This window comes from Polaromonas sp. JS666, from assembly GCF_000013865.1.
Classification (GTDB): Bacteria; Pseudomonadota; Gammaproteobacteria; order Burkholderiales; family Burkholderiaceae_C; genus Polaromonas.
Window position 1 is genome coordinate 1 of the sequence record NC_007950.1, and the last position, 115,343, is coordinate 115,343.

Annotated in this window: 101 protein-coding genes and 2 pseudogenes (1 of these 103 running past the window's edge); 46 read left to right on the top strand and 57 right to left on the bottom strand. The window is 61.2% G+C overall.

The window, feature by feature from the left end; genetic code table 11:
- Nucleotides 1-382 precede the first annotated feature (382 nt).
- The 4 genes and pseudogenes from BPRO_RS26270 (at nt 383) to BPRO_RS31030 (ending at nt 2,276) form a co-directional block, all read left to right on the top strand.
- Nucleotides 383-1,213 carry an IclR family transcriptional regulator gene (locus BPRO_RS26270; RefSeq protein WP_232291621.1) on the top strand — a complete coding sequence of 277 codons (831 nt, stop codon included), beginning with the start codon at nt 383-385 and terminating at the stop codon, nt 1,211-1,213.
- Nucleotides 1,214-1,228: 15 nt separating this feature from the next.
- On the top strand, nt 1,229-1,891 hold the full coding sequence (locus tag BPRO_RS26275; RefSeq protein ID WP_011486091.1) for an enoyl-CoA hydratase-related protein: 663 nt from the start codon (nt 1,229-1,231) through the stop codon (nt 1,889-1,891).
- A pseudogene (locus tag BPRO_RS28255) lies at nt 1,822-2,040 on the top strand (transposase domain-containing protein); the annotation flags it as partial. The gene BPRO_RS26275 and the pseudogene BPRO_RS28255, both read left to right, overlap by 70 nt.
- Nucleotides 2,041-2,042: 2 nt before the next feature.
- Complete coding sequence (locus BPRO_RS31030; RefSeq protein ID WP_198141072.1) at nt 2,043-2,276, top strand: oxidoreductase C-terminal domain-containing protein; 234 nt, start codon at nt 2,043-2,045, stop codon at nt 2,274-2,276.
- On the opposite strand, the gene BPRO_RS26280 is transcribed toward BPRO_RS31030, so the two are convergent.
- From BPRO_RS26280 to BPRO_RS26380, 21 genes are all read right to left on the bottom strand, one after another.
- On the bottom strand, nt 2,208-2,450 hold the full coding sequence (locus BPRO_RS26280; protein ID WP_041390606.1) for a hypothetical protein: 243 nt from the start codon (nt 2,448-2,450) through the stop codon (nt 2,208-2,210). The genes BPRO_RS31030 and BPRO_RS26280 overlap by 69 nt on opposite strands.
- 16 nt (nt 2,451-2,466) lie before the next feature.
- Nucleotides 2,467-2,868 (bottom strand): Zn-ribbon domain-containing OB-fold protein, encoded by a 402-nt coding sequence (locus BPRO_RS26285; RefSeq protein WP_011486092.1) that lies wholly within the window; start codon nt 2,866-2,868, stop codon nt 2,467-2,469.
- A 5-nt stretch (nt 2,869-2,873) separates the two neighbouring features.
- The gene (locus tag BPRO_RS26290; RefSeq protein WP_011486093.1) at nt 2,874-4,043 is read right to left on the bottom strand and encodes an acetyl-CoA acetyltransferase; all 1,170 of its coding nucleotides are present in this window, start codon (nt 4,041-4,043) and stop codon (nt 2,874-2,876) included.
- Nucleotides 4,044-4,130: 87 nt separating this feature from the next.
- Nucleotides 4,131-5,780 (bottom strand): cyclohexanecarboxylate-CoA ligase, encoded by a 1,650-nt coding sequence (locus BPRO_RS26295; RefSeq protein ID WP_011486094.1) that lies wholly within the window; start codon nt 5,778-5,780, stop codon nt 4,131-4,133.
- Nucleotides 5,781-5,868: 88 nt separating this feature from the next.
- On the bottom strand, nt 5,869-6,354 hold the full coding sequence (locus tag BPRO_RS26300) for a MaoC family dehydratase (RefSeq protein ID WP_011486095.1): 486 nt from the start codon (nt 6,352-6,354) through the stop codon (nt 5,869-5,871).
- A gap of 55 nt (nt 6,355-6,409) precedes the next feature.
- Nucleotides 6,410-7,927 (bottom strand): AMP-binding protein, encoded by a 1,518-nt coding sequence (locus tag BPRO_RS26305; protein ID WP_011486096.1) that lies wholly within the window; start codon nt 7,925-7,927, stop codon nt 6,410-6,412.
- A 14-nt stretch (nt 7,928-7,941) separates the two neighbouring features.
- Nucleotides 7,942-8,808, bottom strand: a complete 867-nt coding sequence (locus BPRO_RS26310; protein ID WP_011486097.1) for an alpha/beta fold hydrolase — start codon at nt 8,806-8,808, stop codon at nt 7,942-7,944.
- Complete coding sequence (locus BPRO_RS26315) at nt 8,805-9,509, bottom strand: transglutaminase-like domain-containing protein (RefSeq protein WP_011486098.1); 705 nt, start codon at nt 9,507-9,509, stop codon at nt 8,805-8,807. Before BPRO_RS26315 ends, BPRO_RS26310 begins: the two co-directional genes overlap by 4 nt.
- Entirely contained in the window at nt 9,506-10,402 is an 897-nt protein-coding gene (locus BPRO_RS26320; RefSeq protein ID WP_011486099.1) for an SDR family oxidoreductase, read from the bottom strand. Before BPRO_RS26320 ends, BPRO_RS26315 begins: the two co-directional genes overlap by 4 nt.
- A 22-nt stretch (nt 10,403-10,424) precedes the next feature.
- Nucleotides 10,425-10,859, bottom strand: a complete 435-nt coding sequence (locus tag BPRO_RS26325) for a PaaI family thioesterase (protein WP_011486100.1) — start codon at nt 10,857-10,859, stop codon at nt 10,425-10,427.
- The gene (locus tag BPRO_RS26330) at nt 10,856-11,332 is read right to left on the bottom strand and encodes a PaaI family thioesterase (protein WP_011486101.1); all 477 of its coding nucleotides are present in this window, start codon (nt 11,330-11,332) and stop codon (nt 10,856-10,858) included. Before BPRO_RS26330 ends, BPRO_RS26325 begins: the two co-directional genes overlap by 4 nt.
- A complete protein-coding gene (locus BPRO_RS26335) occupies nt 11,329-12,390 on the bottom strand; it encodes an MBL fold metallo-hydrolase (RefSeq protein ID WP_011486102.1) in 1,062 nt (353 codons plus the stop codon). The genes BPRO_RS26330 and BPRO_RS26335 overlap by 4 nt, the downstream gene beginning before the upstream one ends.
- 2 nt (nt 12,391-12,392) lie before the next feature.
- Nucleotides 12,393-13,538 carry an acyl-CoA dehydrogenase family protein gene (locus tag BPRO_RS26340; protein WP_011486103.1) on the bottom strand — a complete coding sequence of 382 codons (1,146 nt, stop codon included), beginning with the start codon at nt 13,536-13,538 and terminating at the stop codon, nt 12,393-12,395.
- On the bottom strand, nt 13,535-15,568 hold the full coding sequence (locus BPRO_RS26345) for a biotin carboxylase N-terminal domain-containing protein (RefSeq protein ID WP_011486104.1): 2,034 nt from the start codon (nt 15,566-15,568) through the stop codon (nt 13,535-13,537). The genes BPRO_RS26340 and BPRO_RS26345 overlap by 4 nt, the downstream gene beginning before the upstream one ends.
- Before the next feature lie 37 nt (nt 15,569-15,605).
- On the bottom strand, nt 15,606-16,403 hold the full coding sequence (locus tag BPRO_RS26350; RefSeq protein ID WP_011486105.1) for a crotonase/enoyl-CoA hydratase family protein: 798 nt from the start codon (nt 16,401-16,403) through the stop codon (nt 15,606-15,608).
- Nucleotides 16,404-16,413: 10 nt separating this feature from the next.
- On the bottom strand, nt 16,414-18,018 hold the full coding sequence (locus tag BPRO_RS26355; RefSeq protein ID WP_041390607.1) for a carboxyl transferase domain-containing protein: 1,605 nt from the start codon (nt 18,016-18,018) through the stop codon (nt 16,414-16,416).
- Nucleotides 18,015-18,968 carry a hydroxymethylglutaryl-CoA lyase gene (locus BPRO_RS26360; protein WP_011486107.1) on the bottom strand — a complete coding sequence of 318 codons (954 nt, stop codon included), beginning with the start codon at nt 18,966-18,968 and terminating at the stop codon, nt 18,015-18,017. The genes BPRO_RS26355 and BPRO_RS26360 overlap by 4 nt, the downstream gene beginning before the upstream one ends.
- A gap of 18 nt (nt 18,969-18,986) precedes the next feature.
- Nucleotides 18,987-20,984, bottom strand: a complete 1,998-nt coding sequence (locus tag BPRO_RS26365) for an acetyl/propionyl/methylcrotonyl-CoA carboxylase subunit alpha (protein WP_011486108.1) — start codon at nt 20,982-20,984, stop codon at nt 18,987-18,989.
- 14 nt (nt 20,985-20,998) lie between these two features.
- The gene (locus BPRO_RS26370) at nt 20,999-22,606 is read right to left on the bottom strand and encodes an acyl-CoA carboxylase subunit beta (protein ID WP_011486109.1); all 1,608 of its coding nucleotides are present in this window, start codon (nt 22,604-22,606) and stop codon (nt 20,999-21,001) included.
- A 33-nt stretch (nt 22,607-22,639) separates the two neighbouring features.
- Nucleotides 22,640-23,428 (bottom strand): enoyl-CoA hydratase/isomerase family protein, encoded by a 789-nt coding sequence (locus BPRO_RS26375; protein ID WP_011486110.1) that lies wholly within the window; start codon nt 23,426-23,428, stop codon nt 22,640-22,642.
- A complete protein-coding gene (locus tag BPRO_RS26380; RefSeq protein ID WP_011486111.1) occupies nt 23,425-24,591 on the bottom strand; it encodes an acyl-CoA dehydrogenase family protein in 1,167 nt (388 codons plus the stop codon). The genes BPRO_RS26375 and BPRO_RS26380 overlap by 4 nt, the downstream gene beginning before the upstream one ends.
- 156 nt (nt 24,592-24,747) lie before the next feature.
- On the opposite strand from BPRO_RS26380, the gene BPRO_RS26385 reads away from it, so the two are divergent.
- The 25 genes from BPRO_RS26385 (at nt 24,748) to BPRO_RS26505 (ending at nt 52,443) form a co-directional block, all read left to right on the top strand.
- Entirely contained in the window at nt 24,748-26,796 is a 2,049-nt protein-coding gene (locus BPRO_RS26385; RefSeq protein ID WP_011486112.1) for an NADPH-dependent 2,4-dienoyl-CoA reductase, read from the top strand.
- A gap of 19 nt (nt 26,797-26,815) precedes the next feature.
- Nucleotides 26,816-27,982 carry an acyl-CoA dehydrogenase family protein gene (locus BPRO_RS26390; RefSeq protein WP_011486113.1) on the top strand — a complete coding sequence of 389 codons (1,167 nt, stop codon included), beginning with the start codon at nt 26,816-26,818 and terminating at the stop codon, nt 27,980-27,982.
- A 93-nt stretch (nt 27,983-28,075) separates the two neighbouring features.
- Nucleotides 28,076-29,242, top strand: a complete 1,167-nt coding sequence (locus BPRO_RS26395) for an acyl-CoA dehydrogenase family protein (protein ID WP_011486114.1) — start codon at nt 28,076-28,078, stop codon at nt 29,240-29,242.
- Nucleotides 29,239-30,408: an acyl-CoA dehydrogenase family protein gene (locus BPRO_RS26400; RefSeq protein WP_011486115.1), complete on the top strand. Its 1,170-nt coding sequence runs from the start codon at nt 29,239-29,241 to the stop codon at nt 30,406-30,408. Before BPRO_RS26395 ends, BPRO_RS26400 begins: the two co-directional genes overlap by 4 nt.
- A complete protein-coding gene (locus BPRO_RS26405; protein ID WP_011486116.1) occupies nt 30,405-30,812 on the top strand; it encodes a Zn-ribbon domain-containing OB-fold protein in 408 nt (135 codons plus the stop codon). Before BPRO_RS26400 ends, BPRO_RS26405 begins: the two co-directional genes overlap by 4 nt.
- Nucleotides 30,809-31,966, top strand: a complete 1,158-nt coding sequence (locus tag BPRO_RS26410; protein ID WP_011486117.1) for a thiolase — start codon at nt 30,809-30,811, stop codon at nt 31,964-31,966. Before BPRO_RS26405 ends, BPRO_RS26410 begins: the two co-directional genes overlap by 4 nt.
- A 288-nt stretch (nt 31,967-32,254) precedes the next feature.
- Complete coding sequence (locus BPRO_RS26415) at nt 32,255-33,583, top strand: DcaP family trimeric outer membrane transporter (protein ID WP_049764329.1); 1,329 nt, start codon at nt 32,255-32,257, stop codon at nt 33,581-33,583.
- 243 nt (nt 33,584-33,826) lie between these two features.
- Complete coding sequence (locus BPRO_RS26420; RefSeq protein ID WP_011486119.1) at nt 33,827-34,747, top strand: SDR family oxidoreductase; 921 nt, start codon at nt 33,827-33,829, stop codon at nt 34,745-34,747.
- A gap of 14 nt (nt 34,748-34,761) precedes the next feature.
- The gene (locus BPRO_RS26425; RefSeq protein WP_011486120.1) at nt 34,762-35,619 is read left to right on the top strand and encodes a MaoC/PaaZ C-terminal domain-containing protein; all 858 of its coding nucleotides are present in this window, start codon (nt 34,762-34,764) and stop codon (nt 35,617-35,619) included.
- A 62-nt stretch (nt 35,620-35,681) separates the two neighbouring features.
- Nucleotides 35,682-36,485 carry an enoyl-CoA hydratase/isomerase family protein gene (locus BPRO_RS26430; protein WP_011486121.1) on the top strand — a complete coding sequence of 268 codons (804 nt, stop codon included), beginning with the start codon at nt 35,682-35,684 and terminating at the stop codon, nt 36,483-36,485.
- Nucleotides 36,486-36,499: 14 nt separating this feature from the next.
- The gene (locus BPRO_RS26435; RefSeq protein ID WP_011486122.1) at nt 36,500-37,666 is read left to right on the top strand and encodes an acyl-CoA dehydrogenase family protein; all 1,167 of its coding nucleotides are present in this window, start codon (nt 36,500-36,502) and stop codon (nt 37,664-37,666) included.
- An 8-nt stretch (nt 37,667-37,674) separates the two neighbouring features.
- On the top strand, nt 37,675-38,892 hold the full coding sequence (locus BPRO_RS26440; protein ID WP_011486123.1) for a CaiB/BaiF CoA transferase family protein: 1,218 nt from the start codon (nt 37,675-37,677) through the stop codon (nt 38,890-38,892).
- Between the two features lie 244 nt (nt 38,893-39,136).
- Nucleotides 39,137-39,886 (top strand): ABC transporter ATP-binding protein, encoded by a 750-nt coding sequence (locus BPRO_RS26445; protein WP_157046051.1) that lies wholly within the window; start codon nt 39,137-39,139, stop codon nt 39,884-39,886.
- Nucleotides 39,873-41,819: an AMP-dependent synthetase/ligase gene (locus tag BPRO_RS26450; protein WP_011486125.1), complete on the top strand. Its 1,947-nt coding sequence runs from the start codon at nt 39,873-39,875 to the stop codon at nt 41,817-41,819. The genes BPRO_RS26445 and BPRO_RS26450 overlap by 14 nt, the downstream gene beginning before the upstream one ends.
- 3 nt (nt 41,820-41,822) lie before the next feature.
- A complete protein-coding gene (locus BPRO_RS26455; protein WP_011486126.1) occupies nt 41,823-42,710 on the top strand; it encodes a branched-chain amino acid ABC transporter permease in 888 nt (295 codons plus the stop codon).
- 5 nt (nt 42,711-42,715) lie between these two features.
- Nucleotides 42,716-43,789, top strand: a complete 1,074-nt coding sequence (locus BPRO_RS26460) for a branched-chain amino acid ABC transporter permease (protein ID WP_011486127.1) — start codon at nt 42,716-42,718, stop codon at nt 43,787-43,789.
- Between the two features lie 10 nt (nt 43,790-43,799).
- A complete protein-coding gene (locus BPRO_RS26465) occupies nt 43,800-44,651 on the top strand; it encodes an ABC transporter ATP-binding protein (protein WP_011486128.1) in 852 nt (283 codons plus the stop codon).
- Between the two features lie 116 nt (nt 44,652-44,767).
- Nucleotides 44,768-46,024: an ABC transporter substrate-binding protein gene (locus BPRO_RS26470; RefSeq protein WP_011486129.1), complete on the top strand. Its 1,257-nt coding sequence runs from the start codon at nt 44,768-44,770 to the stop codon at nt 46,022-46,024.
- A 255-nt stretch (nt 46,025-46,279) separates the two neighbouring features.
- Nucleotides 46,280-47,077, top strand: a complete 798-nt coding sequence (locus BPRO_RS26475; RefSeq protein WP_011486130.1) for an SDR family NAD(P)-dependent oxidoreductase — start codon at nt 46,280-46,282, stop codon at nt 47,075-47,077.
- Between the two features lie 72 nt (nt 47,078-47,149).
- Nucleotides 47,150-47,782, top strand: coding sequence for a TetR/AcrR family transcriptional regulator (locus BPRO_RS26480; RefSeq protein ID WP_011486131.1), 633 nt, complete (start codon nt 47,150-47,152; stop codon nt 47,780-47,782).
- A gap of 81 nt (nt 47,783-47,863) precedes the next feature.
- Nucleotides 47,864-48,373, top strand: a complete 510-nt coding sequence (locus tag BPRO_RS26485; protein WP_011486132.1) for a MaoC family dehydratase — start codon at nt 47,864-47,866, stop codon at nt 48,371-48,373.
- Between the two features lie 55 nt (nt 48,374-48,428).
- The gene (locus BPRO_RS26490; protein ID WP_011486133.1) at nt 48,429-50,114 is read left to right on the top strand and encodes an electron transfer flavoprotein-ubiquinone oxidoreductase; all 1,686 of its coding nucleotides are present in this window, start codon (nt 48,429-48,431) and stop codon (nt 50,112-50,114) included.
- Nucleotides 50,115-50,264: 150 nt separating this feature from the next.
- A complete protein-coding gene (locus BPRO_RS26495; protein ID WP_011486134.1) occupies nt 50,265-51,128 on the top strand; it encodes an SDR family oxidoreductase in 864 nt (287 codons plus the stop codon).
- Nucleotides 51,125-52,003: an SDR family oxidoreductase gene (locus BPRO_RS26500; protein WP_011486135.1), complete on the top strand. Its 879-nt coding sequence runs from the start codon at nt 51,125-51,127 to the stop codon at nt 52,001-52,003. Before BPRO_RS26495 ends, BPRO_RS26500 begins: the two co-directional genes overlap by 4 nt.
- Complete coding sequence (locus BPRO_RS26505; protein WP_011486136.1) at nt 52,000-52,443, top strand: PaaI family thioesterase; 444 nt, start codon at nt 52,000-52,002, stop codon at nt 52,441-52,443. The genes BPRO_RS26500 and BPRO_RS26505 overlap by 4 nt, the downstream gene beginning before the upstream one ends.
- A 94-nt stretch (nt 52,444-52,537) precedes the next feature.
- Here the strand turns inward: BPRO_RS26505 and BPRO_RS26510 are convergent, their stop codons facing one another.
- The 5 genes from BPRO_RS26510 to BPRO_RS26525 all read right to left on the bottom strand — a co-directional run bounded on the left by BPRO_RS26510 (nt 52,538) and on the right by BPRO_RS26525 (nt 58,239).
- Nucleotides 52,538-52,858, bottom strand: a complete 321-nt coding sequence (locus BPRO_RS26510) for a 2Fe-2S iron-sulfur cluster-binding protein (RefSeq protein WP_011486137.1) — start codon at nt 52,856-52,858, stop codon at nt 52,538-52,540.
- Between the two features lie 89 nt (nt 52,859-52,947).
- On the bottom strand, nt 52,948-54,210 hold the full coding sequence (locus BPRO_RS26515; protein WP_049764331.1) for an NAD(P)/FAD-dependent oxidoreductase: 1,263 nt from the start codon (nt 54,208-54,210) through the stop codon (nt 52,948-52,950).
- Nucleotides 54,179-55,435, bottom strand: a complete 1,257-nt coding sequence (locus BPRO_RS26520) for a cytochrome P450 (protein ID WP_011486139.1) — start codon at nt 55,433-55,435, stop codon at nt 54,179-54,181. Before BPRO_RS26520 ends, BPRO_RS26515 begins: the two co-directional genes overlap by 32 nt.
- 240 nt (nt 55,436-55,675) lie before the next feature.
- Entirely contained in the window at nt 55,676-55,819 is a 144-nt protein-coding gene (locus BPRO_RS29970) for a hypothetical protein (protein ID WP_157046052.1), read from the bottom strand.
- A gap of 275 nt (nt 55,820-56,094) precedes the next feature.
- On the bottom strand, nt 56,095-58,239 hold the full coding sequence (locus BPRO_RS26525) for a PQQ-dependent dehydrogenase, methanol/ethanol family (RefSeq protein WP_232291622.1): 2,145 nt from the start codon (nt 58,237-58,239) through the stop codon (nt 56,095-56,097).
- 458 nt (nt 58,240-58,697) lie between these two features.
- On the opposite strand from BPRO_RS26525, the gene BPRO_RS26530 reads away from it, so the two are divergent.
- The 4 genes and pseudogenes from BPRO_RS26530 (at nt 58,698) to BPRO_RS26545 (ending at nt 64,602) form a co-directional block, all read left to right on the top strand.
- Entirely contained in the window at nt 58,698-60,128 is a 1,431-nt protein-coding gene (locus BPRO_RS26530) for an aldehyde dehydrogenase family protein (RefSeq protein ID WP_041390612.1), read from the top strand.
- A gap of 66 nt (nt 60,129-60,194) precedes the next feature.
- On the top strand, nt 60,195-61,835 hold the full coding sequence (locus BPRO_RS26535; protein ID WP_011486142.1) for a GMC family oxidoreductase: 1,641 nt from the start codon (nt 60,195-60,197) through the stop codon (nt 61,833-61,835).
- A gap of 93 nt (nt 61,836-61,928) precedes the next feature.
- Nucleotides 61,929-63,578 (top strand): 3-(methylthio)propionyl-CoA ligase, encoded by a 1,650-nt coding sequence (locus tag BPRO_RS26540; RefSeq protein ID WP_011486143.1) that lies wholly within the window; start codon nt 61,929-61,931, stop codon nt 63,576-63,578.
- A 63-nt stretch (nt 63,579-63,641) separates the two neighbouring features.
- Nucleotides 63,642-64,602: pseudogene (locus BPRO_RS26545) on the top strand (IS5 family transposase).
- A 28-nt stretch (nt 64,603-64,630) separates the two neighbouring features.
- On the opposite strand, the gene BPRO_RS26550 reads toward BPRO_RS26545, so the two are convergent.
- Entirely contained in the window at nt 64,631-64,912 is a 282-nt protein-coding gene (locus BPRO_RS26550) for a hypothetical protein (protein WP_041390616.1), read from the bottom strand.
- Between the two features lie 93 nt (nt 64,913-65,005).
- Entirely contained in the window at nt 65,006-66,199 is a 1,194-nt protein-coding gene (locus tag BPRO_RS26555; RefSeq protein WP_011486144.1) for a LuxR C-terminal-related transcriptional regulator, read from the bottom strand.
- On the opposite strand from BPRO_RS26555, the gene BPRO_RS26560 reads away from it, so the two are divergent.
- Entirely contained in the window at nt 66,198-66,914 is a 717-nt protein-coding gene (locus BPRO_RS26560) for an IS6 family transposase (protein WP_041390618.1), read from the top strand. The two genes, BPRO_RS26555 and BPRO_RS26560, sit on opposite strands and share 2 nt — an antisense overlap.
- A 233-nt stretch (nt 66,915-67,147) precedes the next feature.
- On the opposite strand, the gene BPRO_RS26565 is transcribed toward BPRO_RS26560, so the two are convergent.
- The 7 genes from BPRO_RS26565 to BPRO_RS26595 form a co-directional block, all read right to left on the bottom strand.
- Nucleotides 67,148-69,838 carry an MSCRAMM family protein gene (locus BPRO_RS26565; RefSeq protein ID WP_157046053.1) on the bottom strand — a complete coding sequence of 897 codons (2,691 nt, stop codon included), beginning with the start codon at nt 69,836-69,838 and terminating at the stop codon, nt 67,148-67,150.
- A gap of 27 nt (nt 69,839-69,865) precedes the next feature.
- A complete protein-coding gene (locus tag BPRO_RS26570; RefSeq protein WP_011486147.1) occupies nt 69,866-70,729 on the bottom strand; it encodes a fimbrial biogenesis chaperone in 864 nt (287 codons plus the stop codon).
- Nucleotides 70,730-70,811: 82 nt separating this feature from the next.
- Nucleotides 70,812-71,360, bottom strand: coding sequence for a DUF4402 domain-containing protein (locus BPRO_RS29085; protein WP_232291626.1), 549 nt, complete (start codon nt 71,358-71,360; stop codon nt 70,812-70,814).
- Complete coding sequence (locus tag BPRO_RS29090) at nt 71,360-71,980, bottom strand: hypothetical protein (RefSeq protein ID WP_157046054.1); 621 nt, start codon at nt 71,978-71,980, stop codon at nt 71,360-71,362. Before BPRO_RS29090 ends, BPRO_RS29085 begins: the two co-directional genes overlap by 1 nt.
- Nucleotides 71,981-71,997: 17 nt before the next feature.
- On the bottom strand, nt 71,998-72,489 hold the full coding sequence (locus BPRO_RS26580) for a DUF4402 domain-containing protein (RefSeq protein WP_011486150.1): 492 nt from the start codon (nt 72,487-72,489) through the stop codon (nt 71,998-72,000).
- Nucleotides 72,490-73,084: 595 nt separating this feature from the next.
- Complete coding sequence (locus BPRO_RS26590; RefSeq protein ID WP_011486152.1) at nt 73,085-73,801, bottom strand: IS6 family transposase; 717 nt, start codon at nt 73,799-73,801, stop codon at nt 73,085-73,087.
- Nucleotides 73,794-74,108 (bottom strand): hypothetical protein, encoded by a 315-nt coding sequence (locus tag BPRO_RS26595; protein WP_011486153.1) that lies wholly within the window; start codon nt 74,106-74,108, stop codon nt 73,794-73,796. The genes BPRO_RS26590 and BPRO_RS26595 overlap by 8 nt, the downstream gene beginning before the upstream one ends.
- Nucleotides 74,109-74,227: 119 nt before the next feature.
- Here BPRO_RS26595 and BPRO_RS26600 point away from each other — a divergent pair, with 119 nt between their 5' ends.
- Nucleotides 74,228-74,692 carry a type II toxin-antitoxin system Phd/YefM family antitoxin gene (locus BPRO_RS26600; protein WP_011486154.1) on the top strand — a complete coding sequence of 155 codons (465 nt, stop codon included), beginning with the start codon at nt 74,228-74,230 and terminating at the stop codon, nt 74,690-74,692.
- Nucleotides 74,689-75,273 carry a DUF6036 family nucleotidyltransferase gene (locus BPRO_RS26605; RefSeq protein ID WP_011486155.1) on the top strand — a complete coding sequence of 195 codons (585 nt, stop codon included), beginning with the start codon at nt 74,689-74,691 and terminating at the stop codon, nt 75,271-75,273. Before BPRO_RS26600 ends, BPRO_RS26605 begins: the two co-directional genes overlap by 4 nt.
- Before the next feature lie 55 nt (nt 75,274-75,328).
- On the opposite strand, the gene BPRO_RS29100 is transcribed toward BPRO_RS26605, so the two are convergent.
- On the bottom strand, nt 75,329-75,595 hold the full coding sequence (locus BPRO_RS29100) for a hypothetical protein (protein ID WP_081430607.1): 267 nt from the start codon (nt 75,593-75,595) through the stop codon (nt 75,329-75,331).
- Between the two features lie 277 nt (nt 75,596-75,872).
- On the opposite strand from BPRO_RS29100, the gene BPRO_RS29980 reads away from it, so the two are divergent.
- The 3 genes from BPRO_RS29980 to istB (BPRO_RS26615) all read left to right on the top strand — a co-directional run bounded on the left by BPRO_RS29980 (nt 75,873) and on the right by istB (BPRO_RS26615) (nt 78,444).
- Nucleotides 75,873-76,025, top strand: a complete 153-nt coding sequence (locus tag BPRO_RS29980) for a hypothetical protein (protein ID WP_157046056.1) — start codon at nt 75,873-75,875, stop codon at nt 76,023-76,025.
- Nucleotides 76,026-76,118: 93 nt separating this feature from the next.
- Entirely contained in the window at nt 76,119-77,624 is a 1,506-nt protein-coding gene (istA, locus tag BPRO_RS26610) for an IS21 family transposase (RefSeq protein WP_011486156.1), read from the top strand.
- Nucleotides 77,617-78,444 carry an IS21-like element helper ATPase IstB gene (gene istB / locus BPRO_RS26615; RefSeq protein WP_011486157.1) on the top strand — a complete coding sequence of 276 codons (828 nt, stop codon included), beginning with the start codon at nt 77,617-77,619 and terminating at the stop codon, nt 78,442-78,444. Before istA (BPRO_RS26610) ends, istB (BPRO_RS26615) begins: the two co-directional genes overlap by 8 nt.
- 180 nt (nt 78,445-78,624) lie before the next feature.
- Here istB (BPRO_RS26615) and BPRO_RS26620 read toward each other — a convergent pair whose 3' ends face one another.
- The 6 genes from BPRO_RS26620 to BPRO_RS26645 all read right to left on the bottom strand — a co-directional run bounded on the left by BPRO_RS26620 (nt 78,625) and on the right by BPRO_RS26645 (nt 86,182).
- Nucleotides 78,625-80,181 (bottom strand): beta-ketoacyl synthase N-terminal-like domain-containing protein, encoded by a 1,557-nt coding sequence (locus tag BPRO_RS26620; protein WP_011486158.1) that lies wholly within the window; start codon nt 80,179-80,181, stop codon nt 78,625-78,627.
- A 71-nt stretch (nt 80,182-80,252) separates the two neighbouring features.
- Nucleotides 80,253-82,946 (bottom strand): type I polyketide synthase, encoded by a 2,694-nt coding sequence (locus BPRO_RS26625; RefSeq protein WP_011486159.1) that lies wholly within the window; start codon nt 82,944-82,946, stop codon nt 80,253-80,255.
- A complete protein-coding gene (locus BPRO_RS26630) occupies nt 82,947-83,921 on the bottom strand; it encodes an acyl-CoA desaturase (RefSeq protein ID WP_011486160.1) in 975 nt (324 codons plus the stop codon).
- 25 nt (nt 83,922-83,946) lie between these two features.
- The gene (locus BPRO_RS26635; RefSeq protein WP_011486161.1) at nt 83,947-84,837 is read right to left on the bottom strand and encodes an SAM-dependent methyltransferase; all 891 of its coding nucleotides are present in this window, start codon (nt 84,835-84,837) and stop codon (nt 83,947-83,949) included.
- A 33-nt stretch (nt 84,838-84,870) separates the two neighbouring features.
- Nucleotides 84,871-85,194 carry an acyl carrier protein gene (locus BPRO_RS26640; protein WP_011486162.1) on the bottom strand — a complete coding sequence of 108 codons (324 nt, stop codon included), beginning with the start codon at nt 85,192-85,194 and terminating at the stop codon, nt 84,871-84,873.
- A 22-nt stretch (nt 85,195-85,216) separates the two neighbouring features.
- The gene (locus BPRO_RS26645; RefSeq protein ID WP_011486163.1) at nt 85,217-86,182 is read right to left on the bottom strand and encodes an acyl-CoA desaturase; all 966 of its coding nucleotides are present in this window, start codon (nt 86,180-86,182) and stop codon (nt 85,217-85,219) included.
- Nucleotides 86,183-86,284: 102 nt separating this feature from the next.
- Between BPRO_RS26645 and BPRO_RS26650 the strand changes: the two genes are divergently transcribed.
- Nucleotides 86,285-87,508 carry an ISL3 family transposase gene (locus BPRO_RS26650; protein WP_011486164.1) on the top strand — a complete coding sequence of 408 codons (1,224 nt, stop codon included), beginning with the start codon at nt 86,285-86,287 and terminating at the stop codon, nt 87,506-87,508.
- 53 nt (nt 87,509-87,561) lie between these two features.
- On the opposite strand, the gene BPRO_RS26655 is transcribed toward BPRO_RS26650, so the two are convergent.
- Both BPRO_RS26655 and BPRO_RS26665 read right to left on the bottom strand, forming a co-directional pair.
- Nucleotides 87,562-89,307 carry a fatty acyl-AMP ligase gene (locus BPRO_RS26655; protein WP_049764334.1) on the bottom strand — a complete coding sequence of 582 codons (1,746 nt, stop codon included), beginning with the start codon at nt 89,305-89,307 and terminating at the stop codon, nt 87,562-87,564.
- Nucleotides 89,308-89,714: 407 nt separating this feature from the next.
- Nucleotides 89,715-91,040, bottom strand: coding sequence for an IS1380-like element ISPosp7 family transposase (locus BPRO_RS26665; RefSeq protein ID WP_011486166.1), 1,326 nt, complete (start codon nt 91,038-91,040; stop codon nt 89,715-89,717).
- 35 nt (nt 91,041-91,075) lie between these two features.
- On the opposite strand from BPRO_RS26665, the gene BPRO_RS29985 reads away from it, so the two are divergent.
- Nucleotides 91,076-91,438, top strand: coding sequence for a hypothetical protein (locus tag BPRO_RS29985; RefSeq protein WP_157046058.1), 363 nt, complete (start codon nt 91,076-91,078; stop codon nt 91,436-91,438).
- Nucleotides 91,439-91,766: 328 nt separating this feature from the next.
- Here the strand turns inward: BPRO_RS29985 and BPRO_RS26670 are convergent, their stop codons facing one another.
- Nucleotides 91,767-91,961: a hypothetical protein gene (locus BPRO_RS26670; RefSeq protein WP_041390626.1), complete on the bottom strand. Its 195-nt coding sequence runs from the start codon at nt 91,959-91,961 to the stop codon at nt 91,767-91,769.
- A 488-nt stretch (nt 91,962-92,449) separates the two neighbouring features.
- Here BPRO_RS26670 and BPRO_RS26680 point away from each other — a divergent pair, with 488 nt between their 5' ends.
- Together BPRO_RS26680 and BPRO_RS26685 are read left to right on the top strand one after the other, a co-directional pair.
- The gene (locus BPRO_RS26680) at nt 92,450-92,944 is read left to right on the top strand and encodes a pyridoxamine 5'-phosphate oxidase family protein (RefSeq protein ID WP_011486167.1); all 495 of its coding nucleotides are present in this window, start codon (nt 92,450-92,452) and stop codon (nt 92,942-92,944) included.
- A 168-nt stretch (nt 92,945-93,112) separates the two neighbouring features.
- Nucleotides 93,113-94,414: a homoserine dehydrogenase gene (locus BPRO_RS26685; RefSeq protein WP_011486168.1), complete on the top strand. Its 1,302-nt coding sequence runs from the start codon at nt 93,113-93,115 to the stop codon at nt 94,412-94,414.
- Nucleotides 94,415-94,555: 141 nt separating this feature from the next.
- Here BPRO_RS26685 and BPRO_RS26690 read toward each other — a convergent pair whose 3' ends face one another.
- Together BPRO_RS26690 and BPRO_RS26695 are read right to left on the bottom strand one after the other, a co-directional pair.
- Nucleotides 94,556-95,083: a hypothetical protein gene (locus tag BPRO_RS26690; RefSeq protein WP_011486169.1), complete on the bottom strand. Its 528-nt coding sequence runs from the start codon at nt 95,081-95,083 to the stop codon at nt 94,556-94,558.
- 2 nt (nt 95,084-95,085) lie between these two features.
- Nucleotides 95,086-95,469, bottom strand: coding sequence for a hypothetical protein (locus BPRO_RS26695; protein ID WP_041390629.1), 384 nt, complete (start codon nt 95,467-95,469; stop codon nt 95,086-95,088).
- Nucleotides 95,470-95,838: 369 nt separating this feature from the next.
- Here BPRO_RS26695 and BPRO_RS26700 point away from each other — a divergent pair, with 369 nt between their 5' ends.
- Nucleotides 95,839-97,443 (top strand): DUF2779 domain-containing protein, encoded by a 1,605-nt coding sequence (locus BPRO_RS26700; protein WP_011486171.1) that lies wholly within the window; start codon nt 95,839-95,841, stop codon nt 97,441-97,443.
- A gap of 48 nt (nt 97,444-97,491) precedes the next feature.
- Here the strand turns inward: BPRO_RS26700 and BPRO_RS26705 are convergent, their stop codons facing one another.
- The 10 genes from BPRO_RS26705 to BPRO_RS26745 form a co-directional block, all read right to left on the bottom strand.
- Nucleotides 97,492-99,318 (bottom strand): phosphoadenosine phosphosulfate reductase family protein, encoded by a 1,827-nt coding sequence (locus tag BPRO_RS26705; protein ID WP_011486172.1) that lies wholly within the window; start codon nt 99,316-99,318, stop codon nt 97,492-97,494.
- A gap of 328 nt (nt 99,319-99,646) precedes the next feature.
- Complete coding sequence (locus BPRO_RS29990; protein WP_157046060.1) at nt 99,647-99,799, bottom strand: hypothetical protein; 153 nt, start codon at nt 99,797-99,799, stop codon at nt 99,647-99,649.
- A gap of 39 nt (nt 99,800-99,838) precedes the next feature.
- Complete coding sequence (locus tag BPRO_RS26710; protein ID WP_011486173.1) at nt 99,839-100,276, bottom strand: hypothetical protein; 438 nt, start codon at nt 100,274-100,276, stop codon at nt 99,839-99,841.
- A gap of 280 nt (nt 100,277-100,556) precedes the next feature.
- Nucleotides 100,557-100,979 (bottom strand): hypothetical protein, encoded by a 423-nt coding sequence (locus BPRO_RS26715; RefSeq protein ID WP_011486174.1) that lies wholly within the window; start codon nt 100,977-100,979, stop codon nt 100,557-100,559.
- Nucleotides 100,980-101,114: 135 nt separating this feature from the next.
- Complete coding sequence (locus BPRO_RS26720) at nt 101,115-101,609, bottom strand: PRTRC system protein E (RefSeq protein WP_011486175.1); 495 nt, start codon at nt 101,607-101,609, stop codon at nt 101,115-101,117.
- Nucleotides 101,610-101,662: 53 nt separating this feature from the next.
- Complete coding sequence (locus tag BPRO_RS26725) at nt 101,663-103,372, bottom strand: PRTRC system ParB family protein (protein ID WP_011486176.1); 1,710 nt, start codon at nt 103,370-103,372, stop codon at nt 101,663-101,665.
- A 223-nt stretch (nt 103,373-103,595) separates the two neighbouring features.
- Nucleotides 103,596-104,372: a DUF4942 domain-containing protein gene (locus tag BPRO_RS26730; protein WP_157046062.1), complete on the bottom strand. Its 777-nt coding sequence runs from the start codon at nt 104,370-104,372 to the stop codon at nt 103,596-103,598.
- A 282-nt stretch (nt 104,373-104,654) separates the two neighbouring features.
- Entirely contained in the window at nt 104,655-105,422 is a 768-nt protein-coding gene (gene istB, locus BPRO_RS26735) for an IS21-like element helper ATPase IstB (RefSeq protein WP_011486178.1), read from the bottom strand.
- A 37-nt stretch (nt 105,423-105,459) separates the two neighbouring features.
- Nucleotides 105,460-107,031: an IS21 family transposase gene (gene istA / locus BPRO_RS26740; protein WP_011486179.1), complete on the bottom strand. Its 1,572-nt coding sequence runs from the start codon at nt 107,029-107,031 to the stop codon at nt 105,460-105,462.
- Between the two features lie 89 nt (nt 107,032-107,120).
- Entirely contained in the window at nt 107,121-108,305 is a 1,185-nt protein-coding gene (locus BPRO_RS26745; RefSeq protein WP_041390633.1) for a DUF4942 domain-containing protein, read from the bottom strand.
- A gap of 1,093 nt (nt 108,306-109,398) precedes the next feature.
- Here BPRO_RS26745 and BPRO_RS26750 point away from each other — a divergent pair.
- Nucleotides 109,399-111,171 (top strand): hypothetical protein, encoded by a 1,773-nt coding sequence (locus BPRO_RS26750; RefSeq protein ID WP_011486181.1) that lies wholly within the window; start codon nt 109,399-109,401, stop codon nt 111,169-111,171.
- A gap of 78 nt (nt 111,172-111,249) precedes the next feature.
- On the top strand, nt 111,250-115,343 hold the 5' portion of the coding sequence (locus BPRO_RS26755) for an AAA domain-containing protein (protein WP_157046063.1). 151 nt of this gene lie beyond the right edge of the window; the window shows 4,094 of its 4,245 coding nt (coding positions 1-4,094); its start codon is at nt 111,250-111,252; the stop codon falls past the right edge of the window.

The following is a 115,343-nucleotide window of genomic DNA, read 5'->3' on the forward strand; positions in this document are numbered from 1 at the left end:
CCGTTTGTAGTTCAGCCAGTCCGCACCTTGTGTTTACTCATCGCTGTCGCCAATAAGAGGTTTCGTTTCTACCCGCTGGTTCCAGACAATATGGCGACTCATGCATGCAGCTCGTCAGGGGAAAATGCTGCTTGACTTCGGGAAACGCCCTTGTAGTTATTCTTATTTTCAAACAAATGTTCTCATATCAGAACTTCAGAACACAAGGAGACCTTGGTTCCAGCAAGAAATTAGCGACAGGCCTTCAGGCCTGTCGGTCAAACATGTTTTGGAAAGGGTTTGCATCCCCTCCCAAAACGCTCGCCTGAAACCCCGGCCTTCAGGCCGGGGTCGGCTCTCATCGCCCTGAAGGGCGAGGTTTCAAACCAAAAGCAGATTTTCGATGAACATGCCCACGGCCAGCTTGCGCGAATGCACAGGCATCAATCCCAGCGCGGAGGCTGCCCCCATGGCAGTGACCCGCGTGCTGCGGCTGCTACGGATACTGGCCGACCGCCGTGCCGGCCTGGCCCTGACCCCCTTGTGCTTGGCCTTGAATGCACCGAAGACCAGCGTGCTCTCGCTGTTGCGCGGCCTCACGGCGCATGGCTACCTGCAGCGCAGCAATGACTTGTATGAACTCGGCCCCGAGGCGTTCTCGCTGGGGGCATCGCTGGTGTCGGCCCGCTCGCTCGACATCGTGGCCCTGCCCTTCCTGCGCGAGGCGGTGGCACGATCCGGCGAGACCGCCCTGATCGCCAGAATCGACCGCACCGCAGGTCGGCTGGTCTACAACCCGATCATCGAGAGCGAGCGCCCGATTCGTTATGCCGTGCCCGTCGGCACGACGCGGCCGCTGTTTGCGTCTTCCTCTGGTCGCGTGCTGCTCGCCTTCCAGGACGAGGCCTGGCGGCGCGACTACCTGCGCCGCGCCGACCTGCGGGCCATGACCGAACACTCGGTCACCAACCGGGCGCAACTGGCGCGCCTCATTGAAGAGGTCAGGGTCAGCGGCGTGGCCGTTACCTTCGGTGAAGTCACGCCCGACGTGGCCGGCTTTGCGGCCCCGATCTTCGAGCCCGACGGGCGCGTGAACGCGGCGCTGATCATCGCCACCCCGATCGAGCGCGGTCGCGCCAGCGCCGATGCGCTGCAACGCCTGGTGGTGACGCTTGCACAAAATATCTCGCACGCGCTCGGCCAACCTGCGCGGTCAGCATCCAGCACTACTTGAAAAGGAGACAAGCCAATGAACAACGAACTTCTCTATGAGGTAAACGACGGCATTGCCGTCATCACCATCAACCGCCCCGAACGGCGCAACGCCCTGAACCGCGCCGTGCGCGAAGGCTTTTTCGAGGTCTGGCGCCGCTTCGAAGCCGACGCCGAGGCCCAGGTGGCCATCCTCACCGGGACCGGTGACAATTTCTGCGCCGGCATGGACCTGGTGGAAGCCGCCGACACGCAACTGCGCATCCCGCCCGCGGGCTTCATCGCCGTGCTGGGCGACAACATCGAGGTCACCAAGCCCGTCATCGCCGCCGTACAAGGCTATGCCTATGCCGGCGGCTGGCTGCTGTCGCAGATGTGCGACCTGTGCGTGGCCGACGAGACTGCCAAATTCGCCATCACCGAGGCCAAGGTCGGGCGCGGCATGCCGTGGGCCGCGCCGGTCATCCACATGCTGCCGCAGCGCATCCTGATGGAAATCGCGATGACCGGCGAGCCGCTGACGGCGCAGCGCGCCTACGAACTCGGCTACATCAACCGCTTGACGCCCAAGGGGCAGGCATTGCAGGGCGCCAAGGAACTGGCGGCCCGGCTCATGGCCAATGCGCCGCTGCCATTGGCAGAGCTAACTGGCTGTTCGCCGGATCGCTGCGGGCCGGCCAGCGCGCCGCTGCCATCATGAGCCTGATCCAGAGCGCCCGGCTCAACGGGCATGACCCGTACGCCTACCTCAAGGATGTGCTGATGCGGTTGCCCACCCACAAGAACAGCCAGATTGCACAACTGCTGCCCCATCCCTGGCAACCTGCTCAGGCACCCCCCTTGCCATAATGATGGCGCTGGATTCAAGGTGTATTGCCCGGTCGCTTACAACCGGTGACAAATTTTCACTGATTCACCTCTCCCGAGGCCAGGTCGTCGGCGCCAGTTGCGTCAACAACGCACGCGAGTTCACGTCCCTGAAGCGCCTCATCACTGGCGACTCCCTGCCCGACCGCTCAGCACTGGCGGACCCTGGTATTGACTTGCGCAACCTGATCGCCCGCACAGCCTCGCAACCGGCGTGATCTCAGGCGCGGCAGATGGTTGAGCTCGTCGACCCGCCTTACCCACGGATTCGTGTGCGTTCGCTTGCCCAGCAGGTCGTGTTGGCGCTGCTGCAGCGGCAGCACTTCGCGCCCGACGAAGCGCAGCACCGCCTCGGCAATCGCCACGGTGTCGGGATCGATGGTGAAGTCCATGCGGGAAACCTCGTTGTTACAAGAGCCGGAACTTCGGCAGCGTGACCTCTTCGGTCACGTCGTCGTACTGCACCGTCACGCGCTGGCCGATGCGCACCGCCTCCACATCGTCGGTGACGATGTTGGTCATCATGCGCGCGCCCTCATCCAGGTCGATCACCGCCACAACGTAAGGCGTGTCGGCCTTGAAGGCCGGACCGGCCGGCCGGCGCGCGATGGTGTAGCTGTAGATGGTGCCGGTGCCGCAGGCATCGACCCATTCGACAGCGTCCGAGTGGCAGTGCGGACACAGGGCGCGCGGATAGAAATGGTGCTTGCCGCAGTCTTGGCAGCGCTTGAGTGTCAAGCGGTGCTGTTTCAGGGCGTCCCAATAGGGGCGGCTTTCGCCATCAATGACGGGCAGGGGTTTGTCGTACATGGTGCTCACCGGGTGGAAAGAATGCAAGTGGCACCGCTGGAGAGCGTGCCGCCGGTGCCGTGGACCAGCGCGGTCACGGCATTCGCGATCTGGCGCGGGCCGCATTCGCCGCGCAACTGGCGCACCGCCTCGATCAGCAGGAAGATGCCATACATGCCAGGGTGCGCGTAGGACAGACCGCCGCCGTTGGTGTTGAGCGGGAATGCCCCACCCGGCGCGGTGCGCTGGTTGGACACGAAGGCGCCGCTCTCGCCGCGCTGGCAAAAGCCCAGCGCTTCGAGCGTCAGCAGCACGGTGATGGTGAACGAGTCGTAGACCTCGACCACGTCAATGGCGTCATGCCCGATGCCCGCCATGGCAAAGGCGTCGCGGCCCGCCACCTCGGCCGCTGTGAGGCGTGCCAGATCGGGCATGGCGGCAATCGTCCAGTGCGTGTGCGATTCGCCATAGCCCCGCACATGGACCGCCTTGCGCCCGAGCGCCCTGGCGTGCTCGGCCGTGGTCATGACCACGGCACCGCCGCCGTCAGTGACCAGACAAATATCAAGCAGGTGCATTGGATCGCAGACCATCGGGCTTTTCAGCACGTCCTCGATCGACAGCGGGTCGCGCATGGTGGCCGCCGGGTTGAGCGCCGCCCACTGGCGCGTGGCCACGGCAATCTCCGCTAGCTGCTCGGAGGTGGTGCCGTATTCGTGCATGTGGCGCTTGGCCGCCATGGCGTAGCCGCCCACCGGCGTGGGCATGCCCCACGGCGTCTCATACTGCATGGTCAGCACGGCGGGCCGCCCGGCCAGGTTGCGGCTCATCTCGCTCTTTTGCAGGCTGCCGTAGGTGATCAGCGCCACCTCGCAGCGGCCGGCCTCGATGGCCATCGCCGCATGGGCCACGTGCGCCTCAAAGGCCGAGCCGCCGATGTTGGTGCTGTCGATAAAGCGTGGGGTGATGCCCAGGTACTCCGACAGCGTCACGGTCGGCAACTGGCCCGGACCGGGCACGCCCCACAAGCCGGCGGTCAGCAGACCATCGACCTCGCTCATCGGAATGCCCGCGTCCTTGAGCGCATCACGCGCCACCAGCGCCTGGGCCTCAAGCACCGACATCGGCCTGAGTACCTTGCCGTCCTTCAGGGGCAGGTCGGCAACGCCGACGATCACTGCTTCTCGTTTTTTCATCTCTGGAATTCTCCTTTTGTTCGTCTATTCTTCCGTTCAATAGCGACGGCCCGTTCAGTCTGTGGCAAGCACGGACCCGAGGTGGGATCAATCGGTCTTGTTTTCAGCACGCGCCATCTCGCGCAAGCGGAACTTCTGGATCTTTCCGGTGGGTGTGCGCGGCAAGTCGTCCAGGACGATCAAGGTTTCCGGCCAATACTGCTTGGTCATGCGCTGCTCTTCAAGAAAGCGCTTCATCTGCTCGAACGTGAGACCGTGACCCGGCCTGAGCGTGACATAGGCCACCGCGCGCTCGCCCAGCCGCGCATCGGGCACGCCGACCACGGCGGCCGTCTGTATGGCCAGATGGCGGTGCAGCATCTGCTCGACCTCGACCACCGGCACGTTCTCGCCGCCCCGGATGATGATGTCCTTGGCCCGGCCGGTGATGCGCACGCAGCCGTCGGCGTCGATGCGCGCCAGGTCGCCGGTCTTGAACCAGCCCTGATCATCCATGTCGTAGCGTTCGGGGCGCTTGAGGTAGCCCACGAAGTGGCTCGGCCCCCGCGATTGCAGCTCGCCCTCCTGGTCCACGGCCAGCGCCTGCCCCGCGGCATCGACGACGCGGATTTCCATGCCCGGCACTGGCACGCCGTCGGTGCCGAACACCTTCTCGGGAACATCGTCCAGTCGTGTGCCGGTGACCAGGATATTCTCTGTCATGCCCCATGCCGACACGATGTGCGCCTTCAGGCGCTCAGTGGCGCGCTCGACCAGTGTGCGGGGGATGGGCGCGCCAGCCGAGATGAAAACATCCAGCGTGGAAATGTCATAGCGCGGCAGGTCCGGATGATCCGTCAGGTCGGCCAGGAAGGGGGTGGCCGCCATCATGAAGTTCACGCCTTCGTCCTGAATCCGCGTCAGGGCCAGTTCCGGCTCCCAGATGTCTTGCAGCACCATTTTGGCGCCCAGCATAAGCGGCAGTTCCATGCCGATGGCAAAACCCGTCTGGTGCGCCATCGGTGAGGGCATGAAGCACACATGCTCGGCCGTCAGGCCGCAACGCTTGACAACCTCGACGATGTTCGCGAAATGGGTGTTGGAGGTGTGCAGCGCGCCCTTGGGCTCACCGGTGGTGCCGGAGGTGTACAGCAACTGCATCACTTCGTCCGGGCGCAGGCGGCGCTCGGCCAGCACCTGGTCGGCATCGGGCGTTTCCTGCTCCCAGCGGCGCTCGATGAAGTGCTTCTCGAACGACATGTCGCCTTCGCCGCCAATTGCAAAGATATGCTTGAGCTGCGGCAGCGCCGGCTGAATTTCGCGCAGCATCGCGGCATGGTCAAAACCGCGAAACTCGCGCGGCACGATCATGACCTTCGATTCGGCCAGCCCCAGCATGAAGGTCAACTCGTGATGGCGAAAGATCGGCATCACCGGGTTGGTGACCGCGCCGATACGCAGGCAGGCCAGGTGCAGTGCCACGAACTGCCACCAGTTGGGCAACTGGTACGAGACCACATCGCCCCGCTGCACGCCCAGCGCCGCCAGACCGAGCGCGATGCGTTTGGACAGGCGCAGCAGTTGCCGGTACGACAAGGTGTTCGCCTGCCCGGTCATGCTGTTGAGGTCGGTCACGGCCACTTTGTCGAGGCGGCTGGGCGCGACTTCATCCAGGAAGTCGAGCAGGGTCTTGTTGTGCCAGTGGCCGCCGGCCCGGGCTTGTTGAACCAGTTGGGGGCTCAGTTGGGATTCGATCATGTTGTCTCCTTGTCGTTGCATTGAAATGAATTGAACCTGGCCGTGCCGGATGGCTGACGGCCGGGCCCGCGAACTTTGAACGTCGGGGTCACGCCGTGCCGGCCTCCCTGGGCAGGAAGGTCAGGGTCTCGGTGAAATCGGCGATGGTTTCGCCACGCTGGTTGATCACCAGGTGCTCGATCTCCATCAGCGTGTAGCCGCGCGAGGTCGGCGGACGCAGCCGCGCCTCGCCCTCGACGTGAATCGTGTCGCCGGGAAACAGCGCGCCGCGCAGGCGCGCTTGCAGGCCGGTCATGCCGCCAAAAGCGCCTACTTCATGGCCTTTGAGCGTGCGTTCGATGATGCCCGCCACGTAGGTCGCCAGCAGCCCCATGCCCAGCGAGATGATCATCGGCCCGGGCGCAAAGCGGCTGCGGTGGGCGCCCTCCATATTGTTCTGGATGTACTCCATGTCAATGAAGAAGGGCTCGTGCAGTCCTGCCACATTGACGAAGTTGACGATGTCGGTTTCGGTGATGGTGCGCCGGTGCGTCTTGAAACGCTGCACCGGGTCGTCGTGGGATGCCTGGGTCATGTTGTCGTCTCCTTCTTGGCTGATTCAGGTTGAAAATCGTCCGCTGCGAGCCGCGTCAGGCCTGGCCGTGCCCGGCCTTGACGGCCGCGCGGTCCACCCCGCCGACAGCGGTGCGAGGCAGCGCCGCTACAAACACCACGTGCTTGGGTTTTTTGTAGCGCGCGATGCGCCCGCCCACAAACTCGATCAATTCCTCGGCACTCAGCGTGTGCCCCGCATTCAGCACGCAGACGGCCTTGACCGCCTCGCCCCACTGAACGTCCGGCACACCGATGACCACCGCCTGCGCCAGCGCCGGGTGCTCCAGAAGGGCCCGCTCGACTTCAGCCGGATAGACGTTTTCGCCGCCCGGCTTGATCAACTCCTTGGCCGGTGAGCGCCCGCTGTACCAGAGGTAGCCCTCGGCGTCGATGCGCCCCATGTCACCGGTGTGGTGCCAGCCATTGCGCAGCGTGAAGGCGTTGTCTGCGTCGCAGCGCCAGTAGCCCTGGAACACCATCGGCCCGCGCACCACGATTTCGCCGGTGGCGCCTGTGGGCAACGGGCGGTCCAGCTCGTCGACCACCGCGACCGTGTTCAGCGCGGCGGGCCGCCCGGCGCTGCCGGGGCGCTCGTCAAACGGCGCCAGACTGATCGAGCCCGAAGTCTCGGTCTGGCCGTAGGCACTCCAGAAGGTCGCCTGGGGATAGTCCGTGCGCAGGCGCGCGATGGTTTCGGGCACGTCGATTCCCGACACCACGCGCAGGCTGTCCAGCGCCGAACCCTGGGCCGCGGCCGCGTCCAGCAGAGCGCCCAGCATCGGCGGAAAAGTGCCGATCAGGCTGCCGCCGTCCTCGTCGATATGCTTGACCAGACTGGGCGGATCGAAACGTGTCAACAGCAGCGTCGCGCCGCCCGCCTGCTGCGTGGCCAGCAGGAAGCCGATGGCAGCCACGTGAAACAGCGGCAAAACGCCCAGGTTGATGTCCGCCGGCGTGAGACGCCAGGCCAGTTGCGTCTGCAGGCTGGCAGCGATCAGGTTGCGGTGCGAGAGCAATGCACCGCGCGGCCGCCCGCCCACGGCGGCGGTGTGGATGATGACAAGCCCCTCATCGTCATTCAGATCGGCAGGCGGCACGGTGCGATCGAGATACAGGGCGCTGACCGGCTGCCACGGCGCCTGCGCCGCGCCCGGCGCCGTCCCCAGCGTGTAGCGCTGCATGCCGTCCAGCCCGTGCTGCGGCAACAGCGCCTTGAATTCATCGGCCACGATCAATACCCGGGGGGCCACGTCCTCGATGACGTAGGCGACCTCCTCGGCCGACAGCCGCCAGTTGATCGGCACCACGATCGCGCCCAGATGGGCGGCGGCACCAAACAGGTCGACATACTCCAGGCCGTTTTGGGCCAGGATCGCCAGCCGGTCGCCCCGGCCCACGCCCGCAGCGGCCAGACCGGCGGCCAGGCGCGCCGTGCGTTCGGCGTACTGGGCATGCGTGACCCGCTGATCGCCGAACACCAGGGCGGTGTTCGAGCCGTGCAGCCCGGCGTTGCGATTGATGAGATCGTGCAAGGTGAAAGATCGCAAACTCATTGAATGCTCCTGGTTCAGATTCCGCTCGCCGGGGACTGTGCCGGCGACATCACTTCATGCAGAAAGGTCGCGACGCTGGCGACAAAGGCATCGTTGGCATCACCCGCAATCATGTGGCCGGCGCCCTTGAGGTCGACAAAGCGCGCACGCGGCAGGGTTTGCACCAGGGCGCGCGCATCTTCTTCGCTGATGACGTCGCTGCGCTGGCCGCGCAGCAGCAGGGTGGGCGCCTGCAGGCCGCGCAAGGCGCGCTCGTAGCCGTCGGCGTCACGCCGGTGGTTGTGGTTGGCCTCGCTCATCATGAGCGGATCCCAATGCCAGTTCCAGCGGCCTTGCGCGTTGAGGCGCAGGTTTTTCTTCAGGCCCTCGACCGGGCCTTCCATGGGCCGGCCCCGGTAAGCGGCAATATGCTGGGCGGCTTCTTCGAGCGACGCAAAACCCTCGGGCCGCGCCCGCATGAAGCGCACGATGCGCTCGACACCGGCTTGTTCCATGCGCGGCGCAACGTCCACCAGCACCAGCGCGCTGATCGGCGGCGCATCGGCCCGGCCCACGGCGGCCATGCTGATGAGGCCACCCAGCGAGGCACCGACCACCGCCAGCGGCGTTCCCAGCTCGCGCCAGATGCGGCACATGGTGTCAGCCAGCGTCTCGATGCGGTAGTCGCCATCGGCGGCCCAGGCACTGTCGCCGTGACCCGGCAAGTCCAGCGCCACGGTGTACCAGCCGGCGTCCCCCAGCACCTGTCCCGCCTTGCCCCAGGCATGGCGGGTTTGTCCGCCACCGTGCAGCAGCAGCACCGTGGGCGCGCCCACCGGGCCGTAGACATCGGCCACCAGGGGGCCGCCCGCGAAACCGGAAAATTCCCGGCGCGCCGTCATGATGGCTTGCCCACCTCTTGCGCGAAGTCGGCCCCGCCGTCGGCCGCGACCTGACCCCAGTCGGCGAAGGTTTTGTAATGCACGCGCCACGAGGCCAGCAGTTCATCGCGCGGCAAGTCGGCGTAGGTGCCGTGGTCGTGCACGTACTCCATGTGCCGGCGGCCGCTGACATCGAATTCATGAAAGACCGAATCGGCGCTGCCGTCGAACTCCAGCGGATGGATGCCCGCCTTCTCGCACAGGGAGCGGTTGAAAGCGGGCGTGGCCTTGAGCCACTGGCCGTCCACCCACAACTCGGTGTAGCCGTGAAAAACAAACAGATCGGTGCCCATCATCTCGTACAACCGCTGGCTGGTCAGGTGGTTGCGCACATCGGCATAACCCACCCGTGCCGGAATGCCCAGGGCGCGGGCCGCCGCCGCCAGCAGCGCCGCCTTGGGCACGCAAAAGCCACGTCCGGCCTCGATCACGTGGCTGGCCTTCAAGCCCTCGACCGTGGTGTCGAAGTAGTAGGGATCGTAAAGAAACTCGTCACGCACAGCGTAATAGAGCTTGACCGCGATCTCGCGCGGCGTCATTGAGGGGTCGGCCACCCGGCGCGCGAACGCAATCACCGCCGGGTGATCGCTGTCCACGTACCGGCCGGGCGCGAGGTAGCTCGACAAGTCGTTCGAATTCGTGGTTTGTGCCGACGCCTTCATGTCCTCGATCCTCCATGCGCTTCCTCGCTTAGGCACTTCGGCGCCTGCGACAGCGCAAAGCCGTTGAAGGGCTTGGAGCGATCATGCGCCTGCAGTTTCCAGGTCGGGCGGGCATTGGGCACGCCGCCATCGACCCGAATGCACGAGCCGGTGATGAAAGCCGCCGCCTCGCACAGCAAAAATACAATCGCCGCCGACACCTCGGACTCGGTGCCATGACGCTGCAGCGGCACCTTGGTTTTCAGACTGCGCAGTTCGGCCTGCATCTCGGGGCTGTAGGTGTCAAAGCCGCTGCTGGCAATCCAGCCAGGCGCCACGGCATTGACGCGCACACCGGCGCAGGCCCATTCGCAGGCCGCCGTCTCGGTGAACGACAACATGCCGGCGCGTGCCGCGCCGCTGTGCGCCATGGTGGGCATGCCGCCCCAGATGTCGGCGATGATGTTGACGATGGCGCCGCCATGGAACGCCATGGACTGGTTGAAGGCTTCGCGCGCCACCAGAAAACCGCCAGTGAGGTTGCTGCGCACCACCGCATCCCAGCCCTTCAGGCTGATGTCCTTGACCGGCTGCGGGTACTGGCCGCCGGCGTTGTTGACCAGGCCATCGATCTTGCCATGGCGGGCGATCACGTCGGCGATCATGGCTTTGACGCCCGGCTCGTCGCGGATGTCACACGAATGAATACTGGCTTGGCCGCCGGCAGCTTCGATTTCAGTCTGCACCGCCTGCAGCTTCTCGATCTTTCGGCCCACTAGAGCCACACTGGCGCCGAGGTTGGCCAGCTCGTGCGCGGTGCAGCGGCCAATGCCACTGCCACCGCCGGTGACGATAACAGTCTGACCTGCAAACAGGCCAGGGCGGAACACGGATTGATAGACAGATTGACTCATGGGTTTTACTCTTGAAAGGGGTTCATGCACTGAGCATGAAATTGCAATGGCCGAGCGCGATCGGTTTGTCGGGGCTCGACTGCCAGGCCTCGATGCGCAGGTTGGCCACGCGCCGTCCCTGCTTGACCATCACGACGTTGGCATAGGTATCTCGCGGCAAACCGGTGCGCAGGTAGTCAATGTTGAAATCGATCGTTTTCGGCAGGCTGCTGGTTTCCGTCTGCAACAGCAGATAAAACAGGCCGGCACACTCCAGAAAGCCGCCGGTCGCACCGCCGTGCAAGGCGGGCAGGACAGGGTTGCCAATCAGCTTCTGCTCAAAAGGCAGGATGCAGGTGAACGCGTCACCCTTGACATCGATGCGCAGATTCAGGAAGCGTGCGAACGGAATGGCTTCGACGAGCGGCGCCCAGTCGTTGGAAGCCCGGCAGCGGGTCACGATATCGGAATAATTCATCGTGGAACCTCCTCGTTGCTGATCACCGGTCGCCCCTCGGTGAACATGTAGATGCCCACTGCGGTGGCGATGGGGTCCTCCAGTGACTCGTGATAGGCGCAGCCTCGCACAAAAGCCAGCTCCGGGGTCAGCTTGTAGCACACGGCCCCGCCCAGCACCGCGCGCCCGGGCGTGGCAGGCTTGAGGTAGTCAATGCGCAGGTCCAGCGTGGCCATCGGCCGGAACGCCGGCAGCTTGACGAAAATCGCGAATCCGAATGCGGCGTCGAGCAGCGCGGTGACCACGCCGCCATGCAACACCCGGGTCTGCGGATCGCCCACCAGCGCGTCCTGGTACTCGACTTTGAGCACGCACCAGTCAGGGCGCACCACGTGTGGCAGCAAGCCCAGCTCGCGGTTATAGGGCGACACATGGGCGAATTTTTGCCATCGCCTGGCGATTTCTTCTTCGTTGATGCTGTATGTTTCTGTCATCTCGACAGGTCTCCAGACAAGGTGAGGGTGGGTTCTATGCCGGCCGCAGGCACTGCAGTCCAGCGGGTCACGCCCGTCGTTTCTTCACGGCGCACAAAGCCGGCACGCTCCAGCCACAGCAGGTGCGCCAGGGTTTCACCCATGGCCAGGTAGGCATGCAGCGGGTCGCTCTGCGCGCCATAGACCGCGTGGCCGAGTTCGCTGGCATTCATGCCCTGCGCGCCCAGGCGCGCCATGAACTTGCGCAGCGCTTTTTGATGGTGTGCCACCAGTCCGTGTGCGCGCTTGACTCCGGCGTGGTAGACGTCGTGGTGGGCCGGCAGCACGTGCTCGATCTCCAGCGCGGCAATGGTACGCAGGCTGTCCAGATAGCGCGGCAGCGGATCGGTTTCGCCATAGGGCCAGACGCCGATGTTGGGCGTGATGCGTTCGAGCAACTGGTCGCCCGTGAGCAGCAGCTTCAACTGGGGCTCATACAGGCAAATCTGTGCAATGCTGTGACCGCCCAGCACCAGCACCTCGAACACATGCTCGCCGATGCGCAGCGTCTGGCCGGCTTCGAGCGGCTCGACGCGCGCCGGCACGGCGCAGGCCATGTTGCTTTGCAATACGCCGCCCACCACATAGCGGGCCTCCGCGACGGACAGTCCATGGCGGCACATAAGATCGACGCAGTAGGCACGGTCAGCGTCGCTGCTCACATGCGTCTGCCGCGCCACCGTCAGCTCTTCCTCGCGCATCAGGATGGTCGCGCCGGTGCGCTCGTGCAGCCACACGGCCAGCCCGAGGTGGTCGGGGTGGTGGTGCGAGACGATGATGCGCGTCAAGCCGGCCGCTAGTGGTCCCTCCAGGGCGCGCAGCCACAGAGCCCGCGCCGCCTCGCAATCGGCGCCGGTGTCGAACAGGCACCAGCCCTGCCCGTCGCGAATCAGGTAGATGTTGACGTGGTCGATGCCGTAGTCCACCGGCAGCGTGAACATCAGGATGCCGGGCAGAACTTCGCGCAGCGGCAGTTCGATCGGCCCGTCGATGACCGGGGTGGAAGGCGTGGTGCTCATGTTCACAGCCGCTTCGCCACTTCTTCGAGCATGACCTCGGTGGCGCCGCCGCCGATGGCCTGCACGCGAGCGTCGCGCACCATGCGCTCAATGGCCGCTTCGCGCATGTAGCCAAAGCCGCCGTGGAACTGCTGGCAGTCATAGACCACGTCGTTGACCAGATTGCCGCACAGCGCCTTGACCATGGACACTTCCTTCACGCACTCGCGCCCCTGCGCGTCGAGCCAGGCCGCGTGGTACACCAGCTGGCGCGCCGCCGCCACCTGCGAGGCCCGCATGGCCAGGCGCTGGCGAATCGCCTGCTTGTCCCACAGCGTGGCGCCGAAGGCCTTGCGCTCGCGCACATAGTCCAGCGTCAGCTCGATGGCGCGCGCGGCCTCGCCCATGGTTTGGGCGCCCAGCACCATGCGCTCGTTCTGGAAGTTGCGCATGATCTGGTAGAAGCCCTTGTTCTCTTCGCCCAGCAGGTTGGCCGCCGGAATGCGGCAGTTCTCGAACACCAGCTCGGCGGTGTCGCTGCACAGCCAACCACTCTTGTTGAGCGCACGGCCGACCCGGAAACCCGGCGTGCCCTTCTCGACGATGAAGATCGAAATGCCGCGCGAGCCCTTGGCCGTCGGGTCGGTCTTGGCGGCCACGAAGTACACGTCGCCCTGCACGCCGTTGGTGATGAACATCTTGCTGCCGTTGATGACCCACTCGTCACCCTCGCGCACGGCGCGGGTGCGGATGCCGGCGACATCGGAGCCGGCATCGGGCTCGGTCACCGCCACGGCGCAGATCTTCTCGCCGCGGATGATGGGCGGCAGGTAGCGCTGCAACTGTTCGGGCGAGCCGAAGTTGGCCAGGTGCGGCGAGGCCATGTCGGTGTGCACCATCACCGTCACGGCGAAGCCGCCAAAGGTGGAGCGGCCGAGTTCTTCGGCCAGGATGGCGCTGTACACGGTGTCGAGCTTCGAGCCGCCGTATTGTTCGTCGTAGCGGATGCCCAGATAGCCCAACTCACCCATTTTGCGCAGCACCGCGCGCGGCACCATGCCCTGCTCTTCCCAGGGCGCGGCCTGCGGCACCACTTCCTGCTCGACGAAGCGGCGCAGGTTGTCGCGGAACTGCCGGTGTTGCTCGTCAAAATAAATCGGGTCGTTCATTGTTTTTCCTCGGTTTCCATTGCTTCCATCACTACCAATACATCACCACCGCGCACCGCGTCGCCGACGCGGCAGCGCAGCTCGGCCACCCGTCCCGGCGCGGCAGCGCTCAGCGTGTGCACCATTTTCATCGCTTCCATCTGCACCAGGATGTCGCCCGCGTTCACCACCATGCCCACGCTGACCTGCACCTGCGTCACCAGGCCGGGCATGGGCGCGAGCAGACGGTTGCCGCCCCGCTCATCGGCGCCTGCCGCGCCCTTGAGCGCGCGCTGCCAGCGGTCAAGCCGGCGCCAGGCCCAGGTGCCGCCCGGGCCGGCCAGCCACAGCTGCTCACCCTGCGTGGCGTGCTGTGCCGCCGCCACCGTGAAGCGAACCGTCAGGCCATCGCGCTGCAACGCCAGGGTGTCGCCGCTCAGCGTCGCCGCCAGGCTCAGGTCATGCTCGCCAACGCGCACGCGCCAACCGTCGCCCTGCGGCGACACGCTGGCTTCGTGCACGCGGCGCTGCCCGTCTTCAAGCAGCACCTGCGTGCTGCCGACGCCACTCCCAGCGCCGGCCGCCCGCCAGGCCCCGAGTGACTGCCAGGCCCCAGGCGACTTCTGCCCGGCCATGGCCTGCGTGGCCAGCACGCCATGCAAGGCGGCAGCGGCCATGGCCAGCTCATCGTCCGCGCGCGGCTGCCAGCCGGCGGGAAAGGCACGTTCGATGTAGTGCGTGCTGAGTACTTGCGCAAAGTGCTCGTGGCGCAGCAGATCGGCCAGAAAGCCGAGGTTGCTGTGCACGCCGAGCAGCACCGTGTCGTCCAATGCCGTGGCGAGCCGCCGTGCGGCGGTCGGCCGGTCGTCGGCATAGGCAATCACCTTGGCCAGCATGGAGTCGTAATAGGGCGTAACCCGGCTGCCGACACGCACGCCGCTGTCGACCCGCACACCCTCGCCGCGCGGCTCGCGGTAGCCGATCAGGGTGCCGATCTCGGGCGCGAAACCGGCCGCCGGATTCTCCGCGCAGACGCGCGCCTCGATCGCGCAGCCGCGCTGCGACAGGTCGGCCTGGCCAAAGCCGAGCACCTCACCGGCGGCCACCCGCAGTTGCCATTCGACCAGGTCGATGCCGACCGTCAGCTCGGTCACCGGGTGCTCGACCTGCAAGCGGGTGTTCATTTCCAGAAAGAAGGTGTCACCGCTGCGGCTGTCGTGAATGAACTCGATGGTGCCGGTGCTGTCGTAGCCGATGGCGCGCCCCATCGTCAGCGCGTGCGCGAACAGGGCCTCGCGCACGGCCGGCGGCAGGTGCGGCGCGGGCGCTTCCTCGATCACTTTCTGGTGGTTGCGCTGGATCGAGCATTCGCGCTCGAACAGGTGCACCAGTTGCCCGTGCTTGTCGCCCAGCAACTGCACTTCGAGGTGGCGCGGCTCGTCCAGGTAGCGCTCCAGCAGCACGCGGTCGTCGCCGAACGAGGCCTGGGCTTCGCGCCGCACGGTGTCCAGCGCGGCCGCGAATTCAGCCGCGCTGCGCACCACCCGCATGCCCTTGCCGCCGCCGCCGGCCGAGGCCTTGATCAGCACCGGGTAGCCGATGTCACTGGCCGCCGCCTGCAAGACCCCAGGGTCCTGGTCGTCGGCGTGGTAGCCCGGCACCACCGGCACGCCGGCGTCCAGCGCGATGCGCTTGGATTCGATCTTCGACCCCATGCGCCGGATCGCCTCGCGCGAGGGGCCGACAAAAATAAGACCGGCGGCTTCGCAGGCGTCGATCAGGGCCAGGCTCTCCGACAGGAAGCCGTAGCCCGGATGGATGGCCTGCGCACCAGCGGCGCGCGCCGCGGCCACGATGGCAGCGGCATCGAGGTAGCTGCGCGCGGCCTCCAGCGGGCCGATACGCACGGCCGTGTCGCACAGGGCCACGTGCAGCGCGTCGCGGTCCGCGTCGGAGTACGCCGCCACCGTGCGCAAGCCCATGCGGCGCGCGGTGCGGGCGATGCGGCAGGCAATCTCGCCGCGGTTGGCGATCAGTAAAGTTTCAAACATAGTCAATGTGTGTCTGTTGGGCGCGTTGCGTTCGACCTCAGGCCTGGCGCCACGCCGGCAGGCGCTTGCCGAAGAAGGCGGCGATGCCGTCGCGTCCTTCCTCGGTTTCCCAGGCATCAGCCAGCTTGTCGGCGGTGTAGATCATGTTGGTGGGCAGATCGTGCGTATGCACATAGGCCACCAGTTTCTTGGTGGCGGTCACCGCGCCGGGCGCGCACTGCAGCAGATCAGCGAGTTCGCGCTCGACGGCAGCGTCGAGCTGATCCGCCGCCACCACTTCAGAGAGCAGGCCCAGGCGCTGCGCCTCGGCCGCGCTCATGCGGCGCGCCGTCAGGAAGGTGCGCCGGGCGTTGGCTTCACCCATGCGCGCCACCACGTAGGGCGCGATATTGGCCGGCAGCAGGCCCAGGCGCACCTCGGTCAGCGAGTAGATGCCGGTATCGACCGCGATCGTGATGTCACAGACCGAGATCATGCCGACGCCGCCGCCATACGCGGGGCCGTTGATGCGGCCAATGACGGGCATCGGCAGCTCGTTCAGGGCGCGCAGCATCAGCGCCAGATCGCCGCTCTCGCTGACGCGTTCGGCCCGGCTCTTCTTCATGTTGTCCTGCATCCAGCCCAGGTCGCCGCCGGCGCAAAAGGTCTTGCCGGTGCCGGTGAGCACCACCGCGCGCACGCCCGGCGCTGAGGCCAGCCAATCGACGGCACGACGCAGCTCGCTGATCAGGGTGGCGTTGAGCGCGTTGTGGGTGTCGGGGCGGTTGAGCGTGAGGCGAGCCACGCCGCGCGCGTCGACGGCCAGTTGCAGGGTCTCGTAGGTGGGTGTGTTCATGGTGGTTCTCTTACATGCGGTAAACAGGGGTGGCGGTTTTCGGCAGCTCACGGCGCGCCGCCAGCGTCAGCGCCAGGCCCAGCACGTCGCGCGAGGCGGCGGGTTCGATCAGGCCGTCGTCCCACAAGCGGGAGGTGGCGTAATAAGGGTCGCTCTGGCGTGCGTACTGCTCACGCACCTTGCGTTCGGTATCCAACAGCCGCGCCTCGTCGGCCGGGCCGCGCAGGTTGGAGCGCGCCAGCTCGACCATCACGTTGCTGGCGATGTCGGCGCTCATGGTGGCCACCTTGGCGCTGGGCCAGGCAAACAGGAACTCGGGCTCGAAGCCGCGGCCGCACATGCCGTAGTTGCCGGCGCCGTAAGAGCCGCCGACCACCAGCGTCAGCTTGGGCACGCGCGCACAGGCCATGGCGTACACCATCTTGGCGCTGTGCTTGGCAATGCCACCGCGCTCGGCCTCGGTGCCGACCATGAAGCCGGGGATGTTCTGCAAGAACAGCAGCGGCACGCCGCGCTGGTTGGCCAACTCGATGAAATGCGCGCCCTTCAGGGCCGACTCGGCCAGCAGCGCGCCGTTGTTGGCGAGGATGGCCACCGGCTGGCCGTGGATCGCGCCAAAGCCGGTCACCAGCGTCTCGCCCCACAGCGGCTTGAATTCATGGAAGGCGCTGCCGTCGAGCAGACGCGCAATGATCTCGCGGGCGTCGTAGGGTTGCTTGGGATCAGCCGGCACAATGCCGTTGAGCTCGACCGGGTTATGGCGCGGCGGGCTGGGCGGCAGCGGCGGCACCATGGACGGCTCGGGCGGCAGGCTGGCCACGATCTGGCGCAGCATGGCCAGTGCCTGGCGCTCGTCCTCGGCCAGGTGGTCGCTGACACCGGACACGCGGCTGTGCATCTCGGCGCCACCGAGGGTTTCGCCATCGACCACCTCGTTGATGGCAATCTTGACGATGGACGGGCCACCCAGGTGGATGCGCGCATTGCCGCGCACCATCACCACCTCGTCGGACAGCGCGGGGATATAGGCGCCGCCCGCCGTGCAGCCGCCAAACACGGCCGAAAGCTGCGGCAGGCCGGCCTGCGACATGCGGCACTGGCGGTGAAAGCTGTTGCCAAAGTGGTCCTTGTCGGGGAATACGCGGTCCTGCTCCGGCAGGAAGGCGCCACCGCAGTCCACCAGGTACAGGCAGGGAAGCCGCAGGCGCTCGGCAATTTCCTGCGCCCGGATGTGTTTCTTGACGGTTTCATGGAAGAACGAGCCGCCCTTGACGGTGGCATCGTTGGCAATGAACATGCAGGGCCGCCCGGCCACCATGCCGACGCCGGTGACGATGCCCGCGCCCGGCACCTCGTTGCCGTACTGATCCCAGGCCGCCAGCGGCGAGAGCTCCAGAAAGGCGCTGCCGTCATCAACGATGAAGTCGATGCGCTCGCGCACCAGCAGCTTGCCGCGCGCGCGATGGCGCTGGATATGCGCGTCACGCCCGCCGGTGGCCACCCCGGACAGGCGTGTGCGCAAGGTCTCGACCTGGGTGCGGCCGTGCGCCAGCGCCTGGTGGTAGGCATCGCTGCGGATGTCGATACGGCTTTCAAGTGGTGTCATCTGTGTCATCCTTTCATTGCAGCGAGCGAGCCGCTGTGCATCACATGGCCCGACAGGGTGCGGCCGATAATGCGTTCGGCCAACCGCGCCGCCTCGATCAGCGCCTCCAGGTCGATCCCGGTCTCAATCCCCAGTTCCTGGCACATGAACACCATGTCTTCGGTGCAGATATTGCCGGCTGCGCCGCCGTGCTGGTGGCCCGCGAACGGACAGCCGCCCAGACCCGCGACCGAACTGTCGAACAGCCGCACGCCCATCTGCAGGGCGGCATAGATGTTAGCGCCGCCGACACCGCGCGTGTCGTGTAGGTGCAATCCAATGCTGGCATCCGGAACGATCTCGCGCACCGCGCCGATGCGGCGCTTGATCTCCTCGGGATTTGCCCAGCCCATGGTATCGGCCAGGTACACCGCCGGCAGCGCGACACCCCGGTCGGCGCAGGCATCGACCAGCCAGCGCACCTGATCGGTGACCATCGACAGCGGCACGGCGCCACCGAGATTGCAGCCAAAGGCTGTAATGACGTAGGCCTTCTCCACCGGAATGCCCAGGGCGACGTAGCGGTCCAGCCAGCCGAGCTGGCGTTCGCGCATCCCGGCCACGCTGCAGTTGTTGTTGCGCTGCGAAAACGGCTCGGTGGTGTAGAACATCAGCTTGCCGTCCAGGTCCACCTGTTCGCAGGCGCGCGCCCGATCGAAACCGTTGTCGTTGAGCCAGAGCGCCGTGTAGCGGGTGCCGGGACGCTTGGCGATGGCGGCAAACAGCTCGGCGGTGTCTGCCATCTGCGGCACCGCGCGCGGACTGACGAAGGACGCCACCTGGATCTGCTTCAGACCCGATGCCGCCAAAGCATCAATCAGCGCGGCTCGATCCGCCAGCGAATAGGTTTTCGGCTCCATCTGGAAGCCCTCGCGCGGCCCTTCCTCATGGAACTCGACGGAGGTAGGTAATTTGCTCATTGCTGACTTCTCTTTCCATCAGGAGGGGCTGACTTCGGCCAGCATCTGGTGGCGCTCGACCATGTCGCCGACCCGGCAGCGCAGGCTGCTCAGGCTGCCTTCGAACGGCGCCGTGACGTGCAATTCCATCTTCATCGATTCAAGCACGATCACTGTCTGGCCGAGGGCGACGGTCTCGCCGACCGCAGCCTTGACCGCGACCACCTTGCCCATCATCGGCGCGCCCAGTTGCCCGCTGGCGGCGGCGTCACCGGCAGCGCCCCCCAGATAGGGTTGCGCCGTGAACACGCCGCTGCCCAGCGCACTGGAGAGCTCGACCTGCCGCGCATCGCCCCGGATCGTCAGCTCCAGCGCCCGCCCGTCGCAATGCAACAGGGAGCGCCCGGCCGCGAGCGGCTGCAGCGAGGCGTTCACTTCCTGCTCGCCAATGACCAGGGTGCAAGCGCCCTGGGCGTCGCGCCTCGAAAACCGCACCGGCCACTCGGCCACGCCCGCCTTCAACACCAGGGCCGGCTGGGGCGCGGCCTGAATTGGCCCACTGCTCAGGCGCCAACCAGTGAAGCCGTCCCACAGGGTCCAGCAGCCCAGCGCGGACCACCCGGCGCGCTGCTGCGCCAGCCAGTGCAGGGCGGCGGCGGCCAGGTGCTCGATCGGCGGCGCGGCGGGAGCCACCACGCCGCGCTGTGCATGGCGTTCATCGATCAGGCGGGTGTGGAAACTGGCGTCGCGGGTTTCCGGCCACTCCAGCAGTTCATGCAGGAATTCCAGGTTGGTCACCAGCCCGATCACCGTGCTCTCTCGCAATCCGGCCACCAGCGCCCGGCGCGCCGAGTCGCGGTCGCTCGCATGCGCGATGAGCTTGGCGATCATCGAATCGTAGTGCGGCGAGATTTCGTCGCCACTGTCCACCCCGGACTCGATGCGCACGCCCGCGCGTGAAAAATCGACCACCTGCAGCCGCCCGGTGGCAGGCAGGAAACCGGCATCGGCGTCTTCCGCGCACAGCCTGGCCTCGAAGGCGTGGCCGGTGCAATGCACATCGGCCTGCGCCAGCGGCAAATTGCCGGTGGCGGCAATGTGCAGTTGCAACTCCACCAGATCGAGGCCAGTCACTTCTTCGGTCACCGGGTGCTCGACCTGCAGGCGCGGATTGACCTCCAGGAAGTAATGCTCCCCCCCGGTGACAACGAACTCCACCGTGCCCAGGCCACGGTAGTTCACGCCGGCGGCCAGCTTCACCGCATCGGCCAGGATGGCGGCGCGCAGTTTGGGGCTGAGACCGCTGGACGGCGCCTCTTCGATCACTTTCTGATGGCGGCGCTGCAAGGTGCATTCACGCTCGAACAGGTGAATGGCGTGGCCCTGGCCATCACCGGCCACCTGCACTTCCAGATGGCGCACCTGCGGCAGATACCGCTCGACGATCAGCTCGCCATTGCCGAAAGATTTTTCAGCCTCGCGCATGGCACTTTCAATGCGCCCTTCCAGCCCCTCCAGCGTCTCGACCACCGCCATGCCACGGCCGCCGCCGCCGGCCACCGCCTTGAGCAGCACCGGCAGCGTCATGCCGCGCACCAGGCGCAACACCTCGGTCGGGTCGGTCATGCCGCCTTCGCTGCCGGGAATGACCGGCACGCCCAGGCGTGCTGCCTCCCGCTTGGCGCTAGCTTTGCCGCCGATGCGCTCAATGGTGTCGGCCGTGGGGCCAATGAAGGTGAGCCCGGCCGCGTCGAGCGCGCGCACAAAAGCCGCGTTTTCCGAGACAAAGCCATAACCCGGATGCACGGCGTCGGCGCCGACGCGCTTGGCCGCCGCGATAATGGCGTCGATATTGAGGTAACTCTCGCTCGGCGCGGCGCCCCCGAGCTCGACCGATTCACCGATCTCGCGCACATGGCGGGCAAACCGGTCGGCACTGGAATGCACGGTCGCCACTTCCAGGCCGAGCTTGCGGCAGGTGCGGGCGATGCGGCAGGCGATCTCGCCGCGGTTGGCAATGAGGACTTTCTTAAGCATGGCGGGCGTCCTGATTAAAAGCGGAAAATGCCGAACGGCGTCGGCTTGGCGGCGGTGCGGGAGGCGAGGTCGAGCAGCAGCCCCATGGCGTCGCGGGTTTCCACCGGATCGATGATGCCGTCCACCCACAAATTCGAAGAGAAGTTCGTGGCGGGCTGGAAATCTTCGTAAATTTTGCGTACCGGGGCTTTGAATGCCTCTTCTTCCTCGGGCGTCCACTCTTTGCCCTCGGTCTTGTTGATCTGCTTGCGCACCAGCGCCATCACGGTGGCGGCCTGATCCGGGCCCATGATGGCCGCGCGGCCGGTCGGCCAGGCGAACATCGCAGTCGGGTTGAACGGGCGGCCGCACATCGCCAGGTAGCCGGCGCCGTAAGAGGCGCCCATGATGATGGTGTACTTGGGCACGTTGGCCGAGGCCATCGCTGTGATCATCTTGGCCCCGGCTTTGGCAATGCCTGCCTGCTCGGCGGCGCGCCCGACCATGAAGCCGGTCACGTCGGCCATGAACAGCAGCGGGATGTCACGCTGGCAGCACAGATCGATGAAGTGCGCCGCCTTCATCGCGCTATCCGGGAACAGCACGCCCTGATTGGCCAGGATGCCGACCTCGTGGCCATGGATGCGCGCAAAGCCGGTCAGCAGGGTGTCGCCATACATCGGCTTGAATTCCTGGAACCGGCTGTCGTCGACAAAGCGCGCCAGAATCTCGCGCGTGTCAGTCGGAATCTTGGTGTCGCGGCTGATGATGCCGTAAATCTCGCGCGGGTCGAAGCGTGGCGGCACCGACGGCTGGCGCGTCCAGCGCGGCTTGGGCTGCTCACCCAGGTCCCGTACGATTTCACGCGTGATGGCCAGGGCGTGGCGGTCATCTTCGGCGATGTGATCAGTGACGCCGCTGACACTGCAGTGCATCTTGGCGCCGCCCAGCGCTTCGGCATCGACCGTCTCGCCGGTGGCGGCAAAGGTCAGCTCGGGACCGCCGAGGTACATATAGCCCTGCTCCTTGACGATCACCGCCTCATCGCACAGCGCCGGGATGTAGGCGCCACCCGCCGTGCAGGGGCCCATCACCACGGCAATCTGCTGGATGCCTTCGGCCGACATGCGAACCTGGTTGTTGAAAATGCTGCCGAACTGCCCCACGTCGGGAAAGATGTGGGCCATTTCCGGCAGGAAGGCGCCACCACTGTCCACCAGCGTGATGCAGGGCAAGCGGTGTGCCCAGGCAATCTGCTGCGCCCGCACATGCTTCTTGCAGGTCATGCCGTAGTAGGTGCCGCCCTTCACGGTGGCGTCGTTGGCGATGATCATGCACGGGCGGCCCTGCACCAGGCCGATGCCGGTGATGATGCTGGCGCCCGGCGGCACGCCGTCGTACATGCCTTCGCCGGCCAGCATGCCGACCTCCAGGAAAGGCGAACCCGGATCGAGCAGCACTTCGACACGATGCCGCGGCAGGATCTTGTTGCGCGCCAGGTGTTTTTCCCGCGCTTTGGGTGGCCCACCGGCCAGCGCCAATTGACGGCGCTTTTGCAGGTCCGCGATCACGGCCTCATAGGCTTCGCGGTTGAGTCGGAATTCGTCGTCGGAAGTCGACACGCGTGAGGTGAGGATGGTCATATGCGCTCTTGCATCAGTTCGTAAGGAAAGTGTTCAGGGCTTGAACACCGGTGCGCGGCGCGCTTCGAAGGCCGCCAGGCCTTCACTGACGTCGTCATCAAGCAGGGCGGCACTGGCCAGGTCTTCCTCAAGTTGGAGGCCGACCTCCGACGAACCCTCCATGCCCTGACGCGCAAGGTGTTTCATGGTCGCCATGCCAATGCGGCTGCGCGTGGCGAGCTTGGTGCAGTACGCCAGGGCTTCCTCATGCAGCTTGCCAGGCTCGACCACATAGTTCACCAGCCCCCACTGCTCGGCCGTGTCGGCATCGATCCAGCGGGCCGAGAAGAACAGATCCAGACCACGTCGCAGGCCGACGATGCGAGGCATGCGCTGGCTGCCGCCCCAGCCGGGAATCAAACCGAACTGGGCGTGCTGGTCGCCAAAGCGCGCATCCTTGGCAGCAAAAATGATGTCGCAGGCCAGCATCAGTTCGCTGCCCCCGGCCAGGGTCAGACCCTGACAGGCCGCCACCACTGGCAGATCGCTGTGCTCCAGGCGCTTGAGCACGCTGTGGCCATAGCCGATGAAGTGTTTGAGGCTGGCCGGATCGCCACGCAGCGACTTCACCTCATCGAGATCAGCGCCGGTGCAAAAATGCTTGCCTTGCGCCCGGATCAGAATGGCGCGCACACCGGAATCGGGTTTCTCGAACCCGTCGATGGCGGCCTCGATGCCCGCATGAACGGACATCGACAGGCAGTTGAATTTTTCGGGTCGCGCCAGCTCGATGATGCCAACGGCGCCTTCACGGCTGACCACCAAGGAAGATGTCTGGCTCATGATTTGTTCTCCTTCGCATATTGCACCGCCGCGCGGCCCACGCGCTCGCGCGCAACGATCAGTTTCATGATTTGCGCCGTGCCGTCGCCGATTTCCAGGCCCATCACGTCGCGCAGGCGCTGCTGGTGCGGCAGATCCATTGACCAGCCATAGTGACCAAACGTCAGCAGGCACTGGTGGATCGCGTCGAAAGCGGTTTTGGGCCCCATCCACTTGACCATGGCCGCTTCCGCAGTGTGCGGCTGGCCGGCGTCGCGCAAGGCCAGGCCGTGGTAGCAAAGCTGGCGGCAGGCGGCAATCAGGGTCTCGAATTCAACAATCGGAAAACTCACGCCCTGGTACTGCGCCAGCGGCGCGCCAAAAGTCTGGCGTTCCTTCACGTACTCCCAGGTTTCGTCGATCGAGGCCTGCGCGGCGGCCACACACTGCAGCGCGATCAGGATGCGGCTGAAGTCAAAGCCCTGCATCACCTGCGTGAAGCCTTTGCCCTCCGCGCCCAGCCGGTTGGCGACCGGCACCCGCACGTCGTCGAAAAACACCGAGCCACGACCGATGATTTTGCTGCCCACGTCGTTGAATCGCGTGCGTTGCACGCCGGGCTGGTTCAGATCCACCAGAAAGGCACTGATGCCACGCGCACCCTCCTCGGGCTTGCCGGTGCGCGCGAACAGCACCATGGCGTCGGCCTGGTCGGCAAAGGTGATCGATGTCTTCTCACCCGAAAGGATGTACTCGTCGCCAACGCGACGCGCCTTGAGTTGCAGATTGGCGGCATCCGAGCCACCGCGCGGTTCGGTCAAACCCAGCGCAACGATGGCCTCGCCCGCCACGATCCGGCTGTTCCAGGTGCGCGCCAGCTCGGGGGACGCATTGGCATGGATGATGGCGCCCATCAGCGAACTGAGCAGCTGCATATAGCTGACGTTGAAGTCGCCGTAGGCAATTTCCTCGGTAATGATACCGGCCGTGACACCGCTCAGGCCCATGCCGCCATATTCCTCAGGCAGATCGACACCGATCAGACCGAGTGAGCCCATTTCCCTGAACAGCGCCCGGTCAATGCCCGGCTCCGATTCGCGTTTCTGGTAATCGGGCCTGAGTTTCTCTCGGGCAAAGCGGCGCGCCACGTCACGCAGCGCAATTTGATCATCGTCGAAAATCATCGCTAGTAGCTCCTAGTTGACTGTTGCCGAAACCGCCGCCGCCGACCCTACCGTCAACCCTATGAGAATTGAGGTAAGCGCCGATTGCAAAATCAGGCGACTCCATGTAATATAGCACCAAACAGTTGTTAGTTAGATATGCTGGAGAATTTCTGAATGCCCCACGAGCCCATGGCCCCTTTTCCACGACTGCTGTCTCCCCTGAAGGTCGGCGCGCACACCCTTGGCAACCGGACGCTGATGGGCTCGATGCACACACGCCTGGAGTCGCTGGACCGCTCCATCGACCGGCTCTCCCTGTTTTATGCCGAGCGGGCGCGCGGTGGCGTCGGCCTGATCGTCACGGGCGGCTATGCCCCTTGCCAGGATGGCCTGCTGGATGAAACGGGTCCCTTGCTCGTCACGCCGGAACAGGCCGATGCGCTCAAACCGATCCCACAGGCAGTGCATGCCGAAGGCGGCAAGATCATTCTGCAAATCCTGCACACCGGCCGCTACGCAAAAGTCGCCAGGCCGGTCGGCGCCTCCGACATCCCTTCTCCGATTAACCCGCGCGCGCCGCGTGCCTTGAGCACGGCCGAAGTCTGGCAAACGATTGAGGACTATGTGCGCTGCGCCGAGCTCGCCCAGCGCGCTGGCTTCGATGGCGTCGAGATCATGGGCTCGGAGGGTTACCTGCTCAACCAGTTCACCGTCACGCGCACCAACAACCGCAGCGACGAATTTGGCGGCAGCATGGAGAATCGCCATCGCCTGCCGGTAGAAATCGTGCAGCGCACACGCGAACGCCTGGGCCCAGAGTTTTTGCTGATGTTCCGGGTATCGGCGCTCGATCTGGTCGAAGGTGGCGCCCCGGCCGCTGAAATCATCCAGCTCGCGCAGGCGGTGCAGGCTGCTGGCGCCGACATCCTCAACACCGGCATCGGCTGGCACGAAGCACGCATCCCGACCATTGCCTACGTGGTGCCGCGCGCCGCCTGGCGCTTTGCGGCGGCCCGCATCAAAAAAGCGGTGACGATTCCCGTCATCGTCTCCAACCGCATCAACACGCCCGATCTGGCCGAAGAAATCCTGGCCAGTGGCGATGCCGACATGGTGTCGATGGCGCGCCCTTTCCTGGCCGATGCCGACTTCGTGCGCAAGGCGGCCGAGGGCCGCGCCAACGAGATCAACACCTGCATCGCCTGCAACCAGGCCTGTCTCGACTACATCTTCGCCGACCGGCCTGCCACCTGCCTGGTCAATCCACGCGCCGGGCGCGAACTGGAGTTTTCGCTCATGCCGCCACCGGCGGCGCGGCGCAAGGTGGCGGTGATCGGCGCCGGCGCGGCCGGGCTGGCCTGCGCACTGAGCGCTGCCGAGCGCGGCCACGCCGTCACCCTGTTCGAGGCCGGGCCCGAGATCGGCGGCCAGTTGAACCTGGCCCGTGCCGTGCCGGGCAAACAGGAGTTCAACGAGCTGCTGCGCTATTTCAAACAAGGCGTGGCGCGGCACGGCGTGACGCTCAAGCTGGACACACGGGCGGATGCCCCATCGCTCGCTGCCGGCCACTACGACCGCATCGTGGTCGCCACCGGCGTGCGCCCGCGCCTGCCGCAAATTCCGGGCATCCCCCACCCCAAGGTGGTGAGTTATGCCGACCTGCTGTCGGACCGGGTGCAAGCCGGCCATAAGGTGGCCGTGATCGGCGCCGGCGGCATCGGCTTCGACGTGGCGACGTTTCTGCTGCACGAATCCCCGGCCGATGCCGCCCGGCCGCAGACGGTCGCTCAGTTTCAGGCCGAATGGGGGGTCGACACCTCGCCCACAGCCGCAGGCGGCCTCAAACCGGCGCAGCCGGTCAGCGCAGCGCGCGAAGTCACTTTGCTGCAGCGCAAACTTGAGAAACCCGGCCGTACCTTGGGCATGAGCACCGGCTGGGCACTCAAGGCCGAACTGGCGCGGCGCGGCCTGCGCACGCTTTCGGGCTGCACCTACGAACGCATCGACGACACCGGTCTGCACCTGAGCGTCAACGGCGTGCCGCAAACATTGGTGGTGGACACCATCGTCCTGTGCGCCGGCCAGGACAGCGAGAACACGCTGGCTGCCGAATTGCGCGCGCTCGGCCTCGCACCCGAGATCATCGGCGGCGCCGATCTGGCCGCCGAACTCGACGCCCTGCGCGCCATTGACCAGGGCACACGCCTCGGTTTGGCCCTCTGACCCCACTGGAACACCCCCCATGGATTTCACCCCCAACCCGGAACACGAAACCATCCGCGAAGCCATCGGCAAAATCTGCGCCCGCTTCGACGACAGCTACTGGCTCGAACGCGACAAGGTTGGCGGCTTTCCGCACGAGCTGCACCGCGCCCTGGCTGACGGCGGCTGGCTCGGCATTTGCCTGCCGCAGGAGTATGGCGGCGGCGGACTGGGCATCAGTGAAGCCACCGTGATGATGCAGGCCATCTCGCAGTCGGGTGCCGGACTGTCGGGCGCATCGGCCGTGCACATGAACATTTTCGGCCTGCAGCCGGTCGCCGCGTTTGGCACCGAAGCGCAGAAATGCCGCATGCTGCCGCCACTGATCGCGGGCCGCGAAAAGGCCTGCTTCGCCGTCACCGAGCCCAACACCGGCCTGAACACCACCCGCTTGAAAACCCGCGCCGAACGGGTCGGCGACCACTATGTGCTGTCCGGCCAGAAGGTCTGGATCTCGACCGCCCAGGTGGCCGAAAAGATGCTGATTTTGGCGCGCACCACGCCAATTGAGGACTGCCAGAAACCGACCTTCGGCCTGAGTCTGTTCTACACCGACCTCGACCGCCGTTTTGTGCAGGTGCGCGAAATCGAGAAGATGGGGCGCAAAGCAGTCGACTCGAACGAACTCTTCATCGACGGCCTGCGGGTGCCGGTGGAGGACCGCATCGGCGACGAGGGCCGTGGCTTTGAGTACATCCTGCATGGCATGAACCCGGAGCGGGTGCTGATCGCTGGTGAAGCGATCGGCCTGGGCCGCAAGGCGCTGGAGGTGGCCGTCAAGTACGCCAGCGAGCGCGTGGTCTTTGACCGCCCCATTGGCAAGAACCAGGCCATCCAGCATCCGCTGGCGGAATCGTGGATGGAACTGGAGGCCGCCGAGATGATGGCGATGCGCGCGGCCTGGAAATACGACAACGGCCTGCCCTGCGGCGCCGATGCCAATGCCGCCAAGTACATGGCGGCCGAGGCCGGTTTCAACGCCTGCCAGCGCGCCATGGCCACGCTCGGCGGCTATGGCTACGCCAAGGAATACCACGTCGAGCGTTACCTGCGCGAAATGATGATCCCGCGCGTCGCGCCGATCAGCCCGCAACTCATCCTGTGTTTCATCGCCGAGAAGGTGCTGGGCCTGCCAAAATCCTATTGACACTCACGAACCCACGACCGATTTACTTCCCGCTGAGGCCAGCAATGCCCTCGTCAATACCCTCCTTTAACCCATGACAGCACCCACCCCATCATGACCACCACCCACGACAGCGAACGCGCTGAACAACTGACCCTGCTGCGCGAAAGCGCACTGAGTTTTGCCGCCAAAGCATCCCCACTCCATCGCGCCCGCGCCCTGCGTCAGCAAACGCCCGGCTTTGATCGCCAGTTCTGGGCCGCTCTGGCCGAGCAGGGCTGGACCGGGCTGCTGGTGTCCGAAAAAATGGGCGGCTACGAGCAAGGCTTCGCCGAGATGGCCGAGGTGGTCGCCGCCCTGGCCACCCAGGTCGCGCCCGAACCCGTGGTGCCGGTGCTGGTCTTCGCGGGCCGCCTGCTGGCCCATGCCGTCCCCTCAGACCTGGCCACGCGCCTGCTCACCGAGATGGCTGAAGGCCGCACCCTGCCCGCCGTGGCCTGGCAGGAAGACATCACCGGCGCCAAAGACCGGACGGATCAGGCGGCCACCCGGCTGGAACGCCAGGCCGACGCCCTGCTGTTGAATGGCAGCAAGCGCCATGTGCGCCCCGGCGCCGGCGCCGACGGCTACATCGTCAGCGCCACGGGGCCGGGAGGTCTGGCCCTGGTGTGGGTGCCCGCCGACACGGCCGACCTGACCGTGACCAGCCAGCCGCTGGCCGACGGCAGCTATGCCGCCCAGCTCGACTTCAACAACGTTCGCCTGCCCGCCAGCCACCTGCTGGCCGAAGGGCCCAATGCCGTCGCCGCCCTGACCCGCGCCTACGATGAAACCCTGGTATCGACCAGCGTCGAACTGCTGGCCCTGGTGCGCGGCATGCTGTCCATGACGCAGGACTACCTGCGCACGCGGGTCCAGTTCGGCAAGCCGATTGGCACTTTCCAGTCGCTGCAGCACCGCGCCGTCGACCTGCTGCTCCAGCAGGAGCTGACCGCCAGCATCGTGACCCAGGCCCTGGCCCTGCTCGACAGTCCGGACAGCGACGCCAGCGCGCGCTCGGCCATGGCCAGCCGCGTCAAGTCACGCGCCTCCGACGCCGGCTTGCAAGTGGCGCGCGAAGCGGTGCAACTGCACGGCGCCATTGGCGTCACCGATGAATACGACCTTGGCCTGTACCTGCAGCGCGCCCTGGTGCTGGCCGCCTGGCTGGGCAACGGCAGCCAGCAGCGCCGCCGCTACGCCGACCTCACCCAAAACGCCACCGAGCAGGAGCACGCATGAACACCACCGCCGCAACCACCACCGACTGGAATGCGCTCGATAACGCCAGCTTTCGCGCCACCGTGCGCGAATTTTTTGAGAAACACTTCCCCGGCGAATGGCGCTACCCGCAGCGGCGCCTGCGCTGGTCCGAAATCGGACCGTGGTACCTGAAGCTTTCGGAAAAAGGCTGGGTCGCGCCGAGCTGGCCCACGCAGTACGGCGGCATGGGACTCTCGCCCGAGAAACTCATCATCTTCATTGAAGAGCAGGAGCGCTGGGGTGTCGCGCGCGCGCCCGACATGGGCATCACCATGGTCGGCCCGCTGCTGATCAACCACGGCAACGAGGCGCAGCGCGCCTACTATCTGCCCAAGATCATTGCTGGTGAGCACATCTGGTGCCAGGGTTACTCCGAACCCAATTCGGGCTCCGACCTGGCCAGCCTGCGCACCGAAGCAGTGGTCGACGGCGACGACTTCATCGTCAACGGACAAAAGACCTGGACCACGCTGGCGCAGGACGCCACCCACATCTTCCTGCTGGTGCGCACCGACAAATCGGCCAAGAAGCAGGAGGGCATCAGCTTCCTGCTGGCCGACATGACAACGCCGGGCATCACGGTGCGCCCCATTCGCAACATCGCTGGCAGCGAGGACTTCTGCGAGGTCTTCCTGGAAAACGTGCGCGTGCCGCGCACCAGCATCGTGGGCGAGCTCAACAAGGGCTGGACCATCGCCAAGGCGCTGCTCGGCTTCGAGCGCATCTTCCTGGGCAGTCCCAAGCAAAGCCAGTACGCGCTGGCGCGCGTGCGGGAAGCGGGGCAGCGGCTCGGCCTGTTCGAAGACACCGGCTTCGTGGACCGCTACACCAAACTGGCGCTGGACGTGGCCGACCTGGGCGCGCTCTATGGCCGATTCATCGAGCAGGTCAAACGCGGCGAAACGCTCGGCCCCGATGTCTCCATGCTCAAGCTGTTCGCCACCGAAACCTATTCGCGCCTGGCCGACCTGCTGGTCGATGTCATGGGCTCGAGTGGCGGCACGCCCGGCTCCACCGCCCTGCCGGGCGGCAAGACCGATGCGCTGACCACCTTCTACAACGCGCGCCCGGCCACCATCTATGGCGGCAGCAACGAAGTGCAGCGCAACATCCTGGCGGCCAGCGTGCTGAAGCTGCCGTCATGAGCATCGGCCGCGACCAGCCCTTCGCCGGCCCCGGCCCGGACGCGCAGTTCGCGCAGGCGCTGGCGCAGGGCCGCTTTCAGATCCAGCGTTGCAGCGCCTGCGGCCAGCATGTGTTTTATCCGCGCGCGCTGTGCACCCATTGCGGCTCGGCCCAGCTCGACTGGGTTGAACCCAGCGGGATCGGCAGCGTCTATTCCAGCACCACGGTGCGCCGCAAGCCACAGGCCGGCGGCGACTACAACGTGGCGCTGGTGGACCTGGCCGAAGGGCCGCGGCTGATGTCGCGCATCGATGGCATTGCGCCCGACCAGGTGCACATCGGCATGCGCGTGCAGGCGCGCGTGATCGACGATCCTGCCAAGGGCAAGTTGCTGGTCTTCATCCCCGAGGGCGCCACACCATGAGCACCACCTCTGCCCTGCGCGGCGCGGCCGCCATCGTAGGCGCCAGCCTGGGCGGCGTGCCCATGGCCCCCGGTCGCAGCGCGCTCGAAATTTTGGGCGAAGCGGTGCACGGCGCGCTGGCCGATGCCGGCTTGAAGCTGTCCGATGTCGATGGCCTGTTCACCGGCTCGTCCTACCACTTCCTCGCAGGTTTATCGGTGGCCGAATATCTGGGCATCCATCCCAAGTTCTGCGAAGCCACGATGGTCGGCGGCTCGTCTTATGTGGGCCACCTGCTCACCGCCGCCATGGCGCTGCACACCGGCCAGTGCGAAGTGGCGCTCATTTGCTACGGCAGCAACCAGGGCTCGGGCTTCGGCAAGCTCAAGTCGATGGCCGAAACGCCCTTGTACGAGGCGCCCTACGAGCCGCGCTACCCGATCTCCAGCTACGCGCTGGCGGCAGCGCGCCACATGCACCAGTACGGCACCACGCGCGAGGACCTGGCCCACATCGCGGTGGCGGCGCGCCAATGGGCGCAGCTCAATCCGCTGGCCCATGCGCGCGATCCGCTCAGCATCGAACAGGTGCTGGCTTCGCGCCTGGTGAGCGACCCGCTGTCGGTGCTCGATTGCTGCCTGGTCACCGACGGCGGCGGCGCCCTGGTGCTGGTGCGCAGCGAGCGAGCGCGCGACTTCCCCAAGCCACCGGTCTATGTGCTGGGCGCGGCCGCTGCCACCTGGCACCGCCAGATCGGCTCCATGCCCGACCTGACGGTCACCGCCGCCGCCGAGTCCGGGCCGCGCGCCTTTGCCATGGCCGGTCTGGCACCGAAGGACGTGGACGTGCTGGAGTTGTACGACGCCTTCACCATCAACACGCTGCTGTTCCTCGAAGACCTGGGCTTTTGCGCCAAGGGCGAAGGCGGCGCTTTCGTGCGCAACGGGCGCATCGCGCCGGGTGGCGCGCTGCCGGTCAATACCAATGGCGGCGGCCTGTCGTGCTGCCACCCCGGCATGTATGGCATGTTCCTGCTGATCGAGGCGGTGCAGCAACTGCGCGGCGCGGCCGGGGCACGCCAGGTGGCCGGTGCGGAGGTGGCGTTGTGCCATGGCAACGGCGGCGTTCTTTCAAGCCAGGTGACGGCCCTGCTGGGCACGGCTGCCACAGTCTGATTTTTTTACATCAACGTCATTTCGTATGCGCCCACCTCATGTGCTAACGGATCAAGCAGCCTTTTTGCATCAAGACTTCGAAGGAGACGCGACGAACCAGAAATGAAAAAAATTATTGACGATCGCGATGGCCTGTGTCCTGACGCTCCTGTGTATTGCGCTGCCACAACAAAACAGTCGTTACCGACACCGGTCTGTGTGCCTGTCCCGGTTAACGATCGAGCACTTGTATTTCAATGAGCGACCGCTTCTGCGGCGCATAACTAAACTTAAAAAATGGCGACAATCATGAAAAGTATCAATCACGGCTACAACCCATTTGTAAAAACAGCGATCTGCATCGCATTGTCCGGCAGCATGCTCGCCATCGCGCCCGCCGCGCGAGCGGACGCGATTTCGGACTTGAAGGCACAGATTGATGCCTTGCAGAAGAAGTTCGACGAGTTGGCGGCAACACAAGCAGCGGCAGCGAAAGCGCCACCTGCACCCGCCAATGTCGTCACCGGTGGCGCGACCCCGGGCTCGTTCAAGCTGCCCGGCTCTGACACCTCGGTCACTTTTGGCGGCTACGTTAAAGGGGACGCCATTTTCAGTAGCAAAAGTGCTGGCACGAACAGCGTGGGCGATCAGGCATTGTTCCCGGGCTTGATCCCGCTTACCGGGGATAACGAGGAAAAACAGCTCACGCTCCACGCGCGGCAGTCCCGATTCAACATCAAGACCGACACGCCCACCGCCATGGGCGCCCTGTCCACGTTCCTGGAATTCGACCTGTTCGGCACGGATGGCAATGAATCCGCGAGCAACTCCCACAATCTGCGCCTGCGCCACGCCTTCGGCTCACTCGGCGGCCTGCTGGTCGGGCAGACCTGGAGCAACTTCATGGACCCCGGCGCCCTGCCGGAGACGCTTGACTTCGGCGGCCCCGTCGGCGAGATGTTTGTCCGGCAGGCGCAAATCCGTTGGACGCAGGCGTTTGCCGGCGGCAAGTGGTCAGTTTCGCTGGAAAATCCAGAGTCGATCGTGGCGCTACCCAGTGGCGTCGGCTTCCGCGCCGACGATGATCGCATTCCTGATATCACCGGAAAAATCGACTTTAACACCGCCAAGGGCCGCTATTCGATCACCGGTATGGCGCGCCAGATCCGGCTTGACTCGCCGGCTGCACCAGCGGCCACCACCCAAAAATGGGGTGGCGTGATCGGCCTCAACGGCGTCATCCCGACTACCGGAAAAGACGATTTCCGCTTTTCTGTGAACTACGGCAACGTGATCGGCCGGTACAGTGGGAACGGGACGGCCTTCCGCGACGGGATTCTCGACGCCAACAGCAACCTTGATCTGCCAAATCAATGGGGAGCGATTGCCTCGTATCGTCATTTCTGGACGAGCAACTTGCGCTCAACGGTTGCACTCTCGGGCTTGGGCGTGAGCAATCCGTCCACCGCTCACGGCAGCCTCTTCAAGAACGCTCAGTCGGCGCACCTGAACCTGATCTGGAGCCCGGTCGCAAAAACCGATCTGGGGATTGAATACATCCATGCGCGCCGTGAGATCCAAAGCGGTCAGTCGGGCAATCTGAATCGCCTGCAGGCGTCTGCGCAATACGCGTTCTGATCGGTGTTATCAATTTCGGGCGCGTGCTACACCGAACTTCTCGCGCTGTAGCACGCGCCTGAACTCTCCTCAATTGCAGGCTTATGTTTTTTTGAAATTTCGCAACTTTATGCTCAATTCGGAGAAATAGAGGCCTGCGCTTACGCCACCCTCAACGCATTCAGACCGGGGTTTCGAATCGAATCAGTTCGCTCTCCTCTGAAGAACGCGGGACATTACAAATCAACAACCAGGAGTCATTTCATGAACAAAGGCATCATGCTGCAAGACAAAGTAGCCGTAGTCACTGGCGCGGGCCGGGGTATCGGCCGCGACATCGCGCTGATGATGGCGGCGCAAGGCGCCAAGGTGGTGGTCAACGACATCGGCGCCTCGGTGGGCGGCGAAGGCAATGACGCCAGCCACGGCCAGCAAGTCGTCAACGAGATCAAGGCCACCGGCGGCCAGGCCGTGCTCAGCACCGACAGCGTGTCGACCTGGCCCACGGCCAATCGCATCATCGAGTGTGCCGTTGACACTTTCGGACAAATTGATGTCGTAGTCAACAACGCCGGCATCCTGCGCGACCGGCTGTTCTTCAACATGTCGCCCGAGGAGTGGAGCGCCGTCATCGACGTGCACCTGAACGGCAGCTTCTTCACCTCGCGCGCGGCCGCGCCGCACTTCAAAACGCAAAAATCAGGCGCTTATGTGCACATGACCTCGACATCGGGTCTGATCGGCAACCTGGGCCAGGCCAACTATGCTGCTGCCAAGCTGGGCGTCGTGGCCATGTCACGCCACATCGCTGGTGACATGCAGCGCTACAACGTGCGCTCCAACTGCATCTCGCCCTTTGCCTGGAGCCGCATGATCGGCGCGATCCCGACCGACACACCCGAGCAGCAGGCGCGCGTGGAAAAGCTGAAAAAACTCGGCACCGAGCAGATTGCGCCCATGGCCACTTTCCTGGCCAGCGATGCCGCGGCCGATGTCACGGCCCAGATCTTTGCCGTGCGCGGCAACGAGATCTTCCTCATGAGCCAATCGCGCCCGATCCGCGGCATGCACACTTCCGAGGGCTGGACGCCCGAGACCATCGCCGAGCGCGTGCTGCCCGCGATGAAGCAGAACTTCTATCCGCTGGAGAGCTCGAACATCGTGTTCTCCTGGGACCCGGTCTAAAGCGGCGCGACACCATGGCGATCAACTACGACCAACTGATGGCGTGGCCGTTCGAGGACGTGCGCCATCGCTACACGCAACGTGACACCATGTTGTATGCGCTGGGCGTCGGCCTGGGCGCCGACCCGACTGACGAGACCGAGCTGCGCTTCGTCTACGAAAAGAATTTGCTGGCGCTGCCCACGCTGCCCGTGGTGCTGGGCTACCCCGGCATGTGGCTCAAGGACCCGGCCACCGGCGTCGATTGGGTGCGGCTGGTGCATGGCGAACAGGGCCTGCGGCTGCACCGGCCGGTGCCACCCGAGGGTGAGGTGATCGGGCGCACGCGGGTGAGCCAGATCATCGACAAAGGGCCGGGCAAGGGTGCGCTGATCTACACCGAGCGCACGGTGCTGGATGCCGCCAGCGGCGAGTTGCTGGCCACGTTGACCTCGACCACCTTCTGCCGCGCCGACGGCGGCTTTGGCGGCCCGGCCGGTCCGGTCAAAACCGTGCATGAGCTGCCCGCGCGCGCGGCCGACCACAGTGTCGATTTCGCCACCCAGCCGCGCGCCGCGCTGATCTACCGGCTCTCGGGCGACTACAACCCCCTGCATGCCGAGCCTGCGGTGGCAAGCGCCGCCGGTTTCAAGCAGCCCATCCTGCACGGCCTGGCCACCTACGGCATCGCGGGCTGGGCCGTCGTCAAGCAGGTGTGCGGCGGCGACCCGGCCACCGTGCAATCGATTGACGTGCGCTTCTCGTCACCGGTTTATCCTGGCGAAACGATACGCACCGAGCTTTGGGTCGACGGCAAGGTCTTGTCGTTTCGCGCCCGCGCCGTCGAACGCGACATCGTCGTGCTGAACAACGGCCACGCCGAGCTGCGCTGACCGTCCATTGCCTTTCATTTTCATTTTCATTTTCATTTTCTATTTTTTCAAGGAGCCTCTCAATGAACTACGCTGACTTCCAATTCCTCAAATTCGACCACAAACCCAATGGCGTGCTGCTGATCACCATCAACCGCCCCGAGGTGATGAACGCCACCAATGCCCGCCTGCACTGGGAACTGACCAAGGTCTGGGGCGTTGTCAACGACGATCCCAAAACCAAGGTGGCGGTCATCACCGGCGCTGGCGACCAGGCCTTCTCGGCGGGCGGCGACCTGGAATGGGTGGCCAATATGGTCGGCAACCCCAAGGAAATTGCCAACACCATGACGGAGGCTTCGGACGTGGTCTACAACATGATGGCCTGTGACAAGCCCATCATCTCGGCCATCAACGGTGTAGCCGTCGGTGCCGGTCTGGCCGTCGCCTTCCTGGCCGACATCAGCATCATGGCCGAAGAGGCCAAAATTACTGACGGCCATGTCAAGATCGGTGTCGCCGCCGGCGACCACGCGGCGATCCTGTGGCCGCTGCTGTGCGGCATGGCCAAGGCCAAGTACTACCTGCTGACAGCCGATTTCGTCACCGGTAAGGAAGCCGAGCGCATCGGCCTGGTCAGCCTGTGCGTGCCGCGGGCCGAGCTGATGGACAAGGCGATGGCCGTGGCCAATAAGCTGGCCAACGGCAGCCAGCAGGCGATCCGCTTCACCAAGCGCTCGTTGAACGGCTGGATGAACATGGCGCGCCCGATCTTCGAGAGCTCACTGGCCATGGAAATGCTGTGCTTCCTGGGTGAAGATGCCAAGGAGGGCGTGGCCTCGGTGCGTGAAAAACGCGCACCCAAGTTTCCCTCCGCCCAACTGTAAAGAAAGGACCCCCCATGGATTTCAACCTGACCCAGGAACAGCGAATGATCTACGAGTACGGCGACCGTATCTCGAAGCAGTTCGACCACAACTACTGGCGCGGCTACGCTGAGAAGAACGAACGGCCGACCGAGCTGTACCAGCAGATCACCGACGACGGCTTTCTCGGCGTCATGGTGCCCGAGGCCTACGGCGGAGCGGGTCAGGGCATGACCGAGATGCTGCTGTTCATGGAGGGCCTGGCCAACAACGGCATTCCGCTGCTGAACCTGGTGGTCGGCCCGACCATGACCATGGGTCTGCTGGCCAAGCACGCCAGCGAGGACATGAAGCGCCGCTTTCTGCCAGGGGGCTGCACCGGCGAAATCAAGTTCTGCTTCGCCATCACCGAACCGAACGCCGGCTCCAATTCGATCGAGATCACCAGCATCGCCAAGTCCGACGGCAAGGGCGGCTTTCGGCTCAACGGCCAGAAGGTCTTCATCACCGATGCCAACTGTGCCGACTACGCCATGGTCGTCACCCGCACCACGGCGCGCGCCGACGTGAAGAAGAAAACCGAAGGCTTCACCATTTTCATGGTCGACATGAAGAAGAAGGGCATCAGCAAGACCCTGATTCCGATTGCCTTCCCGGTGCCCGAGACGCAGTGGCAGGTGTTCTTCGACGATGTGGAACTCACCGAAGCCGACGTGCTGGGCGAGGTCGGCAAGGGCTTCAACATTTTGTTTGACACGCTCAACCCCGAGCGCATCATCCTGTCGGGGCTGTGCACCGGCGTCGGCCGCTTCGCGCTCAAGCGCGCGGTGGACTACGCCAATGATCGCAAGGTGTTCAACAACACCCCCATCGGCGCCTACCAGGGCGTGCAGCATCCGCTGGCCATGGCGCGCAGCGAGATCGAGATGGCCTCGCTGATGGCGCTCAAGGCCGCCTGGGCTTTCGACCAGGGCCTGCCCGCCGGCGAATTTGCCAACATGGCCAAGTACGCCGCCGCCGAGGCCGGCATTCACGCCGTCGACAGCGCGATCCAGTGCTTCGGCGGCAACGGTTTCACCAAGGAATACGGCATCTACGACCTGTACGGCCTGGTGCGCCTGCTGCGCACCGCGCCACTGAACCGTGAAATGGTGCTCAACCACATCGCCGAGCACGTGATGGGCCTGCCGCGCTCGTACTAACAGCCGCCATGAGTACCAACGCCCCCCTGCCCGCCTTCGGCGCCCTGGCCGGCCTGAAGGTGATCGACCTGTCGCGCGTGCTCGGCGGGCCGTACAGCGGCCAGATCCTGGCCGACCACGGTGCGCGCGTCATCAAGGTCGAGCCACCCGCCGGCGACGAAACCCGCGCCTGGGGCCCGCCCTTTGCCGAGGACGGCACCGCCGCCTACTACAACGGCCTGAACCGCAACAAACGCGATATCGTGATCGACTTGTCCAGGCCCGAGGGGCGCGAGATCGTGCTGAAAATGCTCGCGGATGCCGACGTGCTGATCGAGAACTTCAAGATCGGCACGCTGGATCGCTGGGGCATCGGCTATGAGCAGACGCTGCGCGAACGCTTTCCGCGCCTGATCCACTGCCGGGTCAGCGGCTTCGGCGCCGATGGGCCGCTGGGCGGCGCACCGGGCTACGACGCGGTGGCACAGGCCCTGGGCGGCCTGATGAGCGTCAACGGCACACCCGACAGCGGCCCGCTGCGGGTCGGCGTGCCGGTAGTGGACATCACCACCGGCCTGTCGGCGGTGATCGGCGTGCTGCTGGCGCTGGTCGAACGCCAGCGCTCCGGGCGCGGGCAATTCGTCGAGGCCACGCTGTACGACACCGCCGTGTCGCTGCTGCACCCGCAAAGCGCCAACTGGCTGCAATCGGGCCAAACACCCCAGCTCAGCGGCAATGCGCATTCCAACATCGTGCCCTACGACAAGTTTGCCACCCAGACCTGCGAGATATTCCTGGGAATCGGCAACAACGGACAATGGAAAAAGCTGTGCGCGTTCCTCGGATGCCCCGAGATGGCCGATGAGCCGCGCTTTGCCACCAACGCCGACCGCTTCCGTGAGCGCGACGCGCTGCGCACCCTGCTGGAGGCATACCTGCTGCAGGTCGATGGCGAGCAACTGTGCCGTGACCTGCTGGCCGTCGGCATTCCGGCCGGCGCCGTCAGGAGCATTCCGCAGGTACTGACCGACCCCCACACCTTGCACCGGGACATGGTGGTGCAGGTGGAGGGTGTGCCTGGCATCGGCATTCCGGTCAAGCTGTCGCGCACACCGGGGCGCGCCCACAGCGCGCCGCCGCGCTTTGGTCAGCACACGCGCGAGCTGCTCCTGGAGCATGGCTACGGCGCTGCCACCATTGACGCAATGATCGCGCGGGGGACTGTCGTGGAATACGTTGTGGAATGAACCCTGCCTGTCAGAGTAGGGGAAACTCCTCGAATACCTAACTAGTGTTAGGCTGTAAGATAAAAATCTTTTATGCAGAACAAAAAGTCGGCAAACTGCGGACAGGCAGATAGTCAACCGTGAAATGTCATAGGCACCTTCAGTGATCAACACCATCAGTACCCATAACAGTACCAAAGAGCGGGGATCGACTCCGACGCAAGCCAACAACCACGCAACAGACCCCGTCCTCGAATGTCGAGGATTGGAGCGCCGTTTCGGTGGCCTGGTCGCACTGACCGGGGTCAATCTGCGCATCGAGCGCGGCGAGATCTTTGGCCTGGTCGGGCCCAATGGCAGTGGCAAGACCACCATGACCAACGCCATCACCGGCTTCTTCCCGCCACAGGTTGGCAGCATCCTGCTCAATGGCCGCGACATCACCGGCATGGCGCCGCACAAGGTCGCAGCCCTGGGCGTGGCGCGCACCTTCCAGAACCTGGCGCTCTTCAACGGCATGAGCGTGCTCGACAACATCCTGCTGGGGCGCCACATCCACATGAAGCCCGGCGTGGCCAAAACTGCCCTCTACTGGTGGCTGGGTCGCCAGGATGAGATAGAACACCGGCTCAAGGTCGAAGAAATCATCGACTTCATGCAGCTTCAAAGCGTGCGTGACGAACTGGTGGACAGCATTCCGATCGGATTGAAAAAACGGGTCGAACTGGCGCGCGCGCTGGTGGCCGAGCCCAGCTTTCTGGTTCTTGACGAACCGATGGCCGGCATGAACCAGGAGGAAAAGGAATACATGGCCCGCTTTATTCTCGATGCGCGTGACGAGCGCAATGTCACGGTGCTGCTGATCGAGCACCACATGGATGTGATCACCGGCATCTGTGATCGCATGATGGTGCTCAGCTATGGTGAAACCATCGGAACCGGGATTCCTGCCGAGGTGATGAAGGATGAGCGCGTGATCAAGGCCTATCTGGGGGGTGCGCATGCAACGCGCTGATATGGACTCCGCCAAGGGCGGCAACACCACAACCTGGGACCTGGGTGTCGACACCACACTCGTCCGCATTCTGGCCCGCAACGCCGAGTTGCTCGGCGAGCATGTGGCCATGCGCGAAAAGCACCTGGGAATCTGGCAGGAAACCACCTGGTCGCAGATGCTGGAGGCCACGCTCGCCTGCGCGGCCGGCATGGAAAGCATGGGTTTTGGTTCGGACGATGCCATGCTGGTACTGGGCGACAACCGGCCCCGGCTTTACATGGGCATGCTCGCAGTCGGCATGCTGGGCGGCTACGCGATGCCGGTCTACCCTGATGCAACATCCGACGAAATTCGTCACTTCATGCAGGAAGCGCATGTCCGCTTTGTCCTGGCCGAAGACCAGGAACAGGTCGACAAGGTACTCGACCAGGGCGAACAGGGATCAGCGATTGAGCACGTTATTTATGACAATGCTCGCGGTTTGGCCGGCTACCCCGATTCCGGGCTGATGTCGTGGGACAAGGTACAGGAAATCGGTGCCGCGCGCCTGCGGGCCGAGCCAACTTTGCGCCGATCCCTGATTGAGCGGGCGCAGCCTGACGGACCCGCAGTGTTTGTGCATTCATCGGGGACCACCGGCAAACCCAAGGGCGTGGTGTTGAGCCACCGCAATTTACTCTCCGGGGTGCGCAACGCCCACCGCGGTGGCGCCTTCACCTTTGGCGAAACCATACTCGCCTACCTACCCATGGCATGGGTGGGCGACTTTGCCATCACGGTCGCGGCTGGTGTTGCGTTGCGCTTCACCATCCACATTCCAGAGCGTCAAGAGACGGTGCTGCACGACCTGCGCGAGGTGGCGCCCACTTTTTATCTGGCTGCGCCCCGCAGTTGGGACAACATGCTGACCACCATTCAGGTGCGCATGGAAGACTCGACACCACTGAAAAAGTGGCTCTACGATGTTTTCATGAACTCCGCGCTGGCCGCTGAACGAAGCAAGCTTGAGGGAAAACCGCCCAGCCTGAAAGAGCGTCTGATGCGCCCGCTAGGTGAATTGCTGATCTTCGGGCCGGTCAAGGATCAACTCGGCCTGACCCGCCTGCGCAATGCCTTCACGGGCGGCGAAGCGATTGGCGAGGACACTTTTGTTTTTTACCGTGCACTCGGCGTGAAATTGCGACAGTTCTACGGTCAAACCGAAAGCAGCGCCTTCAATGCCTTGCAGGACATTGAAGAAGTACGCCTGCACACGGTTGGCAAACCGCTGCCCGGTGTGGAAGTCAAGATCGGCGACAACGGCGAGATCATGCTTCGCTCCGGAAGTGTGTTTTCCGGTTACTACAAGCTTGAAAATGCCACCCGGGAAGCACTTGAGGATGGCTGGCTGCGCACGGGCGATGCTGGTTATGTTGAGCCCGACGGACAGATGGTGGTACTTGGACGCTTGTCGGAGGTGGTGTACACCTCCAAGGGCGAACGCTACATCCCGAACTACATCGAGAACCGCCTCAAATTCAGTCCGTACATCAAGGACGTGGCAGTGCTCGGGAGCGGTCGCGACACACTGGCGGCCATCATTTGCATCGACAAGGAACCGGTTGGCCATTGGGCCGAGGTACGGGGCATTTCCTACATGTCCTATGCCGACCTGTCGCAAAAGCCCGAGGTGATCGAACTGATCACGGCAGCGGTCAAGCGCGTCAACAGCATCCTGCCGGACGGCTTGAAACTGCATCACTTCGTGTCCTTGCACAAGGAGTTCGACCCCGACGATGGCGAGGTGACGCGAACCCGAAAGTTGCGCCGCAACGTGGTGGAACAGCGTTATGCACCCATCATTGATGCGATCTACGGTGGTCAAAAAATGGTCACGATGAAAGCGCAGATCACGTACGAAACCGGAGAGGTCGGCACCATCGAGCGCCAACTCTCGGTACAGGAGATTTAAATCATGGACTTTTCACTGTTTGCCGAATTGGCCATCAACGGCGCACTGTCGGGGCTCATGTATTCACTGGTGGCCATGGGCATCGTGATCATCTACAAGTCGTCCTCGGTGCCTAACCTGGCGCAAGGTGCGATGACCATGCTGGGTGCCTATGTGGTGCTGGCGATTGCCAATGGATTGGGCGTGTCGATGTGGGCCGCCATCCCGCTGGCGATGGGGACGATGTTCTTTCTCGGCATGGGCATCGAACGGGTGGCCTTGCGTCGGCTGGCGGGCCGCCCCATCATCATGATACTGATGATGACACTGGGGCTGGACATCTTCATACGCGCGACCGCGATGGCCATCTGGGGTGGCGGCGGCAGTACGCTGTCCATTGGCATCAGCGACGAACCGCTGTTCCTGGGGCCCCTGTTGTTGAATCGGGCTTATGTGGTGGGGGCCGTGGTGGCCGTTGCGCTGTTTTTGGTCCTCATGTTCTTCTTTCAAACGCGCAGAGGCATTGTCCTGCGCGCCATCTCCGATGATTACATCGCATCGTGGTCGATCGGTATTTCGGTTGAACGCGGGGTGGCATTTTCATGGGCCATGTCCTCGGTTCTGGCCACCACAGCCGGTGTGCTGTGGGGCTCGGTTCAAGGGGTCAACCAGGGGCTGGCGCTGCTTTTACTCAAGGGCTTGACCGTCGCCGTTCTGGGCGGTCTTGACAGCATCGGCGGGGCCATTCTGGCCGGCTTGCTGCTGGGACTTCTGGAAGGCGTTGCGTCAGGCTATCTCGACCCATTGCTTGGCGGTGGCAGCCGCGACCTGGTGGTTGCCGCAACGTTGATTCTGACCATCCTGATTCGGCCGCACGGCCTGTTCGGGCGCCACGACATTGAAAGGATCTGAAGGTCATGCTATTTCGTCAATCAGGAATTTCCCATACCAGTTACGCCAACACGCGCTCGCTTTTCCCGATCCCCGCGGATCGCTGGATGATCGGCTTGTTGCTGGCCTTTGCGTTAACTGCGCCATTTACCATGAGCTCGCTCGTCCTCAGCACCCAGCTGTTACCGTGGCTGGTGTGGACTTCGGCCGTGCTCGGCTTGAACCTGATCCTGGGTTGGGCCGGTCAGTTCCACTTCGGCTATGCCGCCATCATGGGCATCGGTGCCTACACGGCGGTGCACGGCGCACGCAACGGCATTCCCTGGGAAATCGCGGTGGTGCTCGGCGGCGTGATGGCCTCTGTGATCGGCATCGTTTTCGCTTTCGCGGCGCTGCGCGTGAAAGGCCTGTATCTGGCGCTCAGCACGCTGGCGCTGCAGTTCGTGATGGACTGGGTGATCTCCCATGTGCCCGCGATCAGCGGCGGCTCCCAGGCCACGCTGCAAGCACCCGCGATGCGCTTGCTCGGTCAGACCGTCACTTCAGAGAGCGGCTTGTACTATATGGCGCTGGGCTGGTGCCTGCTCGTGACCGTCTTCATGCTCAATCTGCGCCGCACCGGGCTTGGCCGCGCGCTCGTTGCCGTGCGTGAAAAGGACTTCGCCGCAGCAGTCATCGGCGTACACAGCCTGTATTACAAGCTGGTGGCATTCGCCACCTCGTCCTTCATCGGCGGCGTCAGCGGCGCTATCCTGATTTTCACCTTCTACCGGGTGGCGACACCGGAGCAATTTGCGGTCAACGTGTCGATCGAATTGCTGGCCATGGTGATCGTCGGCGGACTGGGCAGCATCATCGGCAGTTACTTTGGGGCCGCCTTCATTCTATTGATGCCCGGCCTGATGAACAGCCTGATCGCCTGGCTGGCGCAGCTCATGGGAATCTCGCTCGGCGTTGAAACGCTGGCCCACATTCCGCATGCGGTTTATGGCGCACTGATCATTATCTTCCTGCTGGTCGAGCCGATGGGCCTGGGCAAGATGTACACCAATCTGCGCAACTACCTGCTGGTCTGGCCCTTCGGCTACGCCCGAAAGTAAAAACGACATCATGGCGACTGACAACTTAACCCCCTCCCCAACGCTGATGCAAAACCAGACAGCGGAACCTGCCTTGATATTGTCACTGAACAATGTCGAGGTCATCTACGATCATGTATCGCTCGCCATCAAGGGCATTTCGATCGATGTGCCGCAAGGCGGCATGGTTGCACTGCTGGGCGCCAACGGCGCTGGTAAAAGCACGACGCTGAAGTCGATCAGCGGCCTGCTGCGCCCTGAGCGCGGCCTGGTAACCCGCGGTGAGGTGCAATTCCTGGGTCAGAACATCGATGCGCTGGCGCCTCAGGAGCGCGTCAAGCTCGGTATCGTTCATGTGCTGGAAGGGCGGCGTGTGTTCGAACACATGACGCCTGACGAGAACCTGGTGGCGGCCTCGGCGGTGCGTGGCACCCGCCAGGACATGCTGCGTAACAAGGACATGGTTTACAGCTACTTCCCGCGCTTGCATCAGCGACGCACCGCGCAGTCCGGCTATCTGTCAGGCGGCGAGCAGCAGATGCTGGCCATTGGCCGTGCATTGATGACGCAACCCAAACTGCTGATGCTTGACGAGCCGAGCCTCGGTCTCGCGCCTTTTCTGGTGGCAGAGATTTTCGACATTGTCCGACGCATCAACAAGGAAGAAGGGCTGTCCGTTCTGCTGGTGGAACAAAACGCAATTGCCGCTCTGGAGGTCGTCTCGCATGGCTACCTGATCGAGAACGGACGCGTGGTGATGCATGACAGCGCAGAAGCCATGAAGAAAAACCCGGACATCCAGGAGTTCTATCTGGGCGGCACCGAAGGCCGCAGTTTCCATGACATCAAGCACTATCGCAGACGCAAACGTTGGCTGACCTGACCCCCCGTGGTTACCCTGTCCACGTCGATACCTGATTTGGCGTTCAGTCTTGGGCCGTACTGTACGGCGTGCCCATCGGACTTTTTTTAATCCGTACGTTTCTTAGGAGAACAGACATGAGATTCAAGTTACTTTCTGTCGTGGCCGGTCTGGGATTGGCGCTTGCCGGTCTGCAGTCCGCGCAGGCGCAGGCGCCAGCGCAGCCGATCAAATTCGCGCTTTGTTATGACCTGAGCAAGTCCTACGGTTTTGTTACGCCACAGGTTTCCCAAGCGGTACGCGACTATGCACAAATCCTTAACCAGAAAGGCGGCATTGAAGGGCACCCGATTGAGATTCTGGTTCAAGACCATGGCAACGAGCCGCAACGCGGCATTGAGTGCTACGAAAAGATGAAACGCGAGGGCGCCATTGCCTTCGATTTCCTGTCCACGCCGGTTTCCCGCGCCGTACTTCCTCGCGCCATGGCCGATGGCAATGTAATGATGCAGTCTTTTGTAGGCCGTGGCGATGCGGTCGATGGCGATGTGTTCAAGTGGATTTTCCCCATCGGGCCGACCTACTGGGGCCAAATGGCCAACAACATCCAGTACCTCAAAACCAAGTCCGGCGGCAACCTCAAGGGCGTGAAGATCGCGTTCATCTACCCCGACTATCCGTTCGGGCAGGAACCGATCGGCGTGTTGAAGACGCTCGCGGCCAAAGAAGGCTTTGAGCTGCAGTTGGTTCCCAACCCGATGCCGGGCAATGACCAGGCCGCCGCCTGGACCCAGATCCGCCGCTTCAACCCCGACTGGGTTCTCAGCTGGAACCTGGCCAACATGCACGTCGTCGCCTCGCGCGAAATGAAGCGCAACGGCATCCCGATGGACAAATACATTTCCGTCAACTGGCTCAACGAAGTTGATCTTGCCAACATTGGTCTGGAAAACGCAAAAGGCCTCAAACGCGGCACCAACGTGGTGGGGGGGCAAAGCCACCCGCTGATGCAGCAGATCATCAAGGATCTGTATGAGAAGGGCAAGGGCAGCGGTGACCGCAAGCATCTCAGCGATATTTACTACAACACCGGGCTGGCCATCTATGCCAGCGTTTTCGAGGGAGCTCGCCTGGCCATCAAGCAAAATGGCTGGCCGATCACTCCTGACAAAATGAAGCGCGGTCTGGAAAGCCTGAAGAACTTTGATGCCGAAGACCTGATCGCCCCAGTGACAGTGACCGCCAAGGATCATGGCGGAGGCGGCAAGACCCGCATCGACATGTGGGATGGCGCCAAGTGGGTGCCACAGACCGACTGGTTCTCCGCGTACAACGATGTCGTCCAGGAAATCGTCAAAAAAGAATCCGGCGAGTTCGCCAAGTCCAAACCGTAATTGGAATACCCCTGAGGGGCATGGTCGGGCCATAGCGCACCGACCATGTCCCCTTATCCCGTGTTTTTCGGGTCGTCATTGGGTAACCGATGAAGCAGGCCGCGTGGCGCCCGATGCGGCGGCTTGCACTGCAAATCGTCTGGTCAATTATCTGAAATCTGAAAATGCGGGAAATTTAAACGTCATTTACCTAACTATCGTTTGACAGTTACACTATCATCAAATCAATCAAGCGCCAACGCGCAAGGAGTAAATATGGATATTGATCTCAAAAACAAATCGGTCATCGTCACCGGTGGCGGCTCGAACATCGGCCGTGCCATCGTGCTCGGCTTCGCTGCCGAAGGCGCCCACATCACCATCGGCGACGTGGATGAGCAGCAGGCACAAAAGACGGCCGAACTCGCTTTGCTCAGCGGCGCAGCGTCGGCGCAGGTTGTCAAGACCGATGTCACCCAGCTCGATCAGGTGCAAGCCATGTTCAAGGCCGCAGTTGACAAGTTTGGCGGCGTCGATGTACTCGTCAACAACGTCGGCTGGGACCAGTTGATGTTCTTCACACAGACGACCCCCGATCTCTGGCAGAAGATCATCGCCATCAACTACGTCGGCGTTCTCAACTGCACCAAAACCGCACTCGATCTGATGATTCCCCGCAACGCGGGCTCCATCGTCTCGATCAGTTCCGACGCCAGCCGGCAGGGCGAGCCGCGCGAGGCCGTGTACGGCGGCGTCAAGGCCGCCATCAACAGCTTCATGAAAACGATCGCCAAGGAAAACGGACGTTACGGCATCCGCTGCAACGTGGTCTGCCCCGGCATCACGATCCCGAGCACCACCGACGAAGTGGGCGGAAGCAGCATGTGGGTTGATGCCGACAGCATGTTCACGCCCGAACAACTGGAAAAAGTCGCCAAGGCGCTGCCGCTGCGCAAGGTCGGGCGGCCGCAGGATATTGCCAATGCCGTCGTCTTCCTGTCTTCGGCGAAGGTTGCGGGTCATGTCACCGGGCAGGTCCTGTCCGTCTCCGGTGGCTACAGCATGATCGGCTAAGCGGGTTCACGCCCTGCTGACACCGGAACGCGCCTGCTACGATCGGCTTGTTAAACCTAACTAACGACCGATATGACAAACAAGCCACGTTCTGAAGCCACCGCCACGATCCCCGAAGCCCCCGTTACCCGCGAGCGCATCCTGCTCGAAGCTGCGCGACTGTTCAGACACCATGGGTATGCCGCGACCACTTTGCGCGAGGTTGCCGACGCGGCCGGCGTCAAAGCCGGCAGCATCTATTATCACTTCGCATCAAAAGAAGAGATCCTCGGCGAAGTCCTGGACAAGGGTATCACGATCGTCGCTGACGCCGTTCGCTCCCGAATCGAAGCGCTTGCGGAAAATGCAAGCTGGCGCGACCGCATCGCCGCCGGCATCGAAGGCCACCTCTGGGGAATGCTCCACCATGGTGACTTCACGTCGGCCAACATTCGCATCTATGGCCAGATCCCGGCCAGCGCAAAAGATCGCCATCGGGTGATCCGGCGGGCCTACTCGGACTATTGGGATCGTTTGTTCGAATCGGCGCTCGCCAGCGGTGAATTGCGCCAGGACACCAACACGGCGATGGTTCGACTCTTCGTGATTGGCGCGTTGAACTGGACGGTGGAGTGGTACAACCCCCAGCGCGGCTCGTTCCAGGACTTCGTGCGCCAAATCACAGCGATCGTGTTCGATGGAATCCTCATACATGACAAGGCATAACATGACAAACCATTTCACTGCGGCAGTGTCGGCCTCCTCGGCAGGTCGCGCAGACTTTGCAGCCCGAAGCAGGAGCAAAAAATGACGGTTAAAGAAGGCTGGCGCGGCCGGTTCTACGAAGACTTCGATGTCGGCGACGAGTATCGGCATGCCCTCGGGCGCACCCTGACCCAGCAGGACAATATCTGGTTCACGCTGCTGACGCAAAACACGGCGCCGCTGCACTTCGACGCCCACTACGCCGCGCAGACGGAGTTCGGCCGCCCGCTCGTCAACTCCTGCCTCACACTGGCTCTCGTGACGGGCCAGACGGTGAGCGATGTCTCGCAAAACGTCATGGCCAACCTCGGATGGGACGAAGTCCGGCTGCCGCATCCGGTGTTCGAGGGCGACACGATCTATTCCCGCTCCACGGTGCTGGACAAGCGCGAGTCGCGATCGCGCCCCAACGTCGGCGTCGTCACGGTGCGCACCGAAGGCTACAACCAGGGTGGCGTCATTGTCTGCACGTTCAAGCGCACGGTGATGGTCTACAAGCGTGACGGCGCACCGCGCACCGCACCGCCGCTGCCAGCCGACAGCGGCCCTTAACCACCTCCTTAGCCAGCTTCGGCCCCAGGGTCGCCAACTTTTTTACTCTCTTCGCATGATGCCCTCCTCCCTGCTTGAACAATACGGCCCCCGCGAATCCATGGACTACGACGTGGTAGTCGTCGGCGGCGGCCCCGGCGGCCTGGCCACGGCCATCCGCCTCAAGCAGCTGGCCGCCGAAAAAGGCCAGGATGTGTCCGTCGTGGTGCTGGAAAAAGGCTCCGCCCCCGGCGCCCACATCCTCTCGGGCGCCGTCATGGACCCGATCGCCCTGAACGAACTTTTCCCCAACTGGAAAGCGATGGGCGCGCCGCTGAACCAGCCCGTCAGCGGTGACGACGTGCTGTTCCTCACAGAGACCGGCGCCAAACGCACGCCCGACTTCCTGGTGCCCGACTGCTTCCACAACGAGGGCAACTACGTCATCAGCCTCGGGGCCCTGACCCAATGGCTGGGCGCGCAGGCCGAAACGCTGGGCGTGGAAATTTTCCCCGGCTTCACCGCTGCCGAGGTGCTGTATAACGACAACGGTTCAGTCAAAGGTGTCGCCACCGGCAACCTTGGCATTGGCAAGGACGGCCAGCCGCATGAGGGCTTTCAGCTCGGCATGGAACTGCACGCCAAGTACACCATTTTTTCCGAAGGCGCGCGCGGCCATCTCGGCAAGCAACTCATCGCCAGATACAAGCTCGACGCGGGCCGCGACCCGCAAAGCCATGCCCTGGGCATCAAGGAGCTGTGGGAGATCGACCCGGCCCGCGCCCAGCCTGGCCGGGTGCTGCACACGGCCGGCTGGCCGATGGACAGCCAAACCTATGGCGGCGGCTTTCTCTACCACCTCGAAGGCAACCTGGTCACGCTCGGCTTTGTCACCGGGCTCGACTACAAGAATCCCTGGCTCAGTCCCTTTGAGGAAATGCAGCGCTGGAAGACCCACCCGGCCATCCGCGCCCACATCGAAGGCGGCAAGCGCATCAGTTACGGCGCGCGCGCCATCACCGCCGGCGGCCTGCTCAGCCTGCCCAAGACCGTGTTCCCGGGCGGCGCGTTGATCGGCTGCGATGCCGGCTACCTGAACGCCGCACGCATCAAGGGCAGCCACGCCGCCATCAAGAGCGGCATGCTGGCCGCCGAGGCCGCATTCGACGCCCTCGCCGCCGGTCGCAGCGGTGACGAACTCAGCGCCTACCCCACAGCGTTCGAAAACAGCTGGCTGCATACCGAACTCGACCAGTCGCGCAACTTCAAGCAATGGTTCAAAAAAGGCAGCCTGGTCGGCGCCCTGATGACCGGCATCGAGCAGTGGCTGCTGCCCAGGCTCGGCATCAAGCGTCCGCCCTGGACGATTCACCGCACCCAGGCCGACCACGCCTGCCTGCGCCCGGCCGCCGAGATGCCGCAGATCAGCTACCCCAAGCCCGACGGCAAGCTCACCTTCGACCGCCTCTCCAGCGTCTTCATCAGCAACACCAACCACGAAGAAAACCAGCCCGCGCACCTGACACTCAAAGACGCCAGCGTGCCGGTGCGGATCAACCTGGCGAACTACGCCGGCCCCGAGAGCCGCTACTGCCCGGCCGGCGTGTACGAGTTTGTGAAGAACGACGATGACTCGGACCGGCTGCAGATCAACGCCCAGAACTGCGTGCACTGCAAGACCTGCGACATCAAGGACCCGACGCAAAACATCGTCTGGGTCACACCCGAAGGCGGCGGCGGGCCGAACTACGCGGGCATGTAGCCGGATCCTGCCCGTGTTTCAAAAGGTTCTGATCCTTCACGGCGGCAATATTTGTGCTGGCACCCGCCAAAGCCGGGACGCTGGCGTCTTGGCATCCGCATCCCGGATCACCGACCCGAACTGCGAAATTCTCGTTTCTAAAGGGCCAACATGACAGCAGACTCTACCTTCGGCTTCGACGACGAAGCCCTCGCCAACCAAGCCACGGTTTACCAGCCGGGTCTATTCAAGGACAAGGTCGTGATGGTCTCTGGCGCCGGCAGCGGCATCGGCAAGGGCATCGCCTTCCTGTATGCGCGCCTGGGCGCCAGGCTGGTTATCTGCGGACGTGACGCCGCCAAGCTGGCGTCTTGCGCTCAGTGGCTGCGCAAACTGGGCAGTCCGGACGTGCTGGTGCAGCCCATGACCATCCGCGAGCCCGAGCAGGTGGCGCAGTTGATGGACGCGGCGTGGCAACACTTCGGGCGCGTCGACGTGCTGGTCAACAATGCCGGCGGACAGTACCCTCAGCGGGCGCTGGACTTCACGGTCAAAGGCTGGAAGGCCGTGATCGACACCAACCTCAACGGCACCTGGTACATGATGCACGCCATCGCCCGTCGCTGGAAAGACACGGGCGCAGCGGGCAACATCGTCAACATCGTGGCCGTCACCCAGCGCGGCATGCCGGGCGTGGCGCACACTTGCGCCGCGCGCGCGGCGGTCACCTATCTGTCCAAGACCGTCGCGGTCGAATGGGCCGAGTACGGCATTCGCATCAACTGCATCGCCCCCGGCGTCATCGAGAGCACGGGTTTTCGCCAGTACTCGGACGAGGCGGTCAAGGCCTTCTCGGTCGCCAACCCGATGAAGCACGTGGGTGACGTGCAGGACATTGCCGAAGCGGCGGTCTACCTGAGCGCGCCCAGCGGCAAATTCATCACCGGCGAGCTGCTCACGGTGGACGGTGGCGGCGTACTCTGGGGCGAAGCCTGGACCATTCCAAAACCTGATTACTTCAAGGTGACCCCATGACTGCGGCGCACGCGCAACACCCCAAATTCGGCCCCGGCGACGAAGCGCTGGCCGCGCTCCCGACGGTCTACCGCGACGACCTGTTCGCCGGCAAGGTGGTGCTGGTGTCGGGCGCCGGCAGCGGCATCGGCAAGGCGATTGCCTTTTTGTTCGCCCGGCTGGGCGCCACGCTGGCCATCTGCGGGCGCAAGGCCGACAAGCTGGAAGACTGCGCCGAAAAACTGCGCGCGCTGTCGGATCGCGAGGTGTTCATCTACCCGATGACCATCCGCGAGCCCGAGCAGGTGGACGCCATGCTCAGCGCCGTGTGGGAAAGTTTCGGCGGCGTGGACGTGCTGGTCAACAACGCCGGTGGCCAGTTCGCCGCCCACGCAATGGACTTCACCGACAAGGGCTGGAACGCGGTGATCGACACCAACCTCAACGGCAGCTGGTACATGATGCAAGGCGCGGCCAGGCGCTGGGTGGAACAGGGCCGTCCCGGCAACATCGTCAACATCACCGCCGCCATCGAACGCGGCCTGACCGGCATGGCACATACCACCGCCTCGCGTGCGGGCGTGATTGCACTGTCGCGCACGCTGGCCGTCGAATGGGCCGAGCACAACATCCGCGTCAACTGCATCGGCGCCGGCGCCATCGAGAGCAACGGCTTCAACAACTACCGCGAAGAAAACGTCTCGACCTTCTACCAGTGCAACCCGATGAAGCGTCCCGGTGACGTGCAGGACATCGCCGAGGCAGTGGTCTACCTCGCAGCCCCTTCGGGCAAGTTCATCACCGGCGAGTTGCTCAACATCGAGGGTGGCATGCTGCTGTGGGGCGAGTTTTGGCCGGCCGGTAAACCCGACTACTTCAAGGTCGATCCGTCATGAACGCGCCGGAACCGGCTCCATCGGCCAGCTATTTCCACCGGCCGTTTCAGCAACTGGTGGGGTACGACATCCTGCACAACGAACGCGGCCTGTATTTCCGGCTGCCGATCCGGCGTGACCACCTCAACCCCCACGGCGTGCTGCACGGCGGTGTGCCCCTGACCCTGCTCGACGCAGTTGGCGGCAGGACGCTGATCGACCGACGGATTCCGGGCAGCGATCAGCGCATCCTGTCATCCGTCACCGTCACGCTCACCGTGGATTTCATGCGTGCGATCGGCAGCGGCGTCCTGTTTGCATCGGCCACGCCCGACCACATCGGCAAGACGCTGGCCTACGTATCGATGAAGGTGACGCTCGACGACCTGGATGGCGACATCGTGTCGCACGGCATCGGCACCTACCGCATCTACACCAAGTCGCTGGTCAAGCACGTGTGATGCGCTCCCGCTCCTGACCATAGCGCACGCGGCCAGACTTCGATCCGCGTGCCGACACTGAACAGCCAGGACGGGCCCGGCCGTTCAGTATTGCTCAGTGCTGGCCGAGCGGCGTGCGCACCACAATGCCGTCAAGCGCGGGGCTGAGCTTGATCTGACAACCCAGGCGCGAGCTTTCGTTGCGGCCCTCGGCAAACTCAAGCATCGACTTTTCCATCGCCTCCATCGGCGGCAACTTGTCCAGCCAGGCGGCGTCGATGTGCACATGGCAGGTGGCGCAGGCGCAGGCGCCACCGCAGTCGCCATCGATGCCCGGCACCAGGTTGTTGACGGCGGCCTCCATCACCGACAGGCCGTCGTCGACGTCCACGTTGCGGACCGTACCATTGTGTTCAATAAAAGTAACTTTTGTCATGTTGATTTTCCAAAATGGGGCGCGCCTTGGCAGCGCCCTTGTGAATTGATAGTTCGATAAAATTAAATCCATGGCCCGGCACAGCGACATCAGCCGGCCAGGTCCTTCGCTGCGATACGCTCGTCGGCGAGCCGCTCGGGCGCGATGACGGTGCGGTTCGCAATCAGCGCTTTGGCCACCATGAACTCGACCGGGCGGTTGACCGCATCGACGGCAAGCAATCGCCCGTCGCGCAGGTAGAACGCCGCAAACGAACGGTTGTCGGTACTGCCCCGCATCACGACCTGGTCATAGCCGCGGTTGAGTCCCGCGGTTTGTAACTTGAGGTCGTACTGATCGGACCAGAACCACGGCACCTGCCGATACGGCCTGGCCTTGCCACACATGGCCGCCGCCGCCGTCTTGCCCTGCTCAATGGCGTTGTGCACCGATTCGAGACGCAGCCGACTGTCGTAGATCGCGTTCGGATGCTGCGTGCAGTCGCCAGCCGCGAAAATGCCGGGCACAGAGGTCCGGCATTCCTCGTCGACGACGATGCCGTTGTCGCAGACCAGACCCGCGGCCTGCGCCAACTCGACGTTCGGCAGCAGACCGATGCCGGCAATGACCAGGTCGGCGTCAATGCGTTCGCCATCGCCGGTCACGACCCGCGCCAGCGAAGCATCGCCCTCGATGCCGGAGACCGTCGTCGCGCAGCGGATCGTCACGCCCGCCTGCCGGTGCACGCTTTCGAAGAAGCGCGCCACGGCCGGACAAGTGACACGCGCCAGCACCGTCGGCGCCGCTTCCAGCACGGTCACCGCGAGCCCCAGTTTGGCGGCCACGGCGGCGATCTCGAGTCCGACGTAGCCGCCGCCGATCAGCACCAGCCGGGCCCCGGGACGCAGAGCGGCACGAATGCCGTCAACATCAGCCACGGTGCGCAGATAGTGCAGGCGCGGATGGTCGGCACCCGGGCAGTCAAGCCGACGGGCACGCCCGCCAGTCGCCAGCAGCAGATGATCAAACGCCAGTTCGCGGCCATCGTCCAGCCTCACCTGCCGCCGGGCGGCATCAAGTTCGGTGACGGCCACCCCGAGCAGCGTGTCCACACGCGCCTGCTCGTAGAATGCCGGCGGCTTCAGGAACAATCGCTCCAGCGGCAAGGTGCCCGCCAAAAATGCCTTCGACAGCGGCGGGCGCTGATACGGCAACACCGGCTCGGCGCCGACCAGCACGATGCGCCCGTCGAATCCCTCTTGCCGCAGGCTCGCAACCGCCTGGCCGGCCGCCTGACCGGCGCCGGCAATAATCACAGTTTCGCTCACGATCAGCGCGGCTTCAAGCGTTGATGCGGACGGGCAGCGACTCATAGCCCTTCACAAAGGGCGACAGCACGCGCTCGGGCGCGCCAACGACCTCGATCTGACCTGGATTGGGCCAGCGCTTGAGCAACTCCTCCCAAACGATGCGCAGCTGCAACTCGGCGAGACGGTTGCCCACGCAGCGGTGAATGCCGAAACCGAACGAGAGGTGATGGCGCGGCTTGGCGCGATCAATGATGAACGCGTCCGGATTTTCAATCGCTTCGGGATCACGGTTGCCGGAGACATACCACATGATGACCTTGTCACCCTTGCGAATGGACTTGCCGCCGAGCTCGGTGTCCTGCAGCGCGGTACGCCGCATGTGCGCCAGCGGTGTCTGCCAACGAACGATCTCCGGCACCATGGAGGCGATCAGCGCCGGGTTGGCGCACAGCTTGCGGTATTCGTCCGGATTTTCGTTGAGCGCCAGCACGCCGCCGGTCATCGAGTTGCGGGTCGTGTCATTGCCGCCGACGATCAGCAAAATGAGGTTGCCCAGAAACTCTTCCGGCGTCATGTTGCGCATGGACTCGGTGTGCGCCATCATCGATATCAGATCATTGCCCGGTGGCACATTGACGCGCTCGTTCCACAGCCGGGTCATGTATTGCACGCACCCCTTGAGCTCCTCCATGCGCTGCTCTTCCGAATCAATAATGCCCGTGCCGACCAGCGCCGTCGCGACATCCGACCAGCGCGTCAGCTTGGCACGGTCTTCCCAAGGGAAATCAAACAGCGTCGCCAGCATCTGCGTCGTCAGGTTGATCGAAACGAGCTTGACCCAGTCAAAGGTCTCGTTGATCGGCAGGCCATCCAGCGCACGACCGGTACGCTCGCGGATCAGACCTTCGAGCTTGGCGAGGTTCTCCGGCGCCACGATCGGACTGACCGCCATGCGCTGCACGTCGTGCTTGGGCGGATCCATCGCAATGAACATCGGCAGGGTTACCGCCGCATTGGACTCCATGATGGTGATATTGCCCTCGGATGAAAATATCTCCGGATGGGTCTCCACCTGCATGATGTCCTTGAACTTGGTCACCGACCAGTACGGACCAAACAAGCTGTCCTTACAGTAATGCACGGGGTCTTCGCGGCGCAGACGCTCAAAATAACCCCACATCGTATTGTCGCGAAACAGCTCCGGATTGCTTACATCAATGTCCTCAAGCGGGATCGCGTATGCCCTGCTTTGGTCGTTTTGGTTGTTTACCACAATCGCTTCACTCATACAGTGTCTCCTTAATTAATAAAACCGTGACCGCACGGAAAAACCACCGTCGCGGGCCGACCTTGCGTACATTCATCCATTGAATGCCAGCCCGAGATTAGTGTTATCTGCGATGGATGTCACCTATCTAAAGATAGGGGAAACGGGCGGCAGGACAAACGCCCGATGGGCACAAGCATCAATGCATGTGCCCATCGGGCGATCGCGACTACCTCGACAGCGTTTTATTTCAGTTGCGGGTCAACATACGCCCGCGCGGCCAAGCGTTGCGCCGGGAGGGGCAGCGAGTGAAAGAGCAGCAGCAACCACCTGCGGCATCAGGATGCGGGCCGAGCCCAGCAGCAGAATCAGGCCGCAGGTCAGTTGCAGCCAGCGCAGCGTCACTCCATTTACTTCGTGACGCCCTCGGTCTTCACTGTAAGGTAGCCATCATCGACCGGGAGCACCCGGTAATTCACGAAATAAGTGCAAGGGCCTTCGGGTCATGGCCAGGCCGACGCCTTCCCTGATCACGCGGATCGTCGGGTTCAAGGGTTCCAGCCGCCGCCGGCAAGGCTGGTGAAACATAACACGGTGCAGCGTCGTGCGTTCATTGCGTGCCCTCACAGGATATGGGCACGACGTTTGCGCGCACCCGGCGCACGACTTCGCGCCTTCGGTCATTTCTTGGGGCGTATCGCGTCTGCCGTACCCTGGATGAAGGCCTTGATCTTCTCCACATCGTCCACGCTCAGCTTGCCCGTGAAGTCCGGCATGCCCCGGCTCATGGCCGGTCCTTTGAAGATGAACTTGTCGAGGTTTTCGATGAAGGCCGCGTTCATGTAGCCGAGGTTGGGAATGCTGCCGCCGCGGTCCACGCCGGGAACACCATGGCAGAGAACGCAGTTGCTCACATACAGCGCAGTACCCGCCGGCACCTGGGCCGGATCGTATTTCACGCCAGCCACCAGTTCGCCCATTCGGTAAGCAACAAACTCCGGCATAGGCGCTTTGCCACCCACGGCAAAGGTATAGACCGTGCCCAAGCCTTGTCGTTCGGAGGCGCGCTGGGAAACCCCGTAAGAGCCGCCCCATCCCACGGCAATCGACACGTACTGCTTGCCATCCACCAGGTAGGTGACCGGTGCCGCAATCACACCGGTGCCCGTCGGGGATTCCCACAACTTCTCGCCGTTCTGGGCGTTATAGGCAATAAATCGCCCGTCTGCCGTGCCCTGAAAAACCAGGTTGCCGGCCGTGGTCAGCGTACCGCCGTTCCAGGGCGACACCTGTTCCTGGCGCCATGCTTCTTTTTTTTGAACCGGATCCCAGGCAATCAGGCGTCCAAACGGCTTGCTTTTCGGCGGCGTTACATTGATCAAATTGCCAGTATTCCAACCCGTACCGGAGCCTGGTTGACCTGGCTTGTTGGAATTGAAGCTCCAGTTCTTGTCGTCCATCAGGTTGATAGGTATATTTTGCGTCGGCAAGTAGACCAACCCGGTCTGTGGGTTGAATGACATGGAATGCCAGTTGTGCGCGCCATAGGGGCCTGGAATGGCGTCAAACGGCCGATCCGTGGGGCGCGCCTCGGCGGTCTCGATGGGGCGACCCGTCGCGTCATAGCCGGTGGCCCAGTTCACATCAACAAAGTTTTTTGCCGAGATGAACTTGCCGTTGGTGCGGTCGATCACGAAGAAGAAACCGTTCTTGGGTGCGTGCAGGATCACCTTGCGCGGCTTGCCTTCAATCTTGAGGTCGGCCAGGATCATCGGCTGGGTCGACGTGTAGTCCCAGTTGTCGCCGGGGGTTTCCTGGTAATGCCAGACGTACTTGCCGGTGTCCGGATTGAGTGCAACGATGGAGGCCAGGTAAAGGTTGTCGCCACCTGCGGGGCTGCGCTTGGCGCGACTCCAGGGTGAGCCGTTGCCGGTCCCGACGTACATCAGATTCAAGGCTGGGTCAAAGGCCATCGAGTCCCAGGCGGTGCCACCGCCGCCCGCCTCCCAGTACTTGCCGCTGGGGTCCCAGGTTTTGGCCGCCGCGGCCATGGAAGCGTCTTCAAAAGGCTTGCTTGGATCCCCTGGTACCGTAAACCATCGCCATTTTTGTTTGCCGCTGGCGGCATCGTAGGCCGTGATATAGCCGCGCACGCCGTATTCGGCACCACCATTGCCAATGATGACCTTGTCTTTGAAAATCCGTGGTGCGCCCGTGCTGGTGTAGGAACGGCTGTGATCAATGACGGTGTCCTGTTCCCACGCCACTTTGCCGGATGCGGCATCCAGCGCGATCAACCGGCCGTCAAAGGCGGCAACGTAGACGCGGCCCTTGTGCAAGGCCACGCCACGGTTAACCACGTCACAACAGCCTTTGTAACCGAACTCACGTTTGATTTTTGGGTCATAGGTCCAGATGCGTTTCCCTGTGCGCACATCCACGGCGTGAACAATACTCCAGGACGCGGTCACGTACATGATGCCGTCCACCACCAGCGGCGTGGCCTCGACACCCCGGGTCGATTCCAGGTTGTACGACCAGACCAGTCCCATATCCTTGACGTTGGAAGCATTGACCTGATCAAGTTTGCTGAACCGTGTCTCGGCATAGTCCAGCCCAGTGCTTGGCCAATCAGCGGTCTTGGCCTCGTTGGCGCGCATAAACGCACCATCGACCTTCTTGGTCACGGCCGCAATGTGCGCCGTCAAGCCCTTGGCTCCCTCAGCCATGGCGCTCGGCGCTACCGCGGCGAGCAACGAAGCCACCGCCAGCGTTAACGTTATTCCAGGACGCGCTGCAGTTTTTCCTTGCGGTAACTTGCTCATACGACTAATTTCTTTGTTCATCATGTCTCCTTTTGAGGTAGGTTGCCAATTGCGGCTCTGCGCCACTGTCCAGTGAGCCGGTGCAAGAGCCAAGCCAGGCCAAGCCGATCAGGACCAAGGGATGCTCTAAAGACACCCGTCTTGGCATCAGGGCGTTTCTCAATGCCTTGGTAGCCAGCATCACCAAAGGCAGCTGTCTAGGACTTGTTTTGTCCCCTGTTATTTAAAGTAACCATCCGGCCATTGAGAGCCGGCCTGTCGAATGACGCGACCAGACTTCGCGCCCAATGTGCCCGGAAATCGTAGAACGAAGCATGTGCAACGTCACCTAACTTTAGTTAGGGTGTTTTCCATAACGCATCACAATAGACTCGCAGCAAGCTCGAATTACCATCGCGAAAAGAAGGTACACAATATTGAAAGAGACAAAAATGAAGCCTGCTTCCCCTGTAATCCAAATGCCTCTTGTCAGCCCGGGCGAGCCCGTCACACAGTCTGAAATAGCGCGCATCTTCGCCGCCCAGCGCGAAACGGCCTTGCGGCTTCGTCAATCGACCGCCGCGCAGCGTCTCGACAAGATTGACCGCCTGAAGCGGGCCGTCCTGGCGCGCCAGGCGGATATCCAGCGCGCAGGCGCACTGGACTTCGGCAAACCGGCCGCCGAGGTCGACCTGACCGAAATTTTGCCCATCGTGGCCGAAGCCAACGACGCGCGTCGCCATCTGCGCCGCTGGATGAAGCCACGCAAGGTTTTCCCGACCCTGCTGATGTTCGGCACGTCAAGCCATGTGCAGTGCGAACCGAAGGGCCGCTGCCTGATCATCTCGCCCTGGAACTACCCGCTCAATCTGACCTTCGGCCCGCTGATCTCGGCCATCGCCGCCGGTAACACAGCGATTCTCAAACCCTCGGAGATGACACCGCACCTGTCGGAGGTGATGGCCGAGATCGTGCGCGAGGTGTTTACCGAAGACGAGGTAGCCTTGTTCCAGGGCGAAGCGTCGGTCTCGCAAGCCCTGCTGGATCTGCCCTTCGACCACATTTTCTTTACCGGCTCACCGGCAATTGGCCGCGTCGTGATGGCCGCGGCAGCCAAGCACCTGACCAGCGTGACGCTGGAGCTGGGCGGCAAGAGCCCGACCATCGTTGACGCCACGGCGAACCTGAAGGCAGCGGCGGCCAACCTGATGTGGTCCAAGCACACCAACAGCGGCCAGACCTGCATTGCGCCCGACCACGTCTACGTTCACGAGTCGGTCAAGGAATCGTTCATCCAGCACTGCCGCGAGGCCCTGGCCAAAGCCTACGGCGAGGGCGATGCCGTGCGCAGCAGCCCCCACCTGGCGCACATCGTCAATGAACGCCATGCCAAACGAATCGTCGGACTGCTTGATGACGCGCTTCAAAAGGGCGCCAGGCTGCTGGTCGGCGGCCAGCACCAGACGGATCGCCAGTTCGTGGCCCCCACCTTGATCGACAACGTCAGCCCGGACGCGAAGATCATGCAGGAAGAAATTTTCGGCCCGCTGCTTCCCGTCATCGCTTACCGCGATCTCGACGAAGTCATCACCAAGATCAACGACCAGCCCAAGCCGCTCGCGCTGTACATCTGGACGAAGAACCACAAGGTCGCCGACAAGGTGCTGCGCGAGACGAGTTCGGGCGGCGCCTGCGTCAACCACAGCGTGGTGCAGTTCCTGCATGGCCGCTTGCCATTCGGCGGCGTCAACAATTCCGGGCTCGGCAGCGCACACGGGATCTACGGGTTCAAGGCCTTCAGCCATGAGCGCGCGGTCGTCAAGACTTGGCTGCTGCTGGCGTCGAACTTCTACCCGCCCTACACCCCTCTGTCGCGACGGCTGATCAACTGGACGCTGCGTCTGGTCTGATGGTCTCGGTTGCACGGGGTCAGCCCTGTGCACTTATTTTTTCTCTGAATCGCATAGGGACAAATCTTGAAATTCGATTACGTTATCGTGGGCGCCGGTTCGGCCGGCTGTGTATTGGCCAACCGCTTGAGCGCGGACCCGTCGAGGCGCGTGTGCCTGCTCGAAGCGGGACGGTCCGACGACACCCCGCTGATCCGCACCCCCATGGGCATGGTGGGCCTGCTCACGACCCGCAAGTACAACTGGTATTTCAACACCGAGCCACAAGCCCAACTCGACGGCCGCCGACTGTACTGGCCACGCGGCAAGACACTCGGCGGCAGCAGCTCGATCAATGCCATGGTCTACATGCGCGGACACCAGGCTGACTACGACGCATGGGCCGCAGCTGGAAACTCCGGATGGGCCTACAAGGATCTTCTGCCGATGTTCTTGGAGCATGAAAATAACGAGCGCGGCGCCTCGGCATACCACACGACGAATGGGCTACTGAACGTCGCCGATGTGCGCTCGCCCAACCCCTTGTCGAGCCGCTTCATCGACGCCGCCGTGCAATGCGGCATTCCGCGCAATATGGATTTCAACGGCCTGCAACAGGAAGGGGCCGGGCCTCACCAGGTGACCCAGAAAAACGGGGAACGCTGGAGCAGCGCGCGGGCCTTCCTGCACCCGGTCATGGACCGACCGAACTTGACCGTGCTCACCGGCGCCCATGTCACGCGCATCCTATTCTCTGGCAAACAGGCCGTGGGGGTCGAGATCGAGCGCAAAGGCGAACGCCAGCGCATCGAGGCCGAGCATGAAATCATTCTGAGTGGCGGCGCTATCCATTCGCCGCAGTTGCTGCAGCTCTCGGGCGTGGGGCCGAAGCAGGCGCTGGCCCGGCACGGCATCACCCAAGTCGCTGATTTGCAGGGCGTAGGCCAAAACCTGCAGGACCATCTCGACGTGACGGTGATGATCCGCGACCGCAGCAAGCAGGCGATTGGTGTTGCACCTGGTTTTCTTCCGAGAGCGGTCGCCGGGCTCTGGCAATACTGGCGCAAGCGCGAGGGCTTTCTGTCCAGCAACGTGGCTGAGGCCGGAGGCTTTGCCAAGTTGTCGCCGCAATCGGCGTTGCCGGAAGTGCAGTTCCATTTCCTGCCGACCTACCTGCGTAACCATGGCCGCGATCTGGCGCCCGGCTATGGAGCGACCTTGCACATGTGCCAGTTGCGCCCCCAAAGCCGTGGCTTCATCGACCTGAAAAACGCCGACCCGCTGGCCGCACCGGTGATTCAGCCCAACTACCTGAGCCATGCCGACGACTGGGACGAGATGCTGCGCGGCCTGCAACTTGCGCGGCGCATCTTTGAGGCCGATGCCTTTCACGATATCCATGGCGGTGAAGTGGCGCCGGGTGCCGGCGTGCGCAGCGACCAGGATCTGAAAGCCTACATCAGGCGCAGCGCAGAAACCATTTATCACCCTGTCGGCAGCTGCAAAATGGGGAACGATGACATGGCTGTGGTCGACGCGCAATTGCGGGTGCACGGACTTTCGGGCCTGCGCATCGCCGATGCCTCCATCATGCCAACCCTCATCGGCGGCAACACCAATGCCCCTTGCATGGTGATCGGCGAGAAGTGCGCTCGCGCCATCCTGCGCAACCACAAGCCGCAGCCAGCCCATGCGCAAGCCAACCGCACCCAACGCTTGGCGGCCTGAGTTCCCACCAAGAGGCATCACGCGCTGCATCTCAACACGATACCCGGCCAGTGGCCGAATTTAGCCTTAACCCACAAAACCCAAGGAGACATCATGAACGGTCAGATGATGAGCGCCCCCCTGCTCATTTCCTCACTCATCACCCACGCGGCACGCCATAGCGGCGATGTGCCCATCGTCTCGCGCCGCGTCGAAGGCGACATCCACCGCACCACCTATGCGCAATTGCATGACCGGTCGCGCCAGATGGCCCATGCGCTCGGCGGTCTCGGTGTGCAAGCGTCGCAGCGCGTCGCCACGCTGGCCTGGAATGGCTACCGGCACCTGGAACTGTATTTCGCCGTCTCCGGCAGCGGTTCGGTGCTGCATACGCTCAACCCGCGCCTGCACCCTGACCAGTTGCTCTACATCCTCGACCATGCCGAGGACCAGGTGCTGTTCTTTGACCTGACCTTCCTGCCCCTAGTCGAAGCCGTGGCGGGGCGCTGCAAGACGGTACGTCACTTCGTCGCGATGATCGACAAGAACAAGATGCCAGCGAGCAAGCTGCCCAATCTGCTGTGCTATGAGGACCTTCTCTCGGCGCAAAAGCCCGATTTTGTGTGGCCCACCTTCGACGAGAACACCGCCTCGTCGCTGTGCTACACCTCGGGCACCACCGGCAACCCCAAGGGCGTGCTCTACAGCCATCGCTCGACGATGCTGCACACCTATGCTTCGGTCATGCCGGACGCGATCGGCATCTCGTCGCGCGACGGCGTGATGCCGGTGGTGCCGATGTTCCACGTCAATGCCTGGGGCCTGCCCTACAGCTGCACGATGGTCGGCGCCAAGCTGGTGCTGCCGGGGCCGGCGCTGGACGGCAAATCACTGCACGAACTGATTGCTGCCGAGCAGGTGACGTTTGCGGCCGGCGTGCCCACCATCTGGCTCGGCCTGCTCCAGTATGTCTCGCAGAACTCGCTCAGCCTGGCCCCTTTGAAGCGCACCATCATCGGCGGCTCGGCCGTGCCGCCGAGCATGATGCGGGCCTTCGAAGACGAGTTCGGCGTCGAAGTCATCCATGCCTGGGGCATGACCGAGATATCCCCGCTAGGCACGGTTTGCCGACTGCGCCAAAAGCATCTGGCCGACCCGCTGGACTCGCAGCATGCGCGGCTCGCCAAGCAAGGCAAGGCGGTGTTCGGCGTGGACATGCGCATCGTCGATCCGCAAGGGGCCGACGTCTCCTGGGACGGCAAGTCGCAAGGCGATCTGATGGTGCGTGGACCGTGGGTGGTTCAGAGTTACTTCGGCTCCGATGGCGCTGACCCGCTGGTCAGCGATGCGACGGGCGCGCAGTGGTTCCCCACCGGCGACGTGGCCACGATCGACGCCGACGGCTACATGCAGATCACGGATCGCAGCAAGGACGTGATCAAGTCCGGCGGCGAGTGGATCGGCTCGATCGACCTTGAAAACGTCGCCATGGCGCACGCGGCGGTGGCGATGGCAGCGGCCATCGCCGTGCCGCACCCGAAATGGGATGAACGACCCTTGCTGGTGGTGGTGCGCAAGCCCGGCGCGGAGGTCAGCCGCGAAGCGCTGATTGAACACTACAAAGGCAAGGTCGCCTCCTGGTGGGTGCCCGACGACGTGGTGTTCGTCGATGCCATTCCCATCGGCGCCACCGGAAAGATGCTCAAGAACCAGTTGCGTGAGCAGTTCAAGGACTACCGGCTGCCGGGGGGCGTTGTTGCATAAATCCCCGTTCGCCCCCAATGATCAGGCTGGCGCGCTGGTAGGCTCTGTGATTTTGCCTCGAACATGCCAAAAAACACGCTCCAGCCCAGCCAGCCCAAAGGCGTCTACCGGGTCAAGAACTGGCCCGAGTACAACGCGGGCCTGATCGCACGGGGAAATGTGACCCTCTGGATAGACGAGCGGATGTTCTCGCCAGCGCTTCAAACGCCAGGCCAGCGCGGGCGCCCGCAGGCGTACTGCGACGGGATGATCCAGATGCTGCTGACGCTCAAGTCGGTGTACCGCCTGCCGTTGCGGGCGCTTCAGGGGTTCGCCACCAGCCTGCAGCGCCTGGCTATGCCGGATTTGGCGGTGCCCAACTACAGCACGCTGAGCCGAAGGGCCAAGGCGTTGCGGGTGACATTGCCGGTGCTGCGCAATGCGGGCGAGGCGGTGCATCTGCTGGTGGACAGCACCGGTTTGAAACTCTTTGGCGAGGGCGAGTGGAAAGTGCGCCAACACGGCTACTAGCCAAGAGGCGCAGCTGGCGCAAAGTGCACCTGGCGCTGGACGCGAAAACTGGGCAGGTGTGCGCTGTGTTGATGACGCACCGCGACGTGATTGAGGCCAGTGTCCTGCCCGAGTTGCTGGCGCAACTGCCGCCAGAGACGAAGGTGGAAATTGTCGGCGGCGGTGGCGCCTACGACACCAAAGTGGCCCGCGCGGCCATTGCCGGGTGCGGCGCCCTGGCGCTCATTCCTCCCGTCGAAGGCGCCGTTCACTGGCCTGCCAGCCAGGCCGGGGCGTCAGAGCGCAACGCGGCCATTGACCACATAGCCCAAAGCGGCAAGCAGGACTGGAAGGACAAAAGCGGCTATCACTGCCGCTCTTTGGTGGAGAAGCTGATGTACCGCGTCAAGACCTTGACGGGCGACAGGCTGTGGGCGCGCGATGTGGATGTGCAGGATGCCGAAGTGCTGTGCGGGTGGGCATCATCAACCGCATGATGGTGCTCGCACGCCCGAACTCCGTCCGGGTTGCCTAAAAATGGGGGCCAGGGGGATACTTCGCCATCACGGGGATTTATGCAACAACGCCCCCTGTGATGCAACCCACTGCCCGTGCTCGATCGACTTGAGCAGTAGGTCTTTGCCGACCGCCGGGACCGCGTCACCCGAGGTTGCCCTTTGCATCGTGAATGTCATCTGCATGACGGCCGCCAAGTGATCGCGCTCAAGGTGGTGGAACCGCGCGGCCTTGCCAAGGAATCGCCCCCCCAACATCACCAGCAGTGACACCACGAGCACGGCCAGCATGCCGAATAAAAATTTCTGGCGCAGGGTAAATTGGGACATGGATAAGCTCTCTTTCAAAAAAGTAAATAAATGCGCTTAGATGCCTTTGGTCTATATCGACTCACCAGGGCCTTTACTTGGGACCATCCAGGCTCACAGCCAGGCCCGGGCACGCGCTTCGCGCAAAGCACCCGTGCGATTTTTCACGCCCAGCTTCGCGTAGATGTTGTGAAGATGCCATTTCACCGTGCCCTCGGTCAGCACAAGTCGACCTGCCACTTCGCCATTGGACAGGCCGTCGGCCAGCAGGCCAAGAATCTGCAGTTCGCGCTCGGTTGGCCGCTCCTGTTCCGCGGGCGCTGCATCCTGGCGTGCGGATGCAGCGCCTGCGGCAAGCAGCAGCGTGCGCGCGTATGAAAACGCCGGTGTGGGACTCTGCGGCTTGTCGACGACGCGGCGCAAAAGGCCCTCCAACTCGACACCCTCGTCAAGGTACAGGCGCACGTAGCCGTTCGATGCCGCGATGCGAAGGCTTTCCATCAGCGCGTCGTGCCCACCTTCGGTATCTCCGGTTCGCGCCAACGCCAACGAGCGCAGCATCAGCAGTTCGGCCAGCTTGTGCTGCTGGTGGCTGCGCCGCGCCCTGGCGATGCCGGAATCGGCCCATTGCAGGGCAAGGTCGGGCCGACCCTGCGCGAGATCGAGGCGTGCACAGAGGCGCTCGGCCTTGTCTCTGTGCAGGTTGGTCTGCGGTCCTTGCGGCAGCAGCCCATGGTCGCTCGCCATTCGCTGAGCCGCCTTGACGTCGCCGGCGCGCAGCAGCAACAACGCACGTTCGGCCACCATCGTCAGTTGCAGGCGGGCAAAGCCACGCGCCAGTCCCACGCGCTCGCCCTCCGCCGCCACGTCAAGCGCCGCAGATAGATCGCCACGTGCCGCCTGCAGACGTGACGCGGCCACATAGCCCGCAATCATCGCATCGATGATGCCCTGGTGCGGCAGCAGCGGCAACGCCGCTTCCACTTCCACCATCGCATCGGTGCACTGGTTGCGTTCGTACAGCAGCAAGGCGCGAATCGCACGCAGCATGGCCGCCAGGCCGGCGGCCCCAGGCGTGAAAGCGGGCGCTTCGGCCAGCGCCGAAGCGCTGTCCGCCAATGCATCACGATGCCGCCCCGCCTTGAGCAGCGAGGCCGCCGAAATCACCCGTACCCACATAAGACCGTAGGGCGAAGAGGCGTCCTCGAACTTCACTTGCGCCTCGCGCAAGGACTGGGCAGCCTCGGCGAAGCGTCCATTGCATTTGTGGGTTCTGTCGCAATAAGCGTAAACGACAATCCAGCTCATGCTTGATTTCCGCAAGAGTTCGATTATTGGTGCCTTGCTCAAGGTGCTCATTCGGTTCCACTATCCGCTGGAAGTGATGCTCACCTGCGTGCGCTGGTATGTAGCCTACCCGCTGAGCCTTCGCCACATTGAAGAGATGATGCAGGAGCGCGGTGTTGTCGTTGACCACGCCACCGTGCATCGCTGGGCGATCAAGATGGTGCCGGTGCTGGCTGCCGTATTTCGTCGGCGCAAGCACCCCGTTGGGAAGAGCTGGCGGATGGATGAGACCTATATCAAGGTGGCTGGTGAATGGAAATATCTGTATCGGGCCGTTGATCGCCAGGGCGATACGGTGGACTTCCTATTGACTGCCAAGCGAGATATGGCGGCTGCCCGGCGCTTCCTGGAGCGGGCGATCAACCTGCACGACGTGCCAGAGAAGATCACCATCGACAAGAGCGGCGCGAACACTGCGGCCATTGAAAGCGTGAAAGCAGACGCCTGCGTTGATATTTTGATGCGCCAATGCAAATACCTCAACAACATTGTCGAGCAGGACCATCGGGCCGTCAAAAGGGTCACCCGACCGATGCTGGGGTTCAAATCGTTTTGGAGTGCGCGGATCATCATTGCCGGCATCGAGACCATGCACATGATCCGCAAGGGGCAGATGGACTGCCCCGCCGGTCAACCCATGTCCGCAGCCCAGCAGTTCTACAGCCTCGCTGTTTGATCACCAGGTCAGCGACGCAACTCTTCTCGGCCAGACTCCACTATTGCGACAGAACCCGCAATACTGCGAGCATTACCGCCGGTTTGCTAAAACGCTCAAGCGCTCCATGCGGCAAACCCTCCGCGCGGGTGACTGCCTCGATTTTGCGTGACGTGTATTCAGCGGTTCCGGCTTACATCCCCAATGAAGACTCGAGCACCAATGTGGCGCAAAAAGTGGGCGAGTCCATCCCATCAATAGAGAGGTTCCAGTGAAAAATCCTGCCCGTTGACAAAGGTTCCTTTTGGCGACATTGTCACCTTTCGAGACCCGGAATACCGGAGCTTGAGTTCTTTGAGCTGCTCTTCACCAACTCGCAGGCTGTATTCCCCAGGCAGGACTTCAACCACGACAAAGAATCCGTCCGAGCCGCTGCGTGTTTCTGCGACAACCTTTCCAGTTTTGTCGACAAGCTCCACCAGCACATTGCCCACACCACGTTTGCGGCCGCTGTTGACCAGGTAAACAGTCCCGTCAATTTCCCCGGTTTGTACCAGCGCAAAGTCTATCTGGGTGACATTGCCGGGGCGTGGAATCACCCGCATGCCTTTTAACAGCGGCACCAGCTGAGGATCCTCGATGGTAGCCGGATTGATGGCGATATCGGAGTTGCGGTTGCTGAGAAGGTGCCCGACATACGCAATGCCTGCATCATCCGTCCGCACAGAATAGTTCGAAGAGTTGACCAAGAAACCGACATTTTTAACCGGCTGCTCCCCAGGGTCCATGATCCCGTTTCCGTTGCTATCAATAAACACTCGCGCAGAAACCGCGCCCGACTCCGCCATCGGCACCGCATCAAAAATCCATCGTGAGCGGCGCGGATCGCGCGCAATCCCTGTAAAAACCTGAACACCAATGTTGAACTCACGCCGAGAAGAATATCCAGCAGTTAAAGCAACGGCATAGCTCCCCAGGCTCTTGGTCAGGCTCGTCGTCAAACGCAAAACGGAATCCTGCACGGTGTAGGTTGCGCCCACATTCAGCAGATAGCCCGGGCCCAGTGACCGGTCGGCTAGAAGAGCGAGCGCGGACAACTTCGCCTCGGGACGAAGCAGATAATTGACCTGGCCGCCCAGCCGAAACATACCCACGTTGCCGCTGATCTGAAAGGTGCCGTCAACGGCACGGGCGCCCTCGCTACTCGACAGGTGCAGCGAGTTGCTGAGCGTGGCCAGTGCCACCGACGTGGAGAGCAGCGCCCTCGCGTCCAACACCTTGACACCGGATTGCAAGCGGTCATGCTGCAACTCCAGGGTAAAAGGAAAGTCACCCAGCGATTTACTCAGAAGCAAGCCATCGAAACGAAGCCGGTCGCGCGATCGCACCGGATCGGCCGACACCGGAAACAAAGCGCTTGTAAAGTCACGAAGCTGTAAATGATTCCAGCCCACCGCAACACCTGCAAACCGGCTGCGCGCGCTGAACTCGTAAAGCGACCCACCGGTCGACTGACGCGTTAAATTTCCGACAAAGACGGCGTTTGCGGCGAAACCGTGCAAGCCCATACTGGTGTAGTTGGTACGTTTGCCATCCGGCGCGTCCAGATTCATGGCACCCAGGGTGCCGGTCACAAATTTACTGAGCCCCCATTCGGCCACTGCGGCGGTGCGCTGCAATCCCACTGCGTCACGATTGGACGCCAGGTTGTAGTAAAAGCTCCCCGGCACATTCAACGACTCATCCAGAAGAAAACTTTTTCGCTCTACCCTGAGCTGACCTTGTGGCCCATGAAAAACGAGCCGGAATTCATTCGGACCGTAGACCAGGTTGAGGTCATTAAAAGCATATTTGCCGTCGCCCCGGGACTGCTGGTACGCGAGCAATACATTGTTCAGATTCAGCTCGACGTCCCAGCCGGGCGGCAAATCCCCCTGCAGCGTATGGCTGTCAAATCGCGTGGGGCGGTCCAGCGGCATGTTGCTGACAGAAAACCCGTTGCCTACGGCACTGCTCAGGGAAATATTCGACACGCCGGGCACGCTGACATTGCCGAGCGCAAAAGACCGCGCCTTGAGTGGGCCGAGTAACTCACCTTGCGGGTCGCTTCGACCCACCGTGAAACGGTTCTGTTGAGTATCCTGATTACTGCCGGAGGAAAACACCGAAGCCTGCAACCCAGCGAGGTCGCCGCGAATGTAGGTTGTATAGGACGCGCTGTTCGACTTGTTGCCGTTGCCCCGTTGCCCCCCGAAAGACAGTGTCTGATCGACGAAGGGCACGTCGACCAGCTTGTAAGGATTGTCTTTCAGCGGATAGTTCAGTTCGACCGGCTTGGGCGCGGCCGCCAGGCCGGCGATTTTGGCTTCACGCGCAAGTCGGTCCTGCAGGGGGAGCCGCTCCCGCGGTTTCAGCTTCACTGACAGGCTGTTGAGGTTGATTTCAAAATCCACCAACAACCAATCGGCCAACAGCTTGCTTTCCACATAAATATCGTCGTTTTGCACCAGGACATTGGCAGGATCGAACGTGGAGGATTTGTCGGTCAGCGTGACGCTCTGATTGCGGACGTTGAGCGAGAAAGTTCTATTTTCCCCTCGAATGAAACCCCGCCCCGTGCCCTCGGCCGGATACGCGCGAATGCCTATGGCCATCAGACTCGACATTTCGCCCAGCGGCAGAAATATCTTCTGACCAAATTGAAATGCACTTAAAGAATCGGAAAGGACATGCTCATCGATTCGAATTTCGAAGAGCGCTGTGTTGCTGTCCAGTGACTGGGGCTTGGACGAGATCGGTTGAGACCGTGCCGCATCCGTAAAAGCAAGCGACAGGAAAAATACCAGGCCAAGGAGCAGCCATTGACAACGGCTCCCCAGGCCAGGCGCACGCCGAGCAGTGAAATCCCCACCCACTTTAAAGAAGGGCTGTCCGCCGTTTGTCACCCTGGATGTAGCGAGCAGGAAAAACCATCAAGGAATCTGGACCGCATTTTCTGCGAGTAATTTGCCGCCGTCAGCCGTGCGCTCCTTGTAGGTCACGCTGAGCGTGCCTCCGGCCAGCACGGTTCCTGCCGGTGTCTGAAGCGTGAGTCTTACCCGCCGAAGTGCATTCGGAACATAAACTGCGACGCCACCCGCCTGTGCCACAACCTGTTCGCTCCCCGAAGAGCTCTTGAACGTGGCCGTGAGGTCACCATAGACCGAACGGTTGCCCATTCGATGCATCTGCAAGGCAATCACAGGCGGTTGACCGGCAGCCTTAGGCTTTTCCAGCGCAATATCGGAGAGAGTCACCACTGCTTCGGTGTCTCCATGGCGAACGATGACCGGAATAGAAACGCCAATCAATGCGGCAATGGTGACGCCCACTTCGTTAGCGCCCGGCTTCATCTGGCCTTCAATGGAGTTCGTCAAGGCCGGATCGGCCACCTTTTCAAAACTGAGGTGGGACCGGTATTCACCCGGTGCCAGGTCAGCAGGCTTGCGCACGGCAATCCGCACCAACTGCTGCGTTCCCGGCTGCAACACGATCTGCCGCGGTGAAAAAACCAGCATGGGGCCGGCAAACTGATCGCCAGGTCCAGGTTCTGTGATAGCTTGAAACTCGCCAGATTCGGTCATCCGGCGATTGACGATGTTGAGACGGTAGGTGGCCGGGGCGGTGCCGTCATTAATGACATCAATCTGTGCCGACCGCTGGTTTTTCTCAAACACGATTCGAGTCGGATTGATCATCAGATCGGCAAAGGCAGGCACCGGCGCAACGCTCACAACAAGCAGAAGCAACAGAGCAATCAATAAAGATTTGGTCGTCTTGAAGCGCAATATTCTCATGACAGCCTTGCTGTAAACACGGGCACATCCCTTCTTTCAGCGTAGCTTGAAAGCATATTGAAAAAGTATGTCAATTATTGACCTAAGGGCTCGTTGTGATGGTGAAGGCTGCACCGGTGTAGGTGCCCGCGGTTGAGCCACTGTTGGGGATGGTCAACGTCGCACCCACCGACAAGGTATTGGGGGTGCCGTTTGAAGGATTTTGCAGTGTCGTAAAGCTACCCACAGTCATCGTCACACCGCCCGCCGCCATGGTTGCGGACGTCGGCGTGAAGACTGCGGTATAGGAGACGCCGCTACCCGGTGCGGTAACCGAATAAGTTGCGGCACTGCCCGGGTTGCTGGTTGTCAGCACCACCCCGCCTGAAGCGGTTCGTGCCCCAAGCGGACTGATCGTGATGGTGCAATTGGCACAACTCGGCAGCACCGAGAAAGAGCCGAAGTTGATAACAGTGTTTACAGAGATAATCGTTGTCTTGGGGGCCGCAAAGCCGGCGCCAGGAAGAAAGGCGACCGAAGAGATCACGAAAGCACTAACCAGCAGGTTATTCAATCGGCGCAGAAAATCTATGATTTTTTTCGAGGACAATGGTCGTCCCACCGTCAATATACCGACCACGGGCGCCTGCATCAATTGTAGTTAACCTGCACGCTCAACTCACCCGACAAGAGTTTGGTCAAAGCCTGGCTGACTTCGACGGCGAGCCGTCCACCACTCAATAGTGATTGCGCCGGCACAATCAATGACGCAGCTGAATCATTCGCGGAAAATCCCTGAGCTCCTGAGGAAGATAAACCCGGCTGGCGGGACGCTACTACCAAAGAGTTCTGGGCGATGAGACTATCTCTCGAGGTAGGAAACTGAATCATGTAGCCTGACGTAGCATCAGCTCCCGCCACGCTAAACCTCGCCACCCCTGCCGCATCGACATCAACCAACGTGATCCCGAAGCTTGCGCCTACTGATCCCTCTCCAGTGGACCCCACGCCACCCGGTGCAGCACGAGCACGAGTCGGCTGGTCAATGGTAAAGCCAAGTCTGATAGGCATAGCCTGCACGCTGGCCTGCGGAGTTTGCAAGCGGATTACAATTGGCAGCGAAATCATTTCACCAATAACAGTAGCACTCACCGCGCCAGTAGCCGAAGCCGCATTCGCTCCAAAACTCAGCACTGCCGGGGCAATCGCCAAAGCCAATGCCAGCGCATTGGCGCGGGATGACCGACTGCGAAGGAAAAACAGGCGCGGCATAGCCCCTCCCAAAAGGATCAGTTGTATTCAACCGACAGGTTATAGGTCCCCGTGTAGCTACCCGCCGCCTGATTCGCATCAACGGTCAGCGTGCCACCGACAGGAAACGCGATGGTGCCGCCAACCAATGCGCCAGCGGCTGCACCCGTAACGGTCACCGCCATGGTATTGGCACCACTGACCACGTTGAAGCCGGCTGGATAGGTCACAGCAAACGTTGAGGCGCCGGTCCCCGTCACCGTAAACGATCCCGCCGAGAAGGCACCAGTTGCAAACACCACTGTGCCGGTTGCACTCCGGGCGCCCGCCGACGTCAACGTGACCGTTCCGCCCGAGGCATTGCCTGAAAGTGTTCCGAAGTTCAGTGCGGTGCCAGCAGCGATCGCGATGGGGGTCAGCACGGTGGCACTGGCCGTTCCCGTAGCGGTTGCGGCCAGCGCTCCGGTGGAAAAGGTAGCGGCGACTGCCATGAATGTAGCAAGGAGGGAAAAGCGGGATAAGGTTTTCATTTGATGGGCTCCTATGAGGTTAATAAAAACTAACTAAGCCTAGTCTCTAGCGTGCCCAGAGCTCAGGCCACCTATTTATAAAAGGTGGTATGAATGGATTTTTTCCATGTTGAGCTCCTTAAAGTTATTGATCTTGCTGGGATGATGTGGTCCTGAAACGGCCTTTTTTTTCGCAAACGCCTTACCGTTATGAATGAGGGAGGTCAAAACTACCAAAACCAAAATTACCGTCCCCGCACAGAGCCATCGCCAACCGATGACCAGTTATAAACGAGCACGACTCACATCAAAAAGTCAAATTGTTAGCCGGTAAACATTTGACGTGTTTAACATGCATTGTTTTCCAACTCACAGAAAACCAGCGTCAGGTCAGCAGTGCGAAGCTCCTTCTGAATGGCTCCCATGACAATCTCCCCGTCATTGGCGGGCGATTGCCCGTCAGTCCTTATGTCAACTTTGGTTACAACACCTACCACGGAAATCCGAACGCATCTGTGGCGGCGCATGCCATAGAAGTCAACGGAGACCGCAGCGAGCCGGGTTCTGTCGCAATAGTGGAGTCTGGCCGAGAAGAGTTGCGTCGCTGACCTGGTGATCAAACAGCGAGGCTGTAGAACTGCTGGGCTGCGGACATGGGTTGACCGGCGGGGCAGTCCATCTGCCACTTGCGGATCATGTGCATGGTCTCGATGCCGGCAATGATGATCCGCGCACTCCAAAACGATTTGAACCCCAGCATCGGTCGGGTGACCCTTTTGACGGCCCGATGGTCCTGCTCGACAATGTTGTTGAGGTATTTGCATTGGCGCATCAAAATATCAACGCAGGCGTCTGCTTTCACGCTTTCAATGGCCGCAGTGTTCGCGCCGCTCTTGTCGATGGTGATCTTCTCTGGCACGTCGTGCAGGTTGATCGCCCGCTCCAGGAAGCGCCGGGCAGCCGCCATATCTCGCTTGGCAGTCAATAGGAAGTCCACCGTATCGCCCTGGCGATCAACGGCCCGATACAGATATTTCCATTCACCAGCCACCTTGATATAGGTCTCATCCATCCGCCAGCTCTTCCCAACGGGGTGCTTGCGCCGACGAAATACGGCAGCCAGCACCGGCACCATCTTGATCGCCCAGCGATGCACGGTGGCGTGGTCAACGACAACACCGCGCTCCTGCATCATCTCTTCAATGTGGCGAAGGCTCAGCGGGTAGGCTACATACCAGCGCACGCAGGTGAGCATCACTTCCAGCGGATAGTGGAACCGAATGAGCACCTTGAGCAAGGCACCAATAATCGAACTCTTGCGGAAATCAAGCATGAGCTGGATTGTCGTTTACGCTTATTGCGACAGAACCGTATTGCGAGTATTGGTTGGTGCGCTGCGCTGGATGACTGGCCTGGTATTCCTGCCACAGCAGCATCAGGGTCATGCCTTTGCGGGCGAGTTCACGGTGGACCTGGGCAAAGTCGGGCTGGATGAAACGCCCATCGCCGCCATTGCCCGGTAGCAGCCGGGCTTGCAAATGAGCCTCTGTCATGGGCTTGATCTCGCCCCAGTCCAGGCCAGCGGCGTTGGCCAGGCTAACGTATTTGGCGACCACGCCTTTGGAGATTTTGAGGGCCATCGCTGCGCGTTCAAGCGAGTGGCCGAGCCGCACCGCTGGCCAATCTTCCGTAAACCCAGTAAAATGGACAAAATGGATGTTTTAATATAAATCAGACAAAATTTTATGAAACTCTACAAATGGAACAGTTCTCTTCAACCGACGCAAAACAGCGCTTTGGCCAGTTGCTGAAGGCATCAGCCTCTGCGCCTGTGGCGATTGAGAAGCACGGGAGAGTCGCTGCGTACCTGACGTCGCCTGAGTTTTTCGAGCGTGTGCAAAAAAATGATCCAGGAAATTCAGCTCGCCAGCTCGCCAGGGTGAAGCAGGCTGTGATCGAAAAAGACCGGCTTATCAGGCATCAGCGAATTGCGTTCGACTTGGTCACGTTGGCGCCAGACAAGCGCGACTGGTTGATCAAAGATGCGCGTGCCATGGTCGATCGCTGGCGCGCCGAGCGTCTTTGCAGTGCGGACTACATCCAAAAATGGGAGCAAATCCTGAAGATGAACCCACAGGAGATGGCGGCCACGATCGTCTCTGACGTCGGTGGTTGGGGGGCCTCCCTTCGTCAAAACTCGCCATGGGTCGGAGTGCACGCGTGAACCTGGACGCGCTTTTTGCGATGTTTAAGGAGGCCCGGACGCTGTCTGGGCACACCGATTTCGTAGTCATCGGCAGTCTTTCAATCCTGGGCCTTGAGCAGAGCTTCGAAATTCCGGACTCGATGACCATGTCAAATGACATTGACTGCTACACCCAAGCCGACCCCGGCCGCATCTTCGACGTCGTGGATGCCTTGGGCGAAAACTCGCCGTATCACAAGAAATCGGGCTTTTTTCTCGATGCCGTCTCGCCGGAATTGCCGAGCCTGCCGGACGGCTGGCGGGACCGTTTGATCAAGGTCGAGTGCGACGGCCTGAGGGCCTGGTTTCTCGATCCCAACGATGCCGCTTTGTCCAAATACGCGCGCGGTGAGCCTCGCGATCGGAGATGGATACAGGCGGGAATTCTCGCGGGGGTTGTATCGATGCCGATCGTCATGGCTCGCATCGGCAGCACGAACTTTTACGACAGCGAAGAAGAACAAAGGGCCCGTGTTCTGGTCGAAGAAGATCGTGCCTGGTTCGAGATTGTCAAAGACTCGCGCGCGGAAGTGCCGCGAGCGGATTCCCCGTCAACTTAGCAACAGTCGACCAATTTCAATTTGCAAATTTTCGATTACTGCATATCGGCGCTAGTCACTTCGAGTTTCGCCCTGCGCCGCTGTCGACCCTGGAAAAACCGTGTCGTTGCAGATCTGCGGCAAAGCTGCCCTCGCCACTTCCCCAGTCAAGCACGGAAAGCCTTTCAGCGTGGATGCCAAATTGACGGCTCACGTCCTGCGCTGTGCGCGTACCACGCTCGCCATTGTAAATTTGCGGCGCAAAGTCTGAGGGTGTCCAATGATCAAAAGCGCGCGTGAATTTGAAACCGCAGCCCGAGCAGCGATAGTATGTGGTGGTCAAGTCTTTTCGGACACATCAATAGGTTGTTGAGTTGCCGATTTATGCTCGAAAGCATTGGGTGACAAGTTCCCCAATTTGGAGTGCAGTCGCACAGTGTTGTACAAGTCAACAACGAAACACCCATAGTACCGAGTCACGGGAAGTTCGATATCGCTGGCATCCTTGGTTTGGTCGTCTGGTCTGGGTCCGTAGCACGAGGATCAGCCAGGGACAAGGCTTCGTTCGCTGCGCATTAACCCCGGAACTCGATTCCCCGGCTCTTGAGATCGCGGCGTGGATGTTCGATGCCGGTGTCTGCGGCCTGATGAACCTGGCAAGCGAGCCCGCCGTGGTCGTCGAAGCGCTGAGCGCATTGAACGCGCTACTCAGACATGCCACCCACAATTTGAGCACCGCTGGCGCAATGCTGTTGCCGCCGACCGAAAACTGACCCACTTTAGGCCACTGTGCCGACTCAAAACTGACCCAGGTGTTTTACTTGCCTTGCCTAAATTTTGGGCAGGGGACGAACAAGGTGATCACCATGGAAATGTTGGGAAGAATTCGACGGATGTATTTGCGCGACAAGGTGTCGTTGCATGAAATCACCAAGCGCACGGGCTTGTCGCGCAATACGGTGCGCCGCTGGCTGAGGACGCCAGAGGCCGTGCAGGTGCCGGCCTACAGCAGGGCGGCGGGGTTTAGCAAGCTCAGTGAGTTTGTTGCGGAGCTGGAGCAGTCGCTCAAGGCCGACGCGCTGCGACCCAAGCAGAATCGGCGCACGGGACGCGCGTTGTTCGCGCAAATCAAGGCCAGCGGCTATGTCGGTGGATATACCCGTGTCACGGACTTCATCCGTGCCTGGCGTGCCAGTGCGGGCAAGCAGATCAAGGCCTTTGTACCGCTGAAGTTCGACCTGGGTGAGGCGTTCCAGTTTGACTGGAGCGAAGAAGGCTTGGTAGTGGGCGGCATTTATCACCGCATGCAGGTCTCGCATATGAAGCTGTGCGCCAGCCGGGCCTTCTGGCTGGTGGCCTACCCGAGCCAGGGTCACGAGATGCTGTTCGATGCCCACACCCGCTCCTTTGCGGCCTTGGGTGGCGTGGCGCGCCGGGGCATCTACGACAACATGAAGACCGCCGTGGACAAGGTCAAAAAGGGTAAGGGCCGGGTCGTCAACGCGCGCTTTGCCGTGATGTGCGCGCACTACCTGTTTGACGCTGACTTTTGCAACGTCGCCAGCGGCTGGGAGAAAGGGGTCGTCGAGAAGAACGTGCAGGACAGTCGCAGGCGTATCTGGCTGGATGCACAGACGCGCAAGTTTGGCAGCTTTGCCGAGCTCAACGCCTGGTTGGCTGAGCGGTGCCGGGCTTTGTGGGAGGAGATTCGCCACCCCGAATACAAGCAATTCAGCGTAGCCGAGATGCTGGAGCAAGAGCGTGGCGAACTCATGCCCATGCCCACCGCGTTTGACGGCTATGTGGAGAGGTCAGCCAAAGTATCCAGCACCTGCCTGGTGGCGGTGGCACGCAATCGCTACTCGGTGCCATGTGAACTGGCGGGCCAGCGCGTGAGCACCCGGCTGTACCCCAACCGAGTTGAGATTGCCACCGATGAGGCCATCGTTGCCAGCCACGAGCGCCTCGCAAACCGAGGCCACATCTGCTACGACTGGCAGCACTACATTGCGCTGGTACAGCGCAAGCCCGGCGCCCTGCGCAACGGGGCTCCCTTTGCTGACATGCCAGCGCCTTTGCAGCGTTTGCGTCAAGGGCTGATGCGTCACGACGGGGGCGACAAAATCATGGCGCAGGTGCTCAACTGCGTATCCAGCCATGGCCTGGAGGCGGTGCTGGTGGCGGTGGCATTGGTCATCGAGTCTGGTGTGCTCAGCACCGAACACGTCCTCAACGTACTGGCGCGTCTGAACGCCAGAGAGCTGCCCCAGACTGTTGAGAGTACCCTGCAGCTCAAAGAGGTGCCAGTCGCCAACACAGGCCGCTACGACAGTCTACGTGGCGACGCCATGGTGGAGGTGGGTCATGCGTGATATCACCACTGAACTCAAAGAGCTGCGCCTGCACGGCATGGCCGGAGCCTGGGCCGACTTGACGACCCAAGAGGGAGAGCCAACCGATGTGGGCGTACAAACCTCCCGTTGGTTGATCGAGCATTTACTGCAAGCCGAGCACACCCAGCGCGCCATGGCCTCGGTGCGTCACCAGATGAAGGCGGCCAAATTCCCACTGCATCGTGACCTGGCGGGCTTTGACTTTGAGGCGGCCAAGGTGGATCAAAAGCTGGTGAAGCAACTCTCCACACTGGACTTCACCGACACGGCACAAAACGCGGTTCTCATTGGTGGGCCAGGCACCGGCAAGACGCACTTGGCCACGGCCATTGGGGTGTCTGGCATTGCAGCAAAGGGCAAGCGCGTGCGCTTTTATTCCACGGTGGATCTGGTCAATGAATTGGAGAAAGAAAAGCGCGAGGGCAAAGCCGGACGCATCGCATTGGCACTGATGCGCCTGGACTTGGTCATCCTTGATGAGCTGGGGTATTTGCCCTTCAGCCAGACCGGAGGTGCCTTGCTGTTTCACCTGCTCTCCAAGCTGTACGAGCACACCAGTGTGGTGATCACCACCAACCTGAGCTTCTCGGAATGGTCGGCCGTGTTTGGCGATGCCAAGATGACCACGGCGCTGCTGGACCGGCTCACCCACCACTGCCACATCGTGGAGACGGGCAACGAGTCCTATCGGTTCAGGCACAGCACCATGGCCGCCAAGACGCGCATCAAGGCCAGGGAAAGCGCCCGCAAAGGCAGCTTGGCAGCACCCGCCACCGAGGAGTTGGACGCGCCGTTCTGAGGTCGCCCAAGCAGGGGGAATCCGCTACGGGCTACGCCCTTCGCTCCTTCCCCCTGCTCGCAATCAAAGACAAGGAGATGAGGTAAGAACCAGCAATTGAGTAAACTTATCCACAGTTGCTGATTCAAAAACCAGCAACCCGCCCTGGGTCAATATTGGATCGGCAGGGTGGGTCAATATTCAAGCGGCGCCGACATGATTGCGGCCCACGTTGGCGCTGCGACATACTTCGCCGAGATCGCAGCCATCACTGTCGATGAGGACGCGAAAATGTTTAAGCAGCACCATCAATGCCGTCTTCGTTTGGGCACTGATGCAAAGCAAGTGCGGCCCGGCGGTGCCAGAGCTCATCTTCTCCGGCGCGCGGGGCGCTTGCTCCATGACAACGTGGCAATTTGTGCCGCTCAGGCCAAAGGCGCTTACGGACACCCGAATCGGCACTCGCGTGCTCAGTGCGCGAGTCGTGTCGTTGACCTCAAGGTCATAGTTCGCCCAGGGAATACGGGGATTCGGGACTTGAAAATTGGCAGTCGGCGGAACCTCTCCAGCCTTGCACACAACCAACAATTTGAGCAGTCCGGCCATGCCAGCTGCAGCCTCCAGATGACCGACATTGCCCTTCACGCTTCCGACCAGCAGGCGCCGATCTCGCGTTCCACGCGGTGAATACACATTGCCCAGCGAAATAACTTCTATCGGATCGCCCAGCGGCGTACCAGTCCCGTGCGCTTCGACATACTGGATGCTCTCGGCGTCGAACTTTGCCTCTCGGAGCGCGTCACGAATCACCGCCTCCTGTCTTGACCCATTTGGCGCTGTCAACCCGTTGCTGCGACCATCATGGTTGACTGCCGAGCCTTTGATAAGGCCGTACACATGATCCTCATCCTGGGTTGCATCGGTTGCGCGCTTCAAAATCACCGCGGCGATGCCCTCTCCGCGGCCATACCCGTCGGCGCGCGCATCGAAAGGCTTGGAGCGCCCATCAATCGACACCGCCCGCAATTTGCTGCAGGCGATACTGCCGTGAGGCGAGATGATCAAGTTCGCCGTGGCGACGATGGCCATGTCGATTTCCCCGCTCAGCAGCGCGGTGCGCGCGAGGTGAATGCCGACCAGCGACGACGAGCACGCCGTATCCAGCTGCATGCATGGCCCAGCAAGATCCAGCAGGTACGAGATGCGGCCGGCCGCAATGCTCCGCGCATTTCCCAGAGTGCTGAACGCGGTAATCCGGGTGGGATCGCCAGAATTGATGCTTCCGTGAGAGTAGTCCTCCGAAGAGAGGCCCACGTAGACACCAGTGCGACTGCCGCTGAGCGTCTTGGGTGCGATCCCGGCGTCCTCCAGGGCTCGCCAGACAATTTCCAGCAGCAGGCGATGCTGTGGATCCATGTCTATCGCCTTGGAGGCGGACAGGCCAAAGAACAGGGGGTCAAAGTCAGCGATGCCGTCAACCAAGGAGGCTGCGGCCGCGTACAGCCGACCTTCGGCTTTTCTGTCTGCGCTGAAGTAGCGCGCTGCGTTCCAACGCTCTTCCGGAATCGGCGCCGCGGTGTCACGGCCGGAAAACAGCAGCGCCTCAAAATCAGCAAGGCTGTTGACCCCACCGGGAAATTTCATCGCGCAGCCGATCACTGCCACCCCGTCCACGCGTGAGCCAGACAAGCGCGCCACCTCCGCCTTGAGCTCGCGGAGTCTTGAAAGTGCTTGCGATAAAACCTGGTTGTCGTCCACTGTCCCTACCTCTTGAAATCGTTACTCCTCACGCGCCGCTCGGCAGCGTGAAAAATGCTTTTGGTTCTGGCCTATGAAGTGAGCAGCTCTCGTCTGAGTTGTTCGATGATGCTCAACCGACGACTGGTGTCCGATGAGTCCGCTGGTGCAACCGAAGGAGATACCGCCACCACCGCGCTCACCTTGGGCGCATTCGTCCTGTCGGCCAACAGCGATGCCAGGTATCGCGCGAGCGCGGCGACATTCGGATAACTCCACAGCGCCGTCACATCGAGCTTGATGCCCAAGTGGTCTTCAATCTCCATGGCCATCGCGACAGCCGCAGCCGAGTCCATTCCGAAATCACTGAACGCAGAATTCACATCAATAGCGGTCGCCGGCAGATTCAGACGCGCGGCGAGCAGCTCCGCGATCCACCGACTAAGGTCTGCGGAACCGTGAAGCGTCCTCGTCTGTTGGGCCACGGCAGGCGCCTTGACCGAAACTGGCGCTGGCTTCGTCGCGGCGGGCATAAGTGTCGGCACCGCCCGAACGATGGGCGAAGAACTCTCGGCTGAAGTTTGCGGAATGGGATCGAACCAATGTCGCTTTCGCTGAAATGGGTACAGCGGTGCGTCAACTCGTTTTCTTGAACGACCTGCGTAAATTTGCGACCACGGGAGCTTGACCCCAGCTAAAAATAGCTGCTTCAGATTCTGCAAAATCTCGCGTTCTGCATTGCCATCCGCACCAATGTTTACTGCCACGTCGTGATCGGGGAAATTCGGCGCGCCGGTGGTCACGGCATTCCGGGAGGCGTATGCGGCAAGGTCAATCTTTTCGATCGGCACAACTTCCCCGGTGTCAGCGTCGAGCAGGCTCACGCGCGTCTTGGCGTCCATGCGGGGAGCTCTGCCGCCGATCAGTGTGCCAACGACCTGCGCAGGACTCACAAGGCCCGCAACCGCCGCCGCCACCAATACGCCAATCCCTCGACCCGCAACCGCTGCCGGCCGGACACCCCAGCTGGCCCATAGGCGGGCCAGTGCGAAAGCATGAGCAAACTCCAGAATCCGGACGTCCGTCGTCACGTCGTCGCCGTCAGGGCCCGCCGACGGTGCGCAATCGACACATTCTTGCCAAGCGGCACGGTAGGCCTGCTGCCTTTGCCACCATTCGTTGCCCGCAGGAACTCCGGCATGTGCCCCGAAGAAGTACACCAAGCTAAGCCGCTTGCTGGATGCGCCCTCTGCTGTATCTGCGATCAGCCGCGCGCGCACTTGATCTGCTGCGTCTTGCAAGCTATTGGCCAAGAATGCGGAGCGGTACCCGAACTGGGCGCGTCCCACGGCGGCCGTAAAGCAAATATCGGCCAAAGATCCATCCGGTCTTTCCAGGTGCTCGGCGTATCGGGCCAACAAGTCCTTGTGGCCGGCGGCCGTGGCGGACGAAATACAAAGGAGCTGCGGCCCCACGCAATCAGCCATCGCCGCAGGCACCTCGGATGGCGGCGCCTCCAGGAGAACATGCGCATTCGCGCCTCCGAAGCCGTATGCCGTGACAGCCGCGCGTCGCGTGGACGAGATCACAGGCCAAGGCTCCAGTTGCGTGGGGAATACCAACCGCGTCGAGGCCAGATTTGCGTTAGCAGGCGGCCTTGTGAAATTAAGATTGGGCGGAATCGCTCCATGACGGATGGCCAGCGTGGCCTTTATCAGGGCCGCGAGGCCTGAAGTCGTCTCCAAGTGTCCCATGTTGGTTTTGAGGCATCCGAGCCAGCATGAGGTCTCGGAGCCGGGCTGACCGTACACCTCGCGCAAGGCTTTCAACTCAAGCTGGTCGCCCAACGCGGTACCTGTTCCATGCGTTTCCACGAATCCCACGTGGCCAGGCTCTATGCCGGCCGCGGCCAGCGCCTGTTGCATCACGGCCACCAGCGCCGGGCTATTCGGCGCCGAGAGCCCGTTGCTGCGGCCGTTGTGATTGACGGCAGAGCCTTTAATCACGGACAAGACACGGAGTCCTTCGGCCAGCGCGTCGTCCAGCCGGCGCAGCACCAGCGACACCCCGCCTTCAGCGCGTACGTAGCCGTTAGCTCCCTCGTCGAATGATCTGCACTGCCCGTCCGGAGAAAGCAGCTTGCCCTTGGCCAACCCAATCGTCTCTTCCGGCGTCAGGTGCAAAGTTACCGCGCCTACGATGGCCAGTGGCGCTTCGCGACTTCTGAGCTGCTGGCAGGCTACATGCAGCGCGGCCAAGCCCGAAGAGCAAGCCGTGTCCAAAGTCATGCTCGGGCCCACGGTGTCGAGAAAGTACGACAGTCGGTTCGCCGCCATCGACTGATAGGCACCGGTGCCGTGAAACCGCGTGATCCGGGATTGATCCCGGCAGATGATGCGCTCATAGTCATTGTGGGAAATGCCCACATAGACCCCTGCCGCGCTGCGCCTGAGGCTCTGCGGATCAATGCCCGCGTGCTCAAGCGCCTCCCAGGCTAGTTCGAGCATGAGGCGCTGCTGCGGATCGACAATCACCGCCTCTTCCGGCGACATCGCGAAAAATTCGGCGTCGAACAACTCGGCCCCGTCAATGAACCCACCCCACCGCGTGTTTGCCTTGCCCGCGGCAAGAGGGTCAGCGTCATAGACGCGCGCGAGATCCCAGCGCTCTCGCGGAACCTCCGATATGGCTGACTCGCCTTTGGACAACAGGCTCCAGAAGGCTTCCACATTCGACGCGCCAGGCAAGCGGCAACTCATGCCGACTATCGCGATGTCCGACTCCATCTACTTGACGCCCTCGTAGCCGTGCTCCTGGCGCGCGGTCAGGTCTTCTGCGACCCCTGCAATTTCAGCGGTCTGCCGACCAGCACCTCTGCGCCCCTCTTCCAAGATTCGAGCTGATGGCAGCCGCAAGTCCCAAATCAGGCCAACCGCCTTCAGCAATCGAAGAACGTAGTACGTCAGATCGACCTGCCACCAATAGAACCCTGACCGCGCTGCGACAGCGCAGCGGTGGTGGTTGTTGTGCCAACTGCCTCCCATGGTGAAGATCGCCATGAGCCCGAGGTTCGTGGACGTGTCGCCGGTTTCAAAGCGCCGGTGATTGAAGACGCTGGGCTTGATGCCGTGACCCAGTGCGCCCACCGAAAACAGGGATTGAAGCGAAAGCGCGGTACTGAGGAAAAACACCCAGATCAAGGCGCTTACGCCCATGCCTTTTGCCCCGAACAACGGCGTGTACTGTCCAACCGCGTACGTCAGTGCCATCAGCACCAGCGGAGCGAAATATTGGTAGCGATTCACGATCACAAGTTCCGGATATCGCGAAAGGTCTTTGGTCGCATCCAGATTCGAGTCAGCGTTCTCTTGAAGAAAGAGCCAACCCACATAGCCATGCCAGAAGCCGCGGAAAAGCGGAGTGTTCGGATCCTCGGCGGTATCTGCAGTCCGATGATGAAGTCGGTGATGAGTAGCCCACCAAAGAGGGCCACGTACACCGGCCGCGGCCGCCAGGAGCGCGAGGAAAAGTTGAAAGCCTCGGGACGTTTTGTAGGCCTTGTGCGCAAAGTACCGATGCGACCCGCCCTCCCACGCGAACACACGCACAAAGTAGCCAATCACAGCACCGACCAACAACTGGTAGGTGAATGGCACGAAAAAGATGCAGAGAGCGCCAAGATGCACCAGCACCAGGCGGAGCTTGATGACGAATACGCTTTCTGCGGTCTGTATGCTCGTAGTGGGCAACGTGAGTCTCATATTGTTCCTTCCTGCGAAGTGACCGTCAGGCCTTGACCGGCGCATTGATGCGGCGCAGGGAAATGCGCGCAAGATTCATCGCGCCGACATGGAAGGCCACGGAAAACATGCCAAGGTACTTTTCGTAGCGCCTCACGCCGGCATCGCCAACGAGAGCCAAGGCTTCACTGCGGCGCTCCTTCAGATTGAATAGCCAGCAGTTGAGCGTCTTCTCGTAGTGCGCTCCGTCTTGCCGCAAGGCAACAACCTCGAATAGCCCTTGTGAGGCCTTCATGATTTGGGCCAGGCGCGGCAGGTCTGATTCAGGAAAAATATCGGCGACAAAGGAGTTCGGCTTTCGCTCGTCAAAATTTTCGTAGGTGATGGTTTGCAAGGACACGCAAGCACTTGGCTTCAGCCAGGTGTGGCATCGCTCGAAGAACTTCCGGTAGTCGGCGATCTTCTCTTCCTCGCTCGTGCCCAGGCGCGCGAAGTGCTCAAAAGCGCCGATGGACACAATGGCGTGGTACGGTGCGCTGGGTTGGTGATCCTGCCAACTCTCAAGACGAACATCTACATGGGGCAGGCCCAGCGCCACCACCCAATCAGCTTGCTCCTGACTCAGGGTCAGCCCTACAGACTGTTGAACGGCATGCTCCCCGCTCAACCGGCCGAGCATGGAACCCCAGCCGCAGCCGATGTCTAGAACACGCGCCGCTTGAGATGCCCGGGCCTGATAGATGTGGAAGTCCAGCTTACGCAGCTGCGCCGTTTCCAGATCGTCGCCGGCTTCCCACAGGGCGCACGAATAGGTGCCGGTGCGATCCAGCCAGAGACGATAGAAGTCGTTTCCAACGTCATAGTGGTTCTGAATGGCCTCCGCAGAGGCTCCCCGCACCCGTTCGGCTTGCGCCTCGGCTTGTTTTTCATCAATCATGGCTTGTTCTCCAGGCAAAAGGCGATGGCGTTTTCAGGTAGTGCTGAGTGCAGGGCTTTCGCTATGCACGGGCGCGTCGGCGATTACCGCCGCAAGGTGATCGGCCAGCTGTTGCGCCGTGGGGTAGTCGTAGGGCAAAGTAGGTTCGAGGGTCTTGCCCAGCCAATCGCCCAAGTCGCCAATCATTCCCACCGCTGCGGCCGAATCAAGCCCGTATCGGTCGAACGGCGCGTCGACTGGAACCTTGTCAACGGGGAGGGACAGCAGGTCGCCGATATGGCGGACAAGCCAATCCTGAATTTCCAGCGAGATTTCTTCCGAGCTCAAGCCCTTGGGATCGAATGCATTCGTATTCATGGTTTCCTCTTGATCAAAATATTTAAGCCGTTGCCATCACTTCTCGTGCCTTTTTTAGGGGCACCTTGACGTCCCACGCCAGGCCCAACGCCTTGAGCATGCGAATCACGATCGCGGAGACGTCCAGCTGCCACCACTTCAGTCCGAGAACTGCGGAGTACGGAAATGCGTGGTGGTTGTTGTGCCAGCCTTCGCCGAGCGTGAGCATTGCCAGCCATCCAATGTTGTGGCTGTGGTCTTGGGTGTTGAAGTCCCGCTTGCCGACGACGTGCGTGAGCGAATTCAACGCCCACGTTGCGTGATATGCGATGAACCCGCGCACTAAGCCGCCCCACAGGAGGCCTCGGAGCGCTCCACCTACCCCGCCGAGAAGTAGCGCGCCAGCCAATGTCGGGATGAGAAGTCCGAGCATTACCCACACCAGGTACAGCCGATTGATGCGCCGCATCACGCTGTCGCGCAGAAGATCTCTCGCATACAGCGCCGTATTGGTCATGTCGGCCGCAAAAAGCCAACCGATATGCGCATGAAAGAAGCCTTCGACGCTTCCCCGAAATCCGGAGCCGTGCAAGTGCGGTGAATGCGGATCGCCCGGCACATCGCTGAACTGATGATGACGCCGATGCGTCGCGACCCAAAAAACAATTGGGCCTTGCACGTTCATCGACCCGAGGATCGCGAGTACGTAACGTACCAGCGGGTTGGCTTTGAACGCGCGATGCGCAAAGCAGCGGTGGTACCCCACTGTGAGTCCGAGATAGGTCAGCACGTACATTGCGACCAGAATGCCGATCTCTGCGATCGAGACCCCCTCGGTGACAGCCAGCCAAGCCGCCACCCCTGCGCCGGCGAAAGACAGCGTCACGGTCGGCCATGCCCATCGCTGCTGCAATCGTATGAGGTAACTGCTGTTGACCGACAGCTCTTCGACCGTGATCGGTCTAGCGATGTAGGTCTCATTGTCGAACGAATCCGCGTCTAATCTCATTTCATCCTCTCGTTGCTTAAAAATATTGGTTCTTCATCAATTTCACTGTGATTTTTTGCTCGCTGCAGGACAATCCAGTGATTCAAAATTACCAGCTTGAACATGAAAGATACGGCGCTGTATGAGCAGCTTCTTGGACTGAAGGCACCCTGGTCGGTCAAGAAGGTAGACCTTTCTTTGACAGACCAGCGCGTGGTGGTCGAAGTCGTGTTGAAGAAGGGTCAGGTATGGGCTGACCCCACCGATGCGACCAAGAGGGCTCACATCAATGGCTGGAGCGAGCGCCAATGGCGTCACCTTGATACATGCCAGTTTGAGACGGTCATCAAGGCACGTATTCCCCAGCTCAAATTCAGTGACGGCACTGTCGAAGAGTTGATGGTGCCCTGGGCGGAGCGCTACAGCCGGGTCACCACCTTGATGGCTGCGTTCGTTATCAAACTGCTTGAGGCCTGTCCCACCACGCAAGCCGTATGTACGCTCACACGACTGTCCTGGAGCACGGTCAACGCCATCATGGTCAGCGCCGTGGCGCGAGGCATGCTGCGGCGTACCGAGGAAGAGATTTCGTACCTTGGCGTCGATGAAAAGAGTTCGGAGAAGGGCCACACCTACGCCAGCATCCTGACCGACATTGACCGCTCGCGGGTGCTGGACTTGGTGCCAGACAGGAAGCTGGGAGCGGCCGTGAGCTTGCTGGAAACGCTTACTCCGGCGCAACGCATGTCGGTCAAGGCGGTGGCCATGGATATGTGGCCGGCGTACATGAGTGCGGCCAGGCAATGCGTGCCGCAGGCCGATATCGTGCATGACAAGTTTCACATCTCCAAGTATCTCGGCGAGGCGGTAGATGCTGTGAGAAAACAGGAGCACCGCAAGTTGTCCCAAGCAGGCACCTCGCCATTGGCAGGCAGCAAATGGGCGTGGTTGAGAAAGTATCCCGATGGCCGTAGCGCTGAAGCCGTCTCGTTTCGGGCCTTGAACCAGCTCAACTTGAAGACGAGCCGGGCCTGGTGCATCAAGGAGAACTTTACCCAGTTCTGGAGCTACAGCTACAAAGGAGCTGCCAAGCGCTTCTTCAAAGCCTGGTCGAATAACGCGATGAGGAGTCGCCTGGAGCCTGTGAAAAAGGTAGTCAGGATGCTCCGACGCCACGAGGAAGGACTGCTGAACTATAGCCAACATGGAATCAGCAACGCCTGTGCAGAAGGCTTCAATAGTGCCATCCAGCTCATCAAAGCCAATGCGCGCGGGTTTCGCAACTTCACCAACTACCGGGCAAGGATTCTGTTTCATTGTGGAAAGTTGAACTTGGCTATGGCCTAGGAAAAGCTCCCAGTGAATTCAACGAAGCTCCAAAATATTTACGGTTGAGCGCATCAAGAAATTTCCTCGATGCCTCTTTCCGCGTGGCTCCTGAAGGTCGCCAACGCGAGCATTCCGTTCAGGTAGTGTTGTGCGCACAGGTATCGCTGAATCTTTCCGCTCGACGTTCGCGGTAGTGCGGCGTGGCGCACGAAGACAATCTCATAAACCTTGAGTCCATGTTCGCGCGTGACTTGCTCGCAAGCTGCATCCCGCGCGCCCAGCGGATCAACGTCACGCGCCGTGCGTTCGATCTCCTGGGCCACAACCAGTCGTTCTTCCCCGTCAATATCGACGGCAAAGGCGGCGCAGCCGGCTTGCCGGAACGAAGGGTGGCTACGCTCTACGGTGAACTCAATATCCGTTGGAGCATGATTGCGCCCTCTCACAATGATGAGATCTTTCAAGCGACCTGTGATGAAGAGGTTTTTGCCCTCATCGAAGAAGCCGAGGTCACCAGTTCTAAGAAACGACTTCTCCAGGGTGTCGGACGTGATCCGCCCATCAAAGACCTCGCGGGTCAGTACGTCGTTGTTCCAATAGCCGAGCGCCACGCTCCCGCTGTGAATCCAGATTTCACCGACTTCGCCCGCTTGCTGCTCTATGCTGGTGGCTGGATTGACAATGCGCACGTCGTGATCGAAAGTGGTGCCGCAGCTGACCATCGAGCATGTCGTCTCGTCCGGAACCCGGAAGACGGCCCGGCCACCCCTCAGAGCTTCGGCGCTGTACGACCTGATTAGTGCGTCATCCTTGGCCGCGGCGCCAGCGACAAACAATGTCGCCTCGGCCAAGCCATAGCACGGGTAGATAGCTTGGCGATCGAACCCACACCGATGAAATGCCTGGCTGAATTGATTGATAGTTTCGGGCCGAACGACTTCCGCGCCGCAAAAGGCCAGCTTCCAACTGCTCAGGTTCAGCCCGGCTTTTTGTTCTTCAGATATCTTCTGCACGCAGAGTTGGTAGGCAAAGTTCGGCCCCCCGCTCGTGGTGGCTTGGTACATTGAAATTGCCTGCAGCCACCGGAACGGTCTTTGAAGAAACGACAGGTGCGACATCAAGGTGCAGCCGATGCCGAGGTACAGTGGCTGCAAGATGTTGCCGATAAGGCCCATGTCGTGGAAAGCTGGCAGCCAGCCCATCACGTGATCTGTCTCGTCGTGTCGGAACGCCTTGCGAATCTGTTCCTGGTTATGGACGATAGTGCCGTGACTCAGCACCACGCCCTTCGGTGCCGACGTTGAGCCCGAGGTGTACTGGATGAAGGCGATATCGGTGGAACTCGGCAGCGGGCGCGGCGTGACGCTCGCCTCTTGCATGAGCGCCTCGATCGCAACCCAATTCATTTGCTCGTGGTGGATATCTGCCTGGAAACGCGTCTTCAAGCCCGGCAACTGTGCGGCCGTCGTGATTGCAAGCGCCGGCGTGGCACTCGCGTGAATGGACGCCAGTCGCTGGAAGTTCTGGTTGGGCCGCGGCGGGTACAGCGGAACTGCAATCACGCCTGCGTACAGACAACCCAGAAAGGCCTGAATGAATTCAAGTCCAGACGGCAGCATGATGAGCGCCCGGTCACCGGGCTTCGCCAGCGAGAGCAGCCCTGCAGCAATAGCCCACGCCCGCGTCCTCAGGGAGCCATAACTGATCTCGATCGGCACGCCACCCGCGTCGGGAAGGAAGCGATACGCCAACTTCTCGGGCGTCACTTCGGCGTGGAAGTCGAGGTTCCTGAGAATGCTTTGGGCCAGGGACGTCAAGGCGCACTTCTTGAGTTCAGGAGGTTCTCCGGCCGATTGGGCAAAAGACCTGCGGCAGGAAAGCCAAAAGGTCGCGCCCACGGCAAAGCCGCGAGCTGTGAGGCACGCGGTTTTGAATGACTCTGACGATGATGTGACGCAGATCGAAAACGGGCTGCGCTAACCCCGATGGGCAAAATCGCCCAGGCAAAAAATACCAAAACCCCTAGCCCGCATATTTCACGCTTTTTCCTCTCATAGCCTGGTATCGAGGTTTTTCAGTGCGATGAGGTCATCGCAGAGGTCGAAGAGGTCCGGACAAGCATTTGTTGGTTGCTTTGCGCGGCGCCAAGGCGCACCTGCCCCCACCCCGGCGTGGGTTGCGGGCCGTTTTGTGTCAACGCGCCGGCCAGGCACTGGGCTGAACGCTACGGAGAGCGAAGCTGGCGCATGGCATGCGCGAAGATGTCGGCGCTGGGCCAGTTGGAGGCCAGGTACAGGCGGATACGCCGGGTGTTGCGTGTGACCACCGCGGCCACCTTGAGCAGCTTGATACGCAGCGTATCGACCTGGGCACAGGCCAGGGCCGTGTCGGCCAGGGCCAGCGCGCGCAGCCGCTCGATCAGCACGTAGCCCAACGCCGCCAGCAACACCCGCAGCTGATTGCCCTGCAAGTGCTGGCAGCTCGTGCGCGTGGCAAACAGCCCAACCTGTGCCTCCTTGATCCGGTTCTCGGCCTCGCCGCGCTGGCAGTACAGATCGTCGTACAGCTCCTGGGCGCCGCCCGAGAGATTGGTCACCACGTAGCGCGGGTTGGTGCCCTGTGCGCCGCACTCCAGCCGCGTGATCACCCGGCGCTCGCGCGCCCAGCTCTGCGCGGCATACATGAACTCGCCCACCTCGCGTTGCTTGACTCCGCTGCTCTGGTAGTCATCCTTCATGGACAGTTCGAGAAATTCGGTGATCTGCTCAAGCCGCGCATTGCGCGCCAGGCCAACGATGTAGTGCACCCCGGCCCGCTCGCAGTAGTTGATGATGCGTTGCCTGCAAAAGCCCGAGTCGCCTCGAAAGACGATACGCACCTGGGGCCACTGCTGGCGCAGCCGCGTGACCAGCAGCTTGAAGATGGCGCCAGCGTGTTTGGCCCCATCGATGCGACTGGGCCGCAGGTAGGCGCACAGCAGCTGCTGGCCGCAGAACACGTACAGCGGCAAATAGCAGTAGCAGTCGTAGTAGCCATGGAAGAAGCGGCCTTCCTGCTGGCCGTACAGCGGATTGTCGGTGGCGTCGAAGTCCAGCACCAGTTCCTCGGGAGCAGTCTTGAAGCTGGCGATGAATTGCTCGACCAGCACCTGGTGTAGCCGCCAGGCGGTGGCCCGATCCGCCCACTTCTCCAGCCGGCACAGCGTCGGGGCGCTGGCGACTTCGCGGTCGACGCCGACGGCCGTTTGCATCGCCACGTCGTCCCGCAGCGCGCCGTGGTCGTTCAAATCTTCCCAGCCCAGTGCCAGCCCATACACGCGCTGGCGCAGCATGTCGGCCACGCCGTGTTTGATCAGCAACGGGCTGCGCGGATCGGCGATGCAACGCGCCGCCGCCTCCATCAGGCCCAGCTTGCGGTCGGTGGCCCCCAGCAGCATCACCCCGCCATCAGAGGTCATGCTGCCGCCGTCAAATCGACCCTCCACCACTCGGCGACCGAGCTGGCCAAATTCAATCTTGCTCGTTCCGATTTCTTCGGTACAGTTTGGCATTGGCAGTCCCATGTTGTGGTTGGCGTCAGATACCAATGACAACGCGCCTTCGGGCGGGACTGCCGACTCATATAGGTGAAATATTCAGGCTAGCTCCCTCGAATCCGTACGTAACCCGTATTGGGTCAATTTATGTGCAAGTCGCGGCGCAGCGTATCGGAAAAAAATTGCCGACCCCTTCTAAAAATCTGGTGAAAAATACCCGGAAATTTGGTTCTTCATTGGTTCCGTGGAGCATCTTTTTTATAGCGAAAAACATGCACCTCGTGCCGAGCGATATTTTTCGTCAGGCATTTGTTTTTTACGAAAAGTTTTCTGCGCCGCAATTCGATGGACGCAATTGGTCCATCGACGTCGCAATGCTCTTAAGACTCTTTGGGTGTCGCGCCAGCAAGTGAAGCGGCCGGCGACCACACAAGCCGCAGTTTGATGTTGCAGGTTCACCCTCACGCTTATTGTTCTTCGCTGAATTCATTTTTTCCCACCGTATCGTCTTCGAGTTCGTCCCGCTCAGTCGGCGAGATTGTTTTGGCGCAGACATTTCATGCTTGATTTAGCAAACTTTCTATCGTCATTGACGCGATGCGGAAATAGTAAAGTGCGCTCACGCCAGCGATAGTGCTTTGACCATTGTTGACATTCAGGGGTTCCGGCGTGGAACCCCGGTTCGCGGACAGGGATGGAGTGTGACCGGCCGGCTGCGAGTGTAGTAGCCCTTTTGTGGTGCTATCGAGCAAAACGAAGCCCTTGCCGGGCCACCAGCGACACGCTCATGCCCGCCTCATAGGCGGCGCGGGCGAGGCTGTCGTGGCGAGCGGGATGGTGCGACGCCGGTTGCGCAGTCGTCGAGCTGTCGATGCCGTCAACGCCACCGTCTGCAGCGTCGCCACCAGCGCCGGTTGTGGCTGCTGAGGCGGTCAACCATGAGAATCTCAACCCCTTCTACCCTGCCGGCGCGCTGGCTTGGCTTTTCACTTGGTACTTGCCGGTGAGCTACACACATCAACTTCCTGGCGCGGGGTGGCAGGTAGTAGGCGCCGCAGTGCTGGCATTGCTTGGGGCCTACATGGTGACAGCCTGGTAATCGGCCGCAGTTGGGGCGAGACCCTGAAAGCCAAGGCTCAGGGCATCGGGTTCATCTTCGCGGCCTGCTTTCTGGCCCAGCTGCTCAGTCAGGTAGGGAGTTCCTGAAGAATTCCTCGATGCAAAACGCGCCAAAGGCGCTTAGCGCGCCATGGGAGCGTGACCCGGATGGGGCCAGGATGCAAGGCCCAGTCGCAGCGGCTGCCAGCCGCGCAGATAGCGCCCAGTGACCGGAGGGCAGACGCCCAAAACCCACCGATGACGCTGGCACAGATGTTAAATTGAGGTTCCTGAATACCCGCAAAAAACCTGTCTGGACACAATAGATGCTTATCAAAGCGCATTGGAAAGAAATCTGCCGTGTCGTCGCGCGCGGCCAGCGTTCAACCCTCTATTGCTCGATGGGTTCTGTCAATCCAGACGGGTCACCCCACGTCACGCCGATAGGGACGGTCTTCCTGCGTGGAGACGGTACAGGCTTCTATTTCGACGCGCACACCGAAGCGCTGGCCCGGAACCTCGACGCTGATCCGCGGGTTTGCCTGATGGCAATTGATACAGGCCGCTGGTTCTGGTCGTTCCTGCTGGGTCGCTTCACCACGCCGCCAGGCGTGCGCCTAAACGGAACGGTGAGCGCACTGCGACTGGCCACACCCGACGAATTGCAGGAGATCGCGCGGCGCATTGGGCCCGTGCGTTGGCTGAAAGGCAGCCGCCTGCTCTGGTCAAACTTCACGCATGTGAGGGACATCACGTTCACGTCCTTTCGACCCGTGACCTATCCTCGCATGATGGACGGCTTGTGGCGCTCCAATGATTGATCCCGGCTGGGTCTGATAGCGGGCTAACACTCAAGTCACATGCCGACAGCGCAACAAGCACCGATGCGCCTGAACAATCTCAGAACAACTTCAGCACATCGCTTCGCCGGCAGCCGGCCACAGCGGCAAGCCGCCGGACAAGTCATCCGTCCACTCACAAGGAAGTACATGAAAGTAGGGATATTAGGTTTTGGCAACGTTGCCGCAGCAACGATCGAGGCCTTCACCACCAATCAGGATCTCATCCGATCCAAGACGGAAACCCCCATCGAGTTCGTGCGGGTTGCCACGCGCACGCCTTCACGCGCGCAGGGGCGCGTGCCTGGCGGCTGCGTCGTGTCCGATGACTGCTGGGCAGTGGTGGACGATCCTCAGATCGACGTGGTCCTCGAACTCATGGGCAACGTGAAGCTGGGGCGTGAGCTCGTACTCCGGGCCTTGTCCAACAGCAAGCACGTCATCACGGCCAACAAGGCACTCCTGGCCCAACACGGCGAGGAGATCATGCAGATGGCGGATCAAGCCGGGTGCAGCGTGCTCTTCGAGGGTGCCGTGGCTGTTTCGATCCCCATCATCAAAACGCTCCGCGAGTCGGCGGCCGCCAACCGGATCTCGTCCATCATCGGCATCCTGAACGGCACGTCGAACTACGTGCTGTCCCAGATGAGCGAGCACGGCGTCGACTTCGCGACCGCTGTCGCCGACGCGCAGCGCAAGGGCTACGCGGAAGCAGACCCCACGCTGGACGTGAATGGCGAGGATGCGGCGCACAAGCTCACGCTCCTGGCTTCGCTCGCCTTCGACGTACCCATCAACTTCAGTGCGGTCGAGTTCAAGGGTATTGCGGAGATCGACCAGGTCGACATCGAATTCGCCAAGCGACTCGCCCACCAGGTCAAACTGATCGCGCAGGCCAGACTGGAGTCGGGTGGCATAGCCATCAGCGTGCAGCCCACCCTGGTGCCCGACCGGTCGATGCTGGCGCGGGTCGGCGGCTCAATGAACGGCATCTCCCTGCAGGGTGACCTGCTGGGTCCGGCCTTCCTCTACGGCTCGGGTGCCGGGGGCCGGCAGACCTCCAGTGCCGTGCTGGCCGACCTGCTTGAGCTGGCCAATCGCGGCGGTCCGAACGGTGCGGGCGGCGGCCACAACATGGGGTTCCGGCCTCGTGGGACCGGGCAGACCGAGGTCCGCTACTGCAACGATCGCGTCGGTGCGTTCTACATCCGGCTGCGCCTGGACGACAAGGCCGGCGCGCTGGCCAAGGTCAGCACGGTCCTAGCTGATGCCAACGTGTCGATCAACTCGCTGCTGCAAGATCAGGGACTCGATGGGTTGTCGGACCTGATCGTGATCACGCACGACATCTCTAGCGGCCAACTCCGAGATATGTTGCCCTATCTCCAACAGGCTGCAGGCCCTGGCCACACGGTCGTGATCTATCCAGTTCTGGGTGACTGCGGATGCTGACTATGACTGCCTCGGCGGAGCCGCTGGCTAGCGATGGCCAGCAATCAGAAGCTGGCGAGGTGGTTATATGGAGGTGAATATCGCCCCTGATGAATGCCAGGCTCAAGGAACACCTCGGTGTTGTAGACATCAAACGGGACGCTATTTGGCGCCATTGGAGACTGGAAAATCGGCGTCGGCGATCCGCAGCACATAGTTGGCGGGATGCTCTTCCAGTGAATGAAAGCTCTGGGGATGATGATTGGCGCATAGCGTCAAAAAATAGTTCTCATACCGCTGCGGCTGCGCAGCGCAGCCGCAGATCATGCAAGTTTCTGCAGTCGCCTTCTCAGCAGCAGCCACCAACCGCCCGATTGCGGCGCCCAATGGCATGTTGCCGGCCGGGAATTCCCAGGCCTGCAGCATGGCGTCGGGTAGTCGTGCGTCCAGACGGATCGCGGTCTGGTCTGCGAAGGAGTAATAGAGACGAGCCGCCCCATATTTCTCCTTAATCTGGACCCAATGGAAAAGCTCACGGTTTTCGCCGAGAAGATGGTCAATTTCGATGCAACACTTCGCCGTAATGAGCATCCAGCCACGGTAGAAGCTAAAGCCGGTGTTGGGCTTGTCAAACATGTAGGGGAACAGTTTCCTCAGTGCCGCACCCGATTTGATGTCGTGCGCCGGCATGTTTAGAAGGTCATTCGAAGCGTCTTGTTGAGAAGCTCTTCGACCGGTGTTTCAAGCGCTGAGATGCCATAGCTGACGCCCTCACAGGTCTCATAGATCTGCGCGACCTGTGTCGGCGCCCGCGGCTCCTTTGCAACCCACACCGCAGAAAGGCGGTCCATTTTCCAACCATTAGTGCCGTTCATATGAGCCGGCGTGACAATGAAGGCTGCATCGACGATAAAGACCTCGCCGCTCTTGTAGCGCATGAAGTCATCAACATCTCCAATGCCCGAAAACAGCATGGTCCGATGCATTTTGGTTTCCTCTTCGTCCTCGGACACGACGGTTTGAAGAATCTTTACGACAAACCACGGCTGGTTATGCACCACCTGGGCCGCCCGCAAATAAGTCTCGTCCAGATCTGGTCGATAGTCCGATAGCCTTGATTGGTAACGCTTCGTTGAATGAGGCCTCAAAGCAGGCCGCTTTCAACAGCTTCTGCGATGGCGCGGAAACCAACGAAGCCACGGATACCCTCCCAAAGGTCTGAGCGTTCGCCCCGCCGGCCGCAAGCCACAGATTTCTAAGCCGCCTCGACCACCTACGACCTGGGCGTGCCAGTGCGGAGATCAAAAAAAACCCGACACGATGGTCGGGTTGAGCTGGCTTGCGCCAGAGGGAGGTGACGGGCGAGGGAACGCCACGTCGAGCGCATAGTAGCATTTCTAGGTTGCGTGGCTTGAAGTTTCGCGGACATCTTGCAAACTGATTGCATGATTTCCAAAACCGACATTCAGTCCTATTTGCAATGCCCCCGGAGGCTCTGGCTGGAGCACAACGGCGACACGGCCGTTACACCAAAGAAGGCAAGTGACGGCCGCAGAGAAAAGGACGGCGAGGCAGTAGGTGCGCTTGCGCGCGAGGCGTTGGGCCCAGACCTCATTTGGCCTGCTTCCAGTGAAGACAAAGCCGTGGCGTTCACCTTGGCCCGGGCTGAGTTGACGGCCAGGCCAGGTCTTCCTGCCGTCGAGTTCCCGTTGGTGTTCGGAGACGTCTACGCCCGCGCGGATGCGCTGCTGCCAATGACCTCGAATCAACATGCACTGCAGGAAACTAAGGCCAGCACTTTCCCGCTTAAGGATGACAAGGTTACGCCTGGCAAGCCAGAGGCGCACCATCTCGACGATGTCGCCATTCAGGTGTGGACGATGGAGCAGGCCGGGCTCAGCATGGGGCGCGCGGAGCTCAACCTATTGGACGGGCAATGGCGCTATCCTGGTGCAGGCGACTACAGCGGCATTTTTAAGCCGTATGACGTGACGGATTTGATCGCCCAGCGAGTTTCAATGGTCCCAGGCTGGGTGGCCGGCGCGCGCGCTACGCTTGCCGCGAAGGTGATCCCCATTGCCAAGATCGGCAAGCAATGCAACAAGCCGCACGAATGCCCATTCGCTGACACCTGCAAAACCCTTGAACCTGATCCTCCGAAGCATCCGCTGACGTTGCTGCCGGATATCGGGGGCAAGGCGCTGGCCAAGAAACTGGCAGCCGCTGGCTATTCGTCCTTGCTGGACCCCGAGCCGTCGATGCTGGTCGGTTGCCACCCGCAGAAAACGGAGCTTTACCGCCGGATCCAGACTGCGCACAAGCAGGGCAAGGCCATTCTGAGCCCGAAGGCGCGAGAAGTGATTGACGCGCTTCCCTACCCACGGTATTTCCTCGATTTCGAGGGGATTGATCTTCCGATCCCCGTGTGGGAGGGTGTGCGCCCCTACGAACAGATACCAGTGCAGTTTTCCCTGCACATTCAGCAAGTGCCGTCGGGCCCGTTGGAGCATATTTCATTCCTCGATCTGTCGGGAGCGGATCCCTCAGCCGATTGCATTGACGCGCTGTTGCGAGCTATCAAGGATGACCGCGGCTGCATCCTTGTCTATTTCGCCACTTATGAAAAAGGTAGGCTCGAGGAGCTGGGTAAGCGCCACCCGGCTCACGCAGCGGCCATGGCGGGCCTTGTAGAGCGTCTGGTGGACCTGTTGCCCATCGTGAAGGAGTTCTACTATCACCCAGTTATGGAAGGCAGCTTCTCAATCAAGAAGGTCTTGAAGGCGATGGCCCCGAGGTTGGACTACGGCAACCTCGACGAGGTTCAGGAAGGTGTCGGTGCTCAGCTGGCGTACCTTGAGGCGGCTTTTGGACAGGGAGTCCCCCAGGACAGAAAGCTGGACCTGGCCCAAAAGCTGACCCTGTACTGCGAACAAGATACCTGGGCAATGGTGGTCATCGCCTACTTCCTCGCACGCCGCCTCCCGCCGGCACGGCCTGCGACGGACATGTCAGCTGTCACACCGGCGCTGAGAATCGCGGTGGCCGCATAAAAAAAGCCCGGCCCGCCAATACTGGCGGCCGGGCTTATGCGAAGGTTGTCACGCGGTCTCGAATTCAGGTACTCCGCGAGTTGTCGTCGACCAAAAGTCGGTCTGAGCCGATGAGCTCGTTGCTTTGAAACTCCAGGCTTTGCGAGCTTCTTCAGGTAGGTCCGAGAAATCTACCGACCGGGCAAGTAGCTCAGCTACTTCGTAGTCCAGCGTGAGCCCTAACCGTTCCTTGTGGTCAGTCCGCCGGCAGAACTCATCGTGTTCCAGGTTCTGCGAGTGTGCAAGTTCCAGGACACCGTATTGGCTGTACCACTTGTATGCCTCGGTCACCCCCGAAATGAAGTTCCCACGGTCGTACTTCGCGAGAATTCTGTCCATCTCGAAGTCCTCAATCATGCAGGCAGACTCGAAGTTGACGCCGAACGTGCTCCCCGTCTCGACTTTCCAGATCGGGTCGCCGTTCTTGTTGAGGCGCATCGTCGGTGCGCATGGGCTGTCCGCAGTCATCGCCTCGATGAAAGGATCGCGCAGGCCTGCCCACGTTGCACCGTGAGACGCCGTGTCCCATTCCTTGCCCACGAAGAGGAACTTCGCGTCCGGGATAGTCGTCATTGGCGTTGGCTCGACATCAGGGATGTCGTACCTCACGTTGCGATGATGAATGTCGCGGTAGTCTGCCCAGCACTGAAAAGGCTTTGCAAGACCATTGAGCGACTGAAGAGCGTCGATCGCAATAATCATCTCAAGGGGAAGAATTTCGAACATCCTTCGCTCCCCTGCCCGCCTCGCGCGGTCCTGCTCATCCTTGTCCAGCTGTAGCATGTAGCGAAACAGCTCGCGGATCATGGTCGGGTGGTAGGTGTCAGGCTGAATACTGATCCAGCCTTCCCTGATGGTCCTTCCGACCCAGTGCCGACGGCTCCAGTCCCACCTGGTTGCGCGCAGGAACTTGTTGAACCTGTTCAGGCCACGAGCGTACTCATACCGAGGCTCAAATTCAATCATGTTGGCCAAGGACTTGTCTTCGGCTTTGAGGCAAGTCCAGCATCCCAGGCGTGCACCGCAACCACTGCTCTTTGGTCGCTTGGTACCCTCATAGAGGGCGTCGGCAACCACCGCGCAGGATGTACCCATTGATGCGCCATAAATGCGCCGCATCTCCTGAAAGTCGGAATAGGTTTCGAGCAAGTCCGATGCACAAAGGCCGATGTATTCCCACACGTCGTCTTCGCTCCACGTCGCTATGGGACAAAGCACCAGCGCGCCGTCCTTGTTTCGAACTGCTTCGTCTGCCCGATCGCCACGAACCTTCATGCGCATAGCGCGAATGGTGCTTTCGTCAAACCGGTTGCCGATGACGGTGACCGCCTCAGGTAGGTTCTCGCTTGCGAGGCTCCTGAACAGCTTTGCTCTAAATGACGCCATATTTTGTGTTTTGAGGTCAACGCTACAGTCTGAGCTCCCCCCGGCAAAACTTGGGATTCCACGGCCGGAGAGGATCTTGACCTGGAACGTTGATGCCAAGGTTGGGCGCGCCACCTGAGTGATCAGGTTGAACCCGTTCTTCTTTCCAAACGTTTCCATCTTCCTGTGCTCCGCAGCGTAGTGGTGCACAAGCTCAGGATTCTCGACGAGGGTGTCGCCAGTAGACACAAGCACCATCGGAGTGCCGCCTCGAAGCGCGAATTGCTTAGCTGCGTTCAAAGAGAGATTTGCCAGAGTTGAGCTGTCCTTGCCCGATGAAAATGCGACCACCAGGGGCCGCCCTTCTTCAAGGATCTTTGTTATAGCGGCCGTGGCGAGCCGCACCTTATCTTCGATGGTGAGCAGTGATGCCGCCATCTCAGGTTGGGAAAACATCTCGATCACTTGCATGACCTATCTCCCCGCGCTGGTTTCGCGACACGGCCGCGTTTGCATGTTCCCGGTCCGTGCCCGGACAGGAAGTATCGATTGCACTTCATGTGAAGCTTTCTAAGTGGTGCTCGCCCAAAAGGGTGAGGAGGAATCAGTCACTGGGTGACTGGTCTGGCTGGCGCGCCCAGCTGGCGTAAGGATTGCTCCGAAGTCGTCAGTATACGAGGTGGCAAAGCGGCTTGCAACGTGACGCGGCGGCGCCGGCGTCGTGACTGGGCAAGCAGAAATGACAACGCCCACCGTTTGACTGGTGGGCGTTGGGGTTTCCAGGTGACTGGAATTGCGGCTAGAAGCCTTCGTCGTTGAGAAACCTGCTGCGTGCCAGGTTCTTCTCATGCAGTTTGCGGGTCTCTTTCTTCATAAACGGTATCGCGCACAGTGCCAGCAGAATGCCGAGCACCATAATCACGTTGACCGCAATGATGAGGGGATTGTCCACGTTGAAATTTCCCATAACCTTGATGCCTTGATTGTATGGCTACAGCGCAAGCTTTTCAACTTGCGTTGTCACTCCAACTTTGGAGGCAGTCTTGGAAAGTTCGTCGCGGAGGATTGACCGGACCATGCCAGCCATCTTCCTGAACCTTACCTTTTCAATTTGCTCCTCTTCACGCTCCAGCTCCTCGAGCTGGCTGGCCAGCGCGAAGGTGAAACTATGCAAGGACACAAACCAAAGCACTGCGACAGCGTACATCGCAGATGAGCCATGGTTGTAACCAAGGACACCTCCGATCGCGGTGCCGTAGAAGGACGAATGTGAAATGATTTCTTTCAACCATTCGAGTTTCTGCGGAGACGCATAGAGCCTCTGAAAGGCTCTGCTGATTGCTGGGACTACCTCAACAACGAATCCCGCAAGCGCGCAAGCGCAGGCGGGGGCTAATGCCGCAAGGTACCCGATGGTTTTTGAGGCCATAGATGCTCCTTACGGTGCTGGATGCGGCGGGCATCTCCGATTACAGCTTGAGCTGTGAATTCACATGCGTAGAAACGCCTTGAGGCTGAATTGATCCAGGCTCAAAGGGTCTGTTGTGGAATTCTGTGGTTCGCTTGCGCGATGGCGCTTGGCCAGGTGAGAGAGTCTAGGTCTGTTGGACCTATGGGCGGGACTGTTGACGAGTGGCGCCGCACACGACTGCTGAGGCAGTTGGCCGAATCGTATCAGAGAAAAGCCGCCCCCGAAGGGACGGCCTGTCTTAGATCGCTACTTGAGCAACATCGGCGCAGGCCGAAGGGTGAGGCGGGCTGCCAGCAAAGACAGCGTCGTCATCGTCCTCTTCCATGAGGGCCAGCAAGTCCATGCTGAGGGTTTCCCAGTCGACCCAATGGCTTTGTATCGCCGCGGAGCCGTGGGTAGCCGGCGAGAATGCCTTGAGAGCAATGCCTCGCTTGGCACAGACGATGAAGTCGCCAGTTTCGAGTGTCGGCGTGGGGCCTACCCAATTGACGCCATGCACATAGATCTCGACGCTTGCCAAGTTCTTCTCAATCGCAATGTTGCGCAACGCGCGGAAGTTTTGCAGGCGTGATGTCGTGAGACTGAGCTCCGCAGTTGCGGTTGCTGGAGCCCTGGTCGCTTTCCCGGGTTGGCCGGTATAAAAGGTAAATGAGAGTTTCACTTCAGTTCCTTGATGTCGTATGGCTTTCGCCACGTTAGGCTGCTGTTGCAGCTGGAGTTCCCTGATTTCTCAGGATGCTTCCCAAAGCCCTGGACGGCTTTGGGAAGCACCTTGTAGGTGCTTCTTAGGTTCTCCTCAGTCTTTGCTGAAGAGATCCATTCCTGTGGACACAGGAGTCCCGGTTTGAGCGGGAGCCGCCGCCGCTGCCGGAGCAGCCGCAGGAGCGGACGGGGAGTCGTCGCCGGTTTCGTCGTCGGCCGTGTCATCCGGGTCGGATGCGGTGCCAGCCGCCGCGGAGGCTTTCCCAGCGGTTGGCTTGGCTGGCTTTCCCTTCAAGGCATTGCTGCCCTTGTCGGCGGAAGTCTTCCGCGCGATCTCCAGGACTGCGGTTGTCGCCTCCACCTGTTCGGCCAACGAAGCTCGAGCGCAGGCGATCTGCGCCATCGCCTCAGGCAGTTTCGCCTCCAGGTCCTCCACGGTGCCGTGCAGGGTGAATGGCTTGGCCAGCGCTGGGTCGCCGCCCTCCTTGAGGGTTGGGACGAAGGTCAGGCTGAGCTCGCCGGCGTTGGCCTTCACGAGAATGTTGACCACATTGCATTGCAAGGCCAGTCGTTCGATTGCTTTGAGCATGTTTTTTCCAAAGTTTGCGGCGGTCGAGGTTTGATCCCCGAACGCAGCTGGATTTACTGATAGGCCAACTGGCCAGGAACAACGTGAAAGTTGAAGTCCTTGACAGAAAGCAAGCTTTTGATGGCGTCGTCTTTCTTGCCCAGCATGAGCTTGCCGAAGTCCTTGCCGAACGCCGTTTCAAGACCGACCTCCTTGGCGACGGCCGTGATCTCTGACTTGGTGAGAAGCTTGAGATATGCCTCATCGATGGCGAAGGTTTTGGCCAGGTCAACTTCGAAGGCCTTCAGCGCGTCAGTGACGTGCCGGTTGTCCAGCGAATCGAGCGCCGTGAACGCGATGCTCGCGACAGTTGCGGAGATATGGGCGCCTTCGGCCTTGTTCATGGCTTGAATCGCCTCGAACACCGACTTCCCATTCAGGCCTGGCACAGGTGTCAGGTCGATGTCGGAGCTTTGAATCTGCCGTGCAGAGTCTGCGAGGCAGATTGCGATAAGCATTTGGATGCTTTTGCGTGCGCCTGTCTGCAGCTCGGTGCGGAGCGCTGTGCGCCACACCTTCTTGCGGAACTCAACCACGCCTGCAGAGACGGCAGATGCCTTCGCTTTGGTCTTCGGTTTCACCTTGGCGCCCTTCTTGGCGGGCTGTGAACCTTTCTTGGCTGCGGAGCTGTCGGCGGAGGATGCCTCTGCCGCTTCGGCAGCAGCTGCGGCCGTAGCCTTGGAGTGCTTCGCTACCATTCGCGTATTGCAACCTGTGTCAAAGCACTGCTGCTCGTACACCTTGCCTTCCTTGCCAGGAATCGCGCTGACAGCTGCGCCGAAATTCGCGCAACCCAAACAGGCCTTACCCTGATCCTCGCCGACGCCCTTGGGGCCTTCAACAACCAGTTTGATCACGGAGTAGTTGTCGCCCTCGCGGACGATTTCCACTCGCGGATAGTTCTCAGCCAAGGACGCCTTCGTCTCAAGGAGGATGACTTCGGTCTTTGCTGTGAAGCATTCACCGTTGGTGCAGTTGCCCGAGTCGATTGCCTCGCTGAACATTGCGCGCTGCGTGTCCGAGTTGTTCGGGCATGCCAGGCATTCCGACTTGTCGAAACAGGCCGTGGCCAGAGGGCGCGCGATCTTGATCAGGCCTTCCTTGAGTGTTTCCACCGAAGGAACGCTGGGCATCGCGAGCAGCTTGGCTAGCGCTCCATCCTGCGCAGCCTTTGGGGCCGCGGCGAGAAGCTCGGCGTGCCCGAGCTTGATGACGCGCTTTGTCAACGCGTCCAGTACGTTGTCACTGGCGTTCATCAGGGCGAGCCTTCGCGCAACAACCTCAGGCTTGAGGCCCATGTGGCGCGCGACTTCGTTTCGGTCGCCGGCAAATTCGGCCAGCAACTTTGCACAGCCTCGGGCCTCTTCGGCAGCGCTCATGCCTGCTCGGGCGATGTTCTCGACGAGTGCGGCTACGAGGGCTGCGGCTTCGTCCATGTCGTCCATGTCGAAGATGTTGGCGGGGATTTCGTAATCCTCACCAAAGGCCAGCTTTGCGGCGTGATAGCGACGCTCGCCGGCGACGAGCTGGTAAAGGCCATCTCCGAGGTCTCGGAGGATGACTGCGGTCATGACGCCGAGCGCTTTGACAGTCGCGTTGAGCTCGAACTGCTCCTGGTCGTCGAAATGGGTGCGCGGGTTGCTCCCCATCACGATGCATGTCAGAGGCACATGCGCGAGCCGACCTTTCTTCACGTCGGAAGGTTTGTCGATGGTTTCCACCATAAAAACTCCAAAAGATTTTTCCCTTTCGGGATAAGTCGCGGTTAAGCGATTCAGACTAGTTGACCGACCAGTTACGGATCTTGCGATGGGCCAAATATACCACTTCGGCTCGATTTTCATAGGCGGAAATCAAGAAAATAAGCGCGGGTATGGCGCGAGTTGGGCAAAAAAAGCCACCATCCTTTGAGGGATGGTGGCTTGAGTGACATGAGAACGACTGCTTCTACGCTGCGAGCAGGAGGAACTGCCCTGAATCAGTCGGTTCGTGGGCAATTTGACGGATGTCAGACTGCCCTGGTCCGGCTAAAGCCGGGCCACATCGAAGGCCCTGCTCATCGTGCACGGCGTCAATCGCCGCTTCCATGCGATCCAACTCCGATCCGTCAACGTCCAACCCCTTGACCTCTCGGAGCACCTTCAGGGCCGGCCGGTCCCACCCGTAGGAGGTCCGGGCGCTCTTTTTATAGAGGTCCATGTAGTCCTTGGTGAAGGCCTCACCCTTGTCGTACTGGGTCTTGAAGTCTTGATTCGCCTCAGAAAAATCGCCAGGGATCCAGCGACGGAGACGGCCCACAAACAAGTTGATCTTCTCAACTACCTCTTCGGACTTGGGATAGAAATGAATCGTCCCTGCGCCTTTGTAGTATCTGAAGTCAAAGAACTTGGTCGCCACGCGGTCACCCGTTAGCACGTTGTTTCGTTTGAAGCCGTCGACGAGCCCGTCGTAGGCCTCCGTGATCCCATGGAGATAGCCAAAGACCTTGTCGATGTCCGACAGGAAGTGCTCAGACTCATAGTCGAGCGAACCGCCATAAGACGAGACGCTAAACCTCGGAATGATGAACCTGGTCTTGCGGATCCGCACACCTATTCGATGTTTTTGGTTTGACTTCCATGAGCGGTAGAACACCACGTTGTCACTGGATCTCTCGATGATCGTGTCGAAGAGGTCACAAACCATGTCCTGGTAGATCTCGCCCATCGAGGCCCCGATGGCCACCCCAAACTGCTCCACTTATGGCCAGTCAAACTGCTCCAGGCAGGACGGTCAGATTATGGGGTTTGAAGTGGGTGTTTGGGGATGCTTTTCTGGGTCATTTGCTCCTTTTAAAAATGGTTGGTAGGAGCCTGTGGAGCTTGTGGTCGAAGGGGTGCGCGGTGGGAAACTCGAAGAGTTGTCCACGGCAAGTGCCCCGGTGCGCGGCACGCGCATCGTCCACAAATCCACAGGCTTGCCCCGCAAGTTGGGCTCTCGTGCGGCCTGCTTCTGCTTGTATTGGATTTATGAATCAGTGGGCACTGGCGCTGCAATTCGAGCTGCCGCCTCCCTGAGGCGATAGCTCTTTCCTTCAAAGTCGAGCATGTTGGAGCGGTGCATGAGGCGGTCCAGGATGGTGCTTCCCATGGTGGTGTCGCCCAGATATTTGCCCCAGTCCTGGACCACACGATTTGAGGTAACAACAATGGAGCGGCGCAGTTTGTAGCGCTGGTGGACGATCGCCTGAAGCAACTCGGCACTGACTTCGGCAATGCGCCGGGCCAGAAAGAGATCGTCAAGGACAAGCAAATCCGGCTCGGTGTAGGTGCTCAGAATCTTGGCTTGTTCAGCCTGGGTGGCCAGCCCGAACTTCGCAAAGTCGCTGTCAGCCTCGACGTACTTGACGCTGTAGCCCTGCAGGGTTGCCTGGTACGCCACGGCCTTGGCTACGTGACTTTTACCGGTGCCGGGTTTGCCGATGATCAGGGCGTTGGCGCCCTCGGTGATGAATTTGAGGGTGTGCAACTCGAAGCAAGCCTGCCTGGGAACCTTGGGGTTAAAGCGCCAGTCAAAGTCAGTCAGGCTCAAGCGTTCATCGAGTCCGGATTGTTTGAACCGGCGCTCTGTTAAACGCGAGCGGCGCCGATCGAGTTCATCCTGGAGCAGGGAGGCGAAGGTGTCGAGGAACGGCTCCTGGGAGCTTTGGGCCTGCATGACGCGGGTGTTCAAGGTGGTGGCAATGCCAGACAGGCGCAGTTCGCGCAGGGCACGTTCAATCTCAGTGAGGGTCATGGGAATATCTCTGTCAAAAATGAAGATGAATGGGGGGTTATGACTGGGCGCTGCAGCGGGCAAAAAGGTCTGCGTACTCATCAGGGCTTCGGATGAGGTGGTGCTCCTGAGTCAGGGGCAGTTCGGCCTGGGCGGGGGGAGTTTCTGGCGAAGAATCGATGGCGGCCAGGGCGTCCGCCACGAGCCGCTCGGTGAGCGCCTTGACGTGCTTGTAGCTGTAAAGGCCATCATTCAGGGCGCGCTCGCATGCGGAGTTGACCAGGCGGTGCGGGTAGGTCCGGCCCAGGCCCACGATGCCCCAGAGCTTGCGCTGGCCCACACGCCCCTCAATGCCAAAGAGCATCTCGCACAGCCGATGTGCCTGGGGGCCAATGTCCTTGGCCTGGTTGAGGATGTACAGGGTCTCACGCGATGGGTTGAAGACGCGCTCCTCATTGGGCAGGATCACCGATCCTGGGCGCTGGGCGCGGGGGTGGGTACGCAGCAGGGATTTGGACTGGAGGTCACGAATCTCGATGCGGTGCTCGAAGATGCGCACCAGAACAAGGGAGCCAATGGGGGCCGGGCGCGCGGCATAGCTGCTGTGGTCAACGCGCACGCAGGTGTCGTCGTAGACGGTGCGCTGGGACTCGGTGAAATACTGCATGCCCACGATGGGCAGGGCTTGCAAGTGGGGCTTCTCTTCTTCGAACATGGCCTGTACTTGGCGGCGCTCACTGCCGTGGATACGGGTGGCGGCCCAGGTCACTTCCCAGTGCTCAAGGAAGTCGTTTTGCTCTTCGATGGTCTCAAAGCGACGGCCCTTGAGGGCGGTCGCCTGGGTGTGGCCGATGGCGTTCTCGACGGTGCCTTTGCGATTCGGATCTCGTACGCGGGCGGGGTCACCCACGACGTCGTAGTGCTTGAGCGCGGCGGCGTAGACCGGGTTGAGCTCGGGCTCGTGGATGTCGGGCTTGAGCACGCCTTCCTTCAGGTTGTCCAGCACCACGTATCTGCAACACCCACCGAAGTAGCGCCATGCCTGCTCATGCAGTCGGGCCCACGTCTCCTGGCTGGACTTCCAGACCACGCGGCGAAAGCTGCGCCGGGAGTAGCGCAGGGTCGCCACGAACAGGCGGGGTTTACGGTAGCGGGTGGTTCCAAGCACGCGGGTGGGCGCGCCCTCGCCGTAGTCGACCTGCATCTCCTCGCCGGGCGAAAACTCCAGGCGGTCGAACTGTTCGGGCTCGCGGTAGCGCAGCTTGGCGGTAAAGCGCTTGACGGCGTTGTAGGCACCCTTGAAGCCGAACTGATCGACCAGGTCCTGGTAGATGGCCATGGCGTTGCGTTTGAGGCGCAACTGGGCCTCGACGTAGTCCCGGTAGGGCTCGCAGATGGATGCGCTGGTCAACGGTTCAGGTAATGGAGTCGGTGGCCAGGGTGGAGCAGTTTGAATTGGCGCGCTGGACTGATCACGAGCCGTGTCAGGGTTCTGACTGTCGAACTGCTTCTTGTAGGCCGGTATCGTGTGGCGCGAAATGCCTGTGGCGCGCTCAATCTGGCGTTGGGTGGACCCGGCTTTAAGCAGGGTCCAAATGGTGGTTTGCAAATGCAGTTTCAAGACGTTCACTCCGGTTATCCCCTCAAAGGTGAGGGGGTGAAAGTAACGTCCTGCCAGTGACCTCCGAACTACTGATGCGCCGAGGTCAGTGCATCACTTTAGGGTGGCCGGGGGTGGAGCAGTTTGACTGGCCATAAGTGGAGCACTTTGAGTGGCCATCGGGGCATCGAGGCGATCACGCCGGCCAAGAACCCATGCACGTTTGAAATGCTGAATTCGAGATCGTAGATGCTCTGCGACGAGGCCTCAATCTTCTTGCGCGCCTGGTTCGACAGCTTTTTGGTCAGCAACGAGGAACGAATAATCTGCGCCCACGCCCGCTTCTTCAAATCGGCGTAACGCTTACGGAACTCGTCGTTCGCGGAACTGCGAATTGATCCCGTTGACTCCCGGAAATCGTTGCCCACGCCTTTCGCCTGCATGTCTTCCAGAGTAAGCCCAAGGCCGTCTCTGAGATGATTGCAGATTGCGTCGGCCTCGCTGCCCGTTCGGGCCGCCTCAACCGCTTGCTCGAACCTGTAGAAGGTGTCGTTGATGAAGTTCGTCGGCAACGCCAAGGCGGTCCAGACCTCAGGGTCGATCTCGGTCCGTCGGCTGTCACCTTTGAGCAGACCCGACAGCAGCGTGTCCATGTCTAGGTATTTCCCGGGCACCTTGTCGAGGTAGATGAGGGCAACTTCAACCTCTGTCGTTCGCTCGACATCGCTTGCGAACTGGCTCTGCAAGAACTCCACCGTTCCGTGCTTTTCGATCAGTTCGACCAGGCGCCTTCGATCTTGGGAGTACGGGTTTTTTATCGACTCCGCGTTGATGATCGCGACTATTTCCGCGTCATAGACCAAGTCCCATGCATGCAAGACATGCTTTACGCCGTCCGCGAACGGAGGGTTCATGATCACACTGCCGACCGTCGCGAGCGACGAGACGTCCAGAAAATCGTAGCCAATCACTTTGACATCAAGTTCCTTGAGGTTCGCGTGATGCTCGATGTTGATTTCGACGGCTGAAATCTCCAGCACATCGCTAAATTTCTGCCTGGCTCGGTCGCGAAGCCTGAAGCTTCGATGGCGGCCGTGCTGAACTTCTTCATCGGGCACGGATTCGAGCCAAGGGATTTGGTCGTCGGTAAGCTCCGTGAAGCCTTCTTTGGCATAGCGAATCAAGTTGCCCTTTCCTGCGCTTGGATCGCACAGGTAGCGAACCGGACGCTTGAATTTTGCCCACATTCGGGCGGCCGTGTGTGCCCCGGTGGGGTAGTACTGATAATTCAGGATGATCTCCAATGAAACTGGAGCCGTTGCCTTTCGGCATATGGCTCTATTGCGAATAACCCGATGTGATCGGGGCTGGCTGAGTTAGACCGTCAGCTGCGGTTGCCACTTGCGCGGCGGGAATTCTTTAGCGTACCAGGCGGAACACGAAGTTCAAGGCTGGAAAGTCTTACCTTTGGTAGTGCATGGCCACGCGGCCAAGAAAAAACGAATGCGGAAAAAAGGAAAGGCGGAGGAACGAGTTCCTCCGCCTTTATGGGTGATCAATGTGCGGCGCGAGCCGCAGACTGACGGGACCCTACGGTGTGTCGGACCCACTGGAAAAGAGTGAGTTCGGTCTCGCTGCGAGCGCCTTGTTTACGGGCCTTGCAATGAAACCAGCGAGCTGCGCTGAAGGGAACCCCAGCAGCAGCCATGGCAGCCGGCGTACAGGCTGGGAGGGGGGCAGTGTTGATTGACTTCGACATAACATTTCCTTTGCACGAGGCAGGCCACATGGCCCCCAAAACGCTCATTTACGAAAGCTTTGGGGGACATGCGACCCAGAAATGAATGGTCAACCGCCCGAACACGGCTGTGCTAAAAGCAGCAGGCTGTGTCCGGGCGGGAATGCTATGAAGCGTGGACTTTCGTCCAGAAGAACCCTCGATCAGGAGGACATGGTTTTCACCAATGCAAGCTTTCGCCTACGGTTGCACTCCACTGGGGAGAGCTTGGCTGTGCGTTCAGGACAGCTGCCTATCGTGCCTCGTGCGAAGCGTTGGAAATTGCAGTGTACAACGTGCTGGGACGTGAATAAAGAATTTTTTTGTACCTTCCTGGCCGATTTGCCAAATGCCGGCTGTCCAGCGCTGGGCTGGCACTCCGGCAGCGACGCCGCTCCGATATCAGAACGTGCGAATCGCATATCAGAACGTCAGTTCGGACATCCGGCCAGACCATTCTGATACTGCTGCACTGACTTCCCGGTGCGAGACTTGCGGTACTCAAGAACGAGCCGCCAACGAAAAAGCCGCCCTCACGAGCTAGCCATTAACAAAATGTGTTGAAAATTCTGCGATCGTGACTAATATGTCTCTGATCGCAGAACCATTCCACAATTTTCGTGCCAGAGAATTCACTTTCGGCAATCGCTGCCCAGCCAAATCCCAAACTTCCCAGAACGCCGCCGGCGTTCAATGGGTTGCAGGTCAATTTTTGCAAGAACCCGTCTTGCGAGCTGTTCGGCGTGCGTGTTCCGGAAACTGCCAAAAAGGGTCACGGCGCTAAAAACTCCCACATCGTCGTTGCATTTGCCAAGGGCGACCCTGCCATACGCTGCAATAGTTGCGGGGAGCACTTCCCCCTCAAAAGCAATCTGGGGATTTTCGAAGAGTTCCACCGGATTTCCAAAACCACGTTCACTGTCCCCTGCTGCCCCGACTGCATGTGTAGTAACCACCTGGTTCCCATAACTCAACCCAAGGCCTACCATTCCTTTGGCCTGACAACTGCAGGCTCGCATTGCTATCGCTGCAAGGTTTGTTCAAAGACCTTTTCGGTCAAACCCAAGGGGATCAACCCAATCGCCCGGCAATTGCGATCTGACAAGAATCCCCCGGTGTTACGCATGTTGACGGGGAAGATGCCTTTACGTCGGATCTGTGAAGCGGCGGATGTGGCACCGAAGGTTTTGTACGAGCGCATCGACTTTTTCCATGAGCAATCCATGGCCCTCATGGCAGAGCGAGAGGCAAAGCTGGCCAGCATGAACATTCGCCGCCTGTATATCGGTGTTGACCGTCAGGAGTACGTGGTCAATTGGACGCAGCGCAAGGATCGACGCAATGTCGTGATCACCGCTGTGGCGTCGGCCGATAACGGTACCGGCTATGTGTTCGGAATGCATCCAAATTTTGATCCCATACCGGACCCAACCGTAATTCAGCGTGAGGTTGAGCGCATTGGGGATGCCGCACTCCCATCAGGTTACCGGCGATACGCGCGGCTGTGGCTGCAATCGGATTACGAGGAGGCTATGCACGGGTCTGTTCGTATCGCTGCTGGAAGCTTGACCGGAAAAATTGCCAATTCATATGCGCAAGCGGCCGGGCGAGAGGATGTCGAATCAGCCGAGTTCTTTGAGCAGCACGAAAAGCTGCCAAATGCCGGGATGCTGATTCACTCCGAGTACACCTTGTACGGGCATTTCATGCACTTGAACCGCCTGCTGGGTGGCGTAGAGAAGTTGCGGTTCTTTCTGGATCAGGACTCTGGCATTCGCGCAGCGTGTCTGGGCGCTTTCCATGAGCGCGTGAAAAACCGGACTGCAGATGCCTTGTATGTCAGCATGGCCAAAGAACTGACCATCGACCAAAAGCGCCAGCGCATGTCAGAGGCACGTGCAGCTTTTACCAAGGAATCGGCCCTGCACCCTGGATTGTCGGAAGCGCAGGTCAAACTCATTTTGCTCAAGCGACGCATCCAGGAGGCAACAGCTTTGGGGCAATGGCGGGACCGGTGGGTGTTTCACCCTTTGGTGTCCATGAGCGAGCCGGAAAAAGCTTCGTGCCTGCTGACTGATTTGGGGGACTACGACGAAGATCACCTGGCTTGGCTTCACAACAAGGCAAGTTTGCATGCAGTGGATTCCTGGTTCAACCGTTTGCGGCGGAGGTCTTCCATGCTGGAGCGACCGATCACTGGAGCGAGTAACCGTGGGCGCACCTGGAATGGCTATTCAGCGTACAGGCCCGAGCAGATTGAGAAGTTGCAGACCATTTTCAGGGCATGCCATAACTATGTCTGGACTGGCGAGAAGCGCACTGACACGCCTGCGATGCGGTTAGGGCTAGCCAAGGCGCCTTTGGATTACACCGACATCATCTATTTCAAGTAGTCCGCCTGTTTTGCGAGACGGGTGAAATGGCTTCCTGTCAGGTAACATGCTTTTTCGACAGGGAAGACATAACAATACATGGCGACTGCGCAGACTACCGTATCCGACCCACAACTTTGGCGGATCAAGACCCTAGAAAAAGCGGCGGGTTTTCCAGTTCCCAAGAAAGTCCGCTCTACACCCCAACTTGCCAGTGCGTGGATATCGCTTGCCTTGGAGAGCTTGACCGAAGCGGAGTATCTCGCGCTTGAAAGACCCCTTCCCCGCGGCGATAACACCGGTCTCCCAAATAAGGTCCGGGACTTGGCTGCGGCAATGGAGTTTGCGTCGCCGCCCGATATGGGCCGGGCAACTCTTCATGACTGGCTATTTGCGCTCGGCCGCGCAATTGCAGTGCCCGCGTCAGACAAGGTGCTGCAGTACTGGCAAAAAGCCCTGCTCTATCGGAACCTGACTGCATTTGCATCGATAGATGCGATTACAGATGCCCCCATCCATGGGCAACTGCATCTCGCTCTTCCCGCACTGTCACGTGAATACGAACCTTTGAGGACTGCGGAGCCAGGCAGCGCCACCGCCATCTTGATCGCTTTTTCGGCTGATAAGGACGGCAAACTCACGTCTGCTTTGCTGGGCATCCCACTCGCATGTGACCCGTCCACCCGAAAACTGCTACCGCCCACCGACGGAGCGCTACCGTTCTTCAACCGGGAGTGGCTGGAGCCGCCAGACCTGGATGCGCAGAAGGACTTGTACTTTGGAACCGTATTGGATTGCGATAACTTCGCCAGTAAGAATCCGCCTCCAGCAAATATGGGCTGGCCAGACTACTGGAAGTACGTTGAATTTTTCATTGGCGACGTCACCGGACAGCCCAACCCACTTCCGCATCTGGCATCCATTGTTGGTCGAGGCGATACCGCCTGGAAAATCGTTCCCTGGGACGCGGGTCTGGCCAGTAAGGGGATATTCAAAACATACCAGAGGGTGCTTGACGATGAATCTGCGCCTCTGTTACGCACGCTTTGTGCAAAGCCAGTCCCACCGCGTACGTTTGATGTTTCCAATGCACTGAAGGGGGCGCAAGCGCTGCTGGGGCATATTGACACCTATGAGCCGGAGAAGAAAACCCGTGTGGGTTTTGGTCTGGAGCAGAGCCAGCGTGTGGCGGCTACAGCAATCACCAAGGTAAGTGGTGGGCAGGTATTGACCGTGAACGGGCCACCCGGTACCGGCAAAACCAGTTTTCTTCGGGCAGTGATTGGCACGGTCTGCGTGCAGGCGGCGCTGGATACCAAAGATCCGCCTCTGATACTGGCAACCGCGGCAACCAATAAGGCCGTGACCAACATCATCGAGTCATTTTCCGAGGTTGCCGGGCCGGAAATGCAGCCCGCTTGGGAGAGTCGCTGGCTACCCGATTTGCCATCGTATGGTTGGTTTTATCCTGCTGGCTCCAAGCCCGACAAAGAAATCAGTTCGTTCATGGTGCTACGCAAAATTTGGAGTGCCAAGGGCGAACCGCCAAAGAATGCGATGACGGCGGCAGCCACGTCATTTTTTGATGCACAGGTTCAAAAGCGTCCCTGGCTGCTGGATAAGTTTCTGGAACTACACCGCCAGGTGCTGGGTTTGCCTGAATGCGCGCGTGATGCCGCGACCGCAGCGGCGCTGATTCATGGCCAACTGTCACTCTCCGTCAATTGCATGCATGACTTGCAGAAGCGATTGTGCAGTTGCCTGGACGCCCACTCGGTGAATTCGGCCTTCCAAGTTTCAGAAAGCATCTTGGCAAGCAAATTGGCTGATCTTGAACATGCCACTCTGGCTGGCCAGACGCAACTTGGGACGGCACAAGCCTCCCTGCGGTCATGGAATGCATGCCTTGGGCAACTTCGCGAAGCGGCACGATTGCGTAGTGCACGGACCGGCATTATTTACGCAATCAAGAAGCTTTTCTTCGGTGACAAGTTGGAGATTCAGGCACAGAGTCTCGAAAACACGGCACTGACCAAAATTGCCAGTTTCGATCCCGAGTTCACCGTCTATGGGGACGCGCTATTGCAGGGAGCTGAACGCCGTCAACTTCGGGCCGCACGCCAGGTTCCTGAGGATGCACAACGACTCAATGAACTTCAAATGGAACTTGAATCCGTCCAATCGATGCTTGCGGTCTGGGGCGACTGGCGTAAGGAAGTTCAACAAATAGTCGAGCTGCTTGGGCCGGTCGGAAATTCTGTGGAAAGGCTGTTTGCCCAATGGGTTGCGACAGGATTCAAGGATTCCTCTGACTTGCACCTGGGCTTTGAAGAAGCACTGGATCAGGTTTTTCGCTTTCGCCACTTCCATATGTCCGCGCGGTATTGGGAGGCGCGTTGGCTAGCAAGCGTTCCGGCGCCCAAGGATGAAGGAAATAACTTGCTGTGGCTGCAGCGCGCGTCGATGTTGGCTCCGGTCATCGTGGCCACCGTGTACACCATCCCAAAAATCCACAAAGAATTCGGGTTTGCCGACCTGCTGATCTTTGACGAGTCGGGACAAGCGGCCCCTGAAATCGGAGCGGCCAGTTTCGCCTTTGCCAAACGCGCCATCGTTGTGGGAGATATCCACCAGCTCAAGCCAGTCTGGAATGTGGGGGAACAAGCCAACCGGCGTCTGTGCTCGGACCTCGACATTGCCGAAATGCCAGAGGCTCAAAGTGCGGCGGTGGGCTCCATCATGCGGACTGCCCAGACGGTGACAGCTTTCACGACGCAGACAAACGGTGAATTGGGGCCAGGCATCGGACTGGTCGCGCACTACCGGTGCCGTGCAGACATCATTGAGTATTGTCGAAGGCTGATTTATGGAGAGGGCCTGTCACCTCGCCGTCAGGAGCGCCCGCCCAACGGACAAACAGATTTCCTTTACCCACCCATGGCATGGGTCGCCGTGAACCCAAAGGCATCGGCTCAAAAGCGCAACGGCTCCTGGATCAATCAAGACCAAGTCAACGAGATTCTTCGCTGGCTGCGGCACGATAAATCACGCATCCTGGCCCACTATGGCAAGACGAAGTTGTCGGGTGTCGTCGCCCTGATTGCGCCCTTTCGTGCACAGGCACATGCCATGCAAGAGGCCATTGCCTCCGAGTGGGGTGAGGAAGAAGCTAAATCCATGGTGATCAACACCGTCCATGCCCTCCAGGGAGCGGAAAAGCCCATCGTGGCCTTCGCGTTGACTCAGGACGATGGCAACTTTTTCGTGAACCGTGATGGTAAAAATCTCATGAATGTCGCGGTCAGTCGTGCCAAGGACTGCTTCATCCTCTTTGCAGCACCATCCGTCTTGCAACCGACCCTTTCGTCCAAACAAGCATACGCCGCACGAAAATCTGATACCCAAACCCCGCTCGATGTACTGGTTGGGTATTTGAACGAAAAAGGCAAACGCCTTTATCCCCGGGAAGTAGTCATCATCGAAGCGCCAGGCAAGGCGCAACGTGTGGAAGAAGCATTAGGCTTGTCAGCGCAGGTGATCTCAACTGGTGGCCACTTTCGGCGAATGATGGCCACGGGGGATACCTTGACGGCGGAAATCACCAACAAACAGACCTTGAATGATCTGATAGCTGTGACTGATGACTTGAGGCACATCGACCGCTTTTTTCTGGCAACTGACGACGACGATGATGGGGAAGAAATCGCCTGGCACGTCCAGGAGGTCATGAAAGAGAAAATCAAGGACCCTGACCGCATTCGGCGCATGCGGTTTTACTCGCTGGCACCTGACGACATACGTCAAGCACGTGAACTGGCATTGCCCGGCATAGATGCCCGCCGCGTTCGTGCCAACCTGGTCCGCGGCCTGTTTGACGCCGGGTTGCACCAGCAGCTTTCCATAGCGGGCATACAAGCCACTCGCCCGCAGATCGCATTGCTGCGCGAGATCGATCAGCGCTCCAGTGTCCCGGGTAAATGGCAACTGAAGATTAACGGGCATGTTGCCGGCAAGGAGGTTACTGGATTTGTGACCAGCGGCACAACTCATGGAGCCGAAAGGCCACTGGTCTTTACCAGCGAAGAGTCCGCTCAAGTGGATGCGGACCACATACCGCAGGGTTCGGCGGCTTCCTCTGTGGAGTCCACAAGCAAGCCCGTCAAGGTTCCACGATATCCGGCCAGTACCACTGC

Bases quoted from the DNA above. Each gene is read 5' to 3' on its own strand.
- BPRO_RS26270 (WP_232291621.1), top strand. From the start codon at position 383: ATGAACATGCCCACGGCCAGCTTGCGCGAATGCACAGGCATCAATCCC.
- BPRO_RS26275 (WP_011486091.1), top strand. From the start codon at position 1,229: ATGAACAACGAACTTCTCTATGAGGTAAACGACGGCATTGCCGTCATC.
- BPRO_RS31030 (WP_198141072.1), top strand. From the start codon at position 2,043: ATGGCGCTGGATTCAAGGTGTATTGCCCGGTCGCTTACAACCGGTGAC.
- BPRO_RS26280 (WP_041390606.1), bottom strand. From the start codon at position 2,450: ATGGACTTCACCATCGATCCCGACACCGTGGCGATTGCCGAGGCGGTG.
- BPRO_RS26285 (WP_011486092.1), bottom strand. From the start codon at position 2,868: ATGTACGACAAACCCCTGCCCGTCATTGATGGCGAAAGCCGCCCCTAT.
- BPRO_RS26290 (WP_011486093.1), bottom strand. From the start codon at position 4,043: ATGAAAAAACGAGAAGCAGTGATCGTCGGCGTTGCCGACCTGCCCCTG.
- BPRO_RS26295 (WP_011486094.1), bottom strand. From the start codon at position 5,780: ATGATCGAATCCCAACTGAGCCCCCAACTGGTTCAACAAGCCCGGGCC.
- BPRO_RS26300 (WP_011486095.1), bottom strand. From the start codon at position 6,354: ATGACCCAGGCATCCCACGACGACCCGGTGCAGCGTTTCAAGACGCAC.
- BPRO_RS26305 (WP_011486096.1), bottom strand. From the start codon at position 7,927: ATGAGTTTGCGATCTTTCACCTTGCACGATCTCATCAATCGCAACGCC.
- BPRO_RS26310 (WP_011486097.1), bottom strand. From the start codon at position 8,808: ATGACGGCGCGCCGGGAATTTTCCGGTTTCGCGGGCGGCCCCCTGGTG.
- BPRO_RS26315 (WP_011486098.1), bottom strand. From the start codon at position 9,509: ATGAAGGCGTCGGCACAAACCACGAATTCGAACGACTTGTCGAGCTAC.
- BPRO_RS26320 (WP_011486099.1), bottom strand. From the start codon at position 10,402: ATGAGTCAATCTGTCTATCAATCCGTGTTCCGCCCTGGCCTGTTTGCA.
- BPRO_RS26325 (WP_011486100.1), bottom strand. From the start codon at position 10,859: ATGAATTATTCCGATATCGTGACCCGCTGCCGGGCTTCCAACGACTGG.
- BPRO_RS26330 (WP_011486101.1), bottom strand. From the start codon at position 11,332: ATGACAGAAACATACAGCATCAACGAAGAAGAAATCGCCAGGCGATGG.
- BPRO_RS26335 (WP_011486102.1), bottom strand. From the start codon at position 12,390: ATGAGCACCACGCCTTCCACCCCGGTCATCGACGGGCCGATCGAACTG.
- BPRO_RS26340 (WP_011486103.1), bottom strand. From the start codon at position 13,538: ATGAACGACCCGATTTATTTTGACGAGCAACACCGGCAGTTCCGCGAC.
- BPRO_RS26345 (WP_011486104.1), bottom strand. From the start codon at position 15,568: ATGTTTGAAACTTTACTGATCGCCAACCGCGGCGAGATTGCCTGCCGC.
- BPRO_RS26350 (WP_011486105.1), bottom strand. From the start codon at position 16,403: ATGAACACACCCACCTACGAGACCCTGCAACTGGCCGTCGACGCGCGC.
- BPRO_RS26355 (WP_041390607.1), bottom strand. From the start codon at position 18,018: ATGACACAGATGACACCACTTGAAAGCCGTATCGACATCCGCAGCGAT.
- BPRO_RS26360 (WP_011486107.1), bottom strand. From the start codon at position 18,968: ATGAGCAAATTACCTACCTCCGTCGAGTTCCATGAGGAAGGGCCGCGC.
- BPRO_RS26365 (WP_011486108.1), bottom strand. From the start codon at position 20,984: ATGCTTAAGAAAGTCCTCATTGCCAACCGCGGCGAGATCGCCTGCCGC.
- BPRO_RS26370 (WP_011486109.1), bottom strand. From the start codon at position 22,606: ATGACCATCCTCACCTCACGCGTGTCGACTTCCGACGACGAATTCCGA.
- BPRO_RS26375 (WP_011486110.1), bottom strand. From the start codon at position 23,428: ATGAGCCAGACATCTTCCTTGGTGGTCAGCCGTGAAGGCGCCGTTGGC.
- BPRO_RS26380 (WP_011486111.1), bottom strand. From the start codon at position 24,591: ATGATTTTCGACGATGATCAAATTGCGCTGCGTGACGTGGCGCGCCGC.
- BPRO_RS26385 (WP_011486112.1), top strand. From the start codon at position 24,748: ATGCCCCACGAGCCCATGGCCCCTTTTCCACGACTGCTGTCTCCCCTG.
- BPRO_RS26390 (WP_011486113.1), top strand. From the start codon at position 26,816: ATGGATTTCACCCCCAACCCGGAACACGAAACCATCCGCGAAGCCATC.
- BPRO_RS26395 (WP_011486114.1), top strand. From the start codon at position 28,076: ATGACCACCACCCACGACAGCGAACGCGCTGAACAACTGACCCTGCTG.
- BPRO_RS26400 (WP_011486115.1), top strand. From the start codon at position 29,239: ATGAACACCACCGCCGCAACCACCACCGACTGGAATGCGCTCGATAAC.
- BPRO_RS26405 (WP_011486116.1), top strand. From the start codon at position 30,405: ATGAGCATCGGCCGCGACCAGCCCTTCGCCGGCCCCGGCCCGGACGCG.
- BPRO_RS26410 (WP_011486117.1), top strand. From the start codon at position 30,809: ATGAGCACCACCTCTGCCCTGCGCGGCGCGGCCGCCATCGTAGGCGCC.
- BPRO_RS26415 (WP_049764329.1), top strand. From the start codon at position 32,255: ATGAAAAGTATCAATCACGGCTACAACCCATTTGTAAAAACAGCGATC.
- BPRO_RS26420 (WP_011486119.1), top strand. From the start codon at position 33,827: ATGAACAAAGGCATCATGCTGCAAGACAAAGTAGCCGTAGTCACTGGC.
- BPRO_RS26425 (WP_011486120.1), top strand. From the start codon at position 34,762: ATGGCGATCAACTACGACCAACTGATGGCGTGGCCGTTCGAGGACGTG.
- BPRO_RS26430 (WP_011486121.1), top strand. From the start codon at position 35,682: ATGAACTACGCTGACTTCCAATTCCTCAAATTCGACCACAAACCCAAT.
- BPRO_RS26435 (WP_011486122.1), top strand. From the start codon at position 36,500: ATGGATTTCAACCTGACCCAGGAACAGCGAATGATCTACGAGTACGGC.
- BPRO_RS26440 (WP_011486123.1), top strand. From the start codon at position 37,675: ATGAGTACCAACGCCCCCCTGCCCGCCTTCGGCGCCCTGGCCGGCCTG.
- BPRO_RS26450 (WP_011486125.1), top strand. From the start codon at position 39,873: ATGCAACGCGCTGATATGGACTCCGCCAAGGGCGGCAACACCACAACC.
- BPRO_RS26455 (WP_011486126.1), top strand. From the start codon at position 41,823: ATGGACTTTTCACTGTTTGCCGAATTGGCCATCAACGGCGCACTGTCG.
- BPRO_RS26460 (WP_011486127.1), top strand. From the start codon at position 42,716: ATGCTATTTCGTCAATCAGGAATTTCCCATACCAGTTACGCCAACACG.
- BPRO_RS26465 (WP_011486128.1), top strand. From the start codon at position 43,800: ATGGCGACTGACAACTTAACCCCCTCCCCAACGCTGATGCAAAACCAG.
- BPRO_RS26470 (WP_011486129.1), top strand. From the start codon at position 44,768: ATGAGATTCAAGTTACTTTCTGTCGTGGCCGGTCTGGGATTGGCGCTT.
- BPRO_RS26475 (WP_011486130.1), top strand. From the start codon at position 46,280: ATGGATATTGATCTCAAAAACAAATCGGTCATCGTCACCGGTGGCGGC.
- BPRO_RS26480 (WP_011486131.1), top strand. From the start codon at position 47,150: ATGACAAACAAGCCACGTTCTGAAGCCACCGCCACGATCCCCGAAGCC.
- BPRO_RS26485 (WP_011486132.1), top strand. From the start codon at position 47,864: ATGACGGTTAAAGAAGGCTGGCGCGGCCGGTTCTACGAAGACTTCGAT.
- BPRO_RS26490 (WP_011486133.1), top strand. From the start codon at position 48,429: ATGATGCCCTCCTCCCTGCTTGAACAATACGGCCCCCGCGAATCCATG.
- BPRO_RS26495 (WP_011486134.1), top strand. From the start codon at position 50,265: ATGACAGCAGACTCTACCTTCGGCTTCGACGACGAAGCCCTCGCCAAC.
- BPRO_RS26500 (WP_011486135.1), top strand. From the start codon at position 51,125: ATGACTGCGGCGCACGCGCAACACCCCAAATTCGGCCCCGGCGACGAA.
- BPRO_RS26505 (WP_011486136.1), top strand. From the start codon at position 52,000: ATGAACGCGCCGGAACCGGCTCCATCGGCCAGCTATTTCCACCGGCCG.
- BPRO_RS26510 (WP_011486137.1), bottom strand. From the start codon at position 52,858: ATGACAAAAGTTACTTTTATTGAACACAATGGTACGGTCCGCAACGTG.
- BPRO_RS26515 (WP_049764331.1), bottom strand. From the start codon at position 54,210: ATGAGTCGCTGCCCGTCCGCATCAACGCTTGAAGCCGCGCTGATCGTG.
- BPRO_RS26520 (WP_011486139.1), bottom strand. From the start codon at position 55,435: ATGAGTGAAGCGATTGTGGTAAACAACCAAAACGACCAAAGCAGGGCA.
- BPRO_RS26525 (WP_232291622.1), bottom strand. From the start codon at position 58,239: ATGAGCAAGTTACCGCAAGGAAAAACTGCAGCGCGTCCTGGAATAACG.
- BPRO_RS26530 (WP_041390612.1), top strand. From the start codon at position 58,698: ATGCCTCTTGTCAGCCCGGGCGAGCCCGTCACACAGTCTGAAATAGCG.
- BPRO_RS26540 (WP_011486143.1), top strand. From the start codon at position 61,929: ATGAACGGTCAGATGATGAGCGCCCCCCTGCTCATTTCCTCACTCATC.
- BPRO_RS26550 (WP_041390616.1), bottom strand. From the start codon at position 64,912: ATGTCCCAATTTACCCTGCGCCAGAAATTTTTATTCGGCATGCTGGCC.
- BPRO_RS26560 (WP_041390618.1), top strand. From the start codon at position 66,198: ATGCTTGATTTCCGCAAGAGTTCGATTATTGGTGCCTTGCTCAAGGTG.
- BPRO_RS26555 (WP_011486144.1), bottom strand. From the start codon at position 66,199: ATGAGCTGGATTGTCGTTTACGCTTATTGCGACAGAACCCACAAATGC.
- BPRO_RS26570 (WP_011486147.1), bottom strand. From the start codon at position 70,729: ATGAGAATATTGCGCTTCAAGACGACCAAATCTTTATTGATTGCTCTG.
- BPRO_RS29085 (WP_232291626.1), bottom strand. From the start codon at position 71,360: ATGCAGGCGCCCGTGGTCGGTATATTGACGGTGGGACGACCATTGTCC.
- BPRO_RS29090 (WP_157046054.1), bottom strand. From the start codon at position 71,980: ATGCCGCGCCTGTTTTTCCTTCGCAGTCGGTCATCCCGCGCCAATGCG.
- BPRO_RS26580 (WP_011486150.1), bottom strand. From the start codon at position 72,489: ATGAAAACCTTATCCCGCTTTTCCCTCCTTGCTACATTCATGGCAGTC.
- BPRO_RS26590 (WP_011486152.1), bottom strand. From the start codon at position 73,801: ATGCTTGATTTCCGCAAGAGTTCGATTATTGGTGCCTTGCTCAAGGTG.
- BPRO_RS26595 (WP_011486153.1), bottom strand. From the start codon at position 74,108: ATGGCCCTCAAAATCTCCAAAGGCGTGGTCGCCAAATACGTTAGCCTG.
- BPRO_RS26600 (WP_011486154.1), top strand. From the start codon at position 74,228: ATGGAACAGTTCTCTTCAACCGACGCAAAACAGCGCTTTGGCCAGTTG.
- BPRO_RS29980 (WP_157046056.1), top strand. From the start codon at position 75,873: ATGTTCGATGCCGGTGTCTGCGGCCTGATGAACCTGGCAAGCGAGCCC.
- istA (WP_011486156.1), top strand. From the start codon at position 76,119: ATGGAAATGTTGGGAAGAATTCGACGGATGTATTTGCGCGACAAGGTG.
- istB (WP_011486157.1), top strand. From the start codon at position 77,617: ATGCGTGATATCACCACTGAACTCAAAGAGCTGCGCCTGCACGGCATG.
- BPRO_RS26625 (WP_011486159.1), bottom strand. From the start codon at position 82,946: ATGGAGTCGGACATCGCGATAGTCGGCATGAGTTGCCGCTTGCCTGGC.
- BPRO_RS26630 (WP_011486160.1), bottom strand. From the start codon at position 83,921: ATGAGACTCACGTTGCCCACTACGAGCATACAGACCGCAGAAAGCGTA.
- BPRO_RS26635 (WP_011486161.1), bottom strand. From the start codon at position 84,837: ATGATTGATGAAAAACAAGCCGAGGCGCAAGCCGAACGGGTGCGGGGA.
- BPRO_RS26640 (WP_011486162.1), bottom strand. From the start codon at position 85,194: ATGAATACGAATGCATTCGATCCCAAGGGCTTGAGCTCGGAAGAAATC.
- BPRO_RS26645 (WP_011486163.1), bottom strand. From the start codon at position 86,182: ATGAGATTAGACGCGGATTCGTTCGACAATGAGACCTACATCGCTAGA.
- BPRO_RS26650 (WP_011486164.1), top strand. From the start codon at position 86,285: ATGAAAGATACGGCGCTGTATGAGCAGCTTCTTGGACTGAAGGCACCC.
- BPRO_RS26665 (WP_011486166.1), bottom strand. From the start codon at position 91,040: ATGCCAAACTGTACCGAAGAAATCGGAACGAGCAAGATTGAATTTGGC.
- BPRO_RS29985 (WP_157046058.1), top strand. From the start codon at position 91,076: ATGACAACGCGCCTTCGGGCGGGACTGCCGACTCATATAGGTGAAATA.
- BPRO_RS26680 (WP_011486167.1), top strand. From the start codon at position 92,450: ATGCTTATCAAAGCGCATTGGAAAGAAATCTGCCGTGTCGTCGCGCGC.
- BPRO_RS26685 (WP_011486168.1), top strand. From the start codon at position 93,113: ATGAAAGTAGGGATATTAGGTTTTGGCAACGTTGCCGCAGCAACGATC.
- BPRO_RS26690 (WP_011486169.1), bottom strand. From the start codon at position 95,083: ATGCCGGCGCACGACATCAAATCGGGTGCGGCACTGAGGAAACTGTTC.
- BPRO_RS26700 (WP_011486171.1), top strand. From the start codon at position 95,839: ATGATTTCCAAAACCGACATTCAGTCCTATTTGCAATGCCCCCGGAGG.
- BPRO_RS26705 (WP_011486172.1), bottom strand. From the start codon at position 99,318: ATGCAAGTGATCGAGATGTTTTCCCAACCTGAGATGGCGGCATCACTG.
- BPRO_RS26710 (WP_011486173.1), bottom strand. From the start codon at position 100,276: ATGGCCTCAAAAACCATCGGGTACCTTGCGGCATTAGCCCCCGCCTGC.
- BPRO_RS26720 (WP_011486175.1), bottom strand. From the start codon at position 101,609: ATGCTCAAAGCAATCGAACGACTGGCCTTGCAATGCAATGTGGTCAAC.
- BPRO_RS26725 (WP_011486176.1), bottom strand. From the start codon at position 103,372: ATGGTGGAAACCATCGACAAACCTTCCGACGTGAAGAAAGGTCGGCTC.
- istB (WP_011486178.1), bottom strand. From the start codon at position 105,422: ATGACCCTCACTGAGATTGAACGTGCCCTGCGCGAACTGCGCCTGTCT.